Here is a 114,347-nt window from a genome sequence, read left to right as displayed (position 1 = left end):
TTGTAGAACGACTGGCCCGAGGCCCGCTTCAGCATCTCGTGGCGTACAAGCTCCGGTGCGGTCTCGTATTTCTCAAACGCCCCCAGCACCGCCTGCTTCGTGTCTGCCAGTACCGCGTCGAACCTGGCCAGCACCGTGAACGGCAAAATGACCGTGCCGAACTCCTTGTGCCGGTACGGGCCACGAAGCATGTCAGCGATGCTCCAGATGAAGTTCGGGTCGGGACGGCTCACTGTATCTACTCGCCTTCTGCTTGGGGCCTGCATGGATCGTATTGGAGCTTGCTGAGGCAACACATGGGGACTCGCGGTGCCGGTGAGCAGTCGGCCGCCATTCTCCACCAACTGCGGCGCAGGCCCCCGGGCGACACCTCCTCGCTAGGGGCTGTCCCTAGCTCCTTTGTAAAGCTGCGGAGGGTGAGTGATGCCTGTTGGTCGGTTTGGAGGGCTTGGTAAACGGTTCGGGAGAGGTGTCTCTTGAGGATGTGGAGGGCTTCTCGGTCGGACTTGCCGTTCTCGACTCGGCGTTTGATGAGCTCCTTTGCGGGCTGGTGGTGACGGGCCTGGGTGAGCGCGATCCGGTGGATCGCGGCGTTCAGTTGCCGATTGCCAGTGCGTGACAGTCTGTGACGGGGCACGTTGGAGGACCAGACGGGCAAAAGGGGCGGTGCCGTTGTAGCGGGCGAACGCATCGGTGTTGGCGAAGCGGTCCACGCCGGCGGTTTCGCCGACGATCTTGGCGGCGGTGAGCAGACCTGCTTCCAGGCGGCGGGTCATGTGCCGACAGTCTTCGTTGGCCCACCGGCGGCTGTGTCCCTCCCGGGGTGATGTCCTTGGCCCAGGCGAGGGCGTCGGGGTGCTCGCTGGTGGTGGTCTTGATGGTGCGGGTCGCGATCTTGCGGCCGAGGTCGTCGACGGCGACGATCGTGTGTGAGCGCTTGTGTGCGTCGATACCGAACGTGATCATGGGTATGGCCTTTCCGGACCGTGAAACGGGTGAGGTTCACGGTCCGGCCGTGGTGTCCCGGCGAGCCGCACTACGGACAATAGCCATGACGGCAGGAAACAAGGTGGAGCGAACCCGCCGGAACAACTCAACCCTTCCACTGGGAAAACGGTGTAAGTGGTGTTCTCTGCTAGTGGAGTGCCGCCATGGCTTGTCCGAAGCACTCACCCGGCCACTCCGGGAGCACGGGAACTGCGACCAGCCCAGGGCGCAGCTCTCATCTGCCACGTCGGGGAGCCACCATCGAATCCCGGAGCCGAGGAAATCCTGCCAGCTATTTGATGTGGCACCCTGCACACTGACCGGATCGCCGGGAAGTGCAGGGGAAGACAGCCAACGAAAATGGAGCTGGTATGAAGAACATCATCAAATACATTCTGGCGTTGCTCGGGAGTGCAACATGCTCGCGGTGCCCATGACCGAGGCCAGCGCGGACCACGGCACCTCAACAGCATCCTGCGGCGAGAACGGCGAGTTCACCGACGCCTAGGCGCAGGAATTGAGGCAGGACCTGACCACTTTGTTAAATCAGGTGGTGATTCGAGACGCCAAAGGCAAACTGCGCATCGACTACGAAGCTGCCAAAGGCAGCGCCACGCCTCCCTGCAGCCCCGGGGTAGAAGGAGTTCAGGAGTACGCCTCGTGCGTGGTTAAGGGAGTCAATCCATTCATCGGATTCATTGATTTTGACTGGAAGTTGTTCCGCACATGGGTCTCCCAGTGGAACCGGGGAGCGCTCGCGCGTTACCTCGGCAAGGAAGTCTCTAAACACGCCGCCAAGATCGGCATCAAATAGGTCGTCAGACTGAATCCGTGGGGAACTGTCGCGACTTTGGTCACTTCGGTGATAACATTCTGGTAACAGTGGTAGCGTTTCGGCTGCCGATGGCGGAATGAGATCACAATGACAAGGAAAACGAAGAGCTGGTTCGAATCCGTCGAAGACCATCTTCGAATATACACGCCGTCGGTGGGTGCCTACCTGTTTCGAGGAATTGGGACGTTCGTGGTCGTTGCTGTGCTGTTCCCGCCTGCCCGGTTCCTCGGGGCCGCAATCGTGGGGATTGCGATGGTGGTCGTGGAATGTGTCGTCTATCAGATCGTCTGGGCAATCCATCTTCGTCGACTGCGTCGCAAGTATCCGAACCGCCCGCATCGGTGAAGAATGGTGCCGCAAGGCATCATTCTCGCCCGCGCGTAGAGGTATCGCGGCGCCGCGATACCTCTACAGCGACGGCAGATGCGGCAGGTGGCTTCCTCTGTCAACGAACGAAGAAAAGATATACGATTTACATGAGGCATGGTGGGATGCGGGATCAGCAAACCGCAATGCGGTCCTATGGGGCAGAATTCGGATTCGGCTCCACATTCGTTTCCTCTCGGGTGCTGATAAATGAATGCCGTGTGAGGGGAGCTGCACGCGTTACCGGCCGATCGTGGCCGGAGTTCTGGGTCCCCGGTGGAGTGATCCTTGTTGCCGGAGCAGGTATCATCGCATGATGGGAAGGAGATGGAAGTACTGGGATGGTTCCATCAAGGGCCATCTGTGGAACAAAACCTCGGTGAAGCTGTATCTGTTCCAGGGGATCGGGGTATTCCTGATCTGCGTTTTTCTGTATCCGCGTTCCCGTTTCATCGGGGCCGCCGCCCTCGCTGTGGGGTTCGTGGCCGTCGACCTCATCGCCCAGGTCATTCGCGTCCGCCGACTGCAGCGCCGGAAACTCCAGGAGGTCGAGGGGCATCCGAACCAAGCCCCGTGACTCCTGCTGAAACGCGTGGGGGGACGGGCGTGATGGCAGGCATATGGGGCTCTTCCCAAACGAGGGTGTGGGTAGGGGTTCCGGCGTGGCTGCTGGGTGAGGGGGTCGAGGCCTCCCGAGGATGGAAGCTCTCACACCACTCATCTGGAAGACCTCGACGTGTCCAACGCTACCTTCAGCGCGCCTGATCTGACCATGTTCTGCCGGCTTGACGGACTCGGGTTGAAGGTGACCGGTTAACACGTGACTTCAGGCCGCCGAGGGGCTCGGTGTCGCATGAGACACCGCCAACGATGCGATCATCGCTGAAGGCAAGCGGGTGTTGATCGATTACCCTGCTCGGTTCTACGGGGTCACCGTGCTGGGGGTCGATGAGCATTGCTGGCGTCACACCTGCGGTGAGGCCGCCAGGACCCACCGGCTCACCCGCGGGGCCCTGCACTATGAGGTCCACCTCGCGCCGCACGACGTCCCACACGGGGGGCACGTTCTGCCGCTCGTCGACCAGGACGGGGCTTCAAGCCGGGTCAGTCGCTGTGGGCCGGCCCGCAGGGCGCTCACCGGGCCTGGCGGGCAGACCCCTGCGCCGTTCTACGCATGGTGAGACCGAGCTGCTGGCCCGCACCCGCCAACCCGAAGATAGATTAGTCTTGCCTAAAAGAGTATTCGGATGGGTGGAATCTGCTGCGCTCGTCCCGGTGAAGCTCTGGCTTCGCCGTCCCATCGAGACCGCACGATCCAGCGCGATCACCCGCGTCCGTCTCGCCGGGCCACCACGACGATCCTCGTGAAGATCCACCTACCAACACACTCTCCGCGATTTGTTGCCCAAAACTTGGACCAAACCGGTTCCGGAAAGGACCAGCCCCGTGCTGCGACGCTGCCTGAGTCTCTTGTTGCTCGCCGTGCTGAGCCTGGCCGCCGCGTGCAGTTCCGCGTCCAGCGCGCCCGAGATGCCCTCGGCCAGCCCGGCCGAGGCGGGTTCGATCAGCCTGTCCGGGGACTCCTTCCCCCTCACCGTGACCGATACCGCCAAGCGGAGCGTGAAACTGGAGAAACGTCCCGAACGGGTGGTCTTCCTCTCCGGTACGCCCCTCAACATCTGGTACGACGCGGGCGGCACCGCGGTCGGACGCCCCGAGCTCACCGGCAACCTCCGCCTCGCCAGCGAACACGCCGAGAAGATCATGGCGCTGCCCTCGGTCGGCTTGCCCTACGCCACGGACACCGAGGCCGTGGCGGCACTCAACCCCGACCTGGTGGTCGGCATCGAAGGAGTCCACGACTCGGCCGCCGCGGCCTACCAGAACCTGGGGATCGCCACCGTGCTGCTGCGGGTCCGTTCCCACCGCGACCTGCAGCAGGTCTACCGCGCCTTCGGGGTGCTCGGCGGCAACCCGGAACTCGCGGGGCAGCGCCTCGCCGCCATCGACGCGCGCTACAGCGAGATCCTGGCCAAGGCCCCGAAGAAACCGCTGTCGGTGGCCATCCTGTTCGTCACCGCCGACACCATCTCGGTGAAACTCGACAACAGCATCGCCGGGCAGATGGCCAACGACCTCGGCCTCACCAACATCGCCTCGGGCGCGACCCCCGACAACCCCGGGTCGGAGACCACCCCGCTCGACATCGAGTTCATCGTCGCCCGGCAGCCTGACCACGTGCTGGTCACGTCCATGGTCGGCAACAACGACCTCGCCCGGCAGACCCTCCAGACCCAGCTTGACCAGAACCCCGCCTGGAAGGCCATCGATGCCATCCGGGAGGGACGCATCAGCTACCTCCCACAGCAGTACTTCCTGTTCAACGCCGGGCCCTACTACGACGACGCGCTCGCCTACCTGGCCGCCACGGTCCACCCGGAGGTTTTCGGCGCCCCGGTGGAGCCCTGATGGCGGTCGCGGCCGTCCATGCCCAGCCGGGCCTGCGGGAACGCACCTGGTACCGGGCCCTGGTCTTCGCCGGTCTCGGCGTCCTGCTGCTGGCCGGGATGCTGTTCGCGATCGGCAGCGGCACCCTGAGCCTCAGCCCGGGCCAGGTCGCCGCCGCGCTGACCGGCTCCGGGGACGTGCAGTGGCAGCGGGTGGTGTGGGACATCCGGTTGCCCCGCATGCTGGTGAGCACCCTGGTCGGCATGAACCTGGCCACCTCCGGGGCGATCCTGCAGGCGGTGATGGGCAACCCGCTGGCCGACCCCGGGATCATCGGGGTGTCGTCCGGGGCTGGGCTGGCCGGGATCTCGGTGCTGTTGGTCTTCCCGCAGTATCAGGGGCTGGTTCCGCTGGTCGCCTTCCTCGGCGCCATGGCAGCCGCGATCGTCATCTACGTGCTGGCCTGGCGCGGCGGCATCCAGCCGATCCGGGTGATCCTCGCCGGGGTCGCGGTCTCGGCGCTGTGCGCGGCCGGGATCAGCGCCATCATGGTGCTGTTCTCCGACCGGATCCAGGGGGCGCTGATGTTCATGAACGGCGCCATGACCCTCAAGGGCTGGTCCGAGTGGCAGCAGCTGTGGCCCTATTCGGTGGCCATGCTCACGGTGGCGCTGTTCACCGTGCGGCGGCTGGACGTCATCGTGCTCGGCGACGACGTCGCCCGCGGCCTCGGCATGAACGTGCAGGCCAACCGCCTGGCCCTGACGGCGGTCGCGGCCCTGCTCGCGGCGAGCGCCGTCAGCGCCGTGGGCCTGCTGGGCTTCGTCGGCCTGATCGTGCCCCACATCGTGCGCCTGGTCGTCGGCACCAGCCACGCCCTGCTGATCCCCGGCTCGATCGTCCTCGGGGCCGCCCTGGTCACCATCAGCGACACGGTCTCCCGGACGCTGTTCAGCCCGGTCGAGATCCCCGTCGGGATCATGATGGCGGTGCTGGGCGTCCCCTTCTTCCTGTTCCTGCTGCGAAGGGCCCTGTGATGACGGCGCGGATCAGCGCCCGCGGGCTGCGGCTCAGCCTGGGCGGCAGGCGCATCCTGGACGGCATCGACCTCGACTTCGCACCGGGCCGGGTGCACGGCATTCTCGGGCCCAACGGCTGCGGCAAGACCACCCTCATCCGGGCCCTCAGCGGCGCGTTGCGTCCCGACGCGGGGGAGGTGCGCCTCGACGACGCTCCCATCCGGGCGCTGTCCCCCGCGGGTCTCGCCCGGGTGATGGCGGTCGTGTGGCAGGGCGGCCAGGTCAGCGGCGACGTCACGGTGCGGCGCCTCATCGGCTACGGACGCTACGCCTATCTGCCCTGGTGGCGGCTGAACCCCTCCGGGCGCGACCCCGCGATCGAGGAGGCCATGGCCGTCACCGGGGTCGCCCACCTGTCCCACCGGCTGGTGGCGTCCCTGTCGGGCGGCGAACGGCAACGCGTGTGGATCGCCACGGCCCTGGCCCAGCAGCCGAAGGTGCTGCTGCTGGACGAACCCACCACCTACCTCGACATCGCCCACCAGCTCGACGTGCTGGAGCTGATCCGCGACCTGAACCAGCGCAGCGGCCTCACCGTCATCACGGTGCTGCACGACCTGGCCCAGGCCGCCCGCTACTGCGACCGCTGCGTCGTGATGGGCGAGGGCCGGGTCCGGACGGATGGCGTCCCGGCCGAGGCACTGTCCGCCGGTCAGATCGAACGGAACTTCGCCGTGAACGCCTGGGTCACCACCGACCCCAGCGCCGGCCATCCGGTGATCGTCCCGCGGCACCGGGTGAGCGCGGCACCGCCGGAGAACCAGGAAACGGAAGGAGCACCATGAGGATCGTCGCGATCACCCACTACCCGGGTGCTCTGCGTTGTTTCATCGACACCGCCGCCCACCTCGACCGCGCGGTCCCCGGCTGGGGCAGCCTGACGCTGTTCGACTCCGGCCAGCCCCTCGGCGACGCCGGCGCTCTCGCCGGGGCGGTCTCGTCCGCCGACGCGGTCATCGTGGACCTGATGCGCTCCGACCCGGCCTGGCAGGACGCCCTGGCGCCGATCCTGGACGGATACCCGGGCCACCTGCTGCCCTTCGGCATGCAATTCGCCGGCCAGACCCGGCTTGGCCAGTTCCGGCTCGCTCCCGGGACGATGCCGCCGATGATGCTGGGCGCACCCCCCGCCCCGCCCCGCGGCGTGGACGACTCCCAGGCCCGGCGGGACGCGATGATCTTCTCCCGGCTCGCCCGCGCCTACCGGACGATGCGCGGCGGCGACGCCCTGTTCGTGCTCGGCACCCTGCTGCGCGACTACGGTGACCAGCCCGGCCTCGACGTCCCCGAGCCGAGCCCCCAAACCCCCGGTGTTCACCTGGCCGACCCGGCCACCCGGGCCCGCTACGCCAGCGCCGAGGACTACCTCGCCGCCCACCCGGGGCCGGAGGGACGCCCCGTCGTGGCACTGCTGTACAACGGGGTCAGCTACCCCACCGACCCCGAACCCGTCGCGGCCAGGCTCGCCGAGGCGCTCTCGGGCGACGCCTGGGTGCTGCCGGTCGCGATCGAGACCGACGCCGCGAGCGCGGTCGACCGGATCCTGGAACTGTGCGCCACCCCCGGCCTCGAACCTGACCTCGTGGTGACCCTGATGAGTTTCCGGTTCGGTGCCGGCCCCACTGGCGGTGACGCCGACCACGGCGTCGCCGCCCTCAACCGGCTGGGCGTGCCCTACCTGTCACCGATCCTGCTGACCCGCACCACCGCCGAGGAGTGGCTGCACCACTCCAACGGGCTGGGGCCATCCGAGGTGCTGGTCTCGGTGATGCTGCCCGAGTTCGACGGGGCGATCAACCAGATCCCCATCGCTGCCATGACCCCACCCCGGCACGACGCCCGCCACCGGGTCGACACCGCCGAACTGCAGGTCGTCGACGAGCAGCTCAACCGGCTGGTGGGGCGGGTCCGGGGGCTGCTGCGGCTGCGGGGCCTGGCGAACGCCGACAAGCGGGTCTGCCTCATCGGATACGACTACCCGGCCGGGGAGGGCAACCTGCTGGCGGCCTCACAGCTCGACGTCGCCGAATCCATCGCCGCGATCCTGGCTGAACTCCACCGGACGGGCTACCGCACCCAGCCGGTGACCGCCGCCCGGCTGCGCGCCGACCTCATGGCGGGCCAGGTCAACTCCCCCGCCTACCTCACTGAGGTGCAGCCGCTCACCTACCCGCACCGGCAGGCCCAGGCCGACCTCGGCGACCACCAGGCGTGGGACGAGGTCACCCGGGCCTGGCCAGCGGACGGGCCGCGTCCCATGGTCGATTCTGACGGGGACTACCTGATCCCCCACGTCGAGTACGGCAACGTGCTGGTGGGCGTCCAGCCGGGGCGCGCCCCTGAGGTGGACGACGCCCTGGCCCACGACAACACCGTCCCGCCGCACCCCCAGTACCTGGCCTACTACACCTGGCTGCAGCACGTGTGGCGGGCCGACGTGATCGTACACGTCGGCACCCACGGCACGCTGGAGTTCCTGAAGTCGAAGGAGAACGCGGTCAGCGTGCACGATTTCCCCGACCTCATGGTCGGCGACATCCCACACGTCTACTTGTACTACGCGGGCAACCCGGCCGAGGCGCTGCTGGCCAGGCGTCGCTCCCACGCGACGCTGGTCAGCTACCAGCCGCCCGTCATGACCTCCGGCGGGCTGCACGACGAGCTGGAGGAGCTGGCCGAGGCCCTGGCCGCCTACCGGCGCAGCCACGCCATGACCCCGCAAAGCAGCGAGGATCAGCTGGCCGACCTCAGGCAGCGCGCGGAACGGGCTCACCTGCCCACCGACCCCGACCAGCTGGAGGGTGAGCTGGAGCGGCTGCGCGCCCAGCTGATCCCCCTGGGGCTGCACGTCTTCGGCAGCCACTGGGACGCCGGCGAGGTGGCCTACATGGTCGCCGGGGTGATTGGAAACGGGGTGGGCGACCTGGCCCCCGGGTACGAGCTGATGGCCGCCGCCGACGGGCTGGACGCCGAACGCATCCACCGCCTCAATGAGACCGAGATCGCCCGCTACGACGAGGCCGCCAAACGGCTGGTGGAGATGGCGCTGACCAGCCAGGCCCCGGCCGCGGACCTGGCCGGGGACGAGACCTCCCGGGCCGTGATCGTCCGGGCCCGCGAGCTGGCGCTCCGGTTCGCCGCCAACCAGGAATGGGAGTTCCTCCATCGCGCCTTGTCCGGACGCCACGTGGAGGCCCGGCTCGGGGGAGACGCCATCCGCAACCCCGAGGTCCTGCCCAGCGGGGCCTCCCTCTACCAGTTCGACCCCCGGCAGGTGCCCAGCGCGCTGGCCGCCCGCCGAGGGGCCGAGATGGCGGCCCAGGTCGTCGAGGTCTACCGGGACGGCCACGGCGGCGCCTGGCCATCCTGCGTCGGGCTGGTGCTGTGGGGGCTGGAGACGACCCGGACCCACGGCGAGACCTACGCCCAGGTGATGTCGCTGATCGGGGTGCGCCGGGCCCCGTCTCGGCGTCCCGGCCTGCCCGGCTGGGAGGTCATCCCCCGCGAGGAGCTGCCCGGGCCGCGGGTGGATGTGGTGGTCACGATCTCTGGGTTCTTCCGGGACCTGTTCGGCACCCTCGTCGAGGAGCTGGACGACATGTTCGCCGCGGTCGCCGCGCTCGACGAACCGGACGAGATCAACCCGATCGCGGCCAGGACGAGGCGGCTCCGCCAGCACCTGCTGGACGGCGGGATGACCGAGTCCGAGACCCGCGAACTCAGCCACGTCCGGGTTTTCGGGCCACCGCCGGAGCTATATGCCACCGGGCTGACCGACGTGATCGACACCGGAAACTGGTCCTCGACGACGGACCTGGCCGAACACTTCACCCAGGGCGCCCAGCACCTCTACTCCCGGCACCGGCACGGCGAGAAGGTGCCCGGCCTGTACCGCGGGCACCTGGCGGACGTGCAGCTCGTCGCCCAGTGCCGCTCGTCCAACGAACACCACATCACCGACCTCGACCACTACTTCGAGTTCCTGGGTGGGATGAGCGCCGGGGTCGCCGCGGCCCGCGGTGAGGCGGTTCCGACGCTGGTGACCGACACCACCGGGCGGCGGGTGCACACGGCGACGGCCGCCGACGCGGCCCGGGCCGGGCTGTACGCCCAGCTGCTCAACCCGGCCTGGGTCGAGGCGATGCTGGCCCACGGCCACCAGGGGGTGGGGGAGATCGCCGATCGCACCACCAACCTGCTGGGCCTGGCCGCTACCACCGGCGAGATGGCCGACTGGATGTTCGACGCGGTTTGCGACCGGTTCCTCGGCGACCCGGAGATGCTGAGGCGCCTCCGCGAAGCCAACCCGCACGCCACGGCGGCCATCGCCGGGCGTCTGCTGGAGGCGAACCGGCGCGACCTGTGGCAGGCCTGCGAGGAGCGGATCGACACGCTGGAGAACGTCCAGTTCGACACCGATGCCGGACTGGAGGGGGCCGGGGAGACCGGCACCTAGGACAGGAAGGATAGACAGACCATGAAGAGATTCGTCGTGATCGCCGGGATCTGCTTGGCGGTGGGGCTGGGTGTGTCCGGGTGTGCGTCCGGGACGCCCAGCCAGGCTCCGCAGAGCACGGTCAGTGCGTCGGGTGCGTCCCTCGCGAAGGAGGGAGACAAGCTGATCGACACCGACCAGCAGGCCAACCTGTTCAACGGGTCGGGTGTGAAGGTCACCATCGAGCCCGCCGCCAAGACCGCGCGGTTCCAGCTGGTCGACCCCAGCAGCGGGAAGGACTTCAGCGACTACTACGTGTTCGACTACGCCAAGCAGACGATGCTGTGCCACCGGCTGGTCTCGGCCATGCAGAAGGAGTTCGACTACACCCTGAACCTGGGCACCGGCGAACTCGTCACGGTCGTCGATGGGCAGGGCAACGACGCGATCAAGACCCTCAAGGAGCGGGGCATGTTCGACAAGGCGCAGAAGGACCGCGGCCAGGAACGCGGTGAGCTGGAGGCCTGGTTCCAGAAGCGCTACGGCAAGACCATCGAGGAAGCCGCCACCCCGTAAAGTGACGAGGCTCTTCCCCTTCTCGGCCATTGTGGGGCAGCCGCGGATGCGGCTCGCCCTGCAACTGGTCGCCATCGACCCCGGGATCGGCGGGGTGCTGATCCAGGGCGCCAAGGGCACCGCCAAATCCACCATGGTGCGTTCCCTCGCCGCGCTGCTGCCATCCGGAAGGTTGCGGACGCTGGCCCTGGGCGCCACCGAGGACCGCCTGGTTGGGGGCCTGGACCTGGAGGCGACGCTGACCGGAGGCGCCCCCCGGTTCCTGCCGGGATTGCTGGCCGAGACCCACGGCGGGGTCCTCTACGTCGACGAGGTCAACCTGCTCGCCGACCACCTGACCGACCTGGTGCTGGACGCCGCGGCCAGCGGGGTCGTCCTCACCGAGCGGGAGGGGTTCTCCCGCACCCAGCAGGCCCGGTTCGCGCTGGTCGGCACGATGAACCCCGAGGAGGGGGCGCTGCGTCCCCAGCTGCTGGACCGCTTCGGCCTGTGCGTCCAGGTGGACGGCTCACCCGACCTGGACGAGCGGGTCGAGATCATGGCCCGCAGGCTCGCCTTCGACGCCGACCCAGAGGCCTTCGCGGGGGCCTGGGCGGACCAGGAGGCTGCCCTGGCGGAGCGGCTCCGCCGGGCCCGGGAGGCGGCCCCCGCGGTGTGGCTGGGCCGGGACATCCAGGAACTCGTCGCGGCGCGGGTGCTGGCCGCCCATGTCGCCGGGCACCGGGCCGAGCTGGTGATGAGCCGCGCCGCCCGGGCCCACGCGGCCTGGCGGGGCAGCCAGCGGGTGAGCGAGGAGGACGTGGAGGCGGTCCGAGTTGGTGCTGGCCCACCGTCGCCGCCAGGCCGCCGAACCGCCCTCACCCACCTCGGGCGCGGCCGACCCCCCCCGCCTCGTCCTCGCCGCCAGCCGAGACGGACGCCGACGCCCCGGCGTCCGGCGGCACCCCACCCGAGGATGTCGCCGCGACCGGTGAGCCGTTCCGGGTGCGTCCGCTGCACCCTGCCGCGGAGCCGGACGGACGCCTCGGCTCGGGCCGGCGCACCACAACGGTCAGCGCCGGCGGCCGGGGCCGCTACGTCCGTGCCCGCCCGACGCGGGAGGCCGTGGACCTGGCCCTGGACGCCACGCTGCGGGCCGGGGCCGTGCACCAGCGCGAGCGCCGCCTCCGGGCCGCCGAGCAAGGCGACCCCCGCAGCGAACTGGCGGTGCTGATCGAACCCAGCGACTGGTTCCGCAAGGTCCGGGTGAGGCAGACCGGCTCCCTGGTGGTGCTGTGCGTGGACGCCTCCGGCTCCATGGGCGCCCGCAACCGGATGGTGGCCAGCAAGGGTGCGGTGCTCAGCCTGCTGCTGGACGCCTACGTCAAACGCGACCAGGTGTCGCTGGTCAGCTTCCGCGGCGCCGAGGCCCAGGTGCTGGTGGAACCCACCTCCTCGGTCGAGTTGGCCGAGCGGCGGCTGCGGGAGCTACCGGTGGGTGGACGTACCCCGCTGGCCGCGGGCCTGGTCGAGGCGTCGCGGGTGGTGCGGCGGGCGCTGCTGAAGGACCCGGCGCTGCGTCCGCTGGTGATCGTGGTGACCGATGGACGCGGCAACGTCGACCTGGCCGGGCGGGTGTCCCGCGGCGCGGCCGCCGAGGTGACCGAGATCGCCGGGCGGCTCGGCGGCGACGGCCGGGTGACGTGGGTGGTCGTCGACACCGAACCGGCCTCACCGGCGGCGCGGGGGCACGGTGCCACCCTGGCGGCCGCGCTGGGGGCGTCCCGGTTCGAGATTGAGCAGCTGCGCGCCGACGACCTGGTGTCGGTGGTGCGCGACATGCGTTTGGCCACTGTGAAGAAGGAGGGGCGATGAGCCGGTTTAGTTATCCCTTTGCCGCGATCGTGGGGCAGGACGAGATGAAACTCGCGCTGGTGCTTACGGTCATCAACCCCGCGGTGTCGGGGGTGCTGATCCGCGGCGACAAGGGCACCGCGAAGTCCACCGCGGTGCGCGGCCTGGCCGAGCTGCTGCCGGAGCGGGTCGAGGTGGGCGCCACCCCCTACCATCTGTCGCCGGCGGAGTACCGGGAGTACTGGGAGGAGCTGGGGCTGCCCGCCCAGGACGATCCCGTGGAGCGCCGGACCCGGGTGCCGGTGGTGGAGCTGCCGATCGGGGCGACCGAGGACCGGGTGGCGGGGACGCTGGACCTGGAGACCGCCCTGACCGCGGGCCGCAAACGGTTCGAGCCGGGGCTGCTGGCCGACGCCCACCGGGGCATCCTGTACGTGGACGAGGTGAACCTCCTGGACGACCACGTGGTGGATCTGCTGCTGGATTCCGCGGCGATGGGGGTCAACACCGTGGAGCGGGAGGGCATCAGCCTGACCCACCCGGCCCGGTTCTCGCTGGTCGGCACGATGAACCCGGAGGAGGGCGAGCTGCGCCCCCAGTTGCTGGACCGGTTCGGGTTGTGCGTCACCGTCGTGGGGGAGTCCGACCCGCCGGCCCGGGTGGAGATCATCGAGCGCAGGCTGGCCTTCGAGGCCGACCCGGTGGGGTTCTGCGCGGGGTGGCGCGCCGAGGGCGAGCGGCTGGCCCGGCAGATCGCGTCCGCGATGGACCTGCTGCCGGAGGTGACGGTGGGCCGTGAGGTGCTGCTGGAGGTGGCCCGGATCTGCGTGGACGCGGGGGTCGACGGTCACCGGGCCGACATCACCATGGTGCGGGCCGCCCGGGCGCTCGCCGCGTGGCACGGCCGGACCGGCATCGAGACCGCGGACCTGCAACAGGCCGCCCGCCTGGTGCTGCCGCACCGGATGCGCCGCCGCCCGCTGGAGGGCATCGGGACACCCCACGGCAGGGGCTGACGCCCCCCGCCGCAGCTCGGCCAGCCGCGGTGCCTACTTCAATGCGCAGGTGGTCACCGGTAGCACCGAGTTCAGCCCCCGGCAGGGCTGGACGAGGTCACCCACCCGTGCCCGGACGGCGATGCCTCCGCCGAGGGATTCGTCTCGGCCGGGTGGCCGTGGTTCGGTCCCACGAGGTTCCGGCGTCGGATGTCGTGAGCCGCCGGTGGTGAAGTAGCCCGGGAACGCGTTCTTCCACTGTTTCAGGGTCCGGCCCGGGCGGGCGATTTCGGGGCTCGGGCAGATGGGGAACGAGACGACGATGTCTTCGGCCAGCTCGCGACCCTTGGTGCCACCGGCTCGACGCTCGGCAGCGTCCCCACAGCACCCCAAGCATATCGTTTGACGATAGTATCGTTTATCGTTTAGTATCGAATTACGATATGTAAGGAGGTCCCGATGAAACTCACAATCAGCCGAGGCGACTACCTCACGCTGCGGATCATGCTGGCGTTGTTCGTGGCGGCACCCTTGGTGAGCTCCTTCCGGCACGCCTGGGCATGGGTCAAGGGCGACCCCCTGGTCTGGCTCAATGGGGGCGGCCCCCCGCAGGTCGGCTCGGGCGAGGTGGTCCCTCCCCTCGAAACCGCGAATGGGTTGATCGTGCGTCCAAGCCTTGAGACGCTCTCGTGGGAGTTCACCGATCCGACGTGGACGCAACGTCTCGGCGCGATGCTTCCGGGCGTGCTGGTCGCGGCGGTCACGCTCTGGCTGTGCGTCACGATCTGGCGGTTCACGCTCTTGGTGCAGCGCGGCCGTGCCTTCTCCGCGGGGGCGCACCGGCTGCTGGTGCAGTTGGGGATGGCCCTGATCCTCCTCACCGCCGCCTTCCTCGTCGGCGAGGTCGTAGCGAACATGCTCATCTACACCGGCTTGCCCACCAGAGGGATGGGGTTCGCCATGCTGACGATCAACGCTGGCGATTTCGTCCCCCTCGGGGTGGCGCTGGTGGTGCTGATCGTCGCCTACGCCTGGCGGCAGGGGGAACAGCTCGCCGAGGATGCGGAGACGACGATCTGATGCCTGTCGAAGAACCCCATCGGATTACCTGCCACCTGGACGATCTGCTCGCGGCCCGGGGCGTGACGCTCGCGGCCCTCAGCGAACAGGTCGGTATCACCGTGGTCAATCTGTCGATCTTGAAGAACAACCGCGCGAGGGCCGTTCGGTTCAGCACCCTGACGGCGCTGTGCGAGGCGCTGGACTGCGAGGTCGGCGACCTGTTCAGCCTCGCAGACCAGCCCTGATCGCCCAGTCAGACTCAGAAACGCCCGGGCCTGCCTCGCCGGCAGAACACCTCACCGCTGCATGGAGTGGCGACAACCTCGGCACGTGCTGGGGAAGCTGCAACACTGTAACAAGCTGTAACAATGTTACAGTTCCGTCTCCGAAGTTCTTGGCTCGAGCGGTCACCTTCGCCCGGGCAACAGCCCGTGGTCACAGCATCGTGCGGTGACCGTCGTGGGGCGAGAAACTCGGTCCGGCGGCGAGCTTGACCCCGGCCCGCTTGGCCTGCTCGACGAAGGCGACGGCGTCCGTCCCGGTGTCCACCCACAGGCCGGAACCGCCGGCGATCCGCCGCCAGGTCCACGCCGGGGCCATCTCGCGGAGCACCCGCTCCGTGGATGCCAGGGCTCTACCCGGTTAGGAAGGGTCTGGCCCGCCCATGGGGTTCATGCTGGTGCTCGAAGCGCCCCAGAGGTTGGTGTGACGATTCCTCGCCCCCTGTCCGTTGAAGGGGGAAGGATCCCTCTGAGGGGTTGTGTGATGTTGTTGTGGCCCTGATGTGATGCCCGGGGCTCCCCTAGGTGGCCTGGGTGTCGAGGGTTTCGAAAGATGCACCTGTCGGCCGGGTCAGCGGATCTGGACGATCGGGGGCTGGTTACCCCAGGCGCGGTCGGCGGTCAGGACCGGGACGGCGAGGCGGTGGCCGAGGGCGAGGCAGAGCCGGTCTCCCAGGCTCAGTGTGGGGTGGTCCTGCCACAGCGTCGCGGCTGTTTCGGCGTCCTCGGCGGTCACGGGTTCGAGGACCAGCCCCAGCAGCGAGACCGCCGAACGGATGTCACCCAACCCGACCCCTCGGACAGCGAGTTTCTGGACTACCTCGGCCCAGTTCGCGGTGCTACAGCAGCAGGGCATGTGTTGTTCGACCTGATCGGCGCCCGGTTCGCCGCCGAACCAGGCCAGTAGGGCCGAGGCGTCCAGGACCACCATCACCGCTCGGCCTCGGCCTGCCGACGGCGGTCCTCAAGGAGTTCCTCGACGACCCCGGTGCCGCGGACCCGTGCCCGCACCCGATCCAGGGCCGCGCGGGGCGTGGACGCGACGAGCTGGTCGCCCTCCAGGGTGACCGAGAGCACGTCCCCCTGCCGCAGGCCCAGTTCGTCCCGGAGTGCCGCGGGCAGCACCACCCTACCCCGGTCTCCCACGCGAAGCTCAAACGTGGTACTCATGGTTCGAGAGTACCACCGATGCTGGAGGGTGGGTGTCGCGGTGATTCTGACCTCCGGGGCAGCACGGGCGCGTGGCGACCGGATGGGTGCCTATCCATGCCGCACCCCTGACCGGGAGGGCGCCGCCTGCCACCGCGGCCTCGGTGTGGGAACTCTGGGAGAGATACCGCTCCGGTGGGCCCCTTCAGCCACCGGGAACATCGGTCAGCTCCCCGGCCGGTGAGGCTCAGATCCCCAACAGCTCAAGCAGGACTGGGATTGGGCTGGACGGGTTGGGGCCGAGATGGTTGACTAGGTGCTCGGAAGAGGTCTTGCTGGAGCGTGCCCGGGCATCCGCGTATCTGCCTATCGGGAACGAGGAGGTCAGGCTCTTGTCCTGCAACACTTTCAGCTTGGCCAATCGTGCCTGAATGTCCCCGGAGGAGCTGTGGCGGTGCCAATCTTCCAGGTGCCACAGCAACCACAACTCGAAGCAGGGGTTGCTGACGAGAACCCGGATGTTCTCCTTGGCGGTGAGACGGAGCGCGTCCTGGAGCCTTTCATGGTTGTCGCAGTCCACCAGGCATACGGTCCAGGAATAGTCGTCATTCTTTCGCTCTCTGAGTGCTCGTTTGACCACCCGGAGCGGGTCAGACCCCTCGCCGATCAGCTTCAGAGATGCGGCATTTCGGGGCAGCTGTTGCTGGAGCATTTGCAGGTATTGGATCTCGGTTACCGTGCCCTCGGTGACGACTAGACCCCGCGGGCGCTCGAATCGCTGGGGACGCCTTCCGCGTCTCTTCCCTGAGGGTTTCCTGCGGCTGCTCATCGCGGCTGGGTCAGGAGATGAACGAGGCTGGGCGCAAGGGAGGGTACGGCCCCGTAGCGTCCTTCCAGATAGCGTTTGGCGACGTTGTCCCCGCGATGGGGTTTGAAGTCGGCCAGCGAGAACAGCTCGGTCGCACCGTCGCGCTCCTTCTCGGTGAACCAGATCTGCCCCTTCTCGAAGTCCAGGCTGGACTGGTTCGAGATCAGGTAGAAGTCGTGGCTGGTGAACAGGATCTGAGCGCCCCGGGTGTTGATCTCAGGGTTCTGGAAGAAGCCGATGAGGGCTTCGGCCAGGTGCGGGTGCAGGCTCGAGCCGAGCTCGTCCACGACGAAGAGCCCGCCCTTGCGGAGCCGGTCAATCGCCGGGACCGCCAGCGCCAGCCAGGCGAGAGTCCCATCGCTCTCGTCGTACATGCTGAACGGCGCAGCACCGCAGCCGTGGTCGAACTCCAGGCCCCGGATCACCGCCTCGATCGCGGGTTCGGACAGGTCTGAAGCGTCCTCATCGTTTGGAAGAGGCTCCCCTGAACCTTCGCCGTCGGTGTCCTGAACCAGGTGCTCAAACGCTTCTTTGAGGCGGTTCAGCTTGTCGACGACCTCGGGGGGCATGGTCTCCTCACGTAGGGCGACACCGACGATCCCGACATCGGCGATCCGCAGCACGGTTTTGATCAGCTCCGTGGTCGACTTGCCCTTGCTGAGGTCGTCGACGATTGCCTCAATGCGCGCCCTCTGCTGCCGGTCGCCGAGCGGGACGAACTCGCACCCCTCCACCAGCGCCCGTCCGATGGCGGCGAGCGGCTCATGGTTCAGCCGGATGGCCCGGCTGAGAAGCAGCTCACTGGGCGCGAGCAACCCGACGGAACGCACACCGCGTCCGTAGGAGACCTGCTCCCGCTCTCGTGTGAACAGGGAACGCCGCCTGGAACTGGGCCAGTCGGCGAGCCATTCCCGCGCCACGCCCGCCTCATCCACCTCGAACCCATAGGCGAACCGGGTGTCCTCGTGCACGAACTCCAGCTCGTAGCGGCTTGGCGCTTTCGTGTGATCCGGGCCGAGGCGGAAGGGTGCCCGGGGCATCCGATCCCGGCTCAGCCACTCGGAGGCCGAACTCCTAACCGCCGTCACGGCATACCTGAGCGTGTCGAGGATCGTCGATTTGCCGGAGGCGTTGGCGCCGAAGATGCCCACTGCGGGGTACACGCTGGACGCCCACGTCTGCCCATCCTTGGGTCGGACGCCGCTGAGTGAAGGACGCGCCAGTTCTAGGGTCGCCTCGTCGCGAAGGGACTTGTGATTCTGTGCCGTGAAGCTGAGCAGCAGCATGCGGCCATGCTACATGCAAAAACCAAGCTGCGTTCACAGTGTCCAAAATTGGGAAAAAGTTCCCAAGCATGCCCTGTTCATGCAGGGATGTCTGCTTGGAACCTTGCCCTCCCGGGCCGTGGGGGCGCGGTCCAGGTCGATCTGAGGCACGAGGGTGCAGGGTCGGGGCTGCTGTGACGACTGGGCCTGGGTTCCTTCTCTGGGGTGGACCGCGCGCAACGAGGTGACGATAAAGTGCGATCATGCGCACCACGGTGAATCTGGACGATGAACTGCTGCGCCGGGACAAGGAGCGGGCGGCCCGTCAGGGAAGGGCCTTGAGCGAGGTGGTCTCCGACGTCCTGCGGGTTTCGCTCGCCGAGCAGGCCGGGCCGCGCCACGAGGTCACCCTGCCCGCCTTCGGCGGCAGCGGGTTGAAGCCGGGCGTCGACCTCGAGGACAAGGACGCCCTCGCAGCGCTTCTCGACGAGGACGATCGTGCTGCTCGCTGGCGTCAACCTGTTCATCTACGCGCACCGGCCGGAGTCCCCGCGGTTCGCGGAACACCACGCGTGGCTCACGGCCGCGCTGACCGCCGACGAACCCTTCAAGGTGTCCGAGCTGATCTTGTCGGGTTTTCTGCGAATCCTGCCCGGGAAGCTCGGCCGGGTCATCCCAGCCCGGGGAAAGGGAGGTGCCTCATATGGTTCACGCGTCCACCACGCCTGCGAGCGAGGTCGTGGCCATCATCGGCTGGCTGACGGAAAGAGAGACCGTCTATCAAGTCAACGGTGGGTGGGGTGTCGATGCGCTGGTGGGACGGCAAACCCGTGAGCACGGCGACCTTGACGTCTTCGTGGACGCCCGTGTCGTGCCCGATCTGATCGAGTGGCTGGCGTCGCGTGGTTACGAGCCGGTGACGGACTGGCGGCCGATCCGGATCGAACTCGCCTCCGAACGCGGAAGGGTCGACGTGCATCCCATGGTCATCCAGCCCAACGGGGATGGTGTCCAACAAGGGTTTGAGGATGCGGTGTTCACACATCCGGCCGTCGCCCGCGCGAGGGGATCGATCGATGGAATGCCGGTCATCGTCGGCACGGCCGAGCGGCTGCGTGAATTGAGAACTGGCTACGATCTACGTCCCGAGGATGAGCACGATCTCGAACTCCTCAGCCGGCTTCGGAGAGGTTGCGAATAAGCCGCCGTGAACCAATTGGTCTACTGGCGTTCCGTCGTTTGAGGCTTGGGTGAACCGGATCCTCTCTGGCCGTTGGTGAAGAAAATGTGTGCCGGGGTAGCCGGGATGAAAGTATTGCTGTCTGGGTGCTCAGTGCGGTTTTCGGCGCTGAACCCAAGCCGGGGTGCCAGCGAACGCCAATGCGGCGCTCGCGAACCGGCGCTCCGGGCTCGTCGGAGGGCTCGGCCTCCGACGTCATCGACGCCCAGCCCAGGATCCGTACCCCACCCGCCCGGGAGACGCCCGCGAACCGCGGGATGGGCGAGTCAGTTCTTCACGATGAGGTAGAAGGTGGCGTCGTCGATCTGGTCGAGGCTGAGTCCGGTGGCACGGAGCTCGGCCCGGATGGTCTCGGGATCCGGGTGGCGGAACACGTACTCGGCGGACTCCTCGGTCAGCACGCGATCGTCGTCGCAGGTGCGGCAGGTCATTCTCCAGCGCATGCGCTCGCCGTCGAGCGGCCATCCTTCCGTGACGCCGTGATAGGTCAGGTCGCCGATCCGGGCGCTGGCGACCTCGTAGGGTTCCACCCGGGTGGGTCGGGCGGGCGGCTGCAAATCCATCAGGGTGGCCCCGCCCTCGGGGAGTCGGGCGGCGAGGGCGGCGAACAGCGCGGCCCGCTCGTCCGGGGTGAAGTGGCCGAGGACGCCCAGCAGGATCGCCGCGCCGATGGCGTCAGGCAGGGGAGCGGCGCCGAAGGCCTCGGGGCGGATCGTGACCCGGTCGAACCACTCCGGGTGCGCGGCGACCTTCGTCAGGGCCAGCGCCCTCATCTCGGGGCTGGGTTCCAGGGCGTACACGTGTGCGTCCGGTAGGCGCTCCAGGACGAAGACCGTGTTCAGCCCCGACCCGGCCCGATGTCGAGCACCGGCCCCGACCTGGCGCGGACCAGCGGAATCAGCCTCTCCAGGGCCGCCACCTGTACCGGGCGAAAACTGGTGATGAACAGGTCGTAGACCGGCGCGCTGACGGCGTAGGTGTCTCCGTTCATGCCGCGACCATCCTTGGTCCCATCGCACCCCTCCCGTGTCGCAAACGTCTCCAGGTGACGATGAGGCCAACCATAGTCCACTGAGAGCCATCCCTACAGGGTCCGGCTTCGAACGAACGCATCGACGCAGCCGACGCGCTCCCTGAGCACCAGCAACGCATCATGGGGGTATTTCCGAGGGCGAGGTCGGCGCCGATCTTGACGGTGGTCTCGGCGTCGATCAAGTCCTGCAGCCCGGCCTGCAACAAACGACGAAACAATTCCTCGTACGCCAGGGACGGGTCGTCGAGAAGTTCCTGCAACAGGCTCGACAAGGCAGACTGGTGGTGGGTCATCGTGGGGTCCTTCACATGGTTCTTGGCGGAATCCGATCCCACGATGACCCACCCAGACCGCTGACCAGCCCGGCCGGAGCATCTGCGTGTCCCGGGACAGCCCAAGCAGTCGATGCCGAGGTCAGCCCGCGACCGGTCATTCCAGGCTCGGAAGTTCGCCCCGTCACAGGCCTCGGTGACGTGCGGGGTGGCTCGTCCTCCCATCTTCCCGCCGGCATCGCGCTCACACCACACGCCATGCAGTACAGCATGTCATACTGAATGTATGACGCAGATGGTGGTCCGCATTGACGAGGCGACGGAGCGCGCGCTGGCAAACCTGATGGAACTCACTGGTCTCAACAAGTCCGAGGTGGTGCGCAAGACGATTCAGGAGGCCGAGCGCCAAGCCATCATCGAACGGGTGCGACGCCAGGCCGACGCACTGCGCGAAGACCCCAAGGACAGAGTGGAGATGCTTGCCCTGGCCGATGAGATGGACTCGCTACGTGCGTGGTGACATCTATAGGCTTCGGGCAAACAAGCACGCCCACGGCCACGAGCAACGTGGCGCCAGGTATGCCGTCGTCGTACAGGCTGACTACCTGAACCTCTCCACGCTTCTCGTTGCCCCGACCTCGACGAGCGCCCGCCCCTCCGATTTCCGGCCAACGATCACCATCGACGGCGCCGAGACCCGGATATTGGTCGAGCAAACAGCCGCGGTCAACGCCGAGACCCGGCTGGGCGATTTCGCCGGACGGCTCGACGCCGAGGAACTGACGGAACTCGACCGCGCCTTGGCACTGGTGTTGGGGTTGTTCTGATCAGTTCCGGCTACAGCTCCCGTTGAACAAAATCATTTGTTTGGTCGGTAGGGGGAATTGGTTTGTGGTGATGCCCCGCGTCAAGTGGTTGACGGGATTTCGGGTTCGGGAAAGCTGGGATGATGAAGTCGGCCAGGCCTTGATGACCTCTGAGGGCCGGTTCCAGGCCAAGGCCTCGCGCATCCGGATCGTGTTTAACTCGATCCGGATGCGCCTTGGTTACGTCGCCGGTGCCGCTGACCTTGATCTTCACCACCGGCGCCCGGGGCGACTCCTGGATGACCAAGGAGGTCCTGCGGCTCGCCGCCAGCGGCGACGACGCCCAGAGCATCGCCAAAACCCTGCGTCTCGGCGAGGGGACGGTACGAAACCATTTGTCAAGCGCCATGGCCAAGACGCAGGCGCGGAACCGCGCCGAAGCCGCACGGACGGCCGAGCGAAACGGGTGGCTCTGAGGTATTTACTTGCCGCCCGCTGCGGCCTAACCTTGAGGGACGGGGACGCCGACGACCCCACCACAACGCCCAACGAGGGGGTCTCGATGTACGTTCACGTTCTCGGCACCGGGGGTACGATCTCATCGCGCACGCGGGAAGGGGTTGGTGCCACCGCCACCGACGGCGCCGCGTCGCTGGCCGAGATGCTCACGGCCGAGGTCCGCACGACCGACGTCCTGACCACAGGCAGCTACCTGCTCACCTTCGCCGACCTGCGGGTCCTCGTCAAGGCGGTGCAGGAGGCGCTGGCCGACGACGACTGCGTCGGCGTCGTGGTGACTCACGGCACCGACACGATGGAAGAGACCGCGTTCCTCCTCGGCCTCGTACACACATCTGACAAGCCAGTCGTCCTGACCGGAGCACAGCGGGCGGCCGACTCGTCACACCCCGACGGCCCCGACAATCTCGCTGACGCGGTCTCGGCCGCCGCCTGCCCTGCGCTGCGCGAGTGCGGAGTGTTGGTGTGCTTCGCGGGGCAGGTGCGGTCGGCGCGTGGGGTGCGGAAGACGCAGACGTGGGAGCTGACGGCCTTCGAGGGCGGCACGCTCGTAGCGGAAATGCGCGACAGCGAGGCCCATGTGTTGGCTCGGCCGCGTCGCTACCCACCGCTGCCGCCGCCAACCGAAGCGTTCGACAACGTGCGGGTGGAGATCGTTCCGTGTTTCCTGGGCGCGACACCGCGGGTGCTGGCCCATGTCATCGACGACGGCGCCGACGGCATCGTCCTAGCCGGAACGGGCATCGGAAACGCGGGCGTCGGGTTCGTGGAGGAGGTCGCGCGGGCGGTGGCTGCTGGCATCCCGGTGGTACTGGCGTCCCGCGTCGCATGGGGGCCGGTCAAGCCGATCTATGGCAACGGCGGCGGGGTCGACCTCGTGGGAGCCGGCGCCATCCCGTCGGGGGATCTGAACGCGCCGCAGTCACGAATGCTGATGGCGCTGCTGCTTGGAGAGGGGGTGGAAGACAAGTTTGCCGACAACTTCGTCGCCTTCACCTAACGGGCAGGTGATGCGTCCTTGGGTCAGCTACCACGAGTTCGCAATCACCGCAGTCCTAGGTCATTCAGCGCCCACAGCGCGTCACCCATGTCCCGGCGCTTGGGCGGAATCATCTCGCAACACCATTCCTGAAAGGAGCCACTATGGCAGAAAAGAAGATCTTCGTTTCCTTCGGCATCGACATCGACGCGGTAGGCGGCTGGCTGGGCTCCTACGGCGGCCAGGACTCGCCCGGCGATATCTCGCGCGGCATGTTCGCCGGTGAGGTCGGGGTACCGAGGTTGCTGAAGCTGTTCCAGCGCGAGGAGCTGCCGGCCACGTGGTACTGGCCGGGCCATTCGATCGAGACTTTCCCGGAACAGTTCGACGAGGTCGTTGCGGCCGGGCATGAGATCGGCGTTCACGGGTATTCGCACGAGAACCCGATCGCCATGACGCGTCGACAGGAAACCGAAATCCTGGACTACTGCACGGACCTGATCGAGAAGCGTTCCGGCACCCGTCCCGTCGGATACGTCGCGCCGTGGTGGGAGTTCTCGCCGATCACGAACGAACTGCTGGTCGAGCGGGGTTTCCTCTATGACCACTCGCTGATGCACAACGACCACACGCCTTACTACGTGCGTGTCGGAGATTCCTGGACCAACATCAACTATGAGGCCGAGTCCGCCCACGAGTGGATGAAACCCCTGGTCAGGGGCGAGGAGACGGATCTGATCGAGCTGCCGGCCTCCTGGTACCTCGACGACCTGCCGCCGATGATGTTCATCAAGTCGAGTTTCACGTCGCACGGGTTCGTGTCCCCCAGGGATATCGAGCAGCTGTGGGCGGATCAGTTCGATTGGGTCGTGCGGGAGATGGACTACGCCGTCTTCCCGATCACCATTCACCCGGACGTCTCCGGCCGCCCGCAGAACCAGCTGATGCTCGAACGCCTCATCGCCCACATGCGCGAGGCCGAAGGAGTCGAGTTCGCCTACATGAAGGACGTCGCACTCGACTTCAAGCAACGCTTCCCCAGGACGTAAAGACGCTGCTGGTCGGCCGAAACCTTCCATGTCAGCCAGTCACCGCCACCAAAAGTCGACTGCCTTGGGAGTGTTTACAGTTCGCTTCAGCAGTAGTTGCAGGGACTGGGCGTGGAGGAGGAACGTCTTTGACACCCTCCCCCACGTCCAGTCATGCGGTTAGCGCCTTACTTTGCTGATGATGCTGAACAGGCTCTCGGTGATCCGGGCGGATCCGTTCTTCTCCCCAAGTTCTCCAGCCGTGTGAATGTCGACAGACTGATTCACGTCGCCCAAGAACGCCGGTAAACCACTCTGGCCAGGGGCGGTGTCGGTCTGGTGGTAGAGGTTATTCCGGCCATTGCTGCTGATGGGAGGCTTGTCCACAGGCGACACCCTGCCCAGCGAAACCCTTGGTCATCCCACACTTGAAGATGGCTCTGAATGAGTCTCTGTCCTGCTCAGGATCTGGATGGACCAGGCTTGAGCGTCTGACGAGGCCACAGGAGCACTGGACGGCGCAGTTTCGACCAGTAGTCCGAGTCTGACCTTGAGAAGTCTGACCTTGAGAAGTGAACGGGTTGGGGATGCCCGGTGACCCGAAGCGGAAGTCAGGCGTCACCGTAGGCGCTGCTGGTTTTGCCAAATGCAGCTTCGTGCCATGGAATCCCATGAGATCGATGAGGTCGATACGCTGATCCGCACTGCTTTCCTCACTGCTCCAGTGACCGACGGCTCCGAGCAGGACCTGGTCAAGCGGCTCTGTTCTTCTGCTGGTTACCTACCCGAGCAGGAACTCGTCGCCCTCGACGACGACCGGATCGTCGGCCACATCCTCACCACCAGGATCGTGATCGACGGCGAAGCAGGTCCTGTGAACGCCCTTGAGGTCGCACCGTTGTGCGTCGCCTCGGACCACCGATGTCGCGGCATCGGCGCGCTCCTCATGGAGGAGGCCTTGAACCGCGGCCGAGCTGCGGGGTTCCCGGCCGTGTTCCTCGTCGGCGACCCACGGTATTACGCGCGGTTCGGGTTTCGTCCCGTGGCAGAACTCGGCATCCACAACGCCAACTCGATTCCCGACGACGTGGTCCTGGGCGTCGAACTTGAACCGGGCGCCCTCGACGGCATTGACGGGTCGGTGACCCTCGTGTGAGCCGACTCGTCGTCATGGACCTCGGTGTAGACCACTCGAAAGTGTGGTCGTTGATCACCGAGCGGACGAACGCGTGACCCATCGTGGGGACGTGGTGGGCGTTTCTTGGGATTCCTTGGTGTTGCAGCCCGATTCCACTTGCCCTGGGCTCAGCCAACGAAACATCACCCTCCACCCTCAGGGATGCTGCCGAGATTCTTCACCTCAACGCGGACCGGTGAGCCAAGGTGATCATGTTCGTAACGACGGATCGGTTCACCGGTGACCCGGCCGCAGACCGAGAGCCGGTTCAATCGACAGGAAGTCAAGACCCGGCCGGCCGTGGACGCGTCTTTACGGTCGAGCTATGAGGTCGGCGACCCATTGTCCGGTGAAAGCTGCGGAGTCGGCCCAGGGCCAGGCGAGGAAGTCGCCTGCCAGGATCACGCGCCGGGCACGGGCGTGTGCACGGTAGGCCTTGATGTGCGCAATCCTTCCGGGTGCGCTGGTGGGCATGGCGTGGGGGATGCGGACGACCAGATGGTTTTCGGGGCTCGTGGCCAGCGCGTCTTGGAGTGTGGGTTCCCATGTGAGGAGCGCTCGACGGGCGAGTTCGATGATCTCGGAATCCGCCCGTGAGGAGAGTTCACGGGCGTGGCGGTCCGCAAACATGCAGGTGACCAGGTCGCCGGCGCCGTACGCGTGACCGGCGCGGCTGGCGACACAGAGGGCGGCGAGAGGCGGCTCGTCGGGGTGCATCAGGACGCCGTAGGCACCGCCCAGCTCGTGGGATCGCAGACGACGCCGGGTTCCCAGGCCGACTAGCAGACCGACGCTGTAGGGGGTGCACGCGGCAGCGGCTTCCAGGGGGTCGAGTTTCTTCAGGCGACGGATGCCGGGGCCTGGCAGCGCCACGATCACTCTGTCCGCCCGGAATCGGCCAGTGTCGGTGTGGACCGTGACCGATGTCGGGCCTTCCTCGACCTGGGTGACGTTCACTCCGGTGCGCACGTCGAGCCGGGCGGCGAGCGCGTCGGTGAGGCTGGACAGCCCTCCTGGCATGGTCAGGGTCTGTTGGCGTAATCCATGTTGTGCCATCGCGGCCACGGCCGCCGCCGAGGTGGCATGGGTGTCTTGGAAGTAGAAGCCGTGATAGGCCGGTCGCCAGCAGCGTTCCGCCAGCGTCGCAATCCCCAGCGCCTGTGACCACTCGGTTGTGGGAACCGGGTCGAGGTCGAGCCAATCGAGCGGATCGACAGTGCCTCGACGCCGGTATCGGGCCGCGAATCGGGCGAGCCCGGGAAGCTCTCCGGTCACGGTACGTAGGGACAGGATGCCCGCCTTGATCGCGGTTGCTGGCCGGTCGGCTCGGAAAGCACGGATCGCTTCATCGATGGCGATGGCGCTGTCCCGGCGCACCGCCTGCAAGGGAATGCCCATTTCGCCCGCCAGCCCGGGAATGATCCGGTAGGCGTCGGTGATGAAGTTGGCTCCGGCTTCCATGGTGCATTCGTTCACCTGGACCGAACACATGCGCCCGCCGGGGCGGTCGGATCGTTCCAGCACACAGGTGCTGATTCCTGCGCAGCGCAGCCGCCAGGCGGCGGCGAGTCCGCTGATCCCGGCGCCGACCACAAGCACCTCGGACATGTGTCACACCCGCACGATCCGGTCGAGGAGAGCGGTGAGCCGGCGATACTCCTCGCCGGTCACCGGTGGTTCCAGCATGACCGCGCCCAGATAGAACGCTTGGGCCAGCCGGCACATATCGTCCGCGAGCGCCGGATCGTCGGGCAGGAGCTCGTGGTACATCTCGGCGACGAACGCCGTCCTCGCCTGGTCCACCTGCCTCAGGTGCTCGGCCACCGCAGGATCGGATGCCGCCCACCTCCGGACCGCAGCCTCCAACGCCAGGTCTTCGCAAGCGATGGCCTCAATCAACCCGCGCAACCGTTCACGAGGGGAACCCAGAGCCGCCAAACGAGACATCGGGTCCATCGCGCCACGCTGGTAGAGATAGTCCATGAGGCTTATTCATAGGAGTGTTTTTACTTCCCCCGGCTAACGCTTTGTCCCGAGAGGAAAGTGAGGGCGGTTTGCTCGAGCTGAGATGATCAAAGTGTATCACCACAAAGACTCTCAGATGAAAGACAAGTCGCTGCCATGAATACTACCACGAGTCTTGACTGTGACCAGATCCGTGACCTGTGCGAACTGATCCATACCGCCTGTGAATAAGACTCCAGTATTCTCAGACGCTCACCCGCTCATACACGTTGGGCTCCAGGTCCCGCATCTGCTTCTCCACGCTGGCCGCCAGGGCGGAGTCGTCCAGGCGCAAGCCGAGCTCGACGTTGCGTTCCTCTGCGCTGTAGGAAAAGTTCGCGCTGCCCACCAGCAGGAAGCGGTGGTCAATGCTGAGAAATTTGGCGTGACTCGTCACGGCGTACCCGTCCTCCTCAGAGACGCGCGTGCGCATGACGACGGCACCCGTGAGCAGGCGTGCCATGTCCTCAGTGGTGAGCGCCGAACCGCGCCGCACATCCCTTGAACTCGCCACACCGGTGGGGCGCCGGGCAGGCCGGCTTGGTTGTGTGAACCACCCGTCAGCGGCCCGCGTCTCCACATACAGACGCACGGCCGCACCTGGCCGCTCCCGGACCAGTGCGACGAGAGCCTTCCACAGTGCCGATGTCGGTTGGAGGTTGTAGGTGGCGCAGACGACCGATGTCATCGCACTGCCAACCATGCCGAAGATATCGCCCGTCAGGGCTCCCATACCGAGCAGCCCTGGAGGCGCCGTCCACACGGGCTCGGCATTCCTGATCCTGCTCGCTGCTCCAGCGACGGCCACCAGCACGGCGACGCTGTGGTCTCGCGTCCGAGGCCCCAACCCGGCCGCTTCCAACAATTCCCTGGCCCGCATACGGCGAGTGGCCGGAACGACGACGAGCGCCTGGCTGAGGGTTGCCCCGGCCGCGAGACGAGCGGCGATGCCGTCGGCCTCAGCGCCGGTGAGAAAGGCGCCGAGGGTCCGTAGCGGCTCGGCAGCATGTGATGGCATGGGATGTGCTCTGCCTCACGCGAGACGCACGTCACGGAAAAACGCGAGGTCGGCGGAGGTGAACGTCCTTCCGTCGATCGCATAGTCTCCCGCCAACGGCACCACGAAGCGGCGGTCGAGGAACCGGTTGGCTCGCTCGCAGGAGGTTTCCGAGACCATCGTGCAGCAATGACAGGCGGCGCCGTGAAGGAAGTCCTCGGGATCCTGGGGGACGCGCCTGGCGCATACCGGATCCGAGGAGCACCGCATCATTCCCGTTAGCGCGGCATCGACCACCTGGGTGAGGCGGTCGGGTTCGGACAGGGCCACGAGGCCGCCGAGCGTCCCGTCGGAGTCCGAAGCCGTCGTTGTCAGCAGCATCCCAGCTGCTGCTGTCCTGCGCTGTTCGGTGGCGGGCCAGGCGTAGATGCGTTCGGAGATGGAGGCGGCCCCGTAGCCCGACGACATGGCCATCTCGCGGATGAGGGCGTGGGCGAGGGTGTGGATGAGCCAGTAGCGCGGCGGCACGAAACGCTCGTCGGGATTGATCTGCTTGGCGGTCTCGGAGAAGCGCCGCTCAACGTTGCGCATGTGGGCCTTGCGATGAGCTTTCCACAGTGGGCTGGCGAGCACCCGAGCCTCCCAATCGGACACGGCCTCCTCGTTGAACTGGAGGAAGATCCCCTCACCGCGATCCTCCGTAGCGGGCACCCAGGTTGGCCGGCCTCCTCGCACCAGGTGCACGAGCCGGGCCCCGGTGTCATCGATGCGATCGAAGTCGTCGATGCGGGTGAAGCCGAGGATGGCGTTGACCTTGCGCAGCCGGTCGACGGCGAGGACCCGGTCGATCCCGCCGGGCAGTGCACCACGCTTGCGGGGTGAGACGACGAGCCCGCTGGCGGGGTCCTCGTGACGCTCACCCGAAGGCTCCTGCTGGAGGTAGTTCCACTCGGGGACGAGAAGATCCACCGGATTCCACTCCTCACGTCGTTTGAGGCGTTCGTCGTCGCTCTCAGCCGGAACCGCAAGCCGTCGTAGCAGGTCTATGAGTTCGGCATCGCTGAGATCGAACAGGCGCACAGCCTCGGCGTCGCCACGCTTGAGGAGCATGCGGGCCGTCTTCACGTTCTCCCCCACATCTGCACGGTCCTCGCCGAGCGCCCTGCCCAGTGCCGCCACGCGGTCCCGGGTAACCTCGGCGGGGTCCAGACGCGGCATGTCGATGATGGACTGGGTGGTGGCGAACCAGAGGTTGGAGGCGCCGATAAGCATGACGCGGGGTTCGGCCTGGCAGCCTCCCTCGGTAAAGATCCCGAGGTGGGGGTGGCGTCCGCGGCAGCGCGGGAGCCGACGGCGTCCTTCCTCGCCCTGGGCCTGGGACATGGGACGGCTGGCCCCACAGGCCCGGCAGGTGATGATGGCGGTGACGCCGCGCTGGGAGGTGTCGCGCATCTCCAGCTCGGGGTTGGGTGCCTTGGAGCAGTGGGCGCCCTCGTGGACCCACCAGTCGTAGGGGAACTCGTCGAGATGGCCCAAGGGGCAGGCCAGGAGATAGCGGTCAGGTACGCACGGTGCGCGTAGTTTGCCTTTGCATTTGGCTGTGCCCTTGCGGCGCCCCTGGGCTGTGGTTGTCCGGCGACGGCGCCCGGGGCAGTCGCTGTGCTCGAAGGCGGCCTGGTCGGGGCGGAAGGGGTGGGTGTTGCGGTAGTCGTTGACGAACCTGCTCAGCGGGGCCAGGAGGTCGCAGCCTGTGCAGCGCAGCCACTGGGGGAAGACCCGCGCGGGCACACCCAGGTCGTCCCCCTCACGGCGGCGGCCCGGGCGGGTCGGCTGCCAGGGGAAACGTCGCAGCTCACCAACCTGGTGGCCGAGCATGAGTTGGATGGTCTCCAGGAGACGGGGCGCGTGGACGGTGACGGGCGCGGAGCTCCGGCGCCGCCAGATGCGCTCCCAGTCGTCCAGGCCGGCGGGCATGATGGTGAAGTGGGGAAGGTCGATGACCGCGCCCGGCCCGTAGGTGTAGAGCAGGGTCGTGGGTCTGGCGGAGCCGACCTTCGCGTAGTTCTTCTTGGCCTGGTCGGCGGCGAGCCGGTCACCGTCGCCCAAGGGGTCGACGGCGGTGAGGTCGTCCTCGAGCATGGTGGTGTCGGCCTCGTTCTCCCGCGTGGTGTCCTGGCTCACTGCTTTTCCTCCTGCTCGGTGTCGTTGGTGTCTGCGGGTTCTTGGCGCTGCCAGGCCGGGCCGTCCTCCGGGGAGCGGTCCACGAGGCGGTTGGGATCGGGTGAGACGAGCAGGTTTATCTCCGGCTGGACCTCCCGCATGGAGCCGGCGACGACGAAGGGAGCTTCATCCCGTTGGGGTGTGTGACCGCCGCTGGACTCCGCTGAGCGCAGGAGAGCGAAGAAGCGCTCGTCGTCGGCGCCGCGCTCGTAGACGAGCTTGCCATCCCGCCCGGCGACATCCTTGCCCCTCCGCTTCCATTCGCTGATGCGGGCCTCGAGACGACTGGCCGTGTACCGGGCGGCGTCCTCACCTCCCGCGGCGGTGACCCGATCGGTGAGTGCGCTCGCCAGCTTCGTCAGCGCCTCCCGCTGCGTGGAGGCGTTACCGGCATCGTGCTCCGGGCTGAGACCCTCACGAGTGCCAGCCTGGGTCACGCGCGCGGCGGCGACGAGGGCCCCATCGAGGCCACGGTCCACGGCCGTCACCGAGAAGGGGGTGACGGACAGCGGCTCGACCCGGGCGTAGAAGGTCTCGTGGAAGTGACGGAACTGCTCGTAGTGGGCCAGGTCGCGCGGCCGGGCCCAGTTGCCCAGGGCGACGACGAGCCCGGGGCGGTTCGCGTCGCGACCGACACGGGAGGTGGCCTGGATGTATTCGGCGGTGTTCTTGGGCTGGCCGACGACGAGCATGAGGCCGAGCCGGGAGACGTCGACCCCGACCTGGAGCATGGAGGTCGCCAGGACCACGTCGTAGGGGTTGGCCGCCGCCTCCCGGCGCTGGGCGCTCTTCCCTGCGCGGGTCGCCGCCATCGCCGCGTCCTTGGCCGCGGTGGAGTCGATGTCGGGGTCGAAGGTGAGTCCCATGCGGTCAAGAGTGGCGGTGATGTCCGCCGAGGAGACGCGGGAGGTCAGCTCGCCCAGGTGCAGGGCGCCGAATTCCGTGCCCCGGCGGCGCGGCAGGCGGGAATCGCGTCCCGGCTTGGCCAGGCCGGTTTGAATGTCGTCTTGGACGTAGCGGGCCATGCCGGCGAGCTCCCGGGTGGCAGAGAAGTAGCCGACAAGGGTCATGTAAGGATCGGCCGCCGCGCCGACGCGGTCCAGGAGGAGTTGGGCGCCGGCCATGAGCACCTGGGTGGTTTGGATCTCGGCGGCGGTCAGGCGCACCCCGGTGGTCGACAGGCCCACGTACAGGCGTCCCGGATGCGTGTGGTCGATGGGAACCGCTCGGGAGAAGAAGGTGTCGGAGGCGTCGAGGACCTGGGGCGGGAAGATGGTGACGTCGCGCCCGTAGAGGAGCCGGACCTGGTCGGCTGCCTTGCGGACCGTGGCGGAAGATGCGACGAGCAGTGGGGCGGCGGGGCGTCCATCGGGGGCGGTCCAGGCGCACATGGTCTCGACGGCGGTCTCGAACAGGCCGACGGTGGTGCCCAGCGCTCCGGTGATGAGGTGGAGCTCGTCCTGGATGATGAGGTCCGGGGGGCGGAGCCTCGTGGCGGGACGGACCGTGGCGGCCGGGAGGCTTCCCTTGGCGCGGTGGCTCCCGTTGTCCGCCAGTGTGCAGCCCGCATAGTCCGAGCTGTTGCGGTGGTCGAGGAGAGGGACGTAGCCATGGCGCCCGCAGCGGCGGGCCACGTGCCCGAAAAGCGTGGCGGCGTGTCCCTCGCGGGCAAGCCGGGCGAGCTTGTCGACGGTGGCGATGACGAAGGCCGGGGCTAGCCGGTAGATCTCCTCATCGGTGGTCAGGACCGGCAGCCCGTCGGGGATGTTGCCGTCGCCTTCGGAGAAGGGACACTCGCCGTAGGGGTCGGGGCAGCGCACCACGACGCGCTCCGCCATCTGGGCGACGTCCCTCACGGTGACGTCATTGGAGGTCAGACGCAGGCCACACCAGGGGCAGTGGCCGAGCTGGAGGGCGGAGAAGCGGTGACCGGCACCGCCGCCGGGGCGGTCGCGCAGGCGCTGGAGCTCCTCGGCGGCCTCGCTCACGCGTTTGGGGGACACGGCGGTGCCGACCCACAGGCCGATGCGGAAAGGCTCGCTGCCCCAGGTGACGGGGTCCTCGCGGCGGGCCAGCTCGGCGGCGCACACGAGGGTGGTGGCGCGCTGGAACTGCTGAGAGGTGAGCAGGCGCAGGGTGTAGCGCATGAGGACGGTGACGCCGACACGCCCGTCGATGAGCCCGTCCGGGGTCTCGAGGAGGCCCTGCCGGCGGCGAATGGCGAAGGCATAGGCGGCCAGCCCCAGGTAGGCCTCGGTCTTGCCGCCACCGGTGGGGAAGAACAGGAGCTCGACGGTGGCGAGGGCTCCGGAGCGCCGCTCGGCTGCCGGATCGGCGAGAGCGGGCAGCTGCATGAGGATGAAAGCGAGCTGGAAAACGCGCCAGTGGTGGGGGTAGCTGCCCTCCAGGACGCGGGCCTCGGCCTTTTCAACGCTGAGGGCTGGTTCGGCGGCGCGGGCGGCGGCGATCTGGGAGTGGACGCGCTGGTCGGCCATGACCTGATTCATGAAGGCGAAGCAGCGGCGTGCCTCCGCTCCGTCCGGGGTGTCGGCGGTGAGGTGTGCCAAGCCCTCGGCGAGCTGTGTCCGGACCTGGCGGGCCTCGGCGAGGGCCTCCTCGGCCGTGTCCCGCAGATGGTCGGGCAAGTCTGCGGCGGCTTTGGTCTGCTCGTCGAGCCAGGTGCTGTAGGCGCTGACGATGGGGCCCAGAGCGTCGCGGAGAGCATCGGAGCCGTTCGGAGCGGCGGCCGCGGCGGCGAGGGCACGCATGTCGAGGAGGGCGCCGGGGACGTCCGCCGCGGCGGTCTGGGGCGTCTCGACGGTGGGGGTCCAGGTGGTGTGGACCTGGACGGCGCGGCGGGGCGCTTTCTCGCCAGGGTTCGCGGGCGGTAGGTTCCAGTCGGCGGAGCAGGTGCGGCCGACGGCGAACTCGAGCCGGTCGCGGTACTGGAGGTCCAGGCGGGCCTCCTCGCTGCCGGGATCCGGCCGTGGTCCAGAGCCCAAGGGGGGAGGGAGCGTGGGGTCGTGGACGGGAAGGAAGACGGCGCGGCCACCGGCGTCGACGTCGATGCGGGTTTGGAACATCCAGGCCTCGGTGGGGATGCGCCTGGGGGTGGTGCGGTCATTGCACAGGGCGAGTTCGATGAGGTAGCGGTCAGCGGGCTCATCGAGGTGGAAGTCGATGCGGAGGGTGACGTCCCCATCGAGGATGCGGTCCTCGGTGCGGCCCGGAGTGAGGGCGGCGGGTTCGACACGGAGGCTGTGCGCGTGGGGAACGCGCTGGTAGCGGGTGCCTGTGTCGGCGGAGGCCTGGCCGGTCTCGGCCCCCGCCCCGGTGGGCTCGTAGGTGCCCCAGCTGACGTGGACGTTGAGGGCGTCGAGGTCGGCGGGGACCTGGAAGCGCAGACCCATGGAGGCGGGGATCATGAGTCCCCGGCGGACGGGCTCATCATCGGTGTCCTCGCCCGGGTCCTCGTCCACGGTGGCGCTGAGCGTGTCCTCCTCGGAGCCGGTGACGGGGACACCGGTGGAGGCTGCGGCGTCCAGTGGGTCAATGCCTTCCCCGTCCTCCAAGGTCTCGGCGGCTGGAGTTTCCGCGGTGTTCTGCAGGCGGGTGGGGGCGATGCGTCCGAGGAGGTAGCGCTGGCTGGGCTGGGTGGTGAGGACCTCCGAGTCGCCCTCGGCGGGGCCGAGGAGTTCGCGGCGCAGGATCTCCAAGAGCCCGGCGCGGACGGAGACGGAGGTGGGGCCGGGCTCCTCCTCGAAGACGTAGGCGGTGCCATCGTGGGGCGTGGTCTCAGACATCGAGGGTTTCCTCCTGACTGGGCTGGGTACGACGCTTCCCACGGGCCTTCTTCGCCGGCAACGATGCTGCCTCAGCGGCGGCGCGGCGGTGGTTCTCCTCCAGGAGCCGGTCCAGGATCTCCACGCGAGTGGCCGGGGGCACGGTCCAACGGGTCATCTTCCGGTAGGTGTGGAAGCCGTGGGTGAGGTCGAGGTCATCCCAGCCGTAGGCGGCGGCTACGGCGGCATCGAGCTCCACGTGGATGTCACGCATGCGGTCCACGTCCGGGTCGGTGCCAGCCTCTAGACCGGGGTCATTGACGAGGTTGTAGAGCTTGGTGAGGCCCAGATCGCGGCGCAGCATGATCTCGCGCCGCTCGGTATCCAGTGTGCGGCCGATGGCCTCCAGCTCCGATGTGGGCTCGGGACGCGGGAAGGTCTCAAAGACATCCGACGGCGTGTATACGGAATCAGACCGCATCGTAGAGCCATATTTAATCGCCCAGTCCTGGTGAAATATCGAGCTCAATACACTAAGAAACCACATACGGTCACTCGACAACACCACCAACTTCTGATCAAACACCTGCCCAGAGGTAACAAGTTCAGGAATAAGAGTGTTGCTCACTTGAGCAATCACGAGCACTTCATCAAGACCCGAAATTGCTTTCCGCATCGCAGGTCGAGAGTTCCAGTACTTCCACCATTCATTGACCATTCGAGGATACTTTTCAGCATCCTTTACCGCACGTTCTGGACGAACCTTATCGAACACGCGCCACCACGGCAGCTTATACTGCCGCGCCGCCTCTTGACTTCGCTCATTGAAGTCAACAACCCACCGGGACGCAGAACAGTCAGGACGGGAGTTGAGATCCTTTCCGTTGAGATAAGGGAAGATGACCTCGGCGTTGCGCGGGTCCTGTGCAATCCAGGTTTGCGCCTCCTCCGACTCCAGGATGAATCCCGTGCCGAGCACAACGAGGCTTATTCATAGGGGTGTTTTGGTTTCCCTCAGCTAACGCTTTATCCCGAGGGGGATGTGAGGGCGGCTTGCCCGATCTGGGATAATTCAAAGTGTAGAAACAAAACCCTCAGATGAAAGACAAGCCGCTGCCATGAATACTACCACAAGCCTTGACCGCGACCAGATCCTTGACCTGTGCGAACTGATCCACACCTCCCGTTCCGGAAACCTTCCCGCAGCAGGGTCCCGCACCTTGGGGTTGTTCCGCTGTATCCAGGTCACTTTGTTGACGCTCAGACACAATCTCACCCAAGAGTTGCTGGCCGACATCCTCATGGTCTCCCAGGCCACCATCTCACGAGTGGTGGCGGTCTACACCCCCTTGATCGCCGAGGCCCTCCAAGCCTGGGTGCCCGGTGTGGGGGACCTCGACCGGGACCGTCAGTACATCATCGACGGTACTCTGGCGCCCTGCTGGTCATGGCACGACCGTCCCGAGCTGTACTCAGGCAAACACCACACCACAGGGGTGAACCTGCAGGTGGCCTGCACCCTGGCCGGGCACCTCGCCTGGGTCTCCCCACCCCTGCCGGGTAATGTGCATGATGCGAAGGCAATCAAGGAATCCGGCTTCCTCGAGGCCCTTGATGCCACGATGCATATTGGAGACAAAGGCTACATCGGATTGGGAATGATCACCCCCACTAAGAAACCCGCCCATGGTGAACTCGCAGACACCGATAAAAGAAACAATACGACCATCAACCGCGTCCGCTATCTCATTGAGCGTGTCATCGCGAACGTCAAAACTTGGCGTGTTCTGCACACCGATTACCGCCGCCCTTACAACACTTTCGAAACCACAATACAAGCCGTCACCGGGCTCGTCTTCGCCTACACCCTATGAATAAGCCTCATCGGATTGGGAATGATCACCCCCATTAAGAAACCCGCCCATGGTGAACTCGCAGACACCGATAAAAGAAACAATACGACCATCAACCGCGTCCGCTATCTCATTGAGCGTGTCATCGCGAACGTCAAAACTTGGCGTGTTCTGCACACCGATTACCGCCGCCCTTACAACACTTTCGAAACCACAATACAAGCCGTCACCGGGCTCGTCTTCGCCTACACCCTATGAATAAGCCTCAACGCATCCCTGGAAGGCGATACCGGCGTTCTCCGTGAGTTGCTCGGGTCTGCCGGTCACACGGCCTTCCGGTTCGAGGAGGGTGCTGATGTGGGCGACGGGCGCGTCGTCACACACGGGCCTGACTGTGGCAGCGAGATTGCCGCGGGTTCCCCATACGGCGGCGTACTCAAGGTTGGCGCTTTGAGAGGGCCAGGGGCGCGACTGGATGGCCCGGGTGATGGTGAAGCCACCGACGACCATGCGGTCGAGTCCCACCTCACGGGTGTCTCCCTGGGCCACAGTGTTGGTGGCGATGATTCCGAGCGTCCCCGTGAGCCGCAGCAGGCTGAAGGCGCGCAGAAAGAAGTACGCGACAAGATCTGCGTTTCCCGTCGTCCCCTTAGCCAGGACGTGGACAAACCACTCTCGCAGATTCTTCCCCATCGAGGGACTGAGCTTCTTCGCCCCAAGGAACGGCGGATTCCCGACGATCGCGTCAAAGCCGCCGCGCTCCATGACCTCGGGGACGGCCAGGGGCCAGTGGAGGCAGCGCCAGCGCTCGTAGTCGGTCTCCACCGTCGGGGTGAGGCCGCGTTTCAGGATGGCTTCCAGCATGGCCTCATCGCCCTCCCCCTCGGGCGGGAAGGCGCGGCCGAGGGCCACCGCCAGGTCTCCGTAGGCCTCGTTGAGCTTCGTGCCGGGTTTCGCGCCGACCGTCGGGGCCAGGCCGGTGGCCACCACGGCGTCGGCCACGCGTTCCAGGAGCTTCAGGTCCTCCTCGTTTTCCCGCTGGAGCCGTTGCTTCGTCGTCGTCGAGCGGGCCGGGTCCCCGTCATCCACCTCGGAGGCGAGGGCGTGGCGCCGATCCCGCACCCGTTCCAGGACGGAATCCACATCCAGGGAATCCGTGTAATTCCCCGCGCGGTCGAACTCAAAAGGCCTGATTCCGCTGGCAGCAGCGGGGTCGATGTGCTGGGCCCGCAGCTGACGCGGATCCGTGATCCCCAGCAGCGAGTTGCCCACGAAGACCTTGTCATCCACGAAACTGAAGGGCTTGTCCTTGTCCAGGGACACGAGCCACAGGGAGAGCTTGCACATCTCCACGGCCATCTCGTTGATGTCCACCCCGTACAGGCAACGGGCCACGACCTGCCGCAGGGCGTGGCTGCGCGCCCCGCCGGGCCGATCCGCGTAGTCCCCGAGCACCTCCTCGCGGGTCCAGGCTTCGACGAGGTGGTCGGCGAGGAAACGGGCCGCGGCCACGAGGAAGGCGCCCGAGCCGCAGGCGATGTCAGCCACGTGCAGGCCGAGGATCTGATCCGAGGTCAGCGGCCGCCAGGCCGAGCGGTCATCCGTTTCGCGCGGGCCCGGGTTGAAGACCAGCGGCTCCAAGGCGTGGCGCACCACGTCCTCGGCAAGCGACCGGGGTGTGTAATGGGCACCGGCGTTGCGCCGCGACAGGGTCTCGGTCACCACCAGGCCGCCAGGAAGGACGACTACCGGCCTGCCGCGCAGGTCCCGTCGGATGGCGCCGATCCACGGGCGCAGTTCCTCACGCAGGTCCGCATCCCGCGTCACGGTCAGCAGGGCCCGCCCGGCCTCCGCCTCATCCATCGCGTCCCCTGTACGGAAAGCCTTCGCCAAGGCGTTCTTCGTAGGAGGTTTCGCCGATGGTTGGTGCTCCTTGAGCCAGGTGATAACGGCCTCGGCGAGGTCGGAATTCTTGGCGTGCTGCTCGGCGAGTTCGTTCAGCACCGATAGCGGAACCTCGGGTCCCTCCCCCTCCTTGCCGAGCAAGCCGAGGGTCGTCTCCTCGGCCCGGATGCAGGTGTAGCCGAGCAGACCCTCGTAGATGTAGCCGATCTGCTCCACACCAATGTCCCGGAAGGACAGGCGCCGGGCCGCCTGGCCCTTGAGGCGGGCGGTCTGGAGGGAACGCAGCACGTGCAGCATGACCCGGTCGGAAACGGTGAGCAAGAGGGTGCCGTTGGCATCCGTGGCCGTCAAGAAGGGGAATCGTGCCGGATCGAACAGCGAACCGCCGTAGGCAGGGATCCGCATGTCCTCGGCGTTGACGCCGCCGTGCAGGGCGCGGGAGGTCGCCAGCAGCCGGTGCCAGGTCAGGCTCGTGCCGTCCATGGACTCCTCGCCCTCATCCCGGGCGCGCGCCTCCAACTCATCCAGGACACCAGCCAATCCGTAGCCGCCGGTGTACAGAGACTGCGTCGGCAGGAGCCCGCGCTCCTCGGCGAAGAGGAGGAAGACGGCGCGCATCATGATGGTGACGACCGCCTCGTAGACCTCGTGGGCATTTTCAGGCAGCGGGTCCGCCTGGGTCGGGCCCGCCTCGGAGGTGAGGGCTGCCTCGGACAGGGCCGTCACCACCAGCTCGACCGCTCGGCGCACCTGCGTGCCCAGGGCCTCCGTCACCTCTTCTGCTGCCAGAACGGAGCGCTTGAAGAGGGCGGGCAGCTGATCCTCGCTCGTCCCGCCCAGGAGGCGGCGCACGCCGAGCAGCTCGCAGAAGGCGTCCCGGGTGGCCGGTTCCTCCACCCACGTCTGGCAGTCCACGACGCCCGAGGCTGTTGCCCCGCCCTGGTGGGCGCTCACGAGCGCCCACCAGCGCCCGTCGGTCACCACGCCGATCGTGCAGGCCGAGTTCTGGCTGCGCAGCATGGCAGCCATCCGGTCGAGGGGGCTCGCCGCCCAGCCGTCGTCACCCTCATCGCGCAGCGAGTCCACCGGGTCGGTCACGAGCACGAGGGCGCTGACCCGCTCCCCACGGGTCAGGGCACCGCTCGGCGTCACCGTCACCGCCGGAAAGCCGTCGGAGACCACCCGGTAGACCTCACCCAGGGCGGGACGGGCCTCCGTACTGGCGTAGTTCTCGCCCCAGCCGATGACATCGGTCAGGACCGTGGCCACCCAGGCGTCGCGCGCCCGGCGATAGTCGGCCAGGACCTGCTGCGAGTCCCGTTCGCGGTCCCAGGCGTCCCAGGCGCGGTCGAAGACAGGCTGTGCCGCGCGCAGGGCCTCCCTGCGGGCCCGGCCCAGCGACGGCATGCCCTGGGGGTGCAGCGCCGTCATGACGGGAACGGACAGGAAGGGTCCGTCGGTGTCCACCAGCTCGAGCCACTCGCGGTGCTGCTGGGCCGTCGTACGGGCCATCCCGCCCCTCGTCGTCCTCGGGCCTGCTCCTCGTCTTGGGCTCATGACCGGTTGCCCCATTCCTGTGCGTCCTCCTCGGTGACGGGACCAGGGCCACGGGCGACACGTAGGGCCGCACATCCTGGTAGCGCAGCACCATCGCTTCCGCCTCGCGTGCCTCCTCAGCGGCCAGGCCCACCAGGCGGTCTTCCATGGCGCGGATGTCCTGGGCGCGCTGGTGCTGCTGCTCATCGGCCCACAGCATGGCCTCCTGCTCGCGCTCCTCGGCGCGCAGGCGTTTCAGGGAGTCGGTGAGATTGGCACGGAAGACGTCGAAGATGCCGTGGACGCGCTTCGTATCCGCCTGTTGGTGCTCCTCAAGGCTGGCAGCGACCCTGTTCTGGAGGTTGGCAGCCCGACGCTCCGTCTCCTCGACGATGCGGGCGCGCAAGTGTCCGTCATCGTTCCACAGGTCCGTCAGGTGACGGCGGACCGGCTTCTCCGCCAGCTGGTAGCCGCCCGGGTCGAGGGCGCGGTCCAGCACGTGGGAAAGTTTGTCCTCAGCGACGCGGTGTCCGCGCAATCGCACGCCGGTGACGAAAACCTCCTCGTGCAGGCGCAGGCCTCCGCGCCCCACGAGCACCAGCCGGGACAGGGAGGCGGCGCAGGAGTGCTCCAGGTCCGGCAGCACCACCGCCGTCACGCGGCTCACTTGGGAGCGCGGGCTGAAGAGGTTTGCCCGCAGGGTGCGGGTGGCCTTGCGCATGAGTGGGTGTCCCAGGTGGACGTGGACGATCCCGGGCACGCGCCCGGCTTCCTCGTCGAAGGTGACTGGCCTCAGGCGTCCCGGTGCCAGGCGGGTGTCAAGGCCCGTCAGGGCATCCTGCCAGGAGCGTCCCAGCTCCGGCACGGCGAAGACCGCCGCGTCAGTTTCCTCGCTGCCTGCCTCTGCCAGAACCGGCTGATTCGTCAGGCGCAGCGCCTCGTCCACGACCCGCCGACCCGCCACAGGCGTCAGGTGCATCCGCTCCTTGTGATCCTCGTAGCCCGCCGCGAGCGTCGTCAGCTGCTGATTGAGTTTGGCCGAGCCGGCCAGAGCCTGCGTGATGGCCTGCTCGTCCCGCCCCGGTGCAGGGGCCTTGCGGAGACGGCGCCCAAGGAACTTCCCGGTGATCTCCTCGTCGATGAGCGGGTTGACCGCGCCCAGATCCCGGGTCTCGGTGGCGATCTTCTCCGCCAGGCGCCCCAGGAAGTGCTGGTGCCCCGCGTACAGGCCATCGCCGACGGCCACCGGGGTGAGGTAGTAGATCTTCGGGACCTCGCGCTGACCGTAGCGGTCGATGCGTCCCACCCGCTGCTCCAAACGGGAGGGGTTGAAGGGGACGTCGAAGTTCACCAGGCGGTGGCAGTAGGCCTGCAGGTCGATGCCCTCGCCGGCGGCATCGGTGGCCACGAGAACGCGCACATCCTCCACGGCGGGGTCGGCGTTGAAGCGGGCCCGGATGTCCTCACGCTCCTCGAACTGAGGTCGAGCCGCGGATCACCGCCAGGCGTTCGTCGTAGCCCTGCTGGCGCAGCACAGAGACGATCCAGTCGAGGGTATCCGCGTACTCGGTGAAGACGACGACCCGCTCATTGCTCCACGTGCGCCCGTCGGGCCGGCAGACGGCGTCGAGCATGGACATGAGGGCCTTGAGGCGGGAGTCGGGGCGGGATTGGTATCCCCGGGCCCAGCCGGCCAGTTCCTCAAGCTGCTCCCGAGTAGCGGCGGAGAGCGGATCCGAGGCCCGGGTGGCCAGCAGCGTGTCCAACTCCGGCTGGGCGACCAGGCCCTCCTCCTCGTCGGACTGGCCCGAACCCATGACCTCCGTGTAGTAGTCGTCGTACTCGTTGTCGAGTGCGCCGCCGCGCACGGACTGGTCGAGGTAGTTCTCCAAGGTCTGGGCAAAGGCCCAGGGGCTGGACAGGAAACGTTTCTTGAGCAGCAGAGCCGCGATGTCGAGGTTGCGCCGCCCCTGAGCGTGCCCGGAGCGGCGCAGCAGCGAGTCCAGCTCGGCGTAGGCGCGCTCCTCGTCGCCGGAGGACTCGTACGGGAGCACCTCGACCCGGCGGCGGCGGAAGTCCTTGTCGGCGATCTGCGACTTCAAGCGACGCACCGTCACCTCGTCCAGAGCGGTGGGATCGATGCTGGCGCCACGGGCGAAGCGACGCGGATCAATCATCTCCAGCAGGGCGGTGAAGGACTCGGTGTAGCCGTTGTGGGGCGTGGCGGACAGGAACAGGCGGTGCTCGCACTTGTCCGCCAGGCGCCGCAGCGCCCGGGTACGTTGCGAGTCGACTGCATATCCGCGTCCGCCACCCACAGCTGGGGGTGCCGCCGGGGCCACGTGGTGCGCCTCGTCGACGACCAGCACATCGAAGGCGTAGGAGCGGGCCGTGCCCGAGCGTGCAGCGTCGGCCAGAACCTCGCGCAAGAGGCGTTGGGCGCGCACGCCTGGCAGCCAGGCCATGGAGACGATGACGCGTGGGTGGAGGCGCAGTGGGTTGGCGGCCAGACCGTAGGTGCGCCGGTCGGCGGTCATGCGTGCCGAGTCGACGATGACGAAGTCGAGGCCGAACTTCTCTCGCATCTCGTCGCGCCACTTCAGGGCGAGACTAGGCGGGCACACGATGATGACCGAGCGCGCCCGGTGGCGCAGCAACAGCTCTTCGATGACCAGGCCCGCCTCGATGGTCTTGCCCAGGCCGACATCGTCGGCCAGCAGGAGGTTGGTACGTGGGGCCGCGAGTGCTCGGCGCAGGGGTTCGAGCTGGTAGGGCTCCAGGGTGGCGCCGGAGCGGAAGGGCGCCTGAAAGGCCTTGGGGCCGGCGGAGGTGACGGCGCCCCAGCGCACGGCGTCGACGAAGGCGCCGAGAGTCTTTGGGTCGTCGAAGGCGTCCGCAGCGATGGTCTCGGGTAGGCCGCGGTCCGGAACCACGGCGTTACCGACCTCCAGCTCCCAGATCACGGTGAGCTCCTCGCCCATGCGGTCCTCGTCGAGGGATTGCAGGTCGACGACGTGCTCGAGGCGGGGCTCGCCGTCGTCGGCGGAGCTGCGGGGGAGTCCCTGAACGGCGACGTTCGTGACCGCCCAGACCGCGCCACGAACCTGGACTACCTGGCCGGGCTCCGGGGGGGCTGGAATGCTGCGGGCGGGAGCAGGGGCGCTGGTGGGCGCGGGAGAGGTCTGAAGCGTCATGGTGTGTGAGTTGTGGGCTGTGGGAGTGGGGCTGTACTGCATTTCTAACCGGGTGGATGCATTGGTGGTTGGATGATCCGATGTTCCTCTCTTCGGCTTAGTGGGCAGTGTCGGGAAGCTCAAGGGTGACACGGGTGCTGCGTAGCATTTCGAAGGTGTTGACCCACTTGACTTCAAGTGCCTGGCAGGCGTCAGGGATCTTGACCCGCTTGCGTGAGCCGGATCCTGGGGTCTCATGAGTGACGACGGTGCACACATGGGCGGCGGCGAAGGCGACGAGGAGATAGTCAGCTGCGTCAGTAGAGAACTCATCCAGTGCGGCCTGAGTGAAACTCTGAGTTTGTGCCCAGTCAGACAGCTTAGTGAAGAATAACGTGGTCCACTGGTCGATCGGGAGGAAGAACTCGCGGTGTTTCTTCGCCCATTCAGCAAGCTCGTCGTCCCGGCGACCGAGCTCCTCGCCGACCTTCTCAATGCTGAACACCGTGCCTCGACCGTGCGCCTGGTCGAGCCACTTCCAGAAGCCGGGCGCGATGTCAAAGGCGTAGTAACGGTTCTTCGCCTCGATGAGGACGTTGGCGTCCACGAGGTACTTCACGCTAGTCCTACTCTCTCCGCCAACCCCTCAAAGGCTGAGTGCTTGACGGTCCCGAGCAACCGGTAGGCGTCCCGGTACGTCGTCCTTCCCTCCAGGGTCGAGGAGATCACAGCCCGGGTGAAGGGGCGCCCGAGGCGTCGCAGTTGGGTGCGGTAGTAGTTCCCGCCCCCGTCGCGATTCTTCCGGGAGTCCATGAGATCCATGACGCGCTGGCGCTCGGCCTCGTATCGGGTCTTGTACTCATCCCGCATGAGGTACCCGGCGTCCCGGAGCCTGGTGAGCACGACGAGGGTGCTGACTTTGTAGCGGGACGCCAGCCGGTTCAACTCGTCTTCAGCACAGCCCCTTGGCAGTTCCGACCGGAGCGAGTCGAGAGGCACCAGGACCTCCGCGGCAACCTGGTTGCACCAGCGCTCCTCCTCTTTCGCCCCCTGCGCAGCGCCCGCAGCCGCGTCGGAGAGCGCAGTGCACCCCAGCCACAGGTGGGCGAGTTCGTGAACGAGGGTGAAGATCTGCGCGGCCTTGGTGTCCGTCCCGTTGACGAAGACAAGTGGGGCGATGTCGTCGGCCAGGGCGAACCCCCGGAACTCCTCCGGATCGAGCTTGCGGTGGGTGTCCGAACCGACGATCCCGTTGACCATGACCAGGACACCCATGGCCTCGGCACGCTCGATGAGATCCGTCATCGCGGCGGACCAGCTGGACACAGACCGCTCATCGAGACGGAGCGCGGCACGAATACGAGCGGCGGCCTCCTCCACCGGAGTGGAGAGGGTCGCGGACCCCACGAAACTGAGCGGGGTCACCCCGGAGTCGAGGGCGTCGTCACGGTACCAGTCCTGGCGTCGCTGGCACAGATAGATCGTCTCCAGCAGGTCGGCGGACGGCTCGCGGACTCCGGCGTCGCGAATGGTCCGCATGTCCGGGATGGGGATGTCCTCAACCGGCGGCTCGGACAGGAAGAGCATCCCGAAGGGCGTGTGGGTGGCAGCAGCGAACTTCTCCACCTGCTTGAGCGTGGGGCGTGCGGTCCCGTCGATCCATGCGTCGAGCCTGGGCGCGCGTTTGCGGACAGCTTCCTCGTCCCAGCGCGCCCGTCTCACGGCCCAGCGCAGCAGGTCGGGCGCGATGTCAACACGGACGGTCGTCACGGCCCCTCCTCTGCGTTCGGCTCCGTGTACCAGTCTGCCGCACACCTCTGACATGATGCGCGTGAAGGGCCGGCTGTCTGATTATCGGTGCAAGTGGCGGTTTCCGCTGGTGGAGTGTCGCCATGGACTGCCCGAGCACCCACCCGACCGCCTCGGGAGTACGGGATTCGCGACCGGCTCCCATCTGCTGCAGGTCTGCCAAGTGCTTCGGGGTGGCGTCACCAGCCCCGGAGTCGAGGAAATCCTGTCAACTACTTGATGTGGCACCCCGAACACTGACCGGATCGCCGGGATGCGCAGGAGAAGGTGACCAACGAAAGTGGAGATGACGAATAGCCAGTCCGTGCAATCCCGAGGTATGTTCACCGACGGAGAATCGACCGGCAAACACCGTGGTCGGCCCGCGAATATGCAGCGCACGACGCCCGTGACCGAAGTTTTCCCGGCAATAACTTTCGTCAAGTCTCGTCGCGCAGGGGTTGTGCCCGCGTCTGACGAAATTTAACCTGAACACCAGGCAGCGATCGCCAGGCACATCTCAGGGAAAGGAGATGACATGAAGAACATCATCAAGTACATTCTGGCGCTGCTCGTGGGGTGCAGCATGCTCGCGGTGCCCATGACCGAGGCCAGAGCCGACGACGGCTTCTCGACAGCGTCCCGCGGCGAGAACGGCGAGTTCACCGACGCCGAGGTGCAGGAGCTGGAGCAGAACCTGACCACGTTGTTCAGTCAGGTGGTGATTCGAGACGCCGAGGGCAAACTGCGCATCGACTACGAGGCGGCCAAGCGCCTGTACCCTGGCCGCGACCTGTCGGTCCTCGCCGGGGCGGCCCAGGGCAGCGCCACCCCGCCCGACAGCTCCGGGGCGGAAGGAATCCGGGAGTATGCTTCGTGTGTTCTCAAGGGAGCCATTCCCTTCATCGGCCTCCTTGATATCGACTGGAAGCTGCTTCGCACATGGTTCACCCAGCAGAATTGGGGAGCGCTTTCCCACTATCTCGGTAGGGAGATTCCCAAGCGTGCAGCGAAGATTGGCCTTAAGGAAGCCTTCAACTTGAGTCCTACGGGAATTGCTCTCAAACTGGCGGCTTCGGCAGTTATAGCTCCCATTTAACAAGATGTCGTTGTGTTTGGTGTTTTCTGGGGTATTACCCAAGATTTTGCTGCGGGGGCGGCATGTCGTGTTGCATCATTTTTACCGGAGCGCTTGAATAAGAGTTGTGGAAGGATTCGCTGCCGGATATGAAGAACTTTTGCAGGATTATCAGGTGAATGCTGTGTATCCGTCGATGCGGAAACGAGCGATGGGGCTGTTGATGCTGCATGTCGGGATCCCGGTGGAACAGGTTTCCAGGGTGGTCGGGAAGTCCGAGAGGTCGTTGCAGCGCTGGGTCGCTGAATGGCGTGATGAACGGATGGCCTCCTTGTACACCGGGCACATCGGGAACCGGAATGCAGCGAAACTGTCCCAAGCACAGCATGACGAGGTGATGCGGGTACTGCAAACCCCTCCCACCGACCCTGACGGGCTGCCGGTGGGGTTCTGGAGTCTGCCAAGGTTGAAGGACTACATTGCCACCGAGTTCGAGGTCGTCCTCGCGTCGGACTCCTCCTACCAGGTGCTGCTCCACCATGCTGGACTGTCGTTCAAGCAGCCCGCCGCCCGGGACCAGCGCCGCCCCGCCGAGGAGGTCGTGGCAGCCCGTGTGGAACAGATCCGCGACCTGGTCGATCACGCACGTGCGCAAGGGTATCTCGTGTTCGCAGCTGACGAGGTGCGCATCGAACACGAAGCACTCACCCGACGAGCCTGGTGCCGCCGAGGGGTACCCACCGTGCTGGAAGTGGACCGGCAACGCCGCTGCCAGTCCTACATCGGGTTCCTCAACCAGGCTGACGGGAGTGTGGAACTCACAGCGCTGGACTGGCAGAACAGTCACACCATCATCGATGCCCTCACCCAACTCGTCGACAAACATCCCGGCCAGAAGATCACGATCGTGTGGGACAACGCCGGATGGCACAAATCCCGGGAACTGAAACAACACCTCGGTAAAGGAAACAGGTTTGCAGACATCACCCTCCTGTGGCTGCCACCCTACTGCCCTGACCACAACCCCATCGAGCATGTTTGGGGCGAAGCAAAAACCCACATCAGCAACCCCCAACGCCCCCACTTCACCGACACCCGAAACGCATTCGAAACCTACATACGAAAGAAGAAATTCCCGTACCGCCTATAAACGACATCCTGTTTCAAGACTGCTATACCTGCGCCTTTTGGCAGCAGTGGTAGTTTTCTGCTGCTGGTTGTAATGAAATGATGGCGAAAAAGTCGAAAATTTGGGATGCCTCCGTAGAAGGTCATTTGCGTTGGAACAAGCCGTCGATTGGTTTGTATCTATTTCGGGGAATCGGGACGTTTGCGATCGTTGCTTTTATGTTCCCGCTTGCCCGTTTTCTGGGGGCGGCTATCATGGGGGTCGGGTTTGTGACTGCGGATTTCGTCGTATACCAGATTTTCTGGGCGGTTCATCTTCGTCGACTGCGTCGCAAGTATCCGAATCGTCCGCATCAGTGAAGAATGCTGCCGCAGGGCATCACTCTCACCCGTGTGCAGAAGTATCGCGGCGTCGCACGTGGCTCGTGGCGCCGCGATACTCGCTGCAGCGAGGGCGGACGCAGCGGCCGGCATCTTTCGCCAACGAACGGAGAAACTTGTTCACGGCCTCCCCGAAGCTGGTTGAGCCGGACCGCGACGAAGGGGCAGTCCGTAAAACGGAGAGGCTGTGAATAAGCCTCGCTGTACGCGTTACCGGCCGATCGTGGCCGGATTTCGGGGCCCTCGGTGGAGTGATCCTCGCTGTCGGGCAGGCATCATCACATGATGGGAAGGAGCTGGAAGTACTGGGATGGCTCCATCAAGGGTCATCTGTGGAACAAGACGTCGGTGAAGCTGTACCTGTTCCAAGGGGTCGGGGTATTCCTGATCTGTGTTTTTCTGTATCCGCGTTCCCGCTTCATCGGGGCCGCCGCCCTCGCGGTGGGGTTCGTGGCCGTCGATCTCACCACCCAGGTGATCCGCCTTCGCAGGCTGAAACGTCGGAGACTCCACGAGACCGAGAGCCATCCGAACCACATCTCCTGAAACCCGCCGAAACGCGGGTCACCGTGAGGCTTGATTCGCAGGATGCTGGTTGAGCCAGCTCGTGAGCGCCAACGAACGGCTGTGTCGAAACCAGTGGGCGGCCGAGAAGTACACTCGGCCCTGGAATCCTCAGATACCCACTGGATGGTTTTGAGGTGGCTGCCCCTCGAGGCCTTGACCACGCCCTCACCCGGGTTCCTGACCAGAGGACTGCACTGGCGGCTGCCCTGCCTGTGGATAACTCAGTGCGTCACCAGTGTTTCCTCACTTGGCGACCACGCCACGCGGTATAAACACAGCTGGCGATGGTGGCTGGGCCGAGGAGCATCATCCAGGACAGGAGCCCCTGCCGAGCGGAGTTGCAGTAGGGGACTTCTCCCACGGAACGCCGGAGATCCCCGGAGGGCAGTTCCGATACCGGACGAGTTCTGTTTTCGGAATCCAGTTTCTCTATTGCGGTGTCCCCCGTCAAATTCGTCAAGGAGTGGCACACCAGCTGACTTGTCTTGCCATCGGAATTCGTCTCGGTTTTCCCAGTGGGGGAGTGGGTCATGATGAGAAAAGTCAAAATTATCAGAATTGCGGTGAAAATAAACGGCATCACCGCCGAAGGGGGTTTCTTGGGGTTCACGTGTCCATGATAGACGCTTCCGGGGTCAAACTCATGAGGCTTATTCATGGCCTCTTTGAAGCTGGTTGAGCCGGACTGCGACGAAGGAGCAGTCCGAGTCGAAACCACCCCATAGATGTCTGAGGACTCGGGGTCCGAGTGTGTTTCTCGGCTGCCGGGTGGTTTCGACACAGCCGTTCGTTGGCGCTCACGAGCTGGCTCAACCAGCATCCTGTGAACAAGCCTCAAGGAGCGCCTCACCGACCGCCAACGAGCCCGGATAGTAAGGGCCCCTTTCAGGTTGGCATCTGATTAAGCTGAGGAAGGGCGGAGGCAGGGAGCGCCCGCCGCAAGGAAAGGAATGGTCCGAATCGCTGGTCGGCTAACGCCACGAGGGACGAGCGAAACGTGTCGAAACCAAACCTGACCCTAGCTGGATGATTGTCCTGCGCGTCACGTTCATCTCGCTACGCACCTCGCCCACGGAGCGAGACGGCACAGCCGACGCGATCCACCCGCCCGGAGCCAGCACCCCGGAGTGCGCCATCGACTTGCTCGAGGTGCTGAACAAACGCCTGCACGCCCAGGCCTGACCGATAGCTAGTCACGTGGCCCGTCCCGCAAGGTGCGGGCCACGTTGCATTTCCAACCGTTCACAGAACCATCTTCAACAGGTGTTGAATTATTGACGTATGCTGGATTCATGGCTACCAGTAGACGACGTCCTGGCCGGCCTCGTGCCACGCAGGACGCGCGAGCGGGCCGACGTGAGGCGCTCATATTGGCCGCGCGTTTGGAGTTCTCAGCGAAGGGGTTCCGCGGGGCAAGCCTGCGAGCAATTGCGCGGGCGGCTGAGGTCGACGTCACCCTCATCGCGCACTACTTCGGCAACAAGGAGGGCCTTTACTCCGCAGCCTTCGAGCTGGTCGATCACGCGAAGGCTGCGATCCGCGTCGCGCTCCTTTGCCCAGCAAGCGAGCGTGCCAAAGCTCTGACCCGCACCTATCTGGGGCTTTGGGAAGACGAATCCGTCGGTCCTCAACTCCGTGCCCTGACCCGTTCTGCGCTCGGCGACGACGCCGCGCTCCGAGGCATCGAGCAGGCTCTGCTCAGCGGGTTCGAAGCGCTTGCCGGCACCGCCGACGTCACCGCGCTCGCCTTCGCCATGTCTCAGCTGTTCGGCGTCGCTATCCAGCGGCATCTGCTCCCTGGCTCTCCCATCGCCCGCCTCGACTTCGACGAGGTCGTCGACCACACCATCCCTGCCGTCGCCTTGCATCTCGACGGCCCCGCACCCCACCAGGAGATCCAATGATCCTCGTCCACGATTTCTCCACCGTCGGTGACCTCGCCTCGTGCGGCGGCAAGGGCATGAACCTAACACGCCTCGTCGCCTCGGGGTTCCAGGTGCCACCGGGGTTCGTGCTCGTCACCGACGCGTACCGACAGTTTGTCGCGGCCCATGGCCTCGACGCCGTTGTCGCTGATGCTTGCGCGCAGCTTGATGCCTCCGACGCCGATGCTCTGGAGATCACCTCGCGGCAGATCCGGGCGGCTTTCGAGGCGAACCCGGTCCCGGGCGAGATCGTCGACGCGGTGTGCACGGCTTGGTCGAAGACGTTCGAGGTGGGCTCGGCTGTCGCGGTGCGGTCGTCGGCAACGGCCGAGGATCTGCCGGATCTATCGTTCGCCGGCCAGCAGGACACCTTCTTGAACGTGCTGGGCATCGACGAGGCCTTGAAGGCCGTAGTCAAGTGCTGGTCGAGCCTGTGGACGGCCCGCGCGATCGGGTATCGGCTGCGCAACGGGATCGGCGACGACGTCGCTCTCGCCGTCATCATCCAAGCGATGGCACCGGCTAAGGTCGCGGGGGTCATGTTCACCGCGAACCCACTCACCGGTGCCCGCGACGAGGTGGTGATCGACGCAACGTATGGGCTCGGCGAGGCCCTAGTCAGCGGGCAGGTCGAGCCGGACCATTTCGAGGTCCGCGCTGGAGAGGTCACGGCGACGCTCGGCGCGAAGGCCGTAGCGACCACTCCCCTGCCGGGCGGCGGGGTCGAGACAGTCGAGCGCACCGAGCACGGTGTTTGCCTAAGCGACACACAGGTTAAAGAGCTTGCCGCCCTGGGTCGCCGCGTCGCCGAGGCGTTCGGGGCGCCGCAGGACATTGAGTTCGCGCTGGTCGACGGCCGGTGCCAGGTGTTGCAGTCGCGACCGATCACGTCGCTGTATCCGGTGCCGCCCGGCGGGCGGGAATCGATCTGGTTCTCCTTCGGCGCGGTCCAAGGCCTACTCGCGCCGATCACCCCTCTCGGCTGCGATGCCCTCCGCTACCTTTGCTCGGGGGTCGCCAGCCTCGTCGGCAAGAGTCTGGACGGGGTGATGGAGTCGGTCGGCGAGCGGCTGTGGCTGCGGATCGACAAGGCGTTGCGTCACCCCATCGGCTGGCGCGTCTTATCGCGGCTGCTGCCGAACGTCGAGCCGAGCGCCGCAGCCATCGTACAGGGGTTGATCGACGAGCGGGGCTGGGAGTCTCCACGCGGGCGATTGACCCTAGGGGCGATGCGGGGGCTGGCTCGAGTCGCGCGGTACGTGCTGCCGAGCGTCGTGCCGTCGCTAGCCTGGCCGGAGCAGCGTCGTCGCGTTGCCACCACCGCTACCGACCGGATCGTCGCCGACGCGCGCGCACGCCTTGAGGAGGCCTCCGAGCAGGGCATAGCCGAGCGGGTGCGCATCGCGCGCGACCTGCTGCGGGACTTGATGCCGTCGCTCGCCGGCACTTTGCTGTCGGTGATGCCGACGGCGTTGGGGATGCTGCTCGTGTTGCGAGCGATGGCGGCGAAGGCAGGGCCGGAGGCCGAGGCACTGGTTTTCGAGACGCTGCGGGGTGTGCCCGGCAACGTCACCACCGAAATGGATCTGGCGCTGTGGGATGTCGCCAAAACCATCCGCGATGACGCCGAGGCCTTGGTGGTCGTGCGCAGCGAGGAGCCCGACGAGTTGGCGTCCCGCTTCGTCACAGGGAAACTGCCCGGGAGCTCACAGGCCGCGGTAGCGGGGTTTCTGAAGCGGTACGGAATGCGCGGCATCGGCGAAATCGACCTAGGGCAGCGTCGCTGGCGCGAGGCCCCTGTCGACGTGCTACGCACGATCAAGAGCTACGTCGAACTGCCGAAGGATCAAACTCCTGACCGTGTGTTCAGCCGCGGCGCTGCTACCGCCCTGGATGCGGGGCGCAAGCTGGAGCGGCAGCTCGCCCCCGGTCGCGGGCTGCGGACCTCTTGGCGACGTCGCCGCGTCCGCTTCATCGTCGACCGCATGCGCCGCCTCATAGGGCTGCGCGAAACCCCGAAGTTCACGATTATCCGAGTCTTCGGCGAGGTGCGCGAGACGCTGCTTGCATGCGGTGGCGACCTCGTCGCCGCGGGACTCCTCGAACGGGCCGAAGACATCGTCTACCTGCACTTCGACGAGCTGGAGCGGCTCGCCACCGAACCGGCAGGGCCGTGGCGAGAAGTCGTCGCTGCTAGGCGGGAGGCGGCGGCGCGGGAGACGCGGCGACGCCAGGTCCCACGGGTCCTGCTGGGCGATGGTCGGGCGTTCTTCGAAGGTACCGGCGGAGTGGGCACAATCCAGGGCAGCGGGGTGTCGCCGGGGGTCGCGGAGGGTCGGGTGCGGGTCGTGCTGGACCCGTCGTCGGCGCAACTGGAGCCGGGTGAGATTCTAGTCTGTCCGGGAACCGACCCGGCATGGACACCCCTGTTTCTAGCGGCTGGAGGCCTAGTTACGGAGGTTGGTGGGATGATCACCCACGGCTCGGTGGTGGCGAGGGAGTACGGCATCCCGGCGGTGGTGGGGGTCCATGAGGCGACGACGCGTCTGGTCACGGGCCAGCGCATCCGCTTGGACGGCGCAGCCGGTACCGTCGAGATCCTAGACGAGTAGGTCGGCGAAGCGATACCAGTGGTGGCGGACGACGATTGTCGCAAGCCCGGTGCTTGGCGACCCTGGCCGAACCGGTGGCAGTGGCGGTTTCATCGGGCTGACGGTCGGAGCGATAGTCGGCAACGTTGTCAGGGTTTCAGTGGAAGTACCGGTCGGCGTCGCCGTAGGAGCCCCAGTCACCGTAGGAGCGCCGGTCGGCGTCACCGGTCGGGATCGCGACTAGGTCCTGTTATGTAAGTCGTTTGAGCCAGTGGTTGATGCTGGCGATGTGGGTGGTTGCCTGGTAGCGCACGGCGAGCTTGTCGTAACGGGTGGCGAAACCTCGGTGCTGCTTGAGGTGGCTGAAGCAGCACTCGACGGCGTTGCGGTCCTTGTAGGCAGTCACGTCGAAGGCCGGTGGGCGTCCTCCGCGTGAGCCTCTGGCCCGACGGTGGGCGGCCTGGTCGGCCTTGACCGGGATCGTGGCGCGGATGTGGTGGGCGCGCAGCCAGGCCCGGTTGGCCTGTGAGGAGTAAGCCTTGTCGGCCAGCACCCGCCTCGGGCGCCGGCGGGGCCGGCCCCGGCCGCGGTGTGCGACGCGGATCGCCTCGAGCACCAGGACCATCATCGGGCAGTCCGCTCTCTGACCGGCCGTCAGCAGTGCCGACAGCGGCCCGCGCCCGGCGTCGACGGCGGCGTGGACCTTGGTGGACCACCCGCCCCGGCACACGCCCAGAGCGTGGTCGTCCGGCTCGCCGTCCACCATCTGGGGACTGTCACGACGGGCGCCGGCGGCGTGCACGTGGGCCCGGCAGACGGTGGAGTCCACCGACACCTGCCAGTCGAGCCGCCCGGCAGCGTCGGCCATAGCGACCAGCTCAGCCTCGATACGCTCCCACACCCCTGCCGTCTGCCAGACACGAAACAGGGCGTAGACCCTCCACCAGGGCCCGTATCGGGCGGGCACGTCCCTCCATGGCGCCCCGACCCTCACCCTCCAACGCACCCCGTCGATCAGGGCCCGTAACGCGTACCGGCGCGGTCTTCCCCTGACAGGAGCCTCGGGCAGCAACGGGGACAGCACCCCCCACTGCGCATCGGTGAGGTCATGACGGCTTCCAGCGTCTATTCTGGGCAACTGAGGCCTCCGGTTTGATCACGAGATGATTTGACACCACCCGTACCCCGGAGGCCTCACCCACCCCCAGACACCACCCCGCCACCCACCCCACATTTCGCAACACGACCTAGGCTCCTGCCGTGGAAAACCATTCGGTCCGCGATCTCCCCACGATCGGGCAGCTGCCATGAACGCAATCGCCCTGATCGGGTTGTCGGGTTCCGGTAAGTCGACGGTCGGGCCGCTCCTCGCGGAGCGGCTCGGCCTGCCGCATCTCGATGTAGACCTCGTCCTGGAGCAACGGGAAGGGCGCACCATCCGGGAGATCTTCGACACCGACGGGGAACCGTATTTCCGGGCGCTGGAGCGTGAGATCACGATCGAGCTCCTGGCGGCGCCGGGGGTTCTCAGCCTCGGGGGAGGCGCCCCGATGACCCGGGCGATCGCGGACGCCCTCGAAGGCCATCCAGTCGTCTGGTTGCGGGTGGAGCCCGAAAGCTCTGCCCGGCGGATCGGGCGTGACGAGGGCCGCCCGCTCCTGGCGGGGCAGGACGCCGTGGTCCGGTTGCGGAGGATGCTCTCCGAACGCGCCCCGACGTATGCGCGGCTGGCGAGCCTCGCCGTGGACACCGACCACGCCTCGGTGGACTCGGTGGTGGATGCGATCGTCGCCCACGTCGCCTCGTTCGAGCCGGGACGCTGCATAGGGTGAGGTGTTCCCGGTCACCGCGGACGAACTGTACGAGGTCCGGGTGGGGCGTGGGGTGTCATTCGAGCTGCCCCAGGCGCTCGGCCCCGTTCGCGTACGGAACCCCGGTCAGTTCCCTCTCCTGCGGATCCGGGGAACGGGCACCCGGATCGCGGGCGGATCGTCTCGGGTGAAGATCCACTCCGGATCGGTCAGCATGCGGGCAGCCGACAGACCCGCCACCATGGCCACTACGCCGAGCATCGTCGCGATCCCCTGCGCAACGGCGCGGTTGACGTCCCCGGCGTCGAAGTACAGGAGGGTGCGCAGCGCCGACGAGCCGGGCACCATGACCAGCAGGGTCGGGACGGTCATGATGATCTTCTCGAGCCGGAACACACCACCCAGCCAGGCGCAGCCCAGCCCCATCACGACGCAGCCGGTGAAAACCGCGACGTGATCCGGGATCCCTGAGTCGGCCATGGCCAGGCGAACCGTGTTGCCGACGATGCCGATCACACCAGCCACCATGGCCGGGCGCAGTGGCGCATTGAGCATCAGGGCCCACCCGAAAACGGCGACGAAACCGGCCACCGCGCGGAGGCCCCAGAGAACGGCGGGCGCCATGGGGGGCACCGGCGGGGGTGGGTCACCCGTGATGCCCCCGGCCTTGGCGACGACCCACACGCCGATGGCGATCGCAACGAAGATCATCGCGGCGTAGGTCATCCGGGGTACGCCCGCCGTGAGGTCGAGCTGGGTCAGTTCCAGGCCCGCGGTGACCAACGGAAACCCACATGGTTTTTCGCAACAAGGTTCAAGACCTCCGTTTCCGGCGTCGCAGCCCGGGGACCACCTCTCTCAGGTGCGGCGGGTCATCACGGGGGAAGGGCCATTCCGGGTCGGTGAGCATCCGGGCCGCTGAGAGGCCACCAACCATGGCGATCACTCCAAGCAGTGCCGTCATGCCCTGCGTGACGGCCAGGTCCGTGTGATTCTGGTCGAGGTGGAGCAGGCTCCGCAGTGCGAAAGCACCGGGGATGGAAACCAGGAGGGTCGGCACGGTCATGATGATCTTCTCAAGTCCGAAGAGCCTTCCCAGCAAGGCGCAGCCGAGGCCGATGATGAAACAGCCGGCGAACGTCGCCACGTGTTCCGCGACCCCGAGGTCGATGAGCTCCAGTCTGACGGCATTGCCCGCTACCGCGACCACCCCGGAGGCCGTCGCGGTGCGCAGGGGCGAGTTGAGCATCATGGCCCACCCCACGACTGCGATGAAACTGGCCACCACCCGGATGAGCCACAGCTGCCACGGTTCCACGCCGAGGGGCGGGGTGGTCTCGGCGGCGACCCCACCGAGGTTGGCCACGACCCACACCCCGATGGTGATGGCCAGCAGGATCATGGATGCGTAAGCGGCCCGGGGAAGCCCCGCGGTAAGATCCAGCCGGGTGAGTTCCAATCCCGCTGTCACGAGAGGGAATCCCGGGATCAGGAAGATCGATGCGCAGATGAAACCCGCAGCCATGCGCGGGCTGGCCTCCCCGAGCAGCCGGTCCAGCATCCCGGCTCCCAGCAGGTACAGGGCCGATGCGACGAATGCCGAGGCCAGAACCACCGCCAGGTGGTTGATCTGCCAGCGCCCGAGGCGACGAAACAGAAGATATGCCATTGCAGAGGCGGGCAGGACGGCCCCGACCTCGCGCCAGCCACCGCCGGCGAGCACCGCGACGGCGGCGCAGGCCATGGCAACCATGATCCCCCGCAGCCATGCCGGGTACAACGGAGCCGCGTGCTCGACCCGGTCCAGGCGGCGGTCCAACTCCGTGGCCGTGATCCGCTCCGGCATCTCGTTGCTGAGTTTTTGCAGCATCGCGATCCGGTGTGCGTCCACCCCCGGCTTGGGGACCTCGACCACCTTGGTGCGGAACACCCCACGGCGTTCCACCGTCATGGCCAGCGACGTGAACGTGATCGACGATGCGATGTGGCCCAACCCGAGGGCCTTGGCGGAACGTCGCATGATTTGCCGGACCCGAAGCGAACTGGTGCCCGCCCCAAGCATCATTCCCCCGGCCCGGGCCACGACGTCGGTTCGCCGGATCAGATGCCTGGGCTCCAGGGAGTCCTCGAATTCCTGGTCGCCATAGCACTCGGGGTCTGGTTGATTCACGGGCGGTGATTCTACGCGCCCCGGCCAGGGCCCCGTTCCCTTTTCAAACGGGATGAATCACGCACCCGACCCGGAAGTTGCGGAGAGCAGGTCCCAGATCAGGTCCCCGGTCATCTGATAGCCGTCGGTGCTGACGAGTTCTGCCTGAAGTTGCTTCGCGACGGTCGTGTGCGCCGGATCGGTGAGCAGCTTTTCCAGCGCCCCACGGACCCGGTCCACCCGCCATTTTCCCCGCGGGATCCGGATGGCCGATCCACGCTGGGCGAGCCGGTCCAAATTGGTGCACTGCTCCCATTGCATTCCGACTCCCACCACCGGAGTACCGGCATACACCGCGGTCTGGACGGTTCCCTGCCCGCCATGGATGATCGCGACATCAGCCAGTGAGTTGACCGCGGGCGCGGGCACGAAACGATCGGTCAGCAGGACGTTACCGGCGTTACCGGCGTGCCCGCGGGCCTCGTCGAGCGAAACCACGTGCGGTGGGCACACCACCACCGCTCGACAGTTCATCCCGGCAACCGCGTCGATGGCCGTCAGTAGGTATTCCTTCTCGCCGCTGCTCCCCATGGATACGAAAACCTTCGGCGCCCCGTCGCCCGCGAAATGGTTCGCGATCTCCTGCGGCACCGGGACATCGGCCGGTTTGTTGAACAGGGGCCCCGCGATCCGGGTGCGCGGCCCGATGTCCTGCCCTTCGTAGTAGGACGGCAGGTCGTTGACGAGCTGGATGTCGACATCGAACATCCCGAACATGTCGGCCTGCGGATTGCTCCACCCGTGTTCCTGCGCCGCCCGGACCAGGCTTGGCTGCCGGAAGAAACCGGAACGCGTCACCAGTGTCGACAGCCGCTTCGACATCCGCTTGCGCAACCGGCCGGGCAGCCGGTCGACGATGCCCAGCTTCAGGTCGTCGGGCACGTCCTGGAGGAACCAGCGTTCCACCCACGGCCGGTACATCGGGAAAGGGGTGTAGACCACGGCCGGGATTCCCACCAGCTGGGCCGCGATCCCGGCGTGGGGGATGAACCCGAAGACGACCAGGTCCGGTCTGTCCAGACGCAGGTCCTCGACGATGGCGTTGATCACTTCTCCGGATCGTTGCCGATCGACCAAGAATTCGGTTCCGTCGTGGTCGGCGCGCATGATGGCATCGACCTCCTCTGGGAAAGCGTCAGTCCAGCGGTCCGCGTCCCGTACCCGCCCTCGGCGATCTGTTCCGCGAAACTCTGTTCCGTCTGCGGGTAGATGAACGAGATCTCGACTTCACGGCCCCGCTGAGCGGCGACCCGCTGGATCGCCCGCGCCGTCTCGATCCCCCTGGTGGTGTCGCCCGCGTTGAACGCCGGGACGACGAACGTCACCTTCACCGGTTTCTGCATGTTCTCTTTCCTCTTCTTCTTCGTGATGTTGTGGTGAACCAGCCCTCGTCGTCCGCCAGGGCCCGGATCCGGGGGAACAGCCGCAGCGCGTTCCCGTGGTCGATTCCATCCCGCATCCACCCGGGCATCGAGAAACGGTCCAGTTCTCGGGTGATGAACCTCACCGCGGGACGCGGCGCGAACGGCCAGTCGGTCCCGAACGTGATGTGCTCCGGATCAGCCACCTCGAACAGGCTGGGAAGTGCCGCCGGGGACGCGGTGAGGGCCGTGTCCCAGTAGAACCTCCGGAAGACCCGGAGCTTCTCCCGCTTGGTGTGTTCCTGCCGCAACACCGCCAGCAGTTTCCGGTGCGCAGGTTCCCGGGCGATCATCGTCAACAGGATTCGGTATGCGCAGTAAGGGACGAATCCCCCGCCGTGGGCGAGGATGAACCTGATCCCGGGGAACCTCTCCAGCGCTCCGGAGAGGATGAGATCGACGGCTGTCCTGGATGTGTCCAGGAGATAGTCCAGGGTGAAAACCGGCACGCGGGGAACGGGGTCGGCGGGTAGCGTCCCCGGATGCACGAAGACCGCGGCGCCGCGCCGGTCGAGCTCCGCGAGCAGCGGGGTGAACAGCGGATCACCCAGGTATCTGCCGGCGGCGTTCGCGAGCAGCACGACCCCGTCGGCGTGCAGCTCGTCACACGCGTAGCCGAGCTCCTCCAGCGCACCTTCGACGTCTGGAAGCGTCAGTGTCGCGAAGAAACCGAACCTGCCGGGATGCTCCTCCACCAGGGACGCGAGGTACTCGTTGAGGTCGCGTGCGGTGCGGCGGGCGACGGCATCCCCGCCGAGCCGGGCGCCGGGGTCCGAGACGGACAGGACACCGACGCGGATCCCGTTGTGATCCATCATGCGCAGGGCAGCTCTCCGCGACCAGGACGGCACCTGCACGCCTCCGGGCCTGATCCCGTGGCGCCGCAGTTGGCGTGCGTAGAAGGGCGGTAGGACGTGCTGATGGGTGTCGATCCTCGTGAGCTCCTGCACCGTGCCCTCCAATCACAATCTCAATACCTGAAGTATTGAACTTAGTCTTGCACCTCTTCCGACGAGTTTCAAACCCCGCCGAGGCGGACCGTAAAATGGCGCTCACCATGCCTGACCCCATCACCCCTCGAGGCCGCCAGGGAATTTCACGGGAACGAGTACGCCCGCGTCGCGACACCGTGCGCTCGGCGATCCTGCAAGCAGCCGCGCAGCATTTCCTGGAGGTCGGCTATCGTGCGGCGAAGATCGAGGCGATCGCGCACATGGCGGGGTTCACGAAGGGTGCGATCTACTCGAACTTCTCCTCCAAGCAGGAGCTCGTCCTGGCGCTGGCCGCCGAGCGGATAGCGGACTACGCCGGCCAGGTGGAGGCGGAGCTCAGCCGCTCGTCCGAGCCTGCACAGCTGCTGGATGCCCTGGTGGAGCACATGGCCGGGGAAGTCATGGAGGAGACCGCGTGGCACGCCTTGGTGGCGGAACTCGCCGCCGGCGCGGCTGCCGACCCCGCAATGCGGGACCTCTGCCGGAGCATCGACGCGAGGCTGCGCAACGTGTTCACAACGATGCTGACCGCATCGGGACTTGTCGACACCGAGAAGCAGGCGGCCAGGGCGATCAGGTCGCTGCTGGCCGCTGTGCACGGGTTCGCGCTGGAGCTGACCGTGGATCGCAAGTCGGTCAGCCGTGACGACGTCACCCGCACCCTGAGGGCCATCGCGACGACTCATGTCGCGCCCCACGTGAACGCCAGCCCGAAGTGACCACCCCACGCCGCCCGGGCGCTGCACCGAGAACGGGCCCGCAGCCTGCTGCTGGTCTGGCGAAAGGACCAGTAGGCACACGGCGCATGAATCTTCGGGTGAAGCTGGTTGAGCCAGCACGTGAGCGCCAGCGAACGGCTGAGTCGAAACCACCCGGCACCCGAGCAGCAGACCCAACCCGACTCCCCGGACACACGCACAAGGTTTCGACACGACCAGCTCACTGACGCTCGCAGGTCGGCTCAACCAACTTCACTGTTTCCAAACCGCTTGAGCCGGACCGCAAGTACCCGAAGCTGGTTGAGCCGGACCGCGACGAAGGAGCAGTCCGTGTCGAAACCACAGAAACCACACCCCCACCCCCTGAAGAAATATTTCCCGAACTCCTACACCCGGAGGATCGATCCGGGTAGTATCAGCGTCCGGAGTGCTGTGCGTTTCATGGACAGCGACGAAACACGTAGCCCCCAGAGCAGCGAGCAGCCCTCCACGTGCGACGACTGTTCTCAGAGTTCTGTGTATTCGCACACTCAAGGACGTTGCAGATTGGCAGAGGTCCGTGCACACAGACCCCATGCGCCGGAAAGATCCAGCGCGGTGGGGTACGGACAGCGCCCGTACCCCACCGCTCACCGCCGGGTCAGCTGCAGCCGCTGGTGGAACCGCAGCCCTCGCAGACGTAGCAGGACCCGCTGGGACGCATCTTGGTGCCACAGGTCATGCACAACGGGGCGTCCACCGCCCGCCCGGTCATCGACTCCATCAGCTCGGCCGTGGTGTGGGCGTCGATCAGGGATGGCTGCCGGGCACCGTCGACGTTGAAGTCGTCGTAGGCGTCGTTGCGCAGGCTCTCCGCCTCGGGCATCTCGGCCTCTTCCTCCTCCGTCAGGTAGGAGCCGGTCTCGACGTAGCGGGCACGTTCGGCGGCGGTGTAGATACCCAGGTCGGCGCGGTCGTCGAAGGAGAGGTAGTCCAGCGCGAGACGGCGGAAGATGTAGTCCATGAACGACTGCGCGATGCGGATGTCCGGATCGTCGGTCATGCCCGCGGGTTCGAACTTCAGGTTGGTGAACTTCTGCACGAAGCTCTCGAGCGGAACCCCGTACTGCAGGCCGATGGACACCGCGATGGAGAAGGCGTCCATCACACCGGCCAGGGTGGAGCCCTGCTTGCCGAGTTTCAGGAACACCTCACCGAGCCGCCCGTCCTCGTAGGCACCGGAGGTGATGTAGCCCTCGGCCCCGCTGACGGAGAAGCTGGTGGTGCGCCCCTGCCGCGACTTCGGCAGGCGCTCCCGCTTGGGACGGTAGACGACCTTCTCCACCACCTTCTCGACGACCTTGACGTTCTCCTTGTCCTCGGTCTTCTTGCCGTCGGAGAGTGGCTGGCCGACCTTGCAGTTGTCCCGGTAGACGGCGAGCGCCTTGAGACCCAGCTTCCAGCCCTGCAGGTAGACGTCCGCGATGTCCTCGACGGTGGCGGACTCCGGCAGGTTCACGGTCTTCGAGATGGCCCCGGACAGGAAGGGCTGCACCGCGGCCATCATCCGGACGTGCCCCATCGGGGCGATGGCCCGCTGCCCCATGGCGGTGTCGAAGACCTCGTAGTGCTCCCTGGCGAGCCCCGGCGCGCCGATCACGTGTCCTTTCTCAGAGATGAAATCGACGATCCTACGGGCCTGCTCATCGTCGTAGCCGAGCTTGGCCAGTGCCCGCGGGATGGTCTGGTTGACGATCTGCATGGAACCGCCGCCGACGAGTTTCTTGAACTTCACCAGGGAGAAGTCGGGTTCGACGCCGGTGGTGTCGCAGTCCATCATGAAACCGATGGTTCCGGTGGGGGCGAGCACGGAGGCCTGGGCGTTGCGGTAGCCGTTCTCCTCGCCGATCGAGACCACCTGCTCCCATTCCCGGGTGGCCACCGCGTGGAGGTCCTTGTCGGCGGGCATGACGAGCGCGGAATCGTTGGCGGCGCGATGCTTGCGCATCACCTTCTTGTGGGCCTCGGCGTTGCGGGCGTATCCGTTGTAGGGCCCGACGATCCCGGCCAGTTCCGCGGAGCGGCGGTAGGAGGCGGCGGTCATGATGGAGGTGATGGCGGCCGCGGTGGAACGCCCCCCGTCGGTGTCGTAGCCCTTGCCCATGGCCATCAGCAGCGCCCCGAGGTTGGCGTACCCGATCCCGAGCTGCCGGAAGTTGCGGGTGGTCTCGCCGATCGCTTCGGTCGGGAAGTCCGCGAAGCAGATGGAGATGTCCATCGCGGTGATGATCAGTTCGACGGCGCGCACGAAGGTTTCCGCGTCGAAGGCCCCGTCCTCCCCCAGGAATTTGAGCAGGTTGAGGCTGGCCAGGTTGCAGGAGCTGTTGTCCAGGCTCATGTACTCGGAGCACGGATTGGACGCGGTGATGGGGCCGGATTCCGGGGTGGTGTGCCAAGCGTTGATGGTGTCGTGGTACTGAACACCGGGGTCGGCGCACTCCCAAGCCGCCTTGGCGATCTTGTGGAACAGTTCCCGGGCGTCGACCTTCTCGATCACCTCTCCGGTGGTGCGGGCGCGCAACCCGAACTCGGTGCCCGCCTCGACCGCGGACATGAACTCATCGGTGACCCGCACCGAGTTGTTGGCGTTCTGGTACTGCACGGAGGTGATGTCCTTGCCACCGAGATCCATGTCGAAACCGGCATCGCGCAGCGCCCGGATCTTGTCCTCCTCACGGGCCTTGGTCTCGACAAACTCCTCGATGTCCGGGTGGTCGACGTCCAGGACCACCATCTTCGCGGCGCGCCGGGTGGCGCCGCCGGATTTGATGGTTCCGGCCGAGGCGTCGGCGCCGCGCATGAAGGACACGGGTCCGGATGCGGTGCCGCCGGAGCTGAGCAACTCCTTGGAGGAACGGATGCGGGAGAGGTTCAGACCGGCCCCGGAACCGCCCTTGAAGATGAATCCCTCCTCCTTGTACCAGTTGAGGATCGACTCCATGGAATCGTCGACGCTGAGGATGAAGCAGGCGGATACCTGCTGCGGAGAGTGGGTGCCGACGTTGAACCACACCGGCGAGTTGAAGGAGAAGTACTGGTGCAGCAGCAGCCAGGTCAGCTCCTCCCCGAAGATCTCGGCGTCCCGGTCGGTGGCGAAGTATCCGTTGTCCCGCCCGGCCCTGACGTACTGCCTGACGACGCGGTCGATGAGGGTCTTGAGGCTGGCTTCACGCCGCGGAGTGCCGAGGGCCCCCCGGAAGTACTTGTTCGTCACGATGGTGGAGGCGTTCACACTCCAGAAATCGGGGAACTCCACGCCGCGCTGTTCGAAGACCACCTCACCGGTCTTCCAGTTGGTCTGGACCACGTCGCGCGACTGCCAGGTGACCTCGTCGTAGGGATGCACACCCTCGGTGGAGAACACCCTCTCGATGGTGAGACCCACCCCGAGAGCGGGCTGTTCACCGGGGCGTCCCCGGTTGTTGGCGGATTTGGTCACAGTGGTGGTCATTTCTTCCTCACTACGAGAATGGCGGAGATTGATCGGCTCAGCCGATCAGGGGTTCCTGTGAGTCGGTTTCGCGGCGGCGTCTGCGCCGCGGACCCCTGACGGGTTCGGGTAGCAGCGCGTCACCGGTCGGCTGGCGGCGTTTCATGGAGTCGACCTCGTCGATGAAATCGTCAACAGAATCGAAATTCTTGTAGACCGAGGCGAACCTCAGGTAGGCCACGGGGTCGAGCTCCGCCAGGGGGCCGAGGATCGCGATGCCGATGTCCTCGCTGGTCAGTTCGGCCTGCCCGATGGAACGCAGATCCTCCTCGACACGCTGACCGAGGGCGGCGAGCTGGGCCGCGGTGACCGGGCGGTTCTGGCAGGCCTTGGCAACCCCCCGGATCACTTTCTCCCGGCTGAACGCCTCCACCACCCCGGAGCGTTTCAGGACATAGAGCTGGATCTGCTCCACGGTGGTGAACTTCCGCTGGCAGGAGCAGCACACCCGGCGGCGGCGGATGGCCAGGCCGTCGTCCGTCGCACGCGAGTCAGACACCTTGGTGTCTGCGTGACGGCAGAACGGACAGAACACGGCAGAGTCCTTTCAAGTGGCCCCGTCCCCTGGGGCGCGGCTTGCGACGCTGCTCCCCCTAAGCCCCCTTCAACACCCAATAAATACAACGTGTTGAGTAAAAGCGGGGTCGCAACTACTAGATGTAGGAACCATATGCCGATGACCCCGCGCCGTCAAACACCGACGGCGTGTCGTTGGGAAGTCCCGGAAAACTTCTCAGCGACCCGTGACGTGCGCCCAGGCGGGATCCCCCGCGGTGGGCGTCGGGGTCGGGTCGGGCTGGTTGAGAGATGCGATTCCCGGCGCCGCGACGACGAAGGAGAGCACCACCAAAGCGGCGAAGGCCATCGACTTGAGGCGCTGTGCGAAACGAGATCCGGGGCGAACAACCGTGCAGGAGGAACCGCCGAGGGGACCGCGCGTCGCGGGGCCGCGGGACGAACGGACACGGGGCGCGAGCTGGGCGGGACGGCCGACGGGGCCTCCCGCGCGGCGCCCCCTGCGGGAGCGGGCGAATGTGGTTATCTCAGCGGCTTCAATGCTCATGCTTCCTCCTGTTGCCACTACGGCCGCCATCCGCGGCACGTCGAACCTGTGTTCGAAACGCTACAGGAACCCGCACACAGTTTCAAACACCTTTTCGATTCCCATTGCGTCACGGAAGGAGTCAACACGCCGACACCGACATTTTCGCTCCGCACCGCCATCCTCGAACAGATGTTCGTATTCTGGGGTAGGATGGCGTCATGGCAGAAGAGACCCACGAGGAAACCGCGGAGGCCACGATCATCCGGCTTCCCTCCCGCAAGACTTCGCGCGCAGGGCGTCCCAGCAAGGCACAGGCGGCCGCCGACGTGGCGCGCATAGCCGAGCTCTCCTCCCCCTCGGGTGGGACCGGAAACCTCACTCCTCGCCAGCAGCTGCTGCTGAAACTGATCCGGGACGCCGTGGAGGCAAACGGCTACCCCCCGAGCATGCGCGAACTGGCCGAACGCGCCGGTCTCGCATCGACCTCCTCGGTCGCCTACCAGCTGAAGGTGCTCGAGAAAGCCGGTTTCATCCGCCGCAACCCGAACCGGCCGCGGGCCATGGTGGTGACCCTGCCGGAGACCGTCGCCCCCGAGGCACCCGCACCGGAGCTTCCAGACCCCGAACAGACCCACACCTCACGTCCCGAGGCAGTCGAGACGCCCCTACTGGGCAGGATCGCGGCGGGCGGCCCCATTCTCGCCCAGGAGCAGGTGGAGGACGTCTTCTCCCTGCCCAGGCAGCTGGTCGGGAAGGGCACGTTCTTCATGCTGGAGGTGCGCGGGGACTCCATGATCGACGCCGCCATCTGCGACGGCGACTGGGTGGTGGTGCGGCAGCAGTCCGATGCCGACAACGGCGACATCGTCGCCGCGTTGCTCGACGACGAGGCCACGGTGAAGACCCTGAGCCGCAGGGGCGGCAAGGCCTGGTTGATGCCCCACAACGCCGCCTACTCCCCCATCGACGGCACCGGTGCCCGCATCATGGGCAAGGTGGTGGCGGTCATGCGGCGGGTGTGAGACCGGTTCAGGAGGAAACCTCCATGGCCGGGCGCGGAGATGCCATCCGCCCGGCGGGTCCGGGCTCTTCTTGATTCCTTGGGAACAGGTGCGGCGCGCCAACCGCACCTGGTGTCATCGCTTCGCGGTGATGCGGGAGTGCACCTGGTCCAGGTCGTCGCTGATCGGTCCGCGCATGTTGGAGATGCCCGGGTTGTCCGCGTAGCGGGGCAGTACGTGGACGTGGAGGTGGAAGACTTCCTGCCCGGAGTCGGCGCCAGCGTTGCTGAGGATGTTGCAGGCGCTGGCGCCCAGTTTCTTCTTCAGCAGGTTGCCGACCGCCCCGATGGCGGGGGTGATCTCTGCCAGTGCTGTTGGGTCCTCCAGCGCGTCGGCGACGTGGCGGCGCGGAACCACCAGGGTGTGTCCCTGCTGCCACGGGTTGATGTCCAGGAAGGCGACGGCGGTTTCGTCCTCGTAGACGAACTTCGAGGGGATCTCGCCCTCGATGATCCGGCAGAACAGGCAATCGCTCATGGTCTTCAGACTCCTCGTACCTCGAAGCCGGCCCGGGCCAGCTCCTGCTTGACCCCAACAATAGTGAGCCTCCCGTAGTGGAAGACACTTGCCGCCAGCACCGCGTCCGCGCCCGCGCGGGCGGCCTCGACGAAGTGGGCCGTGGTTCCCGCCCCACCGGAAGCGATCAGCGGCACGTCCACGACCGCGCGGACCGCCCGGATCATCCCGATGTCGAAACCGTCGGTGGTGCCGTCGGCGTCCATGGAGTTGAGCAGCACCTCCCCGACACCCCGATCCACTGCTTCCTTCACCCATTCGACGGCATCCCGGCCCGCCGGCCTGCGACCACCGTGCGTGGTGACCTCGAACCCGGAGGGCGCCCAGTCCGCGCGCCGGGCGTCCAGGGACAGCACCAGCACCTGGTTGCCGAAACGCGCCGCGATTTTGTCGATCACCCCCGGATCGGCGAGCGCCCCTGTGTTGATGCCCGCCTTGTCTGCCCCGCAGCGCAGCAGCGCATCCACGTCGGCCACCGACCGCACCCCGCCTCCCACGGTGAGGGGAATGAACACGGTCTCCGCGCACCGGGTCACCATCTCCCGGGTGGTTTCCCGGCCCTGCGCGGACGCGGAGATGTCCAGGAAGGTCAACTCATCCGCCCCCTCCGCCCCGTAACGGGCGGCCAGCTCCACCGGATCCCCGGCGTCCTTGAGATCGCGGAAATTGACCCCCTTGACCACCCGCCCGTCGTGAACGTCCAGGCAGGGGATCACGCGCAACGCGACTCCCATCAGTCCTCCTCGATATCGGTCTCGACGACCCCGCGGCGCATCGCGGCGATCGCTTCCCGGCAGGTGCGGCGCAGGTCCCCGGGCCCCGCTGCCGTCGCGATCTGGCCGGCCAGGTCGACGACCTGTCGCACCCAGCGCACGAAATCGCCGGCGGGCAGGCCGCTGATGCGCAGCACCTTCGCGAGTTCCTGGCCGCTGGCCCAGCGCCACGCCGCCTCCGCGAAACCGATGTCGGGTTCGCGTCCCCGGTCGCGGCGGTGGTTGCGTTCCAGCGCCCCGATCTCACGCCACACCGTCCGCAGCGCGGACTGCGCGGCCTCGCTGGCGGCATCCGGCATGCGCGGGTGCCGTTGGTCGCGACCCGGCCGCGACTCGTAGAGCAGCGACGACAACACGGCGGCCAGTTGCGGCCCGTCCAGGCCCGCGAACACGTCGCGGCGGATGCATTCGGCGGCGACGAGGTCCAGTTCGTTGTAGATGCGGCGCAGCATCCGTCCCGCATCGCTCAGCTCGTCCCCGTGCAGGTAACCGAGATCGGAGAGCACCCCGCAGACCCGGTCGAACTGCACGGCCAGGGAGTTCGCGCGTCCCGTCAACGCGGTCTTCTCGCGCGATGCCTCCCGTTCGAGGCGGATGACGCGTGCGGCGGCGACGGCGTGCACTTCCCGTTCCTCGCAGCCGTGGCAGGGGTGCCGCTTCATCCGGCGCCGCAGCTCCGCGATCCGCTTCGCCTGCTCCTCGTCGGTCGGGGTCGGTTCGAGGACCGGGGTTTCGGGGTCGACGGACTCCAGTTTTGCCGACAACCCGGCCAGGAGCTCCCGGCGCGCCTTACGGTCCTGCACGGAGAAACGCCGGGGCACCCTCACCCGGGCGACGGGGACGGGGGCGCCGGGCAGGTCGTGGGGCCGCAGCCGCAGCACGGTGTGGTCGGCTGCGATGACCTGCACCCACGGCACGCCGTCGCGGCTCTGTTTCTGCCCGATGGTCAGGGCCACGCACCAGCCCTGCCTCGGCACCCAGATCACATCCCCGGGCATGAGTTTCGAGATGGCCTCGGCGATGTCGTCGGCGCGGCGTGCGCGGCGGGCGGCCGCGGAGGTGCCCTCCAGCCGGGAGATCTCCTCCCGCAGGGCCGCGTATTCCATGAAATCCCCCAGGTGGCACTCGGTCCCGGCCCGGCTGGCGGCGATCTCCCGGCTGCGATCGCGGTGCGCGCGGCTGGCCTTGACCACGGTCTTGTCGATGGTGAACTGCGCGAACGACTGGTTCAGCACGTCGCGTGCCCGCTCCCGGCCCAGCGACGCGGTCAGGTTGACGGCCATGTTGTAGCTCGGCGCGAAGGAGGAACGCAGCGGATAGGTGCGCCTCGATGCCAGGCCCGCGACCGCTCGCGGATCCATTCCGAGTTGCCACTGCACGACCGCGTGTCCCTCGACGTCAATGCCGCGTCTACCCGCCCGCCCGGTGAGCTGGGTGTACTCCCCCGGGGTGATGTCCACCACGGCCTCGCCGTTGTACTTGACCAGTTTCTCCAGCACGACGGTCCGGGCTGGCATGTTGATGCCGAGCGCCAGCGTCTCGGTGGCGAAGACCAGTTTGCAGGCCCCCGTGGCGAATCCCTCCTCCACGATCGCCTTGAAGACGGGCAGCTGCCCGGCGTGGTGGGCGGCGATCCCCGCGCAGAGGGCGGCCCGGAAGTGCTCGTAGCCGAGCGCGTCCAGATCGGTGACCGACAATCCGCTGACGTGCCGATCTGCGATTTCCCCGAGCAGGGCGGCCTCGTCACGGGTGGTCAGGTTCATCCCGGCGTCGAGCAGCTGCGCGACTGCGGCGTCGCACCCGGCCCGGCTGAAGATGAACCAGATCGCGGGCAGCAGCCGGGTCCTCTCCAGGACCCGCGTGATTTCGGCCCGCGAGGTGCGGTGCCCCGCGAACCGCGGATGGACCTCCCCACCGAAGGAGCCGGAGCCGCGGGGTCTTTTCCCCCGGCCGGAACGCCCACGGGGCCGCCGGGAGTCGTCGCGCACCCGGGTGGCCTCGGCGCGGGAGACCTTCAGCAGCTCCCGGTTCACCTTCGCGCCCCGACTGCCGGGCAGTTCCCTGGCGGTCGGGGCGACGCCCTCGAACAGGTCCACCAGTTTCGTCCCCACCAGTACCTGCTGGTAGAGGGGAACGGGGCGTCTCTCGGAGACCACCACATCGAAGCTTCCTCGCACGGTGCGCAGCCAGTCGCCGAAGTCCTCCACGTTGCTGACGGTCGCCGACAGCGCCGTGATCTGCACCCGAGGGGCCAGTCCGAGAATGACCTCCTCCCACACGGCGCCGCGGAACCGGTCAGCCAGGTAGTGCACCTCGTCCATGACGATGTGACCCAGGTTGTTCAACCCCGTCGAGGAGGCGTAGATCATGTTGCGCAGCACCTCGGTGGTCATCACCACCACCGGGGCGTCGCCGTTGACCGAGGAATCGCCCGTCAGCAATCCCACCCGGTCCGCGCCGTGACGCGCCACGAGGTCGTGGTACTTCTGGTTGCTCAGCGCCTTGATCGGGGTGGTGTAGAAGCACCGCGTGCCGGTCTCCAGGGCCAGCCACACGGCGAACTCACCCACCACCGTCTTGCCGGCCCCGGTGGGCGCGGCCACCAGCACCCCCGACCCCGAGGCCAGGGCCTCGCAGCCGGCGATCTGGTAGTCGTCGAGCGGAAAGGAGTAGAGCGCGGCGAAGCGCTGCACCTGATCGGTCACCGCCCCAACGTAGCAGGGCGCCTCAGGCGACGAAGACCTTGAGCACCCCCGGCACGCACTCGACGCGCACGGGCACCTCTCCCAGTTCTTCGCCGTCGCCCATCACGAACAGCCCCTCGCCGGCCAGTTCGATGCTGCGCGCCGGGAACTGCTCCACGCAGGGATGTTTGACGAAGGCCCCGGAGTACATGGCCGGCAGCAACCTGAGCAGGGTGGTTCGCGAGACCGGGCCGACCACGGTGACGTCGAGGAGACCATCGGCGGGGTCGGCCTCGGGGGCGATGCGCATGCCGCCGCCGAAGATTCCCGTGTTGGAGACCGCGACCAGCATCGCCTCTTGGCGGCGACGCACACCGTCGATGATCATGTCGTAGTGGAGCGGGGAGAAGGAGGCCAGCTCCCGCAACGCGATGTAGCCGTAGCTGAGAGCCCCCAACCGCAGCCTGATGTGGTTGGTGGAGCGGTTCACCCGGGCGTCGTAGCCGGTGGAGACCACCGCACCCACGTAACGCCGGGGGAAGGTGCCGTTGGAGATGTGGGCCAGGTCGACGGTCCGGGTTCGACCTGCGACGATCACCCCGACGGCCTCGTCCACGGTGCGGGGCACGCCTACACCACGTGCGAAATCATTTCCGGTGCCCGCGGGGATCAACCCGAGGGTCGCATCGGTGCCCGCCGCGGCGTTGAGCCCGAGATGGGCCATGCCGTCACCGCCCATCACCAGCAGCGCATCCCCGGGCCGGGCCTCCAGGGCCGCGGCCCGGGTCAGCTTCTCGGCCTCGGTCCACGAGCTGGAGGAGATGATGTGCAGTTCCGCGGTGGGAACCTGCTCGCGTAGCCTGCGCGCCACCTTCGGCAGCACGCGGCCCGCGCGTCCCCCGCCCGAGCGCTCGTTGACCACCAGGGTCAGCAGGCGCGGTTTCGCCAGTTGGTTCACTTGCCGTCGTCCACGTCGATGTTGAACTGCTCCTCCTCGGCGGCGACGATGCCCTTGCGTTTGTCGAGAGCGCGGCAGATCAGTTCGGAGATGTAGAACAACAGGGTCATGGGGATGGCCATGCAGAGCATGGTGAACGGGTCGGTGGACGGTGTCGCAACGGCGGCGAGGACGAAGGAGCCGAAGAACACACCCTTGCGCCATTTCTTGAGCTGATGGGCACGCACGACGTTGAACAGGTTGAGCGCCACCACGATCACGGGAAGCAGGAAGGATGCCCCGAAGATGAGGATGATCTTCAGCTCCAGGGTCACGAACTCCGCCATGTCCTGGTAGTTCATGATCCCCAGGTCCTGCGGCGTGAAACTCAACATGACCGCGATGCCCTTGGGCCAGACCCAGTAGCCCATGGCGCAGCCCGCCAGGAACAGCGGGATTCCCGCCGACATGAAGTACAGCACGTACTTCTTCTCCTTGGCGAGCAGCCCCGGGGCCACGAAGGCCCAGATCTGGTAGAGCCACACCGGTATGGTGAAGATCAGCCCGCAGACGATCAGGATCACCACCCCGAGGGTGAAGGGCCCGGTCACGCCGGTGTTGGCGAGTTGGAGGTTGGCCTCGGGATTCGCCGCCTCCACGTCAGCCCTGGCGACGTTGTAGGGCTCCATGATGAACAGCACCAGAGGCTGATAGAAGAAGGCGCAGGCAATTGCCGCCAAGGCCAGAGCCAGCACCGAGACCGTGACACGGTAGCGGATCTCCCGGAGGTGGTCCCCCAAGGACATGCTTCCGTCCGGGGATTCCTTCTTGGGTGGGCGGAACCAGCTGGACCGACGCGGTTTCGCCTCAGCGCTGCTGGCGTCGGAACTCAACGTGATCAGTTCCCCGTCTCGGCTTCACGAGCGTTCAGCGCCGCCTCCCGGGCCCTCAGCTCGGCTTCCTTGAGGGCCTGCTCCCGGGCCTCCAGTTCACGCTGGCGGCGCTCCAGTTCCGCTGCCTTGTCGTCGACGATCTCCGCCTCCACCACCTCAGGTTCGGAGCTCTTGTCCTCTTCCTTGGAATCGGCGGCCTTGACCTCCTCCTTGAACTCCCGGATGGAACGCCCGACTCCTTTTCCGAGCCCCGCCAGACGGGAGCCACCAAACAGCAGCAGAGCGACGACCAGAATGATCAGCAGTTCCGGGACACCAATGTTTGGCATAGTGCAGTTACCTCTTTTTGGATTCGTTCGTTTCCTGTGAAGTTTACGTATGGTGCTTGTGGGGCAGCTGGATACCAGCCGTGAGCTCCTTCAACTCGTCGCGGCGTTCCTCCAGCATTTGCACTTCCACCAGAACGTCATCGACCTTGTTGCGTACCCCGACGGCCATCACCACCAGGGCCACCACCCCGACCGCTGCCAAGCAGCCAAGAACGATTGCCCAGATCACACTACGAGATCGTACCCGACGCCGCGTCCAGGTTCAGTCAGGTCTTCGGAGATTCATATGCGCGCAAGGCCTCCCGGGCTCGTTCCGCGGCCTCCGTCACGGCCTCGCCGTCACTGACGATCACGACATCCTCCCCGAGGCGCAGCAGCAAGGACACCAACCAGTCACGGCTGCCGACGGGAAGCACCACCTTCAGACCGGTCACGTCGGACTCGACCGAATGGGTCGGGTAGTACTCGGGAACCCAGGCAGCACCGGGCCCCAGGGACAACTCCACCCGACGTTCGGAATCGGCGAACCAGGAGCCCGTGGCCTCTTCCAGACCGTCCCGCTGCGGAGAGGTCTCCTCACTCACCACCACGGCTCGGATCCGGTCCATGCGAAAACTGCGCCAGGCCCCCCGGAGCCGGGACCACGCGTCGAGGTAGGTGGTGCCGTCCACCACCCGCAGGCGGGCGGGTTCCACCTCCACGACGGCCTGTCCCCCGGTCCCCTCGTGTTCGATCCGTACGACCCGGCGTTCCTCGCAGGCCCGGGTCAGGGAGTGGCGGATTTCCTCGTCGCCCGCGGTCAGGGTGACCTCGATCCCTGTTCCCGCCTGCCCGCATGCCTCGCTGAGCTTCGTCCGGGCGCTCGCGGCCGCGTCGGATCCGAGCTCGACGAGAGCTCCCAGGGCCACCATGAGACTCGCCGCCTGGACCGCGGTCAGGGTCATGGGGCGGGCCAGCACGTCGGAGTTGTACAGGTAGATCTCCCCGTCGGCCCGGGCCCCCTCGATGTCGACGTCGAAGAGATCATCGGTCAGCCCCCCGGGCAGCCCACAGAACTGGATCACCTCCAGGTCCCGCAGGATCGCTGCCGGGGTTGTGTGGAAGTCGTGGGCGACCTCGGTGACCGTCACTCCCGGGTGCCGGGTGAGATAGGGCACCAACTGGATGAGGCGTCGGACCTGATCCGTCGATCTCATCACGCGCACCTCCCCGCGACCGCCCGGAGCCGGGCCACCACGTCGTCCACCAGCTCCTCCGGTGCCAGGGCGATGGCGTCCGCCCCCAACGCGCAGATCTCTCCGACGAGAACCGGTGTCAACGGCAGCTCGTGGACCTCGAAGCCCTCCGGGTCACCGGCCATCGGCGTGGCCGGTCGAGCGTTGCGGGCCAGGTCGTGTCCGTACCCGGGGCGCAGGGCGACCCGGGCCGCGGGACGCTGCTCCAACGAGGTGAACTCGACGGTCACGTCCTCCGGCGGTTCGTAGGAGGCGCTTTCCCCTACCGCCCGTGGTGGTGCCGTGAGCCGGGACAGCTTGAAGTGGCGTTTCTCCGCACGGTCGAGGTCGAACCCGACCACGTACCAGTGCCCGCGATGCTGCACGATCCGCCACGGCTGGAGCCTGCGGAGTTCGTTGCGATACCCGAAACGCACCTCACGACGATCCCGCAGCGCCTCCCACCACACGTCGAGTCCGTCGACCGATGTGAGCTGCGGTTGCAGGGTCAACAGCCTGGCGGCGTCCGGATCGGCTCCGGCTGCCCGCAGCGTGGCGAGCGCCACCCGGGTGTCCTCGGCGGCGACGCTGTCCTGCCACACGCGGGCGGCGGCACCCAGGGCAGCCAGTTCATCCGCGGTGAAGGAGATGGGTGGCAGCTCGAATGCGGAACGATCCACCCGGTAGCCGGGTTCGCCTCCATCAGGACCATGGCTTCCTGTTTCCAGCGGAACCCCGATGTTTCGCAGCTCGGCCTTGTCCCGCTCAAAAGTGCGGTCGAAGTTCCGATCGTCCAAACCGCGATATCCCTCGATGACCTGCCGGATGCGATCGCGCCCCACCCAGTCCCGCGTGCTGAGCAGCATGATCAGCAGGTTCAGCAGCCGCTCCGATTTGCTTGCCGACATCTCATCTCCCTGGTGAGCTGGTGGGTTAGAGGGTACCGGGGACTGGGTCCCGCAACAATGGGGGTATGCCGATCGTCGACCGTTACGCTCCCTCCCCGACCTCCGATCTGCACCTCGGAAATCTGCGCACCGCGCTCGCCGGGTGGCTGCTGACCCGCGGGGAGAAGGGGAAGTGGCTGCTGCGCGTCGAGGACCTCGACGCGCCCCGGGTGAGAGCGGCAGGCGGGGCCGCTGCACGGCAACTGTCGGACCTCCGGAGGCTGGGAATGACCTGGGACGGCGAGATCGTGACCCAGTCCGAACGTTTGGACGCCTACCGAGAGGCCCTCACGCGGCTGCGGGACCGCACCTACGAGTGTTTCTGCACGCGCAGGGAGATCGAGCAGGCCGCGTCCGCCCCGCACGACGACGGTCATCGTCCCTATCCGGGGACCTGCGCGCGGCTCTCCGCCGCGGAACGGGCGCGGCGCAGGCAGCAGCGCCCGGCCGCGATCCGTATCCGCGCCGAGGGTGCCCGGTTCACCGTGGTCGATCGTTTCGCGGGCGAGGTGACCGGTGTCGTCGACGATTTCGTGCTGGTCCGCGGTGACGGGGTGCCCGCGTACAATTTCGCGGCCGTGGTCGACGACCTGCACCAAGGGGTGACCCGGATCACCCGCGGCGCCGATCTTCTCGGTTCGGCGCCCCGCCAGGCCTGGCTCGCGACCCTGCTGGGTGGCTGCCCTCCGAGCTACGAGCACATCGGGCTGGTCACCAACTCCGACGGGAAACGCTTGGCGAAACGCGACGGGGCGGTCACCCTGGCCGACCTGCTCGCCCGGGGCTGGCGCATCCCCGAGGTCGTGGCCGAGCTGACGGACTCGCTCGGGCTCGGACGCCACGAGACGGCGGAAGAGGCCTTGGACGCGATGCCGCCGTCCCTTCCCGATGCCTTCTGCGCCCCCGTCACATGGACGGGGAACGGTTTCGTCAGCTCTGCTACGACGCGGCGGCGTTGACGTCCAGGACGTCAATCACGTAGACGACACCCTCACCGGCCTCGAGTCCCTTGCTGGGCTCGCCGTTGGGATACGAGTCCGCGGCGGGCACGATGAGCATCACCCGTGACCCCGCGGTCTGCCCCAGCAGGCCCGTCTTCCAGCCGTTGATGAGGGCCGAGAGCTTCCCTGTCTGGGGCTGCCAGCCTTCTTGGATCAGCTTCCCGGATTTCGCCCCCCAGACCCGGTACTTCACCGTGATGCTGGAGTCGGCCGTGATCTCCGCGCCGGGACCCTTGATGAGTGGCTGCACCACCAGCTGATCGGCGTTGATACCTCCCTGCGGGAGCGTCAACTCCGGCTTACCGTCGGTCATGGTCACCGTGGGCAGCCCCGCAGCGGGAGTCACGGCCTCGCCCGTCGCCTCGTCGTAGGATGCGGCGATGATGTCGACGACGAACACCAAGGAATCACCCGCCTCGATGCCGGCCTGGGGATTGCCCTGGGCGTAGCCATCGGCACCGGTCATGCCGATCAGAACCCTGGAGCCGACCTTCTGCCCGGTGAGGCCGTTCTTGAAACCGGTGATGACCCCTTTGCCCATCGAGAACGTGGCTTCCTTTCCTCTCTGGAAGGAGCTGTCGAACACGGTCCCGGTGCGCCCGTTGACACCGACGTAGTTGACGGTGACCTTGGCTTCCGCGCCCACGACCTGGGGGTTGCTGCTGTCGCGCAGCACCTTCGTCTGGGTGCTGCTGATGGCCCACGGCGCTGGAACCGTGATCTCGGGCACATCGGCGTCGGAGACGGCGATGGCGTCGAGGTTCTCAGAAGGGGTGATGCTTCCCGTGGGAAGCGGCGCCGGGGACGATGCGGCCTCACCTGGGGTTTCGGCGGCTGCTGTCGCGGTATCCGTGCTCCCACCGGAGGGGTCGGCGGTCGGTTCGCCGGAGCAGGCCGTCAGGACCAGCGCGGGCAGCGCGGCGGCCGCGAGGACCAGCCGCGCTCGGGTCATCACTTCACTCAAACGCACCCAGCAGATGTTACCCCAGAGCGATTGCAACGCTCCGTTACATGCCCGCCAGGTCGAGCAGCGCCCCCAGCTCCTCGCGGGTCAGTTCTCGGGTGGTCCCGATCGCGAGCCGACCGAGCCTGACGGGACCGATGCCGGTGCGCGCCAGCCGATCCACCGGATGGCCCACGGAATCCATCATGCGCCTGACGATGCGGTTGCGGCCCTCGTGGAGGGTGATCGCCAGCAGTGAACGCGACTCGCCGCGTGAGAGCAGTTTGACCCGATCGGGTCTGACAGGACCGTCCTCGAGTCGCAGCCCCTTCTCCAGGCGCTGGATGGTGCGCTGGTCCACGACACCGGCGACCTCCGCCACGTAGGTCTTCGGAACCTCGAAACTGGGGTGGGAGAGGCGATGTGCGAACTCGCCGTCGTTGGTCAGCAGGATCAGACCCTCGGTGTCGGTGTCGAGACGCCCGACGTGGAAGAGTCGTTCCGATTTCCGGGGCAGGTAATCCGCCAGGGTTCGCCTGCCCTCCGGGTCATCCATGGTGGAGACCACCCCGCGTGGTTTGTTCAGCACCAGGTAGCGATGCCTGCGTGGCGGCGGAATGCGGGCTCCGTCGACCCGGATTGTGTCACGTTCCGGATCCACCCGACGTCCCTGCTCGGAAACCACCGTGCCGTTGACCTCGACGCGGCCCTCGGAGATCAGGATCTCGCTGGCCCTGCGGGAGGCCACCCCGGCCGCCGCCAGTACCTTCTGCAGGCGGATGCCCTCCGGCTCAGTCATGTTGCTCCTCGATTCCCGACGCTGCTCGAAGTTCGGCCTCCAAGGCTACGGCGTCGGGCAGCAGCGGCGCCAAGTCCGGTAGTTCGTCCAGCGAGTCGAGTCCGAGTTTCTGCAGGAACAACGATGTGGTGGCGAAGGTCGTGGCCCCGTTCGGCTCCTCCCCCGCCTCGGTGATCAGACCATGGGCCAGCAGGGTCCGGACGACACCGTCGACGCCCACGCCCCGCACCCCGGATACCCGGCCACGGGTCACCGGCTGGAGGTAGGCGATGACGGCCAGGGTTTCCAGGGCCGCCTGGCTGAGCCGGGCCCGGGTTTCCGCAACCACCGCGGCCTCCAGCACCTCGGCGAGATCCGGGGCGGTCGCCAGGCGCCAGCCCCCTGCGACGCGACGCAGCTCGAAGCCCCGCTCGGTGTCCCGGTAGAACCGGGCCAGTTGTTCCAGCTCCCCGACCACCTCGTGTTCCGGTGCACCCAGTTGGGCTGCCAGATCAGTTGCCCGAACGGGTTCGGTTGCCATGATCAACAGTGCCTCGACGGCCCGGGTGATGCTCACGTCTCCTCCTTGGCCTCGTACTCGTCCACGATGATTCCCGTGGTTGTTCCCCCCGACCAGCGGATGCTGAGCTCCGAAAGAGGGTTGACCTGTTCGAAACTGACAAGTCCGGCGCGGAAAAGCTCGAGAATCGCGAGGAATCGCACGACGGTGGTCAACCGGTCACAACCAGCAACCAAGGACCGGAAGGTGAGCTGCCCCTTCTCGGCCAGCAGCTCCGCGACGATCCCGGTCTGTTCCACGACGCTGACACGACTGCCGTGGAGGTGGGCGAGCTGCACCACGGGTGCCGGTTTCGGCGTCAACGCCCGGGCTGCCAGCCGGGCCAGGTCCTCGGGTCCGATCGGCAGCTCTATCTGCACCAGGACGCCACGGAATCGTTCCTCCAAACCGCCGGGGCGCCAGTGCTGGCGCCCCGCCACGGCTATGTTTCCCTCCACCCAGGCGGCCAGCTGCTTGAAGGCCCGGTACTGGAGCAGCCGGGCGAACAGCAGATCCCGGGCCTCCAGGGCCGCCAGGTCCTCGGGATCGGTCACCTCACCGCCCGGCAGCAGCCGGGCGGCCTTCAGATCCAGGAGGGTGGCGGCCACCACCAGGAAGGAGCTGGTCCGTTCCAGTCCCAGGGCATCGCCGGCGGCGCGGACATGGGCGATGAACTCGTCGGTGACCTGGCTCAGCGCCACCCGGGTGACGTCCAGTTCGCGGCGGGAGATGAGCTGGAGCAACAGGTCGAACGGCCCCTCGAAGTTCTCCAGGTGGACGTCGAACCCCGGGGTGGCCTGTGGTGTCTCCTCGGCGCGGGTGCGAGGTCGTCGCCTCACTTTCGATTGAGCTCCGTGACCACCGCCGAATCGGCACCGTTCTCCGCCAGATCGAGCAGCGCGAGGGCAACGGCGGTGCGCACGAGACGCCCTCGGTCGAGGTTGATGCCGTGCCGCCGTTTCAGCTCCAGTGTGGCATCCTCCAACGCGAACAGTTCCTCGGAGGAGAAGTAGACCGTGATCTTCTGATCGTGCTTGACCCGGCCCGTGGCCACGGGCCGGGTCGGCTTCTGCTGCTCCGGCTGCGTGGGTTTCTCGGATCTTTCCGGTTCCTGGTGCGGTGTCGGCGTCGCAGGAGTCACCGGCCCCGGGGCCTTGGTGGGGCGGAACAGCTCACTCGCCCCGGGCAGACTCGCCCTCTTGTTCACCGGCACTTCCTCAACACCTCTCGGGCGAGCATCCGGTAGGCGTCGGCACCCTTGGAAGCGGACGCGTAGGTGGTGATGGGTTCACCGGCGACGGTGGTCTCGGGAAACTTCACGGTGCGTCGGATGACCGTGTGGAAGACATCGTCGCCAAAGGCCTGGACGACTCGTTCCAACACCTCGCGGGAGTGGAGGGTCCGCCCGTCGTACATGGTGCCGAGGATGCCGAGGATCTTCAGGTTCGGGTTGAGGCGGTCGGACACCTTGGAGATGGTGTCGGTCAGCAACGCGATACCACGCAGGGCGAAGAACTCGCACTCCAACGGCATGATGACGTAGTCGCTGGCGGTCAGGGCGTTGATGGTCAACAGCCCGAGGCTGGGTGCGCAGTCGACGAGGATGAAGTCGTACTCGCCGCGCAACGGTTCCAGCAGCCGGCTGAGGGTCTGTTCACGCGCCACCTCGCTGACGAGCTGCACCTCGGCGGCGGACAGGTCGATGTTGCTGGGGAGGATGTCCATCCCCTCGATGGATGTGGGTTGGATCACCTCGTCCGCCGTGTACTCACGGGAGAGCAGGAGGTTGTAGACGCTGCGTTCCAGGGTGTGGGGATTGACGCCGAGGCCGACGGACAGCGATCCCTGCGGGTCGAAGTCGACCAGCAGCACCTTGTGGCCGAGCTCCACCAGCGCGGCTCCCAGGTTGATGGTGGTGGTGGTCTTCCCGACCCCGCCCTTCTGGTTGCACATCGAGATGATGGTGGCGTGCATGTCCCGGCCGGGCGCGGGGGGCGTGGGCACGGGTAGATCGGGCACGGGCCGCCCCGTTGGTCCGAGTTCCTCGGGAAGGGTTGACTCAGCGGGCGCATCGGGGACCTTGAACAGTTTGTCGGCCACTTCGCCTCCTATTAAATGTCGACAAGTCCATCCTAACGAGGTCGCGCCTGTCGCGCTCGCGTTTCGGAGGCCGCGTCGGTGCACGAATACGGGATTCGGTCATCCGGCTGGCCGCACCGACACCGGGCTTCCCCGGCTCACGCTCCTTCCTCACCTCGCCCTTGGATGGGCCTCCAGGTAGACCTCGCGGAGACGATCCACGGTCACGAGGGTGTAGATCTGGGTGGTGGCCACCGATGCGTGCCCGAGCAGTTCCTGAACCACCCGCACGTCGGCGCCGCCCTCGAGGAGGTGGGTGGCGTAGCTGTGCCGCAGCGAGTGGGGCGAGACCTCCGTCTCGATTCCCGCGGCCCTGGCGCATCTGGAGACGACGGTGAACGCCGAGTTGCGCGACAGGCGCCTCCCGAGGGTGTTCAGCAGCAGCGCTCCCCCGCCGTCACCCTTGGCCGCGAGTCCGGGGCGGGCCCGCACCAGGTAGGCGTCGAGGACCTCCCGCGCGAAGCTGCCGAGGGGAACCACCCGTTCCTTCCCGCCCTTTCCCCTGAGCCTCAGGCCCGTGCCCTCGTCCGCCATGGCCGCGGTTGCGTCGTCGACGTCGAGGCCCGTGATCTCCGAGATCCGGGCGCCCGTGCCGTAGAGCAGCTCCAGCAGGGTGGCGTCCCGCAAACCAATGGGATCCTCCCGGTCGGAGGCAGCCAGCAGTTTCTCGATCTCGGTGACGCTGAGGGCCTTGGGGAGTCGTTTCCCCTGTTTGGGAACCTGGATCTCGGCGGCGGGGTTGCCGGAGGTCATTTTTTCCTCGTGGGCGAAGGCATGGAGGTTCCGCACGCTGACGAGGGCCCGCGCCACCGAGGCCCCCTTGAGTTTCACGGCCAGTTCGCGGACGTGTTCGCTGATCTCCACGGAACTCACCTCCCCGAGGTCGGTCACGCCGCGGTCCGCGAGGAAGGCGAGGTAGCGTTCCAGGTCACGGCGGTAGGCGGCCACGGTGTTGGCCCGCAACCCCCGTTCCACGCGCACGTGTGCCAGGTACTGCTCCAGCGCGTCCTCGGCGGCGCTCACTCAGCGACCGGCCCTGATCGGCCAGGGCGCATCGGCGGGGCGCAGCTGGTCGATGCGGCCGGACAGCCTGGCGGTTTCGAGGGCCAGGATTCCCGCCACCAGCGTCGGGGACTGGCACTGCCCCGCCAGCACCGCCGGCACCAGGTCCGCGCGCGGCACCCATTCGAAGCGCATGTGCGCCTCCTCACCCTCCAGGACGAACCCGTCCGGGCGGGAGGCCTCCCGGGGGTCGCGGGCCAGGTAGATCCGCAGCGATTCCTCGCAGGCCCCCGGGGTGGTGGTGATGTCCACCAGCACGTTCCAGCGCCCGGCGGCCAGCTCTGCCTCCTCCGCGAGCTCCCGCCGCGCCGCCGTCACGTGGTCCTCGCCGTCCATGTCGAGCAGCCCGGCCGGGATCTCCACCAGTTCGTATCTCACGGGGTGCCGGTACTGACGCACCACCGCGATGGTGTCGTGTTCCTCGTCCCAGCAGACCACCGCCACCGCGCCGGGGTGGGTCAGGTACTGGCGTGTGATGACCTCCCCGGAGGGGGTGGTTATGGTCTCGTCGACGAACGTGGAAACGCGTCCTCTTCCCAGTTCGGTTCGCTTCCTGACCTCCCACGCGACGGGTCGATCCCAGCTCATCCGCTCCTCCTAGCTGCCGCCCTTGCGCGGCGTCGTCATCCAGCACCCCATCAGACGCTACAACCACCGGCCAGCCCGGTTTCGGCGAGGGCGGCGCGGGTCTCGTCGTTGGCGGTGGCAACCCAGTCGTCGGCATCCTTGCCGCCCTCGACCGGAATGCCGGTGAAGTCACCCGGCAGGTCGCGGAACCCGGCCAGGTCGAGCAGGGATGTGCCGTCGCTGAGGGAGGTTTCCGGCAACGTCTCCCAGGCCAGGGAGTAGAGGGTCACGGGGTTGCGTGGCAGCCTCGCCAGCAGGGCCCGGAACACCTCGCTGCCGCGCCGCTGCCGTCCGGCCGCACCCTCGGGATCGGCGGTCCAGTCGCCGTCGACGAGGATTTCTCCCTGCCTGCTGCGCACGAAACCGAGCGCCGTGCGTCCGTCGAGTCGCTGGGCTCCCGCCGGCAGGTCAATGTGGGCGTGTTCGTCCCGCAGCGGATGCTCCAGGGTGACGTCCACTCCCCCGACCGCGTCGACGAGGGTGACGAATCCACGCAGGTTCACCACGGCCAGGTGATCCACGGGCATAGAGAGGCTACGGCACAGACCGTCGACGAAGGCCTGTGGGCCGCGCAGCCAGCTGGTGGCCAGGCGGTCGTACTCGTTGGGGGCGACCTCGACGACGAGGTCTCGGGGAATGCTCGCGGCGCGGATCTCCCCTCCTCTCCGGTGCAGGGCCAGGATCAGATCGGCCCTGGCGCCGTGTTCGTCGCCAAGTTCACCGAAGTCGGTGGTGCCCTCGGGCGCCAGGGAGCGGTCGTCGATGCCGACCACCAGGAGTGTGCGTCCCTCTCCCCGCGATGCGTGGAGCCTCGCGTCCAGACGGTTCGCGCGGGCGTTCAGCAATGACCCCGCGGTGACCAGACCGACCACGACCGCGAGGATCAGCACCCCGGGTGTCCAGATCCACCCGGGAACGGCAAACCGCCCCGGGCCTTCCGGCACGGGGCGGTCCTTGGTCGATTCAGGCTGCGGCACCGGTACGAGGCAGACCGGGCTTGCCCTTCTGCTGCCCGCCGTTGTCTCCGGGCTGACCCTTCTTCAGGTCGTCCTTGTTGACGATCGCGACGTTGGCCAGGCCGATCTCATCCTTGTCGCTCTTGACGACGACGTAGTGGCTGCTGCCGGGGATCACGTCGCTGCTGACGACCGCGCTCAGCTGGGCGGAACCGTCGGCGGAAGCGGTGGCCTTGCCGAGCGGGTAAGGCTTCGAGTAGAGCGTGAAGTCGAGTTCCTGGCCGGCGGCAAAGCCGGTGGCACCAACCGTGATGTTCCCGCCGGGAGCGGCCTTGCGCGCCACCCCGTCGCCGGTGACGGTGACCTGCGGACCGACGGCCTTGGTCAGGTCAACGGTGATGGTGGTGTTGGTGGACTGATCCTGGTAGTCGAAACAGGTCAGCGACGTCGGGGCCTGCCCCTGGGTGCTGGTGATCATGTACCCGAAATCGGACGGCTGATTCTTCAGGTTGATGGTCTCGGTCTTCACGTCACCAACCTTGATGACCGCCTTCGCGGTGTGCTCGGGGCACTTCGCCACGAGGTAGGCCGAGGCATCGCCCTGGGCGGTGTTGACGGCCCGAACCGTCAGCGAAGGTGCGGCACCTTCATCGGCGGAGGCCTGGTTGACACCGGTGATACCGGCGAATCCCAGAGCCAGGGCAGCTGCCCCTGCAAGGACACGCTTCTTCATTTATCTTCCCCTCTGTTTCGCGCAGCCCGATGCCACGCACAAGAGTTACGCTATACCATCACGAGCCCGTCTGGATAGCCCAGAGGCTTCCCCGGATGGAGCCCTTTCGACTCCACAGGCGCGGATCCGTTCACATCGTGGAAGCAGGGATGTCGAAGCCGGTTCGTCCATGCCCGGGGAATCGTTGTCGGAGGCGTGTCCGGCTGCCTGATGTGGGTCACCGGACGCTGCGAGAAGCAATCGTGTCGCCACCCGCGAGAGGGCGGAGACGCATGGGCGAGGAGGAACATCGCGGTGGCGGGTGACCGGGTCATGGAACGAGGAAGCACTGGATCTGCGGGTGACATGCCCAGTGGATCACCGAAACGGCCGTGTTTCACCTTCCGAAGGCCCCGGCGGGACTGCACCGGATGAGGTTCGGCGCCGGGAGGGTTCGGTTGGCACACGCGTTCGGAGCGAGCGACAGTGGCGCCGGGGCCCTTCTCCGCACCGGCCTCGGCAAGGATGCTGTCCGCTGATCCACATGATTCCCGGGTGAAGAACAATGCCACATTCTCGATGTCGGGAGAACCGATTTTCGTCCTGCTACGTCTCACGGGGCTGTGTGCACCGAATTTGTCCGCGCATTTTCTTTCCGCCAACCACCGCTGGATCGTGCAGACCAATCAGCAAAAGTCCTGACCTTCGACCCGGTTCAGCTTTTCGCTCTGAGGAAAACCCCTCCTTGCCAATTTCGGTTCCGTTGTCGTGACGCATCGTTTCACCGTCACGGCATGGCCTCACGCACCCGCAGACCGGCGTCAGCCCATTCCTTCATCAGATCCGCCACGACCTCAGGGCGTACCGCGGCAGTCAGGTCGATCAACACGGTGGTTCCGAAACCAGCAGCGGCGGCGTCACGTGCGGTGGCGTTGACGCAGTGGTCGGTGGCTATTCCGCAGACATCGACCTCGGTCACGCCGCGTTTCCTCAGGAAATCCGCCAGGGGTTCACCGGTGGCCTCGTCGGTTCCCTCGAAACCGGAGTAGGCTGCCTCGTTGCGCCCCTTCAGGAACAGGCCGTCCCACCCCGTGAAGACCAACGCGGGATGCTGCTGCGCACCGGGCGTACCGGCGACGCAGTGCGGGGGCCAGGAGTCCTTGAAGTCCGGGGATTCGCTGAAATGCCCGCCCGGATCCACGTGGTGGTCCCGGGTGGCGACCACCACGTCGTAGCCGTGATCCCCCGACAGCAGCCGGTTGATTCCCCCGGCCACCGCCGCACCACCGGCCACGGCGAGGGCCCCTCCCTCGCAGAAATCACGTTGGACGTCGACGACGATCAGTGCGCGGCTCATGCCTGCTCATCCTATCCGGCTGCATCCGGCGCGTGCGCTCCTGATCAGTTCCTCCGCGTGCCTCAGCCCGGCCTCGGAGTCCCCGCTGCCGCTCATCATCCGGGCCAGTTCGGCGGCGCGTTCCCCCTCACCGAGGGGGGTGACGTCCGAGGTCGTGACCTGCCCGTCGCTGGATTTGGCGATCACGAAGTGCTGATCGGCGAACGCCGCCACCTGCGCCAGGTGGGTCACCACGATCACCTGGCCGTCCGCGGCCAGCTTTTTGAGTCTCCTGCCGATCTCCAGGCCGACGGCACCGCCGACCCCTGCGTCCACCTCGTCGAAGACGAAGGTGTGTCCCGGGGACTGGCCCGCGAGCACCACCTCGAGCGCCAGTCGGACGCGGGAGAGTTCCCCACCGGATGCGACCTTTCCCAGCGGGCCCGGGGCGGAACCGGGGTTGGCGGTGAACACCAGCTCGACCCGGTCCGCGCCGTGGGGGCCGCGCGGGGCCTTCGTGACGGCGAACTCCAGCCTGGCGTGTGGCATCGCCAGGGCCTTCAGCTCGGAGGATGCGAGTTCCGCCAACCTGCTGGCCGCTTCCCTGCGGTCCCGGGAGATCCCGTCCGCCGCGGCGTCGAGGGCCTCGTCGAGAACAGCGGCCCTTTCCCGCAGCTCCTCGATCCGGTCGTCGGCCCCGTCGAGTTCGGCCAGCCGCTCGGTTGCCCGCCCCGCCCATTCGAGCACCTCCGCGACGTCGTTGCCGTACTTGCGGGTCAGGGTCGCGAGCTGGCCGCGGCGATCGGCGACGGCCTCCTGCCTGAGCGGGTCGGCGACGAGGTCCTCGGCATGGCCGGCAACGTCCTGGGCGAGGTCCGTGAGCAGGTAGTTAGTCTCGGCGAGGCGCCGCGCCAGGTCCGTGGCGTCCGGGTCGCGTTCGGCGAGCGCCGCGAGGGCCTTGCGTGCGGCCCCGAGCAGCCCGAGCACGTTGGGGGCGTCGAGATCCTCCTCCGATCCGCTCAACGCGATCCGCGCGGTCATCGCCAGGGCCTTGAGGTCGTCCGCGTCGGCCAGGCGCACCGCCTCCGCGGCCAAGGCCTCGTCCTCCCCCTCCCGGGGGTTGATGGCCGCGATCTCCTCCAGCCCGAAACGCAGCACATCGATCTCCCGTGCCCGGTTCATCGCCTCGGCCTCGAGCTCCGCGAGCTCCTCGGTGATCCGGCGGTGCTCGGCGAAGTCCCGGCGGTAGTCCTCCAGCGCCGCCGGTACCGCGAAAGCGTCGAGCAGCTCCCTCTGCCTCTCCGGGGTGGAGAGCCGGGTCTGTTCGGACTGGCCGTGGATCGTTGCCAGGTCGGCAAGCAGATCGGCCACGGTGGAGACGGGGACCTGCGCCCCACCGATCGTGGCGCGGGAACGTCCCTGGGAGGAGATCCGCCGGAGGGTGACGAGCTCCACCCCGTCGTCGAGGTCACCCCCGAGGGCCTCGACCGCCTCGGCCGTGTCTTCACCGACCTCCCAACGCCCCTGCACGAGCGCCCTGTCCTGCCCGTTCCTGACCAGCGACGCGTCGGCCCTGGCCCCCAGCAGCAGGCCGAGTCCCGCGACGATCATCGTCTTGCCGGCACCGGTTTCTCCCGTCAGGGCGGTGAGCCCGGGCCCCAGCGGCAGGACGGCCTCCGCCACCACCCCGAGCGAGTTCAAACGAAGCTCTGTCAGCATGTTCACCTCCGGGGTGGGCGCCGCCAGCCGTCGATCGGCAGCTTGAACTTCCGCACCAGCCTCGTCGTGAACGGCTGCTCGGAGAGCCGCGCCAGGCGCAGCGGATGCCCGCTGGCCCTGATCGCCACCCGCTGCCCGGGCCCCACCTCGAAGCTGCGCCTGCCGTCGCACCAGATGATGCCCTGCGGTACGGGACCGCCCAGCTCGAGGGAGACGTGCGAGTCAGGGGAGAGCACCATGGGCCTGTTGAACAGGGCATGGGCGGACAGCGGCACCAGCAGCATCGCCTGCACCTCGGGCCACACGACGGGTCCGCCGCCCGAAAACGCGTAGGCGGTGGATCCGGTGGGCGTGGCCACCAACACCCCGTCACATCCCCACCGGGAGAGCGGATGGGCGTCGACGTGCACGAGGACGTTCAGCATCTTCTCCCGCATCAGTTTCTCCAGCGACACCTCGTTGACGGCGAACGAGGACCACAGGATCCTCCCGGATGCGTTGGCCACCTCGACCCGCAGGACCAGGCGCTGCTCGGTTTCGTAGCGCCCGTCGATCACCGCCTGCGGTAGCGATGTGAGGTCCGAGGTTTCCAGCTCCGCCAGGAAACCCACGTGCCCGAGGTTGACGCCCAGTAGCGGAACGTCGAGGGGCTGGGCCCATTCCGCGGCCCGCAGAAGAGTGCCATCCCCCCCGAAGACGACCGCCAGCTCCGCCGGTTTCCCGTCGATGGGCTCGGGGTCCGCTCCGGGAACGAGTTCCCTCAGGCGATCCACGTCATCGGAAAAGCTCAGGAACCTGAAACCGGGCATCTGGCTCATGAAAGCCGTTGCCGCATCCAGGGCTTCGGGACGTTCCGGGTGCAGCAGCACGGCAACGGTTCGGGTTTCCACGATCATCAAGGGTAGTGAGCACCGCGAATCGAGCACAATCGAATGAAGAACTCCTGGTTGCCGCCCGCCCCTGGCAACCGGCTGGGGCCACGCCAGTCGCAGCCCCACCCGAGGACGTCGGCGGCCTCAACCACGGCTTCCACGGTTTCCTCGCGCAGCCGGGGCTCACGGACCACCCCGCCCGCGCCGAGACGTTCCCGCCCCACCTCGAACTGCGGCTTCACCAGCAGAAGCGCGACGCCCCTGGGGTGAAGGATCCCGAGGAGCGATGGCAGCAGGAGTTTCAGGGAGATGAAGGAGACATCCCCGATCACGACGTCGACGGGTTGGCCGTCCAGATCGGCGAGGGTGAGGTCGCGCAGGTTCAACCCCTCCCGGACCCGGACACGTGATTCGGAACGGATCGGCTCGGCCAGTTGGTGATGCCCGACGTCGACGGCGTAGACCACTTCCGCGCCGTGCTCCAGCGCCACCTGTGTGAATCCCCCGGTCGATGCCCCTGCATCAAGTACGCGCCCGTGCAAGAGGGTTCCGGATTCCTCGACCGCTCCCAGGAGCTTGTGGGCCGCACGGGAAACCCACTTCTCGGGATCGGCGGAAATCTCGGTCACGGCGTTGACGTTCATCGCCGGTTTCCGCGCAACGGTCCCGGCCACCCTGACCCGGCCCTCAGCCACCAATCGGGTGGCCTGGGTACGGGAACGCGCCAGGCCGCGGGCGACGAGGGCCCGGTCCAACCTCACCGGATCGTCCCGGGTCCGGGTTCTTCCCGCCGCCCCGGCCCAGGGTTGAGGACATCGGCGAGCACCTGGTGAGCCGCTTCCAGGCGAGCAAAAGCTTCGTCGACCGGCAGCTCCCCCAGGGCGTCGATTCCTGCCAGTGCTCCTTCTATGGCCTGTAGGCGTTGCGCACCGCCCGGGGCGACGTCGCGAGGAGTGGGTCTGGTCATCGCAACAGGTCCAGCTTCGCCAGCAGTTCGGTGCCATCGGCGTTGAATCTCCAGATGGCGTGCAGCACGCACCACAGCAGATCGAGCTGTCCTTCGATATCCCCCGGGACGACGTCCGCGACGACCCTGCCATCTATCATCCATGCCTCCGCAGCCCCGCAGCGGAACCCGTTTCCGATGATCTCCGCCTCACGGGCCGGCGCCAGCAGGGCCGAGATGTCATAGCCGATGTGGGTGGGACGACCGATGGGGTCGGCCTCGGCGAGGTCGTACTTGCCGTGCGCTCCCGTGAACACGAAGAGCGAGTCCATACGGACGTTTCCCGCGCCGACGATGTCCGTGTCGATGCGGTCGCCGACGAAGATCGGGTGTTGTGCCTCGAGACGCAGCACGGTCTCGTCGAGGAGCGGCCGAAACGGTTTGCCTGCCATCGGCGGCCGGAAACCAACACACTCCGCTATCAGATCGACCTGGGCACCGCAGCCTGGCAGAATTCCACGCTCGGTCGGGCGGGTCTGGTCCGGGTTCGTGGCAAACCACGCCGCGCCTTTCTGGATGGCGATGGCGCCGAGCTCCAACAGTCCCCAGGGAAGCTGCGGATGGTAACCCTGCACCACGGCCACCGGGTTCTCCTCCAGGGTCGAGACCGGCACGAACCCCCCTTCGGCGAGCTGGGATGCGAGCGCGTCGGTGCCGACCACCAACACCTTCGCCCCCGCCGGGAGTTCCTCCCGTAGCATGCGAACCGTGGCCTGGGTCGAGTTGACCACATCCGAGTCATCCGCCCGGATCCCGAGCTCCCGAAGGTGCTCGGCCACGGCAGCCGGAGTGCGGGCCGCGTTGTTGGTGACGAAACCGAGTCTGGTTCCTCTCTCGCGCAGCTGCGCCAGCGATTCGGTCACCCCATCGATGGCATTCGGACCGAGATAAATCACTCCGTCGAGATCGAACAGGGCAGCGTCATGATCCGAGATCAGTGCCGTCACTCCCGGCTCCCATCGATGTCCGCGAGAACCTCGGCGATTTCTTCCTCCGGAGAGACCAAGTCGATCGTTCGGGTTTCGATCGCATCTTCCATGTCAACCACTTCGGTCTTCTCGTCATCTGCCTCCGGATCTTCCTCGGCCGAGAAAACCAGCTCGAAGTCCTCGGGTAGGGTGACCCCGTCGAGAGCCGCGATCCGCTCCGCGACATCGAGCTGTCCCGCGGGATCCAGCCGAGCTGCCGAATCGAACCATTCCCTGGCAGCGTCAACCCGTCCTTCGCGCTCCAGCAGGTCAGCGTAGGCGTAACGCAGGCGAGCCTGCGCGGCTTTCGGGCCGATCTGATGGGATATCGCCGCTTTCAGCAGCCGCAATGCCTCACCTCGCTGACCGAGATCGTTGCGCACTCCCGCCTCGACGAGAATGCACTCGATGCGAAGCCCCAGCTTCTTCGTTCCCGGATCCAGGGTGGCGAGCAGATCGAGTGCCTCACGATGCCTTCCAAGGGCACGTTCACAATCCGCGAGAACAGGCAGGAGCTCATCCCCCCCGTTCATCCGTCTGATGGCTCGAAACTCTCTCAGCGCGATGTCGTAGTGCCCAGCCATGTAAGCCGTCTCAGCTGCGGCCTCCCGAACCACCGACAACCGTCCGGCCCGCCTTCGCGCGGCCTCTGCATGTCGATAGGCCAGTTCGGGATCGACGTCCACCAACTCGCCTGCTGCCAGGATGTGTGCCCCCACCGTGCTTGCCAGGTCCTTCGGCAGACCTTTCAGCTCGGCACGCACACTGGCGGGCAGCAGGGTCTCGTCAAAATTCTCGGGCGTGGGAGGTTCGTTCTGCGCTGGAGCCGTTCCCGGTTTTGGTACGCGTCGCTCCTCATCCTCGCGATTTCCCCTACCGCCGGAGTCACGACGGTTCGTCTGCCCGCCCCGGGCATCGCGGTATGCGCGCAGCTCGCGCTTCTCATCCGCCTCCCCCTGCTTGAAACGCCCCTTCCTCAAGGTGCTGTGAGAAGCCCCATCCCCTTGCTTCTCCCCGCGACGCAAACCACGATCATCGCGCCGTCCGCCTTGGTGCCATGGTGCTCGATCGCGACCTTCCTGTCGCTTGCGATCGCTCCCCCCGCCGCCGCGCCCGGTTTCCCCGGCGCGGCCCCCGAATCTGGCGGTGTCCTGTCGATCGCGAGAACCTCGACGCCGGCCGTGGTGCTCTCCCCGGGCACCACCCCTCGGGGATTTTCCTTCAAAAGCCATGACCCGATTCTCCCAAAGCGCTCCGGGGAACCCAACTTTCACCACGCCTCGTGGGGTTCTGACACCAAAAATCAATTCGCACCACGAGAGCTGGACCTTCACGTCCGCGTATATGGGTGTGCCCCCGGGGGGGTGGTGTGTTTCCCCGGGGGGCTGTGATGGTGGTGTTCCGGCGGCGTCTTACTCTCCCACACACTCGCGTGTGCAGTACCATCAGCGCTGGGAGGCTTAACTTCCGCAAAACGCACACACTGCAGGGGCCATCAATCAAAGGAAAAAACAAGAAACAAACCAAAAAATGGTCCATCCCCAAAAAATGGCATTGACTTAAAGCACGCTGTTGAGTTCTCAAAATTCGGAAGCCACCCATGTGTTTGGCGACCTGATCAACTTTACCCGATCTTGCTTTGATCGTCAAATCAAGGCCTGATCAAGTTTGATCTGAATTTGCTTCAGAGCGACTGAAGCTCATTCAGCTTAGACCCATTCCGTCAATCCGTCAACCGGATCCTCCATCCTTCCTCGAGGCCTTGAGTGGGATCCATGTGACCGCACACTCGCCACGGTTTCAGATGGCCGAGACTGGGGCTATCAGGAAGTTCATCCCGAGAGCTTGAGGTACCTTACACGCCCGAGCCGGACCGTGCAACTCCACATCAGAGTTCGATCCGCCACGCCCGTACCTACGGAACATCGGCGGTGCGTCAGCCCATTCCGATCTGAACTCCGCCGACGGTCCGGCGTCCCCTGCGCACGATCGCACAACGACCGCCCAGCAGATCATCCGCCGTCAGGGTGAACTCGGGATCGGTGATCTTCTCGTTGTTCAGGTACGCACCGCCTTCAAGGACAGCACGCCTGGCCGCCGCCTTCGACTCGACGATCCCGGAGACCAGGAAGGCGTCCACCAAGGAGATGGGGAGCTTCACCTCCGGGGCCTTGAGCTCACGCATGATTCCCCGGAGAGTTTCCTCCGACAACCCGGACAGATCTCCTCGCCCGAAGAGGGCCGCGGCTGCGGTCACCACCGCCCGGCGTTCCTCGATTCCGTGCACGATGTCGGTGATGTCATCGGCGAGGGCCTTCTGCGCGAGTCGCTTGTGGGGTTCGTTCTCGGTGGCCTTCTCCAGTACCTCGATCTCCTCGCGGGTTCGGAAACTGAACACCTTCAGGTAGTCGACCACCTTCGCGTCCTCGGCGTTGAGGAAGAACTGATGGAAGGCGTAGGGGCTGGTCAGCTCGCGGTCGAGCCAGACGGTGCCGGACTCGGTCTTGCCGAACTTCGTGCCGTCGGCCTTGGTGAGCAAGGGCGTGGCCAGGGCGTGGGCCCGCACCTGGTCGGATCTGCGGAGCAGCTCGACCCCCGCGGTGATGTTTCCCCACTGGTCCGAACCGCCATGCTGGAGGGTGACCCCGTGTCGACGGTACAGCTCCCGGTAGTCCATCGACTGGAGCAGCACGTAGGAGAACTCCGTGTAGCTGATCCCGGACTCCAGTCGGCGCGCCACCACGTCGCGGGCGAGCATTCGGTTCACGGGGAAGTGTTTTCCGACGTCACGGAGGAAGTCGAGAACCGACATCCCGGCGGTCCAGTCGAGGTTGTTGACCATCACCGCGGCGTTGTCCCCCTCGAAGGAGACGAAACGCTCGGCCTGGGCCCGGATTCGCTCCACCCACCCGGCCACGACCTCCCGGGAGTTCATCACCCGCTCGCCCGTCTCCTTGGGGTCACCGATCTGTCCCGTGGCTCCACCCACCAGCAGGTGCGGCTTGTGCCCGGCCTGCTGAAGCCGCCGGGCGAACAGGAGCTGGACGAGATTACCCATGTGCAGGCTCGGCGCCGTCGGGTCGAAGCCCACGTAGAACTTGACGGGCCCCTCATCCATGTGGGCCCCGAGGGCTTCCAGGTCGGTCGAGTGGGCGATCAGCCCACGCCAGCAGAGGTCGTCGAGCAATGCGTTCACGGAGGCAGCCTACTCACGCGCTCGTGCGGATTCATCCCGCATCCCAGATTTGCAATGCAAACATTCGCATATAAGAATGAGAATGTGTCTGGCACGAAAGCCACCGAGTACGAGCCGGTCAGCAGTCTCTTCAAGGCGTTGGCGAACCCGGTGCGTGCTGCAATCGTGCATCTGCTCTCCAGCCGAGAGCACACCGTGGGACAGCTCGTCGAGGAACTCGGGCTTTCCCAGCCTCTGGTCTCCCAACACCTGCGCATACTGCGGGACGCCCGCATGGTCGCCACTCGCAGGCAGAGGCAGGAGATCTGGTACAGCATCTGCGATCAGCACATCGCCCACATCCTGGGCGATGCCATGAAACACACCCAGGAGGGGAAACATGACCACGACCACTGAACACATCGCCGCCGAGGCCCACAAACACACCCACGGCCCGAACTGCGGCCACGAGGCCGTGATCCACTTCGACCACGTCGACTACATCCACGACGGCCACGCGCACCGCGAGCACGACGGCCACTACGACGAGTGCACCACCTGCACCTGCGGCAGCTGCTCCGGCACCTGCGCAACCTGCACCTGCGAGGACTGCACCTGCCCGAACTGCTCGCACAGCGCCTGTTCCTGCGGCTCCTGCAGCTGCTCCTCCTGCTCCTCCTGCGTCTGCGAGGACTGCACCTGCCCGAACTGCCGTCACGCCGCCTGAGCGCAAACCTCTGGGCCCCCGATCCAGGATCGGGGGCCCAGAGGTTTCAGTGCGGTGTTCTTCGTTCTTCGAGGCCGACCCGGGACCGGCCCGCGGGCCGAACATGGTTTCGACACGGGCCGCTCGTTCCTCGCGACCCGGCTCAACCAACTTCACGAGGGGAGGGTCTCGAGGTGGCCGGTCCACCCGGCCTCGATCACTCACCCGTCAGATCCACGCCCTGTTCTCCTCCAGGGCCGCGAATACCTCCTCCAGCTGCTCTGCGACGCGGGCGGTCGCGGTGCCGCCGCGCCCGTTGCGGGCGTTCACCGATCCCTCCACCGTCAGCACCTCGAGCACCCCGGGGTCGAGGTGCTCGCTGATGCCGGGCAGGTCGGCCTCGGTGAGTTCCTGAAGGGTTATTCCCCGGTTCTCGCAGTAGCGAACCGTCTCCCCCGCCACCTCGTGGGCGACGGCGAAGGGCACGCGCATCCGCACCAGGTGATCGGCGACATCGGTGGCGAGGGAGAAACCGGCGGGGGCGAGCGTGGCCATGCGTGCGTGGTCGAAGGTCAGGGTCGCGATCATCCCGGCGACGGCGGGCAGCAGGATTCTCAGCTGGTCCAGCCCGTCGAAGACCGGTTCCTTGTCCTCCTGGAGATCCCTGTTGTAGGCCAGCGGCATCCCCTTGAGCGTCGCGAGGAGGCCCGACAGGTTCCCGATGAGCCGTCCTGCCTTGCCGCGGGCCAGTTCGGCCACGTCGGGGTTCTTCTTCTGTGGCATGATCGAGCTGCCCGTGGACCACTCGTCGGCCAGTTTCGCGAAACCGAACTCGGCGGTGCACCAGAGGATCACGTCCTCGCTGAGGCGGGACAGGTCCACCCCGATCTGCGCCAGGATCCACGCGGTCTCGGCCACCAGGTCACGGGCGGCGGTGCCGTCGATGGAGTTCGGCACCGACGAGGTGAAGCCCAGCTCACGGGCCACCAGCTCCGGGTCCAGGCCGAGCGAGGTCCCGGCCAGCGCGGCCGAACCGTAGGGGCTGACCGCCAGGCGGGTATCGAGGTCCCGCAGGCGGGAGACGTCGCGCAGCAGCGGCCAGGCGTGCGCCAGCAGGTGGTGGCTCAGCAGCACCGGCTGGGCGGACTGCAGGTGGGTGCGTCCCGGCATCACGGCGCCGAGGTTCTCCCGCGCCTGTCCCGCCAGGGCCTCGACGACCTCCAGAACCCCTGCCACCAGCACGCGAACCTCGTCGCGCAGATAGCTGCGTATCAGGGTGGCGATCTGGTCGTTGCGGGAACGTCCCGCCCGCAGCCGGCCACCGAGCTCGGGGCCGACGATCTCCTTCAACCCCCTCTCCAAAGCGCCGTGGACGTCCTCGTCGGTGGGGGCCGGCGCGAACTCTCCCGCCCGCACCCGGCGCAGCAGCTCGGCGAGCCCGGCATCCATGGCCGCGGCCTCGTCACCGGTCAGCAACCCGGCCGCGCGCAGGGCCTTGGCGTGGGCCCGCGACCCGGCGATGTCGTGGGGGGCCAGGCGCCAGTCGAACTGGGTGGAGCGGCTCAGTTCGAACATCGCGTCGGCGGGTCCCCCGGCGAATCGCCCACCCCAGAGCCTTCCCTCGGTCACTGTCCCTCCTTCTCCAGGTCCGGGAACCTCGCCGGCTTCCCGGTGCGTGTCATGTGGGCGATGACGCCTGCGTTGCGCGCCGCGGATTCCGGATCCGTGGTGACCAGCAGCAGAGTGTCGTCGCCCGCGACGGTGCCCATCACCCCGGGCAGTCGAGCCCTGTCCACGTGCGCCCCCAGGAACTGCGCGGCGCCGGGCGGGGTCTTGATGACGATCTGATTGGCCGCGTGCTGGATCGACTGCAGCAGCTCCACGCAGCGACGCGCCAGCTTCTCGGCGGCCACTCCCCCACCCTCCGACTCGTCGCCGACGGCGTAGACGAGACTCCCCTCGGACGTGCGGCGCTTCACGGCACCGAGGGCCAGGAGATCCTTGCTCAGCGTGGACTGGCTCACCTCCACGTCCCGCTGCGCCAACGCGGCACTCAACTCATGCTGGGAGGTGAACTCCCCCTCCTCCAGCAGGCCCCGCAGCAGAGCGAGGCGGGCGGATCGTTTCATCTCAGGCATTGCATCTCTCCAACCATCCGGGCAGGGCAGTCACGAAGGGGCGCAGGTCGTCCTCCGTGATGATCAGTGGCGGGGCGATCCGCAGCACATCGGGGCGCGGAGCGTTGAGCACCCATCCCTCCGACAGGGCCAGCTCCACCACCCGTGGGGCCACGTCCCGGTTCAGCACGATACCGCGCAGCAACCCCGCCCCACGCACCCCGGTGATCTCGGGGTGTTCCAGGCCCGTCACCTCGGAGGCGAACCAGTCGCCGACGCGGCGGACGTTCTCGAGCAGGCCGCTGCCCAGCACGTCCAGGACCGCGTTGCCTGCCGCGGCAGCGACGGGATTGCCCCCGAAGGTGCTGCCGTGCCCGCCGGGGGTCAGCAGGTCCGCGGCGCCACCCGTCGCGATGCAGGCCCCGACGGGGAAGCCGTTCCCGAGTCCCTTGGCCACGGTCACCAAGTCCGCCGTCACGCCCTGGGAACGGCTCAGCAGCAGTTCCCCGCAACGGCCGATGCCGGTTTGGACCTCGTCGATCCACAGCAGTGTCCCGGTCCGGGCCGTAATCTCCCGGGCGGCGGCCAGGTATCCCTCCGGGGCCGGGATCACCCCGGACTCCCCCTGGACGGGTTCGACGACCACCGCGGCCACCGTTTCGTCCACCGCTGCTTCGAGGGCCCCGGCGTCACCGAAGGGAACGAATGCAACCTCCCCGGGAAGCGGTTCGAAGGGCTTCCGGTACTTCTCGGTGTGGGTGACGGCCAGCGCCCCCATGGTCCGGCCGTGGAAGGATCCCTCCATCGCCACGACACGGCCCCGGCCGGTGAGTCGTGTCAGCTTGAACGCGGCCTCGTTCGCCTCGGCGCCCGAGTTGGCGAGGAAGACCCTGCCGCCACCGGCCGCCTCCGAGAGGCGTTCCGCCAGCCGGATCTGCGGTTCGGATGCGAAGAAGTTGGAGATGTGCCCGAGGGTGTTCAGCTGTCCGGTGACGGCCTCCACCACGGCGGGATGCGCGTGCCCCAGTGCGTTGACGGCGATTCCGGCCAGCAGGTCGGTGTAGCGGTTGCCGTCGACGTCCCACAGGTGGATGCCCTCGCCGCGGGCGAAGACCCTGCGAGGCGCGCCGAAGGCGTTCATCATGACCGCCCCGTAGCGGACCCCGAGCTCGGTTTCGTGGCTCATGCCGGCTCCTCGCAGACCATGGTCCCCACCCCGTCGTCGGTGAAGATCTCCAACAGCAGGCAGTGCGGCACGCGGCCGTCGATGATGGTCGCGGAGCGCACCCCGCCCTCCACGGCCCGCGCGCACGCCTCCATCTTCGGCACCATCCCCGAGGTGAGGCCAGGCATCAGCCGGCGCACCTCCCCGGGGGTGATGGAGGTGATGATGGTCGAGTCGTCGGGATAGTCCGCGTACAGCCCCGCCACGTCGGTGAGCATGACCAGGCGTTTCGCCCCGAGCGCGAGGGCCAGGGCCGAGGCGGCGGTGTCGGCGTTGACGTTGTAGATCTGGCCGTCGGGTCCGGGAGCCACGGTCGCGACCACGGGGATGCGACCCGCCTCGATCAGGTCGAGCAGCGCGGAGGGGTCGACGGAATCGACGTCGCCGACGAGTCCCAGGTCGATCTCCTCGCCGCCCTCGACCAGGCCGCGGCGCCGGGCCCGCAGCAGTCCGCCGTCCTCGCCGGAGATGCCGACGGCGAAGGGGGCGTGGGCGTTGATGAGACCCACCAGTTCCCTGCCGACCTGCCCCACCAGCACCATGCGCACCACGTCCATGGCCTCGGACGTGGTCACCCTGAGGCCGCCACGGAACTCCGAGGTGATGCCGAGCCGCTCCAGCATGGAGCTGATCTGGGGTCCGCCGCCGTGGACGACCACCGGTTTCAACCCGACGCGGCGCAGGAAAACGATGTCCTCGGCGAAGGCGCGTTTGAGGTCGTCGTCGATCATCGCGTTGCCGCCGTACTTGACGACGACGGTCTCGCCCGCGAACTGGCCGATCCAGGGCAGGGCCTCGATGAGGGTGCCGGCCTTGGCCAGGAGCAGGTCGTGGTCGGGGTGGGTGTACCGGGGTGTCATGAGGAGTACTCCGCGTTCTCCTTCACGTACTCGTACGTGAGGTCGGTGGTGAGGATGGTGGCCGTGGCGTCGCCCGCGTGCAGGTCGATGAGGACGTGGACCCGGCGGCCGGACAGGTCGACCAGTTCGCGGGGTTCGCCGATCCCGCCGCCCCGGCACACCTGGATGCCGTTGAAGGAGACGTCCACCCGGTCGGTCTCGAAGACGGCGTCGGTGACGCCGATGGCGGACAGCACGCGGCCCCAGTTCGGGTCGCATCCGAAGACCGCGCACTTGAACAGGTTGCTGCGCGCCACCTCGCGGCCCACGGTCTCCGCGTCACGCACGGATGCGGCGCCGATGACCTCGATGGCGATCTCGTGTTTCGCCCCTTCGGCGTCGGCGATCAGCTGACGTGCGAGGTCCTGGCAGAGCTCGCTCAGCGCGGCGGTGAACTCCCGCGCACCGGGTGTGACGCCGCTGGCCCCGGATGCGAGCAGCAGCACGGTGTCGTTGGTGGACATGCAGCCGTCCGCGTCGGCCCGGTCGAAACTGACGCGGCTCGCCTCCCGGAGCGCCGCATCCAGGACCCGGGCCTCCAGATCGGCGTCGGTGGTCAGCACGACGAGCATCGTCGCGAGCCCGGGCGCGAGCATCCCGGCCCCCTTGGCCATGCCTCCGATGCTCCAGCCCTCGCCATGGTGGACGGCCTGTTTGCTGACGGTGTCGGTGGTCATGATCGCGGTCGCGGCGTCGCCGCCCCCGTCCCGGGACAGCTGCGCGCAGGCCAGACCGATACCGGAGGTCACCTCCACCATGGGCAACCGGACACCGATCAGCCCGGTGGAGCAGACGGCGACATCCGCCGCCGCGACGCCGAGGCCGGCAGCCGTCGCCTCGGCCATGGCCCGGGCGTCCTCGGATCCCGGCCGGCCGGTGCAGGCGTTCGCCCCGCCGGAGTTCAGGACCACCGCGCGCAGCCGGCCGTCGGCGAGAGCATCGCGGGACCACCCGACGGGCGCGGCGAACACCCGGTTGCGGGTGAACACCCCTGCCGCGGCGAACCGTGGCCCGAGGTTGGAGACGACGGCCAGGTCGAGGCGGTCACCGGCCTTGATGCCTGCCGCGACTCCCGCGGCCTCGAATCCTGCGGGGATCGTGACGCTCACGGTGCCACTCCGATCGTGCTCAGGCCGCAGGTCTCGTCGAGACCGAGGGCGATGTTCATGGATTGGATGGCGCCGCCTGCGGTTCCCTTGGTGAGATTGTCAATGGCGGATACCGCCACCAGCCGGCCGGCGGCCTCATCGACGGTGACCTGCACCGTCGCCCGGTTGGAGCCGAGAACACTGGCGGTTGCGGGCCAGTTCTCCTCGGGCAGCAGGTCGACGAAGGGTTCCCCCTCGTAGGCCTTCTCGTAGCAACGCCGGGCTTCCGGGGTCGTGACGCCGTCGGTGATGGGGGCGGAGCAGGTCGCGAGGATGCCCCGGGGCATCGGCACCAGCATCGGGGTGAACGAGACGCCGACCCGCTCATCGGTCACCGAGGAGAGGTTCTGGATGATCTCTGGGGAGTGCCGGTGCACCCCGCCGACCCCGTAGACCGAGGCGCTGCCCATGACCTCCGAGCCGAGCAGGTGCGGTTTGGCGGCCTTTCCCGCCCCGGACGTCCCGGATGCGGCGACGACGACGAGTCCGGCCGGGTCGACCAGCCCCGCGGCCACCGCCGGGAACAGGGCGAGCGTGGCCGCAGTCGGGTAACAGCCGGGTACCGCGATCCTGCGGGTGCCGCGCAGAGCCTCCCGGCAGCCGGGCAACTCGGGCAGGCCGTAGGGCCAGGTTCCCGCGTGCTCGCTGCCGTAGAAACGTTGCCAGGCCGCCGCGTCGCGCAGTCGGAAATCGGCCCCCGCGTCGACGACCAGCACATCCGGCCCGAGCTGGCCCGCGATCGTGGCGCTCGCCCCGTGCGGGAGGGCAAGGAAGATGACGTCGTGCCCGGCGAGGTTCTCAGCGGTGGTGGCGACGATCTCACGGTCAGCCAGGGGTGCCAGATGGGGCTGATGGTCTCGCAACAGGTCGCCAACCGAAGAATTGCCCGTCAGGGCCCCGATCCGAATCTGCGGGTGCTGCAGGAGCAGCCGCAGCACCTCGCCTCCCGCGTATCCCGTGCACCCCGCAACGGCAACCTTGAAACTCACAACGGCAATTATGCCAGCAAACGAATAAATATTCCAAACATCCTCGGCGCCCATCCGACCCGCTCCCTTCTCCTGAGCACGAATCGCAGAGGAAGAGGAGGTGGGCAATGCGGCTGGCGCTCACGGCCCGGCTCAACCAGCTTCGGGAAGTTTCGTCGCGGCCCGGATCGACCGGCTCATGCCCGCGGAGCCTCCGAGAAGCTCCTGCTGCGCGTGCGCGGTCGACCGGGCCGGTCGCGGCGGGATAGTCTCGACTCCGCAGTCGCACGTTGTGAGGAGAAAAGCTGATGAGTGAGCCGTCGTACCGGTACACCGCGAAGCTGGCCGGTGAGATCGAGGCGCACTGGCAGGATCGCTGGGAGGCCGAGGGCACGTTCCACGCCCCGAATCCTGCCGGGCCCTGGGCCGAGCCCGAGAAGGTCGATTCCCACGGCGAGAAACTCTTCGTCCTTGACATGTTCCCCTACCCGAGCGGCGCGGGCCTGCACGTCGGACACCCCCTCGGCTACATCGCCACCGACACCTTCGCCCGCTTCAACCGCATGAAGGGCCGCAACGTACTGCACGCACTCGGCTACGACGCCTTCGGTCTGCCCGCCGAACAGTACGCCGTGCAGACGGGCCAGCATCCCCGGGTCACCACCGAACACAACATCGCCATCATGCGCCGCCAACTGCGACGCCTCGGACTGGCCCACGACCCTCGCCGCAGCGTGGCGACCATCGACGTCGAGTTCTACCGCTGGACCCAGTGGATCTTCCTGCAGATCTTCAACGCCTGGTTCGACGAGACCGCGAACAAGGCCCGCCACATCGACGAGCTGATCGAGGAGTTCGCCTCCGGGAAACGCCCCACCCCATCAGGGCAACCCTGGGGGGAGCTGTCCGAGCAGGAAAGGCACCGGATCGTCGACTCGCACCGGCTGGCCTACCTGTCCGAGGCGCCCGTGAACTGGTGCCCGGGTCTGGGCACCGTGCTGGCCAACGAGGAGGTCACCAACGAGGGGCGCTCCGAGATCGGCAACTTCCCGGTGTTCAAACGCAACATGAGCCAGTGGATGCTGCGCATCACCGCCTACGCCGAACGCCTGCTGGCCGACCTGGACAAGCTGGACTGGCCCGACAAGGTCAAGGCCATGCAGCGCAACTGGATCGGTCGTTCCGAGGGCGCCCGGGTGTTCTTCACCGAGGCCGCCAGCGGTGAGCGGATCGAGGTGTTCACCACCCGTCCGGACACCCTGTTCGGCGCCACCTTCATGGTGCTGGCGCCCGAACACCACCTGGCCGACGATGCCGCATCCGAGTGGCCGGCAGGTACCGACCCCGCATGGACCGGGGGGTACGCGTCCCCCGCCGAGGCGGTCGCGGCCTACCGCGCCGAGGTGGAACGCAGAACCGACACGGACCGCCGGGCCGAGGACAAGGAGAAGACGGGCCTGTTCACCGGGCGTTTCGCCATCAACCCCGTCAACGGCCAGCGCATCCCGATCTTCATCGCCGACTACGTCACCCTGGGATACGGCACGGGCGCGGTCATGGCGGTCCCCTCGGGGGATCAGCGCGACTGGGAGTTCGCCAAGGCCTACAACCTGCCGATCGTCGACACCGTGACCCCCGGCCCGGATCACGACGGCAATTCCGCGTGGACGGGTGACGGCGAGGTGATCAACTCCGCCAATCCGGAGATCTCCCTGAACGGCATAACCGTCGCCGAGGCCAAGACGGCCATCACCGAATGGCTGGAGGCCAAGAGGCTGGGCGAGGCCACCGTGAACTACCGGCTGCGGGACTGGCTGTTCAGCCGCCAGCGCTACTGGGGCGAGCCGTTCCCGATCGTCTACGACGAGACGGGCCTGCCCATCGCCCTGCCCGAAGAGATGCTGCCCATCGAGCTGCCGGAGGTCACCGACTACTCCCCGAAGGCCCTGGACCCCGAGGACCGCAACTCCGACCCGGTGCCGCCGCTGGCCCGCGCCACCGACTGGTCCAGCGTCGAACTGGACCTGGGTGAGGGCAGGAAGGTCTACCGGCGCGAACTGAACGTGATGCCCCAGTGGGCCGGTTCCTGCTGGTACGAGATGCGCTACCTGGACCCCGCCAATCAGGACCGTTTCGTCGACGAGGAGGTGGAACGCTACTGGATGGGACCGCGCGGCGAGGGCGATGTCGGCGGGGTGGACCTGTACGTCGGCGGGGTCGAGCACGCCGTGCTGCACCTGCTCTATGCCCGCTTCTGGCACAAGGTGCTGTTCGACCTGGGACACGTCAGTTCCGCCGAACCTTTCCGCCGCCTGTTCAACCAGGGCTACATCCAGGCCTACGCCTACCGCGACTCCCGCGGCCAGACCGTGCCCGCCGCCGAGGTGGAGGCCCACGGGGAGGGGGAGAAAACGACCTGGAACTGGCAGGGCCAGCCGGTCGCACGCGAGTACGGGAAGATGGGCAAGTCGCTGAAGAACATCGTCTCCCCCGACGAGATGTACGAGGCCTACGGCGCCGACACCTTCCGCCTCTACGAGATGGGCATGGGTCCGCTGGCCCAGTCGAAACCGTGGGAGACCCGCGCCGTGGTCGGGTCGCAGCGCTTCCTGCAGCGGCTGTGGCGCAACGTCGTCGACGAGGAGACCGGCGACCTGGTCGTCCGTGACACCGACATCGACGACGACACCCTCCACGCCCTGCACAAAACCATCGACGCCGTCACCAAGGACTACGAGGCGCTGTCGTTCAACACCGCCATCGCACGCCTCACCGAATACAACACCGTCCTGACCGGCCTCGCGGTGGTACCCAGGGCCGCGGTGGAGCCCCTGGTGCTGATGGTCGCGCCCCTGGCCCCGCACATCGCGGAGGAGTTGTGGAACCGGCTCGGGCACGACCAGTCGCTGGCCCACGAACCCTTCCCCGTCGCGGACCCGGAACTGGTGGCCGAGGACACCCTCACCGCCGTCGTGCAGGTCCGCGGCAAGTTGCGCGCCCAGCTGGAGGTGCCCGCCTCGATCACCGAGGACGAGCTGCGCGAACTGGCCCTGGCCCACCCACGCATCGTCAAGGAGATCCCCAACGGCGTCAGGAAGGTGATCGTCAAGGCCCCCAAACTGGTCAACGTCGTCCCTGCCTGACGCCGCGGGCGGGTTGCCGTTCCCGGCCCTGACCGGGCCGGCCCGTGAACACCGGCGGGTGGATCGTGTCAAACCCGGGGTGAGGGTGTCCGATACGGTTCGCTCACCGGCTGCCAGATGTGGTTTCGACACGGGCCGCTCGTTCCTCACGGCCCGGCTCAACCAGCTTGCCCGGCTCGGTGCTCCCGACCAGTTGTGGCGGGCACGCGCCCGCGTCACCCCTCAGACCGTGACGCCTCGGACCAGAAGCTCCACGCCGTGGCTGAAGTCCGCCCTGGATGCGTCCGCGTCGAAACCGTCGAGGACCCCCAGGGCGACCAGCTGGGTGCGGGTCTGCTCCGCCATGACGTGTCCCAGGACGAAGTGCAGGAAAGCGGCCGCCGTGGCCGCCGGTTCGGGACAGTTCCGCTCGATCAGCACCGCCCGGGCCGCCGCGGTCGCGTCCACGCTGCCCATGCCCAGAGCCGTGGTCGAGGCGACCAGTTCGGCGCCGTCGCGGTGGGCCAGCAGCGCCCCACGCAGGTTGTGGGACCAGCCCCTGAGCCAGTCGCCCGTCCCGGCCACGTCGGGAACGGTGACGGGGGTCAGTATCACGTCGGCGATCCCGGCCAGCAGCGACTGTTTGTTGGGCACGTGGTAGTACAACGCCCCGGCCTTGACGCCGAGCTCGTCCGCCACGCGCCGCATGGACAGGTCGCCGAGTCCCCAGGAGTCCAAGATCCGCAGGCCCGCATCGACTATCCGTCCTCTGGTCAGCACGGTGTGCATGCTACAGCCGGTATTCGGAATCGCCACCGGATGGTCCCCGGGTCGATTAGGTTGGGTTGCTTCTTCGATCGGAGGTACCGATGAACGAGCAGACCTACCAGGCGATCTCGATGATCATCTATTTCGTCGCGATGATCGTGATCGGGCTCTGGGCCTATCAACGCACCGACGACATGGATGACTACATGCTGGCCGGGAGAAACCTCGGTCCCCTCTCCACGGCCCTGTCCGCCGGGGCCTCCGACATGTCCGGATGGCTGCTGATGGGGCTCCCCGGGGCCTTCTACCTGTCGGGAATGTCGACGATGTGGCTCCCGATCGGGCTGACCGTCGGTGCCTGGCTGAACTGGCGGTACACCGCGCCGCGGCTGCGGACCTACACGGAGGTGGCGGACAACTCGCTGACCATCCCCACCTTCCTGAGCGCCCGGCTGCACGACGGCTCCCGCCTGATCCAGATCGGTGCGGGCGTGATCATCCTGGTGTTCTTCACCTTCTACGTCTCCAGCGGCATGGTCGCGGGGGGTCGGTTCTTCGAGGCCTCCTTCGGTGTGGACTACCGCCTGGGCATGGTGCTGGTGGCGGGAATCACGGTGCTCTACACCCTGGTCGGCGGTTTCCTGGCGGTCGCCTACACCGATGTGGTGCAGGGACTCATGATGGTGACCGCCCTGGTCGCCGTCCCGGTGTTCGGTATTTTCCAGCTCGGTGGCATCGGGCCAATGGTGTCGACCATCAACGAGCTCGACGCGAACGCGTGGGCGTTGTGGGGCGCCTCCACCTCGGTGATGGGCATCGTCTCGGCCGCCGCGTGGGGGCTCGGATACTTCGGGCAGCCGCACATCATCGTGCGGTTCATGGCCCTGGAGACCCCGCAGCAGGCGAAGGCCGGACGGCGCATCGGCATCGGCTGGATGGCGCTGGCCTGCCTGGGAGCCGCGGCCACGGCGCTGGTCGGCATCGCCACCTACCGCCGCGACGCCGGGCAGCTGGCCGATCCGGAGACCGTGTTCATCTCGCTGGGGAAGTTGTTGTTCCACCCGTTCGTCGCCGGTTTCATGCTCGCGGCGATCCTCGCCGCGATCATGTCGACGATCAGCTCCCAGCTACTGGTCTCCTCCTCCGCCCTCGTGGAGGACCTCTACCACGCGTTCAACCGCAAGGAGCTGGGCGAGAAACGTTCCGTCCTGCTGGGTCGGGTGGCGGTGATGCTGGTCTCCGTGGTTGCGGCCCTCATGGCGTGGCAGGCCAACGACAGCATCCTCGACCTGGTCTCGTTCGCATGGGCGGGGTTCGGGGCATCCTTCGGTCCCGTCGTGCTGCTGGCCCTCTACTGGCGACGGCTGACCCGCTGGGGCGCGCTGGCGGGCATGGCGACGGGTGCCGTCGTGGCGGCGATCTGGGCGAACCTGTCCGGGGGGGTCTTCGACCTCTACGAGCTGCTCCCCGGGTTCGTGGCGAACCTGATCGTGACCGTCGCCGTTTCCCTGGCCACCGAGGTGGCGCCCGGCGTGGATGAGGAATTCGACGAGGCGGTGGCCCTCGTGGCGGACTTCAGGAAGGGCGGACTGGCCACCGACCCCGTCGAGGGCTGACCGGAAGGCCCCGCGAGAACCTCAGCGGAGGATCACGGGGCGGCTGGCCCAGCCCCCGAGCGGGAACTCGGCCCGGACGGCCCGCGGTTCCTCCGGCATCTCGATCCCCGAGATCGCGGGGAGCAGTTCCTCCAGTAGCACGCGCAGCTCCAGGGTCGCCAGGCCGCGCCCCGGGCAGACGTGCGGGCCCCTGCCGTAGACGAGGTTCTCGGAGGCGTTCTCCTCGGGCCGGAAGGCGTCGGGATCCGGGAACACCCCGGGGTCGCGGTTGGCTCGGGTCCAGTCCACCACCAGGCGCTGACCGGCCCCGATGCTCTCCCCCTCCAGCTCCGTAACGCGGGTGGTGATCCGCCTGTTGGAGACGAAGGGGTCGTCGATGCGCAGGAGTTCGTCGATGGCCCGGCCGGTCGCCTCGGCGTCCCCCAGCCGGTCGCGCAGCTCCCGGAGCAGGGAGGGAAACGCCGCCAGCTGATGGATGATCACCCCGACGCACAGAGCCAGCGACCCGAGGTCACCGCCGGTCCAGTTCCGCAGGATCGAGACCAGCTCGGGATGCTGAAGACCCCGTCCCTGCACCCGCTGCCGCAGCAGCTGGTCGGTGACATCCCGGGCAGGTTCGCCGAGACGCTCCAGGCGTGGCCGGAGCACGCGGACGATGATCTGGTCGAAGCGTTCCGCGACGGCGCGGGTGCGTGCTATCTCACCGGAGCGGGTCGCAGCGGCATTGTCGGCGACCCATCCGACGAGTTCCTCCTCCAGGTCCGGGTCCCAGCCGAGCCATGCGAGCATCGCCTGGACCGCGTAGCGGGTGCCGATACCGCCGACCACGTCGATCACCTCCCCGCGGGGAAGTCCCGCCACGAGTCGGTGGGCCACGTCACGCAGACGCGGTTCCAGCTCCGCGAGCGCCTCGGCGGTGAAGAACCGGTCGATCACGGCACGAAAAGCGGCGTGTTCCTCACCGTCGAGACCGTTGGGAATCTGCAGGAACCGGGAGACCCCGCTGGAGAAGGTCTCCGGGTCGGTCACGACCGCGACCACCTCCGGGTGCCCCACCACCCTCAAGTGTCCCGTCTCGTGCCGAATCGGGCATCCCCCAGCGGCCTGCGAGGTGGTCATCCTTCCTCCTTCGTGCCGGGTCAGGTCCGCTGCGTGGCGCCGAACCTCTCGGCCGCCACCGCGACCGCCGCGTCACGGGCCGCCGCGGCCTCGGCGTCGGTCAGTGTTCGGTCGGCCGCACGGAAACGCAACCCGAAGGCCAGGGACTTCCTGCCCTCGGGCACCTGGTCCCCATGATAGACGTCGAACAGGTTGACGCTCTCCAGCAGATCACCCGCCCCCTCGGCGAGGGCCTTCCGGACCTCCACCGCGGGCGTGTCCTCGTCGACGATCAGGGCGACGTCCTCCTTGGCGAGGGGGAAACCCGCGAGCAGCCCGATGCGGGGGATTCCCGCCTCGGTCCCCAGCAGGACCCCGAGGTCGAGTTCCATCGCACAGGTCCGGGCGGGCAACCCGAAGTCCCGGACCACGTCGGGGTGCAGCTCGCCGGCATACCCGACCGTTCGTCCCGCGAGCAGGAGTTCGGCGCAACGACCGGGATGCCAGGGCGCTACCTCCGCGTTGCGGCGTTCGAGCGCGTGCCCGGTGGCCCGGGCCACGGATTCCGCGAGCGCGACGACGTGCCGCCAATCGGCTGCCACCGCCGGGGTGTCCCAGCCTGCGGGAAGCCACGCCCCGGTCACCACGCCGGCCAGCAGCTCGGGCTGCTCCGGGATGGCAGCCTGCAGGGCGGCGATCTCCTCGTCACCGGGACGCCCCTCCACCCCGGGGCGCGGCGCCGCGGGGTTGTTCCCGTCAAGGTAGACCAGGCCACGTTCGAAGATCGCCAGGTCCGTCAGGGAGCGGGATGTGTTCCTGGTCACCGCCGCGAACAGGCCCGGGAGCAGCGTGGTGCGCAGGTAGGGGCTAGTCTCGGCGAGCGGGTTGGCCAACCGCACCACGGCACGCCGGGGGTCCTCGGAGGCCAGACCCATCCGGTCCAGATCCGCTTCGGAGACGAACGGCAGGCTGAGGATCTCGGTGAAACCGGAGGCTGCCGCGGCACGCACAGCGGCGCGGCGGGCGCGCTGGGCCGCTGTCAGGCCCCTTCCCGCGGGTGCGTTCGGAAGTCGACTCCCGATGCGGTGGTAACCGATCTTGCGCCCGACCTCCTCGACGATGTCGTAGGGGTCGCGCAGATCGGGACGCCACGTCGGGGTCTCGATGGTCAGGGAGTCACCGAGAGCGGTCACCCGGCAGCCACCGGCCTCGAGCACGCGGAGGATCTCCTCCAGCTCAACCTCTGCACCCAGGACCGCCGGGATCAGCCCGGCGCGCAGGTCGATCCGGTTCGGGGCCGGCGCCTGCCCGACGACCGTGAGGTCGCCGCGGACCTGGCCGCCGCCGTGTTCCACGAGCAGGTCTGCGGCGCGACGGGCGGCTGCGTATGCGAGCCCCGGATCGACGGTGCGTTCGAAACGTTTGGACGCCTCCGACGGCAACCCGTGCCTCCTGAACGTGTGGGAGACACTGGCCGGGGCGAAGGTCGCGGCCTCCAGCACGATGGCCGTGGTCTCGGCGGAGACCTCGGTGGTCTCCCCGCCCATGACGCCGGCGAGCCCGATCGGGCCGGAGTCGTCGGTGATCAGCAGGTCATCGGCCGTGAGCGTGCGGTGGACGCCGTCGAGGGTGGTGATCGTCTCCCCCTCGGTGGCGAGTCGCACCCGGATCGGTCCCTGCAGTCTGGCCGCGTCGTAGGCGTGCAGCGGCTGCCCGGACTCGAGCATCACGTAGTTGGTGACGTCCACGGGAAGGGAGATGGAACGCACGCCGCAGGCGCGCAGCCGGTCCACCATGGACCTGGGCGTCGGAGCGGCCGGGTCGAAGCCCTCGATGGTGAGGGCGACGAACGCGGAGCAGCGATCCGATTCCAGGACGACGGGGTATCCGTCGGAGACCGGGGCGGGTAGCGGCAGGTCGTAGGGGTCGCTGAACGGGACCCCGTTGACCACGGCCAGTTCGCGACCCAGTCCTCGCAACGACAGGCTGTGGGACAGATCCGGGGTCACGTCGATGTCCAGCACCTCGTCGGAGGTCCACAACGCGACCAGGGCGTCGTCGCCGGGCTGCAGCCCCGACGACTCGGGGATCACGATGATCCCGGTGTGATCCTCGCCCAGCCCGATCTCGTCCTCGGCGCAGATCATGCCGTCGGAGACGTGCCCGTAGGTCTTGCGGGCGGAGATCCGGAAATCGCCCGGCAGCACGGCTCCGGGCAGCGCCACGACGACGAGGTCGCCGACGACGAAGTTCGAGGCGCCGCACACGATGCCCCGGGATGCGGGGTACTGCTCGTCGGCGGGGTCGTTGTGGGAGCCCACGTCGACGCGGCAGTACCGGATGGTCTTGCCGTTCTTCTGCGGCTCCTCGGTGAAGCTGAGAACACGACCGATCACGAGCGGACCCGTCACCTGCGAGCCGGTCGAGTCGATGTGCTCGACGGTGAGGCCGAGGGCCGTGAAGGCGTCGGCGATCTCCTTGGTTCCAACCCCCTCGGGCAGGTTCACCAGTTCACGCAGCCACGAGATCGGGGCTTTCATCGGACACCTCCATCGGCGAGAAGGGAGAAACGGACATCGCCCTCGACGAAGTCACGCAGGTCGGGGGCCCCGGTGCGGAACATGACGGTGCGGTCGACACCCACGCCGAAGGCGAAACCGGAGTATGCCTCGGGGTCGATCCCGCAGGCCCGCAGCACGCGCGGGTTGACGACCCCGCAGCCGCACCACTCGATCCATCCCTCGGAGCGGCAGGTCCGGCAGGGGCGGTCGGGATTGCCGACGGATTCGCCGTGGCAGACGAAGCACTGGATGTCGACCTCGGCCGACGGCTCCGTGAACGGGAAGTAATGGGGGCGCATCCTCGTGGTGACCTCGCCGAACATTGCCCGGGCGAAGTGGTCGAGCACACCGCGCAGGTCGGCCATCGAGATTCCCTTGTCCACCACGAGTCCCTCGAGCTGGTGGAAGACCGGAAGGTGGGTGGCGTCGTACTCGTCGGCGCGGAAGACCTTTCCGGGGCTGACGATGTAGAGGGGCAGGTCACGTTCCAGCATGGCACGGACCTGCACGGGGGAGGTCTGGGTGCGCAGCAGTTTGCCTGCGGTCGCGGGCTCCACCCAGAGGGTGTCCTGCTCGCCGCGGGCGGGATGGTCCACACCCAGGTTGAGGGCGTCGAAGTTGTACCACTCGGCCTCCAGCTCGGGACCCTCGGCCACCTCCCAGCCCATGGCGACGAACACGTCACACATGTCGTCGATCAGGGTGGTGATGGGGTGCAGGGCCCCTCGGGGGGTCAGTTCCACGGGCAGGGTCATGTCGACGCGTTCGGCCACGAGGGTCTGCGCCAGCTCCTCGGCGGCCAGTTCCTCCTGTCGTGCGGCGATTGCCTGGTTGACCTGGCCACGTGCCCTGCCCACGCGAGTCCCGGCCTCCTTGCGTTCAGCAGGGGGCAGAGAGCCTATTCCCCGGTTTGCCAGCGCCAACTGTGAGCGGTCACCCGTGTGCTCGATGCGTACTTTCTTCAGCTCGGCCGTGGTGGTGGCTGCCGCAACAGCGGCCAGGGCAGCGGTCACACATCTCTCGACGGAGGCTGGGTCAAGATCCGCCGTCTGCTGTGGATTCGCGTTCTCATTAGGGCCTGCCATGGATTTCCCCTTCCAATTACAGCAGCCGAGTCTAGAAGACCCCGTGGCGGCGGGGACAACCGCACCGCCGTCATTGAGATTCCTCGACAGGTACTCGGTCGGCGGGGAAGGAACAGCACACGCCTCCTCCGGTGTTCCCGATCGCTCCCGTCCTCAGGAACGATCACGACCAGGGTTTTCGTTCCTGGAGCATGCCGGCGATGGTGCCGCATCCGTCCGACACGGCAGCGACGAGTCCGGCCGTGGGACGGGTGGCGGATTCACCGGCGCTGAGCGGAGGCCGTCTGGTACAGGCAGATGGCTGCGGCCGATGACAGGTTGAGGCTCTCCGCGGCACCCCACATCGGCACGGCAACCATCTGGTCGGCCAGGGCCGCGTCCTCGGCGGGCAGGCCCCACGCCTCGTTGCCCATCAACCAGGCCGATGGTCTGGCCAAACCTCCGGATGCGGCGAGCAGGTCCAGGGGTTCGCCGTCGCCGTCGGCCGCGAGCACCTGCATACCCCGGGAATGCACGTGGGAGACGGCGTCGGCCAGGTCGATCCCGGTGAGGATCGGCAGGTGGAACAGCGACCCGACGGAGGATCGCACGGTCTTGGGGTTCCAGACCTCCACGGATCCCGAGGTGAGGATGACACCGTCCGCCCCGAAGGCGTCGGCGCAGCGGATCACGGTTCCCGCGTTCCCGGGGTCGCGCACCTGGGCACAGATCACCAGCAGGCGCGCGTCCCCGACGTCCTCCCACCCGAACCGGGGCTGCCGGCACACCGCGACCACACCCTGTGGGGTGACGGTGTCGGACAGCTGCCTCATCGCCGCCTCGGAACCCAGCCACACGGGCACGTCGAGACCTTCGAGGAGGTCGGCGTGACGCTCGGGATCGGCGACGACCACGCCGGTGACGAGATCATCCGCGGCGAGCGCCTCCCGTACCGCCTGGCGTCCCTCGGCCAGGAACTTCCCCGCCAGTTCGCGGCCGCGCCGGTTCCTCAGCCGACGAACCGAACGCAGCACGGAGCCGGGAAGCTCGCGTGCTGCGTTCGGGTTGCGTTCCGGGGCCACGCTCAGGCGGCGGCCGGGGTCTGGTTCTCGCGGGCGACGGCAACCAGGGCGTTGAAGGCCTCGGCGTCGGTGACGGCCAGGTCGGCGAGGATCTTGCGATCCACCTCCACCCCGGCGTTCTTCAGACCGTTGATGAAACGGTTGTAGGTGAGGCCCTCCGCGCGAGCGGCGGCGTTGATGCGCTGGATCCACAGGGCACGGAAGTCTCCCTTCCTGGCCCGGCGGTCGCGGTAGGCGTAGGTGGCGGAGTGGAGGATCTGCTCCTTCGCCTTGCGGTACAGACGCGAACGCTGCCCACGGTAGCCGGAGGCCAGCTCCAGCACCTCACGACGCTTCTTCTTCGCATTCACAGAACGCTTGACGCGTGCCATGGTTACTCCTTGTTCTCCGGCCGGTCACTTCCGGCCCACGGGTGTGTACTGGGGTATCGGATGGGGCTCAGCGGCCGGGGTGGCCGGCGAGGAGCGCCTTGGCCTGTTTGAGGTCGGAGCCGGCCATCTCGGTGTTGCCCTTGAGGCGACGCAGCCGCTTGGAGGACTTGTGGGCGTTGAGGTGCCCCAGGTTCGCCTGACGGTGCATCAGTTTGCCCGATCCGGTTACCTTGACACGTTTCTTGGTTCCCGAATGCGATTTCATCTTCGGCATGGTTGGCTCGCTTTCTGTTGGTGACCGGCCCGCGTCACAGATCGATGTCGGGGTCCATGTTGTCGGCGGGGCCGCGCTTCTTCCTGGACGGCCGGGCCGCGGCCCTGAGCCGGGCCTCCTCGGCCTTCTCCGCCTCCGCGTTCGCCCTGCGCTGCTCCATGCGACGGTCCCGCTCCTCGGCCTGTTCGGCCCTGGCCTCGGTCTTCTTCTTGGTGGGGCCGAGGACCATCAGCATGTTCCGGCCGTCCTGCCTGGGCGCGGACTCGACGAAACCGTGCTCGGCGACGTCGTCGGCGAGCCGTTTCAGCAGGTCGATGCCCAGCTCCGGGCGGGACTGTTCCCGCCCGCGGAACATGATGGTGATCTTCACCTTGTCGCCAGCCTTCAGGAACCGGACGACATGGCCCTTCTTGGTCTCGTAATCGTGGTTGTCGATCTTGAGACGAAGCTTCATTTCCTTGGTGATGGTGTTCGACTGGTTCCGACGGGCGTCCCGCGCCTTCTGCGCGGCCTCGTACTTGAACTTGCCGTAATCCATCAGCTTTGCAACCGGGGGGCGCGCCTGGGGCGCCACCTCGACGAGGTCGAGGTCGCTCTCAACTGCGAGGCGAAGGGCGTCCTCGAGACGCACGATGCCGACCTGCTCGCCCTTGGGGCCGACGAGCCGGACTTCGGGTACTCGGATGCGTTCGTTGATCCGCGGTTCAGTGCTGATGAGTTCCTCCAGGATTGTCGTGATCTGGCCTCGACGACGAGAAAGGCCTTCGCGGATGCGCGAAGGCCTGACGACACGCCGTGGCGTGTGTTCCGACCCGGCCGCCACTGCAACCTGGGTGGGAGGTCAGGCCTCCACTTCATGGCGCGAACGCTTCCGCGTCGCTGTCAACGGCCAGTCATGATACCCCGACCGCCCAGAGGAAACAAATGTCCTCAGCCGATGGTCTCGATCACATTTCCGTCGTTGTCGGTGATCTCGGTGCGCTCCACGTTCCAGATCACCCCGTCGGGTGCCATGTACTGGCCCGCCCGGGCCCTGAGGGTGGCGGCCAGCCTGGAGAGATCGGCCGGGTCGAGGGTCAGGGTGGCCTCCTTCGCCCCCAGCTGGATCCCGGTGCGGCCGCCGGGCAGGAAGAGCAGTTCCGCGTCGGGGCTGTGGAGGAGGAACTCGCGGCCGTGCGGCAGGCGGCTGTTGAGTCTCTCCCCGAGGACCCCGGCGACGCGGGCCCCGATGGTGAGCACCGGCATGCCGCCCTCCGATGCGATCCTGAGCACGTCGATGAAGACCTGTCCCATCTGCGATCCGTCCTTCTTCCGACCCTCCGAGATCCGAGCCGCGATCTCCGGGGTGGCTCGAAGAGAGGCGCGCCGGAGATCGGTGACGCCCTTGGGATGGGAATCGGTGAGGAGCGCGAAGAATTTCTCCGCGTCCCAGTTGTTGACGTCGTCGAGGTCCTCGGCCGTCAACCCGACGAGCTGCACGAACTGTACGGAACCGTTGGGGGTCTCGATGCTGCCCAGGTCCGGGTCCTCGATGAAGCCGAGCGCCGTCTGGGTGGTCTCCTCCTCCAAGGAGATCGGACCGTTGGCATCGATGTGGTGGTTGGGAGCAAAACCATTGCCGGTGCGCAGAACGTAGCGTGCCAGGTTCTGCAGCAGATTGAGTGGCCAGGCCGGCGGCTCCTTGGCCCTCACGGCCTCGTCATCGGCGAGCCGGAAGGTCAGTTCGAAACCATACCCGGATACACCGTCCGCGGATCCCCCCTGTTCCCCGTAGAGGTCGGTCAGTCCGTAGGTGACGTAGTGCCAGTGCGGGCGGGGTTGCATCGCGCGATAAACGGAGATGCCGTCCAGTGGTTCGTCTGGCTCGTCATCACTCAGGAAACTGGGAACCAGGGTGCCGATGTGAAAGGGAGCGATCTGATCCGGATAAACCCGCTCGCAGGCCTCCGTGATGGCTTCCCAGCCGGGGCTCTCCTCCGTTCCCGCCTCGGTTCTGTGACCAGTCGCCGACTCCCGGCCGAACAGTCCGTTGAAGATTCCCATTCCGCCAGTTTATCGACAAGAAGTGACCAAAAGTTCACGACTTTGATGTCGGTTCAACTTTCGGGCTTCCACCACAGGGCGTGTGCGATGGTCGCGGCCCTGGCCGGAATCATCACATCGTCCCGTGGTCACCGTGCTGACTTCTCGGCGGGCCCGGTGGCCGGAAGACGCCGGCAGAAAGCGACCGCGGCGACGCTGGAGATCGCGGGCAGGGCGGCCAGGATCACCCAGGGAACGGGGGCGAGCGGTTGCGGGGTACCTGCCAGGGGCAGGAGGAGACCGATTCCGGTGCTGCCCAGCAGCACGGCCAGCCCGCCGACGGAGGCGAGCATCCCGAGGTGGCTGCCCAGCCGTTGCCCCCCGGACAGGTCCGCGACGACGCCGCGTGCCGCAGGCATGACGAGGACCTGACCGATGTGGAGTCCGATCACGAACAGCACCGAGGGAAGGTAGGCCAGCACCCCGGGCAGGGGCGGCAGGGCCGCGAACCCGGCGACCGCCAACAGGCCTGCAGCCATCAGCGCATACCCCCATCCCAGGATTCGCGCGGTCGACCAGTGGGCGACCAGGCGCGTGACAGGAAGCTGCAGCGTCACGGTGAGCACGGCGGCCATCCCGAACAACCACGTGATGTCAGCACCCGGAACGCCGATCCGATCCAGTTCGACGGGGATGGCCAGGTAGAACTGGTTGTAGGCGATCAGACAGCTGCAGTGGATCACCGCGAAGACCAGGAACCGGCGATTGGCGAGCACCTGGACCACGGATTCCCGGACCGGCGCGGACCGCCCGATGCGACTTCCCCGGGGCAACCAGATGATCTGGGCCAGCATGATCAGGACGAAGACTCCCGCGGCCAGCAGGCAGGTAACCCGGAACGGGATGACCAGGAGAACACCGCCCAGCACGGGGCCGACGACGGAACCCAGCTGGGAGGCCATCATCTCGAGCCCGATGATCTCCTCCCGGGTCGCCACCCCGTCGGCCTCGACGTCACCGGCCCAGGAGACTATCGCTGATTCCACCGCGGGCGAGAACAGGGCCGCTGCGAACCCGATCAGGATCACGCCCAGCATCACTCCGACGACCTCGTCGGCGACGGCGAGGGCCAGGAAGCCGCAGATCCGGATGACGCATCCGATGAGAATGGCGCTCTTGATTCCGAAACGATCTGCGAGCGCTCCCCCCAAGAAGAACATGCCCTGTTGGGAGAACGTCCGCAACCCGAGCAACAACCCGATGATCCACTCGGCGAGCAGGAGATCCTTGGCCAGGTGTGCTGCGATGAAGGGCACCACCAGGTAGAAACCGACGTTGAAGGCGAACTGGGTGATGATGACCAGCCGGAGCGGCGCTGGTAGGGCCGCCAGCATCGTGAGCGATCCACGACGTCCACCGCTTCTCCCGGAGGGCCCTCCCTCCCCCGTCCCGGTTCTCTCACGAGTTTCGGCGGCCACCGAATCCTTGGTGCCGACGCGGCGTCGGTGGCGGGACATGGATGTTGTCACGTAGCTCCTGTCGAACCTGGGCGCGAGGCTCTCTCGAGAACTGGCCAGGTGCTCGGACTCGTGGTCCCGCCTCGTTGCGAGGCGACCACCCACCGTTGCGCGTCAGTCCCGGGATTCGACCGGGTTCCCCTGTGCCTTGTTGAAGGCTGCCAGCCCGGCGGTGCGCAAACTGCACCGCCGGGAAAACCTTAAACTCCGCGAAACAGGTTTCACAAGTCCGGTCACTGCCGCTTCCGGGTGTGTGGAATGCTTGATCACATGGGTACGTCGCTGTTTGTCACCATCGCAGTCATGACCGTCATCGTGGCCATCACAGCCGGGCTGTTCGCCCGCAGCCGCAGCCCTCGGACCCTGCTCGCCGGAATTGGTGTCGCGCTGTTGCCACTGGGGCTTCTCCTGACGGGCATGTCGGACCTGCTGGTGAGCGGCATCGAGAGCCTGATCGCCTGGGTGAACCGCACCGGATGGACGAACACGATGAGCTGGGGAGCCGGCATCGGCGGCCTGGGAATCCTGTTTCTCGTCGTGGCTCGTTTCCTGCCGGGGCCGGGGCCACGCCAGGCACGAGGCAACGACGCCGCCCGCGAACGCCCCTCCGCCACGCAACCCGCTTCCAAGAACGCGGTCACGAAAGGATCCCAGCAGAACGGTCAGCCCCCCCGCCCGGGCGCACAGCCCGCTGC

110 protein-coding genes and 5 pseudogenes (1 of these 115 only partly in view) are annotated in these 114,347 nt (G+C 67.2%); 40 read left to right on the top strand and 75 right to left on the bottom strand.

Annotated features, from left to right (window positions below; all coding sequences use genetic code 11):
• Nucleotides 1-233, bottom strand: partial view of a type I restriction-modification system subunit M gene (locus tag E0E39_RS04835; protein WP_207302425.1) — the 5' portion only. It extends 1,723 nt beyond the left edge of the window; the window shows 233 of its 1,956 coding nt (coding positions 1-233); it begins with the start codon at nt 231-233; its stop codon lies beyond the left edge, outside the window.
• Nucleotides 234-469: 236 nt separating this feature from the next.
• Between E0E39_RS04835 and E0E39_RS16680 the strand changes: the two genes are divergently transcribed.
• The 14 genes and pseudogenes from E0E39_RS16680 (at nt 470) to E0E39_RS04765 (ending at nt 14,861) form a co-directional block, all read left to right on the top strand.
• The gene (locus E0E39_RS16680; RefSeq protein WP_207302424.1) at nt 470-619 is read left to right on the top strand and encodes a hypothetical protein; all 150 of its coding nucleotides are present in this window, start codon (nt 470-472) and stop codon (nt 617-619) included.
• A gap of 885 nt (nt 620-1,504) precedes the next feature.
• Nucleotides 1,505-1,801, top strand: a complete 297-nt coding sequence (locus E0E39_RS04825; RefSeq protein ID WP_130873720.1) for a hypothetical protein — start codon at nt 1,505-1,507, stop codon at nt 1,799-1,801.
• Nucleotides 1,802-1,909: 108 nt separating this feature from the next.
• The gene (locus E0E39_RS04820) at nt 1,910-2,167 is read left to right on the top strand and encodes a hypothetical protein (protein WP_130873719.1); all 258 of its coding nucleotides are present in this window, start codon (nt 1,910-1,912) and stop codon (nt 2,165-2,167) included.
• A gap of 337 nt (nt 2,168-2,504) precedes the next feature.
• Nucleotides 2,505-2,765, top strand: coding sequence for a hypothetical protein (locus tag E0E39_RS04815; protein WP_165444642.1), 261 nt, complete (start codon nt 2,505-2,507; stop codon nt 2,763-2,765).
• Between the two features lie 250 nt (nt 2,766-3,015).
• A pseudogene (locus E0E39_RS04810) lies at nt 3,016-3,159 on the top strand (ISL3 family transposase); the annotation flags it as partial.
• Between the two features lie 475 nt (nt 3,160-3,634).
• Entirely contained in the window at nt 3,635-4,657 is a 1,023-nt protein-coding gene (locus tag E0E39_RS04805; protein WP_061787578.1) for an ABC transporter substrate-binding protein, read from the top strand.
• Entirely contained in the window at nt 4,657-5,673 is a 1,017-nt protein-coding gene (locus tag E0E39_RS04800; RefSeq protein WP_126379798.1) for a FecCD family ABC transporter permease, read from the top strand. Before E0E39_RS04805 ends, E0E39_RS04800 begins: the two co-directional genes overlap by 1 nt.
• Entirely contained in the window at nt 5,673-6,500 is an 828-nt protein-coding gene (locus E0E39_RS04795) for an ABC transporter ATP-binding protein (RefSeq protein WP_130873717.1), read from the top strand. The genes E0E39_RS04800 and E0E39_RS04795 overlap by 1 nt, the downstream gene beginning before the upstream one ends.
• Nucleotides 6,497-10,171 (top strand): cobaltochelatase subunit CobN, encoded by a 3,675-nt coding sequence (locus E0E39_RS04790; protein ID WP_130873716.1) that lies wholly within the window; start codon nt 6,497-6,499, stop codon nt 10,169-10,171. The genes E0E39_RS04795 and E0E39_RS04790 overlap by 4 nt, the downstream gene beginning before the upstream one ends.
• A gap of 21 nt (nt 10,172-10,192) precedes the next feature.
• Nucleotides 10,193-10,726, top strand: coding sequence for a hypothetical protein (locus E0E39_RS04785; RefSeq protein WP_130873715.1), 534 nt, complete (start codon nt 10,193-10,195; stop codon nt 10,724-10,726).
• A 46-nt stretch (nt 10,727-10,772) separates the two neighbouring features.
• Nucleotides 10,773-12,580 (top strand): annotated as a pseudogene (locus E0E39_RS16745) (VWA domain-containing protein).
• Nucleotides 12,577-13,575 (top strand): magnesium chelatase ATPase subunit I, encoded by a 999-nt coding sequence (locus E0E39_RS04775; RefSeq protein WP_130873714.1) that lies wholly within the window; start codon nt 12,577-12,579, stop codon nt 13,573-13,575. Before E0E39_RS16745 ends, E0E39_RS04775 begins: the two are co-directional and overlap by 4 nt.
• A gap of 438 nt (nt 13,576-14,013) precedes the next feature.
• A complete protein-coding gene (locus E0E39_RS04770) occupies nt 14,014-14,634 on the top strand; it encodes a DUF2975 domain-containing protein (protein ID WP_130873713.1) in 621 nt (206 codons plus the stop codon).
• Nucleotides 14,634-14,861 (top strand): helix-turn-helix domain-containing protein, encoded by a 228-nt coding sequence (locus tag E0E39_RS04765; RefSeq protein WP_126379785.1) that lies wholly within the window; start codon nt 14,634-14,636, stop codon nt 14,859-14,861. The genes E0E39_RS04770 and E0E39_RS04765 overlap by 1 nt, the downstream gene beginning before the upstream one ends.
• Nucleotides 14,862-15,051: 190 nt before the next feature.
• Here the strand turns inward: E0E39_RS04765 and E0E39_RS04760 are convergent, their stop codons facing one another.
• From E0E39_RS04760 to E0E39_RS04740, 5 genes are all read right to left on the bottom strand, one after another.
• Entirely contained in the window at nt 15,052-15,228 is a 177-nt protein-coding gene (locus E0E39_RS04760; protein WP_207302421.1) for a hypothetical protein, read from the bottom strand.
• 240 nt (nt 15,229-15,468) lie between these two features.
• The gene (locus E0E39_RS04755) at nt 15,469-15,828 is read right to left on the bottom strand and encodes a type II toxin-antitoxin system VapC family toxin (protein WP_130875627.1); all 360 of its coding nucleotides are present in this window, start codon (nt 15,826-15,828) and stop codon (nt 15,469-15,471) included.
• A complete protein-coding gene (locus E0E39_RS04750) occupies nt 15,828-16,067 on the bottom strand; it encodes an AbrB/MazE/SpoVT family DNA-binding domain-containing protein (protein WP_130873712.1) in 240 nt (79 codons plus the stop codon). The genes E0E39_RS04755 and E0E39_RS04750 overlap by 1 nt, the downstream gene beginning before the upstream one ends.
• Nucleotides 16,068-16,293: 226 nt before the next feature.
• The gene (locus tag E0E39_RS04745) at nt 16,294-16,875 is read right to left on the bottom strand and encodes an RloB family protein (RefSeq protein ID WP_130873711.1); all 582 of its coding nucleotides are present in this window, start codon (nt 16,873-16,875) and stop codon (nt 16,294-16,296) included.
• On the bottom strand, nt 16,872-18,200 hold the full coding sequence (locus E0E39_RS04740) for an AAA family ATPase (RefSeq protein WP_130873710.1): 1,329 nt from the start codon (nt 18,198-18,200) through the stop codon (nt 16,872-16,874). Before E0E39_RS04740 ends, E0E39_RS04745 begins: the two co-directional genes overlap by 4 nt.
• 718 nt (nt 18,201-18,918) lie before the next feature.
• On the opposite strand from E0E39_RS04740, the gene E0E39_RS04730 reads away from it, so the two are divergent.
• Nucleotides 18,919-19,380: a nucleotidyltransferase domain-containing protein gene (locus E0E39_RS04730; protein WP_245988198.1), complete on the top strand. Its 462-nt coding sequence runs from the start codon at nt 18,919-18,921 to the stop codon at nt 19,378-19,380.
• A 305-nt stretch (nt 19,381-19,685) separates the two neighbouring features.
• Here the strand turns inward: E0E39_RS04730 and E0E39_RS04725 are convergent, their stop codons facing one another.
• From E0E39_RS04725 to E0E39_RS16740, 3 genes and pseudogenes are all read right to left on the bottom strand, one after another.
• Entirely contained in the window at nt 19,686-20,219 is a 534-nt protein-coding gene (locus tag E0E39_RS04725; RefSeq protein WP_245988197.1) for a class I SAM-dependent methyltransferase, read from the bottom strand.
• A gap of 38 nt (nt 20,220-20,257) precedes the next feature.
• Nucleotides 20,258-20,410, bottom strand: a complete 153-nt coding sequence (locus tag E0E39_RS16290) for a hypothetical protein (protein ID WP_245988196.1) — start codon at nt 20,408-20,410, stop codon at nt 20,258-20,260.
• Between the two features lie 188 nt (nt 20,411-20,598).
• A pseudogene (locus tag E0E39_RS16740) lies at nt 20,599-20,745 on the bottom strand (IS256 family transposase); the annotation flags it as partial.
• 265 nt (nt 20,746-21,010) lie between these two features.
• On the opposite strand from E0E39_RS16740, the gene E0E39_RS04715 reads away from it, so the two are divergent.
• Nucleotides 21,011-21,244, top strand: coding sequence for a hypothetical protein (locus E0E39_RS04715; RefSeq protein ID WP_130873708.1), 234 nt, complete (start codon nt 21,011-21,013; stop codon nt 21,242-21,244).
• Nucleotides 21,234-21,551 (top strand): type II toxin-antitoxin system PemK/MazF family toxin, encoded by a 318-nt coding sequence (locus E0E39_RS04710; RefSeq protein ID WP_130873707.1) that lies wholly within the window; start codon nt 21,234-21,236, stop codon nt 21,549-21,551. The genes E0E39_RS04715 and E0E39_RS04710 overlap by 11 nt, the downstream gene beginning before the upstream one ends.
• Nucleotides 21,552-21,561: 10 nt before the next feature.
• Here E0E39_RS04710 and E0E39_RS15695 read toward each other — a convergent pair whose 3' ends face one another.
• Nucleotides 21,562-21,804 (bottom strand): hypothetical protein, encoded by a 243-nt coding sequence (locus tag E0E39_RS15695; protein ID WP_165444641.1) that lies wholly within the window; start codon nt 21,802-21,804, stop codon nt 21,562-21,564.
• Nucleotides 21,805-21,829: 25 nt separating this feature from the next.
• On the opposite strand from E0E39_RS15695, the gene E0E39_RS04705 reads away from it, so the two are divergent.
• From E0E39_RS04705 to E0E39_RS04690, 4 genes are all read left to right on the top strand, one after another.
• A complete protein-coding gene (locus tag E0E39_RS04705) occupies nt 21,830-22,006 on the top strand; it encodes a response regulator transcription factor (RefSeq protein ID WP_130875626.1) in 177 nt (58 codons plus the stop codon).
• Between the two features lie 86 nt (nt 22,007-22,092).
• Nucleotides 22,093-23,049, top strand: coding sequence for an asparaginase (locus tag E0E39_RS04700; protein ID WP_130873706.1), 957 nt, complete (start codon nt 22,093-22,095; stop codon nt 23,047-23,049).
• A gap of 143 nt (nt 23,050-23,192) precedes the next feature.
• The gene (locus tag E0E39_RS04695; protein ID WP_130873705.1) at nt 23,193-24,077 is read left to right on the top strand and encodes a polysaccharide deacetylase family protein; all 885 of its coding nucleotides are present in this window, start codon (nt 23,193-23,195) and stop codon (nt 24,075-24,077) included.
• Nucleotides 24,078-24,702: 625 nt separating this feature from the next.
• Nucleotides 24,703-25,212: a GNAT family N-acetyltransferase gene (locus E0E39_RS04690; RefSeq protein WP_130873704.1), complete on the top strand. Its 510-nt coding sequence runs from the start codon at nt 24,703-24,705 to the stop codon at nt 25,210-25,212.
• On the opposite strand, the pseudogene E0E39_RS16285 reads toward E0E39_RS04690, so the two are convergent.
• From E0E39_RS16285 to E0E39_RS04660, 7 genes and pseudogenes are all read right to left on the bottom strand, one after another.
• Nucleotides 25,200-25,538 (bottom strand): annotated as a pseudogene (locus tag E0E39_RS16285) (IS481 family transposase); the annotation flags it as partial. The gene E0E39_RS04690 and the pseudogene E0E39_RS16285 sit on opposite strands and share 13 nt — an antisense overlap.
• Before the next feature lie 7 nt (nt 25,539-25,545).
• A complete protein-coding gene (locus E0E39_RS04685) occupies nt 25,546-26,841 on the bottom strand; it encodes a protoporphyrinogen/coproporphyrinogen oxidase (RefSeq protein ID WP_130873703.1) in 1,296 nt (431 codons plus the stop codon).
• A gap of 3 nt (nt 26,842-26,844) precedes the next feature.
• Nucleotides 26,845-27,057, bottom strand: a complete 213-nt coding sequence (locus tag E0E39_RS15690; RefSeq protein ID WP_165444639.1) for a hypothetical protein — start codon at nt 27,055-27,057, stop codon at nt 26,845-26,847.
• Nucleotides 27,058-27,442: 385 nt separating this feature from the next.
• Nucleotides 27,443-28,255, bottom strand: coding sequence for a phospholipase D-like domain-containing protein (locus E0E39_RS04675; RefSeq protein WP_130873701.1), 813 nt, complete (start codon nt 28,253-28,255; stop codon nt 27,443-27,445).
• 15 nt (nt 28,256-28,270) lie between these two features.
• Nucleotides 28,271-30,415 carry a DUF1998 domain-containing protein gene (gene drmB, locus E0E39_RS04670; protein WP_207302418.1) on the bottom strand — a complete coding sequence of 715 codons (2,145 nt, stop codon included), beginning with the start codon at nt 30,413-30,415 and terminating at the stop codon, nt 28,271-28,273.
• On the bottom strand, nt 30,412-34,257 hold the full coding sequence (gene drmA, locus E0E39_RS04665; RefSeq protein ID WP_130873700.1) for a DISARM system helicase DrmA: 3,846 nt from the start codon (nt 34,255-34,257) through the stop codon (nt 30,412-30,414). Before drmA ends, drmB begins: the two co-directional genes overlap by 4 nt.
• The gene (locus E0E39_RS04660; RefSeq protein WP_207302417.1) at nt 34,250-35,215 is read right to left on the bottom strand and encodes a type IIL restriction-modification enzyme MmeI; all 966 of its coding nucleotides are present in this window, start codon (nt 35,213-35,215) and stop codon (nt 34,250-34,252) included. The genes drmA and E0E39_RS04660 overlap by 8 nt, the downstream gene beginning before the upstream one ends.
• A 139-nt stretch (nt 35,216-35,354) precedes the next feature.
• On the opposite strand from E0E39_RS04660, the gene E0E39_RS04655 reads away from it, so the two are divergent.
• Nucleotides 35,355-36,110 carry a transposase family protein gene (locus E0E39_RS04655; RefSeq protein ID WP_130873074.1) on the top strand — a complete coding sequence of 252 codons (756 nt, stop codon included), beginning with the start codon at nt 35,355-35,357 and terminating at the stop codon, nt 36,108-36,110.
• A gap of 21 nt (nt 36,111-36,131) precedes the next feature.
• Nucleotides 36,132-36,347 carry a transposase family protein gene (locus E0E39_RS04650; RefSeq protein ID WP_245988195.1) on the top strand — a complete coding sequence of 72 codons (216 nt, stop codon included), beginning with the start codon at nt 36,132-36,134 and terminating at the stop codon, nt 36,345-36,347.
• Here E0E39_RS04650 and E0E39_RS16280 read toward each other — a convergent pair.
• The 5 genes and pseudogenes from E0E39_RS16280 to E0E39_RS04630 all read right to left on the bottom strand — a co-directional run bounded on the left by E0E39_RS16280 (nt 36,342) and on the right by E0E39_RS04630 (nt 44,473).
• On the bottom strand, nt 36,342-39,506 hold the full coding sequence (locus E0E39_RS16280; RefSeq protein WP_165444638.1) for an Eco57I restriction-modification methylase domain-containing protein: 3,165 nt from the start codon (nt 39,504-39,506) through the stop codon (nt 36,342-36,344). The genes E0E39_RS04650 and E0E39_RS16280 overlap by 6 nt on opposite strands.
• 1,366 nt (nt 39,507-40,872) lie before the next feature.
• Nucleotides 40,873-40,950 (bottom strand): annotated as a pseudogene (locus E0E39_RS16275) (hypothetical protein); the annotation flags it as partial.
• Between the two features lie 43 nt (nt 40,951-40,993).
• A complete protein-coding gene (gene drmD, locus E0E39_RS16030; RefSeq protein WP_207302416.1) occupies nt 40,994-42,724 on the bottom strand; it encodes a DISARM system SNF2-like helicase DrmD in 1,731 nt (576 codons plus the stop codon).
• Nucleotides 42,725-42,821: 97 nt separating this feature from the next.
• A complete protein-coding gene (locus E0E39_RS04635) occupies nt 42,822-43,322 on the bottom strand; it encodes a DUF4411 family protein (protein WP_130873699.1) in 501 nt (166 codons plus the stop codon).
• Nucleotides 43,319-44,473: an ImmA/IrrE family metallo-endopeptidase gene (locus E0E39_RS04630; RefSeq protein WP_245988194.1), complete on the bottom strand. Its 1,155-nt coding sequence runs from the start codon at nt 44,471-44,473 to the stop codon at nt 43,319-43,321. The genes E0E39_RS04635 and E0E39_RS04630 overlap by 4 nt, the downstream gene beginning before the upstream one ends.
• A 556-nt stretch (nt 44,474-45,029) precedes the next feature.
• On the opposite strand from E0E39_RS04630, the gene E0E39_RS04625 reads away from it, so the two are divergent.
• From E0E39_RS04625 to E0E39_RS04610, 4 genes are all read left to right on the top strand, one after another.
• Nucleotides 45,030-45,590, top strand: a complete 561-nt coding sequence (locus tag E0E39_RS04625; protein WP_130873697.1) for a hypothetical protein — start codon at nt 45,030-45,032, stop codon at nt 45,588-45,590.
• 154 nt (nt 45,591-45,744) lie between these two features.
• Nucleotides 45,745-46,719, top strand: coding sequence for an IS630 family transposase (locus E0E39_RS04620; RefSeq protein WP_130873696.1), 975 nt, complete (start codon nt 45,745-45,747; stop codon nt 46,717-46,719).
• 80 nt (nt 46,720-46,799) lie between these two features.
• Nucleotides 46,800-47,057: a hypothetical protein gene (locus E0E39_RS04615; protein ID WP_130873695.1), complete on the top strand. Its 258-nt coding sequence runs from the start codon at nt 46,800-46,802 to the stop codon at nt 47,055-47,057.
• Between the two features lie 306 nt (nt 47,058-47,363).
• Nucleotides 47,364-47,624, top strand: coding sequence for a hypothetical protein (locus tag E0E39_RS04610; RefSeq protein ID WP_165444637.1), 261 nt, complete (start codon nt 47,364-47,366; stop codon nt 47,622-47,624).
• A gap of 250 nt (nt 47,625-47,874) precedes the next feature.
• Here E0E39_RS04610 and E0E39_RS04605 read toward each other — a convergent pair whose 3' ends face one another.
• Entirely contained in the window at nt 47,875-48,255 is a 381-nt protein-coding gene (locus tag E0E39_RS04605) for a hypothetical protein (RefSeq protein WP_130873693.1), read from the bottom strand.
• 416 nt (nt 48,256-48,671) lie between these two features.
• Between E0E39_RS04605 and E0E39_RS15685 the strand changes: the two genes are divergently transcribed.
• From E0E39_RS15685 to E0E39_RS04595, 3 genes are all read left to right on the top strand, one after another.
• Nucleotides 48,672-48,827, top strand: a complete 156-nt coding sequence (locus E0E39_RS15685; RefSeq protein WP_165444636.1) for a hypothetical protein — start codon at nt 48,672-48,674, stop codon at nt 48,825-48,827.
• Nucleotides 48,828-49,015: 188 nt separating this feature from the next.
• Nucleotides 49,016-49,549, top strand: a complete 534-nt coding sequence (locus E0E39_RS04600; protein WP_165444635.1) for a TetR/AcrR family transcriptional regulator — start codon at nt 49,016-49,018, stop codon at nt 49,547-49,549.
• Complete coding sequence (locus E0E39_RS04595) at nt 49,546-52,182, top strand: PEP/pyruvate-binding domain-containing protein (RefSeq protein WP_130873691.1); 2,637 nt, start codon at nt 49,546-49,548, stop codon at nt 52,180-52,182. The genes E0E39_RS04600 and E0E39_RS04595 overlap by 4 nt, the downstream gene beginning before the upstream one ends.
• A gap of 229 nt (nt 52,183-52,411) precedes the next feature.
• Here E0E39_RS04595 and E0E39_RS04590 read toward each other — a convergent pair whose 3' ends face one another.
• Nucleotides 52,412-53,299: an IS5 family transposase gene (locus tag E0E39_RS04590; RefSeq protein ID WP_130873690.1), complete on the bottom strand. Its 888-nt coding sequence runs from the start codon at nt 53,297-53,299 to the stop codon at nt 52,412-52,414.
• A 169-nt stretch (nt 53,300-53,468) separates the two neighbouring features.
• Here E0E39_RS04590 and E0E39_RS04585 point away from each other — a divergent pair, with 169 nt between their 5' ends.
• Complete coding sequence (locus E0E39_RS04585; protein WP_130873689.1) at nt 53,469-53,993, top strand: shikimate kinase; 525 nt, start codon at nt 53,469-53,471, stop codon at nt 53,991-53,993.
• A 105-nt stretch (nt 53,994-54,098) separates the two neighbouring features.
• Here the strand turns inward: E0E39_RS04585 and E0E39_RS04580 are convergent, their stop codons facing one another.
• The 5 genes from E0E39_RS04580 to E0E39_RS04560 are packed head-to-tail and all read right to left on the bottom strand — an operon-like array spanning nt 54,099 to nt 58,552.
• On the bottom strand, nt 54,099-54,755 hold the full coding sequence (locus E0E39_RS04580) for a threonine/serine exporter family protein (RefSeq protein WP_245988193.1): 657 nt from the start codon (nt 54,753-54,755) through the stop codon (nt 54,099-54,101).
• Between the two features lie 31 nt (nt 54,756-54,786).
• Complete coding sequence (locus E0E39_RS04575; protein WP_130873688.1) at nt 54,787-56,142, bottom strand: threonine/serine exporter family protein; 1,356 nt, start codon at nt 56,140-56,142, stop codon at nt 54,787-54,789.
• A 57-nt stretch (nt 56,143-56,199) separates the two neighbouring features.
• Entirely contained in the window at nt 56,200-57,231 is a 1,032-nt protein-coding gene (locus E0E39_RS04570; protein WP_165444634.1) for a glycosyltransferase, read from the bottom strand.
• A complete protein-coding gene (locus tag E0E39_RS04565; protein WP_130873686.1) occupies nt 57,228-57,524 on the bottom strand; it encodes a hypothetical protein in 297 nt (98 codons plus the stop codon). Before E0E39_RS04565 ends, E0E39_RS04570 begins: the two co-directional genes overlap by 4 nt.
• Complete coding sequence (locus E0E39_RS04560; protein ID WP_130873685.1) at nt 57,509-58,552, bottom strand: amidohydrolase family protein; 1,044 nt, start codon at nt 58,550-58,552, stop codon at nt 57,509-57,511. Before E0E39_RS04560 ends, E0E39_RS04565 begins: the two co-directional genes overlap by 16 nt.
• Nucleotides 58,553-58,659: 107 nt before the next feature.
• Here E0E39_RS04560 and E0E39_RS04555 point away from each other — a divergent pair, with 107 nt between their 5' ends.
• Nucleotides 58,660-59,313, top strand: a complete 654-nt coding sequence (locus E0E39_RS04555) for a TetR/AcrR family transcriptional regulator (RefSeq protein WP_165444633.1) — start codon at nt 58,660-58,662, stop codon at nt 59,311-59,313.
• Between the two features lie 640 nt (nt 59,314-59,953).
• On the opposite strand, the gene E0E39_RS04550 is transcribed toward E0E39_RS04555, so the two are convergent.
• The 3 genes from E0E39_RS04550 to E0E39_RS04540 all read right to left on the bottom strand — a co-directional run bounded on the left by E0E39_RS04550 (nt 59,954) and on the right by E0E39_RS04540 (nt 63,905).
• On the bottom strand, nt 59,954-62,803 hold the full coding sequence (locus tag E0E39_RS04550) for a vitamin B12-dependent ribonucleotide reductase (protein ID WP_245988192.1): 2,850 nt from the start codon (nt 62,801-62,803) through the stop codon (nt 59,954-59,956).
• Nucleotides 62,804-62,840: 37 nt separating this feature from the next.
• Complete coding sequence (gene nrdR / locus E0E39_RS04545; protein ID WP_014846985.1) at nt 62,841-63,377, bottom strand: transcriptional regulator NrdR; 537 nt, start codon at nt 63,375-63,377, stop codon at nt 62,841-62,843.
• 198 nt (nt 63,378-63,575) lie between these two features.
• Nucleotides 63,576-63,905 (bottom strand): hypothetical protein, encoded by a 330-nt coding sequence (locus E0E39_RS04540; protein ID WP_130873683.1) that lies wholly within the window; start codon nt 63,903-63,905, stop codon nt 63,576-63,578.
• Between the two features lie 200 nt (nt 63,906-64,105).
• Between E0E39_RS04540 and lexA the strand changes: the two genes are divergently transcribed.
• Nucleotides 64,106-64,909, top strand: coding sequence for a transcriptional repressor LexA (lexA, locus tag E0E39_RS04535; protein ID WP_130873682.1), 804 nt, complete (start codon nt 64,106-64,108; stop codon nt 64,907-64,909).
• Nucleotides 64,910-65,023: 114 nt separating this feature from the next.
• Here lexA and E0E39_RS04530 read toward each other — a convergent pair whose 3' ends face one another.
• From E0E39_RS04530 to E0E39_RS04490, 9 genes are all read right to left on the bottom strand, one after another.
• Nucleotides 65,024-65,425 (bottom strand): HIT family protein, encoded by a 402-nt coding sequence (locus E0E39_RS04530; RefSeq protein WP_014846988.1) that lies wholly within the window; start codon nt 65,423-65,425, stop codon nt 65,024-65,026.
• 5 nt (nt 65,426-65,430) lie between these two features.
• Entirely contained in the window at nt 65,431-66,198 is a 768-nt protein-coding gene (hisF, locus tag E0E39_RS04525) for an imidazole glycerol phosphate synthase subunit HisF (RefSeq protein WP_126378491.1), read from the bottom strand.
• Entirely contained in the window at nt 66,198-68,942 is a 2,745-nt protein-coding gene (locus E0E39_RS04520; protein WP_130873681.1) for a DEAD/DEAH box helicase, read from the bottom strand. The genes hisF and E0E39_RS04520 overlap by 1 nt, the downstream gene beginning before the upstream one ends.
• Nucleotides 68,943-68,964: 22 nt before the next feature.
• A complete protein-coding gene (locus E0E39_RS04515; protein WP_130873680.1) occupies nt 68,965-69,879 on the bottom strand; it encodes a diacylglycerol/lipid kinase family protein in 915 nt (304 codons plus the stop codon).
• Nucleotides 69,876-70,664, bottom strand: a complete 789-nt coding sequence (gene tatC, locus E0E39_RS04510) for a twin-arginine translocase subunit TatC (protein WP_245988191.1) — start codon at nt 70,662-70,664, stop codon at nt 69,876-69,878. The genes E0E39_RS04515 and tatC overlap by 4 nt, the downstream gene beginning before the upstream one ends.
• Nucleotides 70,665-70,756: 92 nt before the next feature.
• Nucleotides 70,757-71,080 (bottom strand): twin-arginine translocase TatA/TatE family subunit, encoded by a 324-nt coding sequence (gene tatA, locus E0E39_RS16560; protein WP_130873678.1) that lies wholly within the window; start codon nt 71,078-71,080, stop codon nt 70,757-70,759.
• Between the two features lie 43 nt (nt 71,081-71,123).
• Entirely contained in the window at nt 71,124-71,309 is a 186-nt protein-coding gene (locus E0E39_RS04500; RefSeq protein ID WP_130873677.1) for a hypothetical protein, read from the bottom strand.
• A gap of 37 nt (nt 71,310-71,346) precedes the next feature.
• Nucleotides 71,347-72,276 (bottom strand): helix-turn-helix transcriptional regulator, encoded by a 930-nt coding sequence (locus E0E39_RS04495; protein ID WP_130873676.1) that lies wholly within the window; start codon nt 72,274-72,276, stop codon nt 71,347-71,349.
• On the bottom strand, nt 72,276-73,202 hold the full coding sequence (locus tag E0E39_RS04490; RefSeq protein WP_130873675.1) for a helix-turn-helix transcriptional regulator: 927 nt from the start codon (nt 73,200-73,202) through the stop codon (nt 72,276-72,278). Before E0E39_RS04490 ends, E0E39_RS04495 begins: the two co-directional genes overlap by 1 nt.
• A 65-nt stretch (nt 73,203-73,267) precedes the next feature.
• Here E0E39_RS04490 and gluQRS point away from each other — a divergent pair, with 65 nt between their 5' ends.
• Nucleotides 73,268-74,200, top strand: a complete 933-nt coding sequence (gluQRS, locus tag E0E39_RS04485; protein ID WP_130873674.1) for a tRNA glutamyl-Q(34) synthetase GluQRS — start codon at nt 73,268-73,270, stop codon at nt 74,198-74,200.
• On the opposite strand, the gene E0E39_RS04480 is transcribed toward gluQRS, so the two are convergent.
• The 10 genes from E0E39_RS04480 to E0E39_RS04435 all read right to left on the bottom strand — a co-directional run bounded on the left by E0E39_RS04480 (nt 74,181) and on the right by E0E39_RS04435 (nt 82,039).
• Nucleotides 74,181-75,212, bottom strand: coding sequence for an FKBP-type peptidyl-prolyl cis-trans isomerase (locus tag E0E39_RS04480; protein WP_130873673.1), 1,032 nt, complete (start codon nt 75,210-75,212; stop codon nt 74,181-74,183). The two genes, gluQRS and E0E39_RS04480, sit on opposite strands and share 20 nt — an antisense overlap.
• Nucleotides 75,213-75,249: 37 nt before the next feature.
• A complete protein-coding gene (locus tag E0E39_RS04475; protein WP_130873672.1) occupies nt 75,250-75,984 on the bottom strand; it encodes a pseudouridine synthase in 735 nt (244 codons plus the stop codon).
• Nucleotides 75,977-76,540: an SMC-Scp complex subunit ScpB gene (gene scpB, locus E0E39_RS04470; RefSeq protein WP_130873671.1), complete on the bottom strand. Its 564-nt coding sequence runs from the start codon at nt 76,538-76,540 to the stop codon at nt 75,977-75,979. Before scpB ends, E0E39_RS04475 begins: the two co-directional genes overlap by 8 nt.
• Nucleotides 76,537-77,361 (bottom strand): segregation and condensation protein A, encoded by an 825-nt coding sequence (locus tag E0E39_RS04465; protein ID WP_130873670.1) that lies wholly within the window; start codon nt 77,359-77,361, stop codon nt 76,537-76,539. The genes scpB and E0E39_RS04465 overlap by 4 nt, the downstream gene beginning before the upstream one ends.
• Nucleotides 77,358-77,729 (bottom strand): hypothetical protein, encoded by a 372-nt coding sequence (locus E0E39_RS04460; RefSeq protein ID WP_130873669.1) that lies wholly within the window; start codon nt 77,727-77,729, stop codon nt 77,358-77,360. The genes E0E39_RS04465 and E0E39_RS04460 overlap by 4 nt, the downstream gene beginning before the upstream one ends.
• Nucleotides 77,726-78,634: a ParA family protein gene (locus tag E0E39_RS04455; RefSeq protein WP_425470701.1), complete on the bottom strand. Its 909-nt coding sequence runs from the start codon at nt 78,632-78,634 to the stop codon at nt 77,726-77,728. The genes E0E39_RS04460 and E0E39_RS04455 overlap by 4 nt, the downstream gene beginning before the upstream one ends.
• A gap of 138 nt (nt 78,635-78,772) precedes the next feature.
• Nucleotides 78,773-79,684, bottom strand: a complete 912-nt coding sequence (locus E0E39_RS04450) for a site-specific tyrosine recombinase XerD (RefSeq protein ID WP_130873667.1) — start codon at nt 79,682-79,684, stop codon at nt 78,773-78,775.
• Nucleotides 79,685-80,311: an NUDIX domain-containing protein gene (locus tag E0E39_RS04445; RefSeq protein WP_130873666.1), complete on the bottom strand. Its 627-nt coding sequence runs from the start codon at nt 80,309-80,311 to the stop codon at nt 79,685-79,687.
• Nucleotides 80,312-80,361: 50 nt separating this feature from the next.
• Nucleotides 80,362-81,294 carry an LCP family protein gene (locus tag E0E39_RS04440; RefSeq protein WP_165444632.1) on the bottom strand — a complete coding sequence of 311 codons (933 nt, stop codon included), beginning with the start codon at nt 81,292-81,294 and terminating at the stop codon, nt 80,362-80,364.
• A gap of 19 nt (nt 81,295-81,313) precedes the next feature.
• Complete coding sequence (locus E0E39_RS04435; protein WP_130873664.1) at nt 81,314-82,039, bottom strand: hypothetical protein; 726 nt, start codon at nt 82,037-82,039, stop codon at nt 81,314-81,316.
• Nucleotides 82,040-82,573: 534 nt separating this feature from the next.
• Between E0E39_RS04435 and E0E39_RS15680 the strand changes: the two genes are divergently transcribed.
• Complete coding sequence (locus tag E0E39_RS15680) at nt 82,574-82,720, top strand: hypothetical protein (RefSeq protein WP_165444631.1); 147 nt, start codon at nt 82,574-82,576, stop codon at nt 82,718-82,720.
• Between the two features lie 85 nt (nt 82,721-82,805).
• Here the strand turns inward: E0E39_RS15680 and E0E39_RS04430 are convergent, their stop codons facing one another.
• The 8 genes from E0E39_RS04430 to tyrS form a co-directional block, all read right to left on the bottom strand.
• Entirely contained in the window at nt 82,806-83,375 is a 570-nt protein-coding gene (locus E0E39_RS04430; protein WP_130873663.1) for an isochorismatase family protein, read from the bottom strand.
• Between the two features lie 6 nt (nt 83,376-83,381).
• Nucleotides 83,382-85,073, bottom strand: coding sequence for a DNA repair protein RecN (recN, locus tag E0E39_RS04425; RefSeq protein ID WP_130873662.1), 1,692 nt, complete (start codon nt 85,071-85,073; stop codon nt 83,382-83,384).
• A gap of 2 nt (nt 85,074-85,075) precedes the next feature.
• Entirely contained in the window at nt 85,076-85,969 is an 894-nt protein-coding gene (locus E0E39_RS04420) for an NAD kinase (RefSeq protein ID WP_130873661.1), read from the bottom strand.
• Nucleotides 85,969-86,706: a TlyA family RNA methyltransferase gene (locus tag E0E39_RS04415; protein ID WP_130873660.1), complete on the bottom strand. Its 738-nt coding sequence runs from the start codon at nt 86,704-86,706 to the stop codon at nt 85,969-85,971. The genes E0E39_RS04420 and E0E39_RS04415 overlap by 1 nt, the downstream gene beginning before the upstream one ends.
• Nucleotides 86,703-86,912: a hypothetical protein gene (locus E0E39_RS04410; RefSeq protein WP_130873659.1), complete on the bottom strand. Its 210-nt coding sequence runs from the start codon at nt 86,910-86,912 to the stop codon at nt 86,703-86,705. The genes E0E39_RS04415 and E0E39_RS04410 overlap by 4 nt, the downstream gene beginning before the upstream one ends.
• Nucleotides 86,909-87,898 (bottom strand): HAD-IIA family hydrolase, encoded by a 990-nt coding sequence (locus E0E39_RS04405; RefSeq protein ID WP_130873658.1) that lies wholly within the window; start codon nt 87,896-87,898, stop codon nt 86,909-86,911. The genes E0E39_RS04410 and E0E39_RS04405 overlap by 4 nt, the downstream gene beginning before the upstream one ends.
• Complete coding sequence (locus E0E39_RS16025; protein ID WP_207302415.1) at nt 87,895-88,899, bottom strand: tetratricopeptide repeat protein; 1,005 nt, start codon at nt 88,897-88,899, stop codon at nt 87,895-87,897. Before E0E39_RS16025 ends, E0E39_RS04405 begins: the two co-directional genes overlap by 4 nt.
• Nucleotides 88,900-89,855: 956 nt before the next feature.
• Nucleotides 89,856-91,115 carry a tyrosine--tRNA ligase gene (gene tyrS, locus E0E39_RS04395; protein WP_130873657.1) on the bottom strand — a complete coding sequence of 420 codons (1,260 nt, stop codon included), beginning with the start codon at nt 91,113-91,115 and terminating at the stop codon, nt 89,856-89,858.
• Between the two features lie 84 nt (nt 91,116-91,199).
• Here tyrS and E0E39_RS04390 point away from each other — a divergent pair, with 84 nt between their 5' ends.
• Both E0E39_RS04390 and E0E39_RS04385 read left to right on the top strand, forming a co-directional pair.
• Complete coding sequence (locus tag E0E39_RS04390) at nt 91,200-91,511, top strand: ArsR/SmtB family transcription factor (RefSeq protein WP_245988190.1); 312 nt, start codon at nt 91,200-91,202, stop codon at nt 91,509-91,511.
• On the top strand, nt 91,495-91,821 hold the full coding sequence (locus E0E39_RS04385) for a hypothetical protein (protein ID WP_130873655.1): 327 nt from the start codon (nt 91,495-91,497) through the stop codon (nt 91,819-91,821). The genes E0E39_RS04390 and E0E39_RS04385 overlap by 17 nt, the downstream gene beginning before the upstream one ends.
• Before the next feature lie 207 nt (nt 91,822-92,028).
• Here the strand turns inward: E0E39_RS04385 and argH are convergent, their stop codons facing one another.
• The 6 genes from argH to argC are packed head-to-tail and all read right to left on the bottom strand — an operon-like array spanning nt 92,029 to nt 98,178.
• Nucleotides 92,029-93,375: an argininosuccinate lyase gene (gene argH / locus E0E39_RS04380; RefSeq protein ID WP_245988404.1), complete on the bottom strand. Its 1,347-nt coding sequence runs from the start codon at nt 93,373-93,375 to the stop codon at nt 92,029-92,031.
• 50 nt (nt 93,376-93,425) lie between these two features.
• A complete protein-coding gene (locus E0E39_RS04375) occupies nt 93,426-93,929 on the bottom strand; it encodes an arginine repressor (protein ID WP_207302414.1) in 504 nt (167 codons plus the stop codon).
• Nucleotide 93,930: 1 nt separating this feature from the next.
• Nucleotides 93,931-95,103 (bottom strand): acetylornithine transaminase, encoded by a 1,173-nt coding sequence (locus E0E39_RS04370; protein ID WP_130873652.1) that lies wholly within the window; start codon nt 95,101-95,103, stop codon nt 93,931-93,933.
• A complete protein-coding gene (gene argB, locus E0E39_RS04365; RefSeq protein ID WP_130873651.1) occupies nt 95,100-96,002 on the bottom strand; it encodes an acetylglutamate kinase in 903 nt (300 codons plus the stop codon). Before argB ends, E0E39_RS04370 begins: the two co-directional genes overlap by 4 nt.
• Nucleotides 95,999-97,150, bottom strand: a complete 1,152-nt coding sequence (argJ, locus tag E0E39_RS04360; protein WP_130873650.1) for a bifunctional glutamate N-acetyltransferase/amino-acid acetyltransferase ArgJ — start codon at nt 97,148-97,150, stop codon at nt 95,999-96,001. Before argJ ends, argB begins: the two co-directional genes overlap by 4 nt.
• A complete protein-coding gene (argC, locus tag E0E39_RS04355; protein ID WP_130873649.1) occupies nt 97,147-98,178 on the bottom strand; it encodes an N-acetyl-gamma-glutamyl-phosphate reductase in 1,032 nt (343 codons plus the stop codon). Before argC ends, argJ begins: the two co-directional genes overlap by 4 nt.
• A 287-nt stretch (nt 98,179-98,465) precedes the next feature.
• Here argC and leuS point away from each other — a divergent pair, with 287 nt between their 5' ends.
• Nucleotides 98,466-101,300, top strand: coding sequence for a leucine--tRNA ligase (gene leuS / locus E0E39_RS04350; RefSeq protein ID WP_130873648.1), 2,835 nt, complete (start codon nt 98,466-98,468; stop codon nt 101,298-101,300).
• A gap of 222 nt (nt 101,301-101,522) precedes the next feature.
• On the opposite strand, the gene E0E39_RS04345 is transcribed toward leuS, so the two are convergent.
• Nucleotides 101,523-102,059, bottom strand: coding sequence for a TetR family transcriptional regulator (locus E0E39_RS04345; RefSeq protein WP_207302413.1), 537 nt, complete (start codon nt 102,057-102,059; stop codon nt 101,523-101,525).
• A gap of 89 nt (nt 102,060-102,148) precedes the next feature.
• On the opposite strand from E0E39_RS04345, the gene putP reads away from it, so the two are divergent.
• The gene (putP, locus tag E0E39_RS04340) at nt 102,149-103,663 is read left to right on the top strand and encodes a sodium/proline symporter PutP (protein WP_130873646.1); all 1,515 of its coding nucleotides are present in this window, start codon (nt 102,149-102,151) and stop codon (nt 103,661-103,663) included.
• 21 nt (nt 103,664-103,684) lie between these two features.
• On the opposite strand, the gene E0E39_RS04335 is transcribed toward putP, so the two are convergent.
• The 9 genes from E0E39_RS04335 to E0E39_RS04295 all read right to left on the bottom strand — a co-directional run bounded on the left by E0E39_RS04335 (nt 103,685) and on the right by E0E39_RS04295 (nt 113,664).
• On the bottom strand, nt 103,685-104,782 hold the full coding sequence (locus E0E39_RS04335) for a cytochrome P450 (protein ID WP_130873645.1): 1,098 nt from the start codon (nt 104,780-104,782) through the stop codon (nt 103,685-103,687).
• Between the two features lie 20 nt (nt 104,783-104,802).
• A complete protein-coding gene (pheT, locus tag E0E39_RS04330; protein ID WP_130873644.1) occupies nt 104,803-107,301 on the bottom strand; it encodes a phenylalanine--tRNA ligase subunit beta in 2,499 nt (832 codons plus the stop codon).
• On the bottom strand, nt 107,298-108,407 hold the full coding sequence (gene pheS / locus E0E39_RS04325) for a phenylalanine--tRNA ligase subunit alpha (RefSeq protein ID WP_130873643.1): 1,110 nt from the start codon (nt 108,405-108,407) through the stop codon (nt 107,298-107,300). The genes pheT and pheS overlap by 4 nt, the downstream gene beginning before the upstream one ends.
• Before the next feature lie 260 nt (nt 108,408-108,667).
• Nucleotides 108,668-109,468, bottom strand: coding sequence for a TrmH family RNA methyltransferase (locus E0E39_RS04320; RefSeq protein WP_130873642.1), 801 nt, complete (start codon nt 109,466-109,468; stop codon nt 108,668-108,670).
• A 2-nt stretch (nt 109,469-109,470) separates the two neighbouring features.
• A complete protein-coding gene (gene rplT, locus E0E39_RS04315) occupies nt 109,471-109,839 on the bottom strand; it encodes a 50S ribosomal protein L20 (protein WP_130873641.1) in 369 nt (122 codons plus the stop codon).
• 67 nt (nt 109,840-109,906) lie between these two features.
• Nucleotides 109,907-110,113 carry a 50S ribosomal protein L35 gene (gene rpmI / locus E0E39_RS04310; protein ID WP_014847033.1) on the bottom strand — a complete coding sequence of 69 codons (207 nt, stop codon included), beginning with the start codon at nt 110,111-110,113 and terminating at the stop codon, nt 109,907-109,909.
• Between the two features lie 34 nt (nt 110,114-110,147).
• The gene (gene infC / locus E0E39_RS04305) at nt 110,148-110,936 is read right to left on the bottom strand and encodes a translation initiation factor IF-3 (RefSeq protein WP_245988189.1); all 789 of its coding nucleotides are present in this window, start codon (nt 110,934-110,936) and stop codon (nt 110,148-110,150) included.
• A 107-nt stretch (nt 110,937-111,043) separates the two neighbouring features.
• Nucleotides 111,044-112,156, bottom strand: a complete 1,113-nt coding sequence (locus tag E0E39_RS04300) for a suppressor of fused domain protein (RefSeq protein ID WP_130873640.1) — start codon at nt 112,154-112,156, stop codon at nt 111,044-111,046.
• 128 nt (nt 112,157-112,284) lie between these two features.
• Nucleotides 112,285-113,664, bottom strand: coding sequence for an MFS transporter (locus tag E0E39_RS04295; RefSeq protein WP_245988188.1), 1,380 nt, complete (start codon nt 113,662-113,664; stop codon nt 112,285-112,287).
• A 291-nt stretch (nt 113,665-113,955) separates the two neighbouring features.
• Between E0E39_RS04295 and E0E39_RS15675 the strand changes: the two genes are divergently transcribed.
• Nucleotides 113,956-114,347, top strand: a 392-nt coding sequence (locus tag E0E39_RS15675; protein WP_207302412.1) for a hypothetical protein, incomplete at its 3' end; no start/stop codon positions are given.

Source organism: [Pseudopropionibacterium] massiliense (assembly GCF_900607225.1).
In the GTDB taxonomy this organism is placed as follows: domain Bacteria; phylum Actinomycetota; class Actinomycetes; order Propionibacteriales; family Propionibacteriaceae; genus Arachnia; species Arachnia massiliensis.
This window is presented reverse-complemented; position numbering and strand designations above follow the sequence as displayed.

What these genes read in the sequence shown, in the direction of transcription:
- E0E39_RS04820 (WP_130873719.1), top strand. Translation starts at nt 1,910, where the DNA reads ATGACAAGGAAAACGAAGAGCTGGTTCGAATCCGTCGAAGACCATCTT.
- E0E39_RS04815 (WP_165444642.1), top strand. Translation starts at nt 2,505, where the DNA reads ATGGGAAGGAGATGGAAGTACTGGGATGGTTCCATCAAGGGCCATCTG.
- E0E39_RS04800 (WP_126379798.1), top strand. Translation starts at nt 4,657, where the DNA reads ATGGCGGTCGCGGCCGTCCATGCCCAGCCGGGCCTGCGGGAACGCACC.
- E0E39_RS04795 (WP_130873717.1), top strand. Translation starts at nt 5,673, where the DNA reads ATGACGGCGCGGATCAGCGCCCGCGGGCTGCGGCTCAGCCTGGGCGGC.
- E0E39_RS04790 (WP_130873716.1), top strand. Translation starts at nt 6,497, where the DNA reads ATGAGGATCGTCGCGATCACCCACTACCCGGGTGCTCTGCGTTGTTTC.
- E0E39_RS04785 (WP_130873715.1), top strand. Translation starts at nt 10,193, where the DNA reads ATGAAGAGATTCGTCGTGATCGCCGGGATCTGCTTGGCGGTGGGGCTG.
- E0E39_RS04775 (WP_130873714.1), top strand. Translation starts at nt 12,577, where the DNA reads ATGAGCCGGTTTAGTTATCCCTTTGCCGCGATCGTGGGGCAGGACGAG.
- E0E39_RS04770 (WP_130873713.1), top strand. Translation starts at nt 14,014, where the DNA reads ATGAAACTCACAATCAGCCGAGGCGACTACCTCACGCTGCGGATCATG.
- E0E39_RS04765 (WP_126379785.1), top strand. Translation starts at nt 14,634, where the DNA reads ATGCCTGTCGAAGAACCCCATCGGATTACCTGCCACCTGGACGATCTG.
- E0E39_RS04755 (WP_130875627.1), bottom strand. Translation starts at nt 15,828, where the DNA reads ATGGTGGTCCTGGACGCCTCGGCCCTACTGGCCTGGTTCGGCGGCGAA.
- E0E39_RS04750 (WP_130873712.1), bottom strand. Translation starts at nt 16,067, where the DNA reads ATGAGTACCACGTTTGAGCTTCGCGTGGGAGACCGGGGTAGGGTGGTG.
- E0E39_RS04745 (WP_130873711.1), bottom strand. Translation starts at nt 16,875, where the DNA reads ATGAGCAGCCGCAGGAAACCCTCAGGGAAGAGACGCGGAAGGCGTCCC.
- E0E39_RS04740 (WP_130873710.1), bottom strand. Translation starts at nt 18,200, where the DNA reads ATGCTGCTGCTCAGCTTCACGGCACAGAATCACAAGTCCCTTCGCGAC.
- E0E39_RS16290 (WP_245988196.1), bottom strand. Translation starts at nt 20,410, where the DNA reads ATGAACGGAGACACCTACGCCGTCAGCGCGCCGGTCTACGACCTGTTC.
- E0E39_RS04715 (WP_130873708.1), top strand. Translation starts at nt 21,011, where the DNA reads ATGACGCAGATGGTGGTCCGCATTGACGAGGCGACGGAGCGCGCGCTG.
- E0E39_RS04705 (WP_130875626.1), top strand. Translation starts at nt 21,830, where the DNA reads ATGACCAAGGAGGTCCTGCGGCTCGCCGCCAGCGGCGACGACGCCCAG.
- E0E39_RS04700 (WP_130873706.1), top strand. Translation starts at nt 22,093, where the DNA reads ATGTACGTTCACGTTCTCGGCACCGGGGGTACGATCTCATCGCGCACG.
- E0E39_RS04695 (WP_130873705.1), top strand. Translation starts at nt 23,193, where the DNA reads ATGGCAGAAAAGAAGATCTTCGTTTCCTTCGGCATCGACATCGACGCG.
- E0E39_RS04690 (WP_130873704.1), top strand. Translation starts at nt 24,703, where the DNA reads ATGCAGCTTCGTGCCATGGAATCCCATGAGATCGATGAGGTCGATACG.
- E0E39_RS04685 (WP_130873703.1), bottom strand. Translation starts at nt 26,841, where the DNA reads ATGTCCGAGGTGCTTGTGGTCGGCGCCGGGATCAGCGGACTCGCCGCC.
- E0E39_RS04675 (WP_130873701.1), bottom strand. Translation starts at nt 28,255, where the DNA reads ATGCCATCACATGCTGCCGAGCCGCTACGGACCCTCGGCGCCTTTCTC.
- drmA (WP_130873700.1), bottom strand. Translation starts at nt 34,257, where the DNA reads ATGTCTGAGACCACGCCCCACGATGGCACCGCCTACGTCTTCGAGGAG.
- E0E39_RS04655 (WP_130873074.1), top strand. Translation starts at nt 35,355, where the DNA reads ATGAATACTACCACAAGCCTTGACCGCGACCAGATCCTTGACCTGTGC.
- E0E39_RS04650 (WP_245988195.1), top strand. Translation starts at nt 36,132, where the DNA reads ATGATCACCCCCATTAAGAAACCCGCCCATGGTGAACTCGCAGACACC.
- E0E39_RS16280 (WP_165444638.1), bottom strand. Translation starts at nt 39,506, where the DNA reads ATGGCCCGTACGACGGCCCAGCAGCACCGCGAGTGGCTCGAGCTGGTG.
- drmD (WP_207302416.1), bottom strand. Translation starts at nt 42,724, where the DNA reads ATGACGCTTCAGACCTCTCCCGCGCCCACCAGCGCCCCTGCTCCCGCC.
- E0E39_RS04625 (WP_130873697.1), top strand. Translation starts at nt 45,030, where the DNA reads ATGAAGAACATCATCAAGTACATTCTGGCGCTGCTCGTGGGGTGCAGC.
- E0E39_RS04615 (WP_130873695.1), top strand. Translation starts at nt 46,800, where the DNA reads ATGGCGAAAAAGTCGAAAATTTGGGATGCCTCCGTAGAAGGTCATTTG.
- E0E39_RS04610 (WP_165444637.1), top strand. Translation starts at nt 47,364, where the DNA reads ATGGGAAGGAGCTGGAAGTACTGGGATGGCTCCATCAAGGGTCATCTG.
- E0E39_RS15685 (WP_165444636.1), top strand. Translation starts at nt 48,672, where the DNA reads ATGATTGTCCTGCGCGTCACGTTCATCTCGCTACGCACCTCGCCCACG.
- E0E39_RS04595 (WP_130873691.1), top strand. Translation starts at nt 49,546, where the DNA reads ATGATCCTCGTCCACGATTTCTCCACCGTCGGTGACCTCGCCTCGTGC.
- E0E39_RS04585 (WP_130873689.1), top strand. Translation starts at nt 53,469, where the DNA reads ATGAACGCAATCGCCCTGATCGGGTTGTCGGGTTCCGGTAAGTCGACG.
- E0E39_RS04565 (WP_130873686.1), bottom strand. Translation starts at nt 57,524, where the DNA reads ATGCAGAAACCGGTGAAGGTGACGTTCGTCGTCCCGGCGTTCAACGCG.
- E0E39_RS04555 (WP_165444633.1), top strand. Translation starts at nt 58,660, where the DNA reads ATGCCTGACCCCATCACCCCTCGAGGCCGCCAGGGAATTTCACGGGAA.
- E0E39_RS04550 (WP_245988192.1), bottom strand. Translation starts at nt 62,803, where the DNA reads ATGACCACCACTGTGACCAAATCCGCCAACAACCGGGGACGCCCCGGT.
- E0E39_RS04540 (WP_130873683.1), bottom strand. Translation starts at nt 63,905, where the DNA reads ATGAGCATTGAAGCCGCTGAGATAACCACATTCGCCCGCTCCCGCAGG.
- lexA (WP_130873682.1), top strand. Translation starts at nt 64,106, where the DNA reads ATGGCAGAAGAGACCCACGAGGAAACCGCGGAGGCCACGATCATCCGG.
- E0E39_RS04530 (WP_014846988.1), bottom strand. Translation starts at nt 65,425, where the DNA reads ATGAGCGATTGCCTGTTCTGCCGGATCATCGAGGGCGAGATCCCCTCG.
- hisF (WP_126378491.1), bottom strand. Translation starts at nt 66,198, where the DNA reads ATGGGAGTCGCGTTGCGCGTGATCCCCTGCCTGGACGTTCACGACGGG.
- tatC (WP_245988191.1), bottom strand. Translation starts at nt 70,664, where the DNA reads ATGTCCTTGGGGGACCACCTCCGGGAGATCCGCTACCGTGTCACGGTC.
- tatA (WP_130873678.1), bottom strand. Translation starts at nt 71,080, where the DNA reads ATGCCAAACATTGGTGTCCCGGAACTGCTGATCATTCTGGTCGTCGCT.
- E0E39_RS04495 (WP_130873676.1), bottom strand. Translation starts at nt 72,276, where the DNA reads ATGAGATCGACGGATCAGGTCCGACGCCTCATCCAGTTGGTGCCCTAT.
- E0E39_RS04490 (WP_130873675.1), bottom strand. Translation starts at nt 73,202, where the DNA reads ATGTCGGCAAGCAAATCGGAGCGGCTGCTGAACCTGCTGATCATGCTG.
- gluQRS (WP_130873674.1), top strand. Translation starts at nt 73,268, where the DNA reads ATGCCGATCGTCGACCGTTACGCTCCCTCCCCGACCTCCGATCTGCAC.
- E0E39_RS04475 (WP_130873672.1), bottom strand. Translation starts at nt 75,984, where the DNA reads ATGACTGAGCCGGAGGGCATCCGCCTGCAGAAGGTACTGGCGGCGGCC.
- E0E39_RS04445 (WP_130873666.1), bottom strand. Translation starts at nt 80,311, where the DNA reads ATGAGCTGGGATCGACCCGTCGCGTGGGAGGTCAGGAAGCGAACCGAA.
- E0E39_RS04435 (WP_130873664.1), bottom strand. Translation starts at nt 82,039, where the DNA reads ATGAAGAAGCGTGTCCTTGCAGGGGCAGCTGCCCTGGCTCTGGGATTC.
- E0E39_RS04430 (WP_130873663.1), bottom strand. Translation starts at nt 83,375, where the DNA reads ATGAGCCGCGCACTGATCGTCGTCGACGTCCAACGTGATTTCTGCGAG.
- recN (WP_130873662.1), bottom strand. Translation starts at nt 85,073, where the DNA reads ATGCTGACAGAGCTTCGTTTGAACTCGCTCGGGGTGGTGGCGGAGGCC.
- E0E39_RS04420 (WP_130873661.1), bottom strand. Translation starts at nt 85,969, where the DNA reads ATGATCGTGGAAACCCGAACCGTTGCCGTGCTGCTGCACCCGGAACGT.
- E0E39_RS04410 (WP_130873659.1), bottom strand. Translation starts at nt 86,912, where the DNA reads ATGACCAGACCCACTCCTCGCGACGTCGCCCCGGGCGGTGCGCAACGC.
- E0E39_RS04385 (WP_130873655.1), top strand. Translation starts at nt 91,495, where the DNA reads ATGACCACGACCACTGAACACATCGCCGCCGAGGCCCACAAACACACC.
- argH (WP_245988404.1), bottom strand. Translation starts at nt 93,375, where the DNA reads ATGTTCGAACTGAGCCGCTCCACCCAGTTCGACTGGCGCCTGGCCCCC.
- E0E39_RS04375 (WP_207302414.1), bottom strand. Translation starts at nt 93,929, where the DNA reads ATGAAACGATCCGCCCGCCTCGCTCTGCTGCGGGGCCTGCTGGAGGAG.
- E0E39_RS04370 (WP_130873652.1), bottom strand. Translation starts at nt 95,103, where the DNA reads ATGAGCCACGAAACCGAGCTCGGGGTCCGCTACGGGGCGGTCATGATG.
- argB (WP_130873651.1), bottom strand. Translation starts at nt 96,002, where the DNA reads ATGACACCCCGGTACACCCACCCCGACCACGACCTGCTCCTGGCCAAG.
- leuS (WP_130873648.1), top strand. Translation starts at nt 98,466, where the DNA reads ATGAGTGAGCCGTCGTACCGGTACACCGCGAAGCTGGCCGGTGAGATC.
- putP (WP_130873646.1), top strand. Translation starts at nt 102,149, where the DNA reads ATGAACGAGCAGACCTACCAGGCGATCTCGATGATCATCTATTTCGTC.
- E0E39_RS04335 (WP_130873645.1), bottom strand. Translation starts at nt 104,782, where the DNA reads ATGACCACCTCGCAGGCCGCTGGGGGATGCCCGATTCGGCACGAGACG.
- pheT (WP_130873644.1), bottom strand. Translation starts at nt 107,301, where the DNA reads ATGAAAGCCCCGATCTCGTGGCTGCGTGAACTGGTGAACCTGCCCGAG.
- pheS (WP_130873643.1), bottom strand. Translation starts at nt 108,407, where the DNA reads ATGGCAGGCCCTAATGAGAACGCGAATCCACAGCAGACGGCGGATCTT.
- rplT (WP_130873641.1), bottom strand. Translation starts at nt 109,839, where the DNA reads ATGGCACGCGTCAAGCGTTCTGTGAATGCGAAGAAGAAGCGTCGTGAG.
- rpmI (WP_014847033.1), bottom strand. Translation starts at nt 110,113, where the DNA reads ATGCCGAAGATGAAATCGCATTCGGGAACCAAGAAACGTGTCAAGGTA.
- E0E39_RS04300 (WP_130873640.1), bottom strand. Translation starts at nt 112,156, where the DNA reads ATGGGAATCTTCAACGGACTGTTCGGCCGGGAGTCGGCGACTGGTCAC.